Source organism: Algoriphagus taiwanensis (assembly GCF_036245645.1).
Classification (GTDB): Bacteria; Bacteroidota; Bacteroidia; order Cytophagales; family Cyclobacteriaceae; genus Algoriphagus; species Algoriphagus taiwanensis.
This window is the reverse complement of the sequence record NZ_BTPE01000006.1, coordinates 172,334-269,007: the sequence shown is the minus strand read 5'-3', so window position 1 is coordinate 269,007 and position 96,674 is coordinate 172,334. Positions and strand designations below refer to the sequence as shown.

The following is a 96,674-nucleotide window of genomic DNA, read 5'->3' as shown; positions in this document are numbered from 1 at the left end:
GTTTTCCCCACTTGATTGAGTCAAGAAACCCACAGGCCCAGCACCGCTTTTTTTGAAGTTTTCATGAAACAAAAAAACCTTATTGAAACTGGTTTCAATAAGGCCCTTGTAAATAATTTATTATCAGATGATTAGATGGTGTTTCACCAACTATTTTTGACCATTAGATCTTACAATCAGTTTCTTTTGATCCGGTAGATTTTTCCTTCGGCTTTTGACATGATATAGACCTGCCCGGTATGATCCTGCCCAAATTTCAAGTCCACCCGACTGGTGTTGAAAAGCTCTTTGAGATTGACCTCTTTTCCTTCATGGATTACTCCCCAGGTTTGGACCAATGGATTGGGGCTTTCATTCAAATCTGCAAAAAACAGCCTTCCTGAGGGAATATCTCCAAAGACAAACTTGCCCTGAAGCGGACCGTAGGGTAGGGTATATCCACCGATGATGGCGACTGTCTCATCGTGCTCCAATTGAATCAAAGGATAAGTAACCCCATATTTTTCATCATCTGTAGGCAAGGGATAGAGAGACCGGAAGCTTCCAAAAGGATTGATGGTAAAGGTCCCTTCTCGAATCGGCCATCCGTAAAACTTGGCCGGCTCGATTCGGTTGATTTCCTCTATGCTATGCTGCCCGATGTCGGTAGCGTGCAGATTACCTTTTTCATCCCAAAAGACCCTGTTTGGATTTCGGAATCCATAGGCTACAATCTCACCGGCTTTCCCTTCTTGCCCTGCAAAAGGATTGATCTTCGGAATGCCGTATTTACCGTTGATTCCATCTTTTCCCATCGGATCTATTCGGAGAATACTGCTGTAAACTCCACTTCCCTTATGGTTGGAAATATCCGGAAAGCGCTTTTCCGCAGTACCTCCATCCCCATATCCGATATAAAGCAAGCCATAGTCGGGGTCACCTTTTTTGGAGTTGGGGTTGAAAGTGAGCTCCTGCATTCCGTGGGCTTGGGAAGCATTGTCTATTCTGAGGATTTCCCGATCGGTTCCTTTGAAAACTTTTGCCTTGGGATCATCAGTCTTCCACTCGGTAAGCACCCATTGCATAAATACTTTTAGACTGTCAGTAAATCCAAAATCTGAAGGACCAGTACCTCCGGGCTCGGTATGGGAGGTGTAAAAGAGTCCATTGCTTTCGAAGTCCGGGTGAAAGGCAAAACTCCCAACTCCAGTAGCCCAGCCGGGTTTGCTGACCATGGCAGGTCGGTTTTCAAGCAGATTGAGGAAAAGGCGAGGGGATTGATTTTCTATTTCATAAAGCCCGATTCGCTGATCATTGATAAACAGTCTTTCTGTACCTGGAATAGCCTCCATTTTGGTCATTTTGGCCAATGGAGAAACCGAATCGGTAGGAGGAAGCTGCGCAAAAAACTCCACCTCGAGACGGATTCCTGAGTCCTGAATCCTTTCCGGAATCAGATTGGACGTGGTATCTCCGACTATTTCCAAAGGAAGTGTCTCAAACGTGTGAAGATAGCTCAGCAAGTCATCGAGATCCTGATCGGTAAAGTCAGGAAATCCCGGCATTGGGGATTTGTATTTGGCCAATACCCTCGAGGCGCGCTCATCCTGAGCTTCGATTAAGGCTGCTGAGTTTTTGATAAAAGACTTGATCCATGCAGATTCTACCTGTCGGGTAAGGCCACTGAGATTGGGGCCGATCGCATCTTCGTTGAAGTTGTGACAAGTGGAACAATGCTGCTCAAACAGTTTTTTCCCTTTCAAAATCTGAGCACCGTCGGTTGAGATATCCAAACCGGGATCTTGAGTGGGTTGGCTGCAGGAAAACATGAGCCAGCCTGAGAGTGCTGCAAGTGTTAAACCATATTTCATCCCTACTAAATTGGGCTTTTCGGAAGATTGAAAAAACAAATGGGGAGAAATAAGCCCAAAATTCCGGGTTTTTTTCCGCAATGGATTCCGAAAAAAAGCCCCCTGCTTTCGGAAAAACAGAGGGCTTGAATAGAAATTGAGTGATCTTAGAAAGGATACTTTCCTTGCTCGATCATGTAGTCTGCAATGGTTCTTCTCAGCTCTTTGGTATTGATGAAATCAGGCTTGGTAAAGCGCTTCAATCCCATGAGAAGCACCTTTTGTTCATCTCCTTTGGTAAAGGAAACAATGGCCTCCTTGGCTGCAGCTTCGATTTTATCCACGGCTTCGAAAAGGTAAACCTTGGACATGGCGATTTGGTGTTCGCAGGCAGATTCTCCTTTGATTCCGACCAACTTTTCGGTTCTGAGAATCGCTGATTCCGCTGCATAGATTTCAATCATCACATCTGCTAGATGCATCATGATTTCCTGCTCGTCTTCGATTCGGTCCTGAAGGGCCATTGCCGCTTTTCCACCCACCATGAGGAAGACTTTCTTCAGTTTTTTCAGCATGTCTTTTTCCACTGCGAAAAGTTCCGAAGCATCTACTGTTTCGAATGAAGGAACTGAGGTCAGTTCAGCAGCCACCGCCATAGCCGGCTCAAAAAGGTTGATTTCTCCTTTCATCGCACGCTTGAGCAACATACCCACCATCAGCATTCGGTTGATTTCGTTGGTTCCTTCGTAAATTCTGGAAATCCTCGCGTCACGATAGGCTCTCTCCATTGGCGCATCTGCCGAATAGCCCATTCCCCCATAAATCTGAACTCCCTGATCCACTACATAATCTAGGACTTCAGATCCGTGGATTTTGGAAATCGCACATTCAATGGCAAACTGCTCCAAGGCTTTTAGCTTTGCTTCTGCATCAGGAAGTCCCTCAGAAGCCAAGGCAGCCATTCTATCCTCAATATCCTGACCAGCTCGGTAAGAGAGAGATTCACTCACATAGGATCGGATGGCCATCTCTGCCAACTTGGACTTAATCGCTCCGAAGGTGTTGATGCTAACGCCAAACTGCTTTCTTTCGGTAGAATACTTGATGCACTGGGACGTCACAGCGCGTACGCCACCCAAAACTCCGGCACCCAGTTTAACACGGCCGATGTTGAGGATATTCACTGCGATTTTGAACCCGTTTTGTCTCTCAGAAAGCATGTTTTCCACAGGCACAGGACAATCATTGAAAAATACCTGCCGGGTGGAAGAACCCTTGATTCCCATTTTCTTCTCTTCTTCGTTCATCGTGATACCTCCAAAGGTCTTTTCCACGATAAAGGCTGTTAGGTTTTTGTCGTCTTCGATTTTGGCAAAAACGATAAACAGATCTGCAAAACCTGCATTGGAAATCCACATTTTCTGCCCGTTGATCAGGTAAGTTTTACCATCGGCAGAAAGTGTCGCTTTTGTTTTACCGCTGTTGGCATCAGAACCTGCATCAGGCTCGGTAAGGCAATAGCAAGCGGCCCATTCTCCGGTAGCTAGCTTTGGAAGGTATTTTTGCTTTTGCTCTTCTGAACCATAATACAAGATCGGAAGTGTACCAATCCCGGTGTGCGCGCCATAGGTCGTCGAGAATGAACCTGCAGCACCGATGATGTCGGCGATTAGCATGGATGTATTGAAGCTCATGCCCAATCCTCCGTACTCTTCCGGAACGGAAACACCCAAAAGACCCAGGTCACCTGCCTTCTTGAAGATGGAAGGAACCAAATCAGGGTTTTTCATACTGTCAATGGCTTCGATATTCGGATTGATCTCCGTATCGATAAAATCCTGACAGGCTTGAGCCATCATTTTTTGCTCTTCAGTAAACTGCTCAGGGATAAAGACGTCCTGTGCCGCTGTCTCCCGGATGAGGAATTCTCCCCCTTGGATGGATTTTGAAATTGTTGTCATTATTTCTTGTTTTTAGATTTCTTCTTTATTCGACATTTGATATTCTTCATTCGACATTTTAATTATGAACACCTAACGATGAATTACGAACACCGAAGTTTAATCACTTAAGCAGCTCGTAAATACCTGCAACACCCTGACCACCACCAACGCAAGCGGTAACCATACCGTACTTTTTATTCTGTCTTCTCAGTTCATTGAATAGCTGAACAGAGAGTTTTGCACCTGTACATCCAAGGGGATGGCCTAGGGCCACTGCTCCTCCGTTGACATTGACGATATCCGGATTCATATCCAAAGCTTTCATAACTGCCAAACCTTGAGCGGCAAAAGCCTCATTCAATTCGATCAGATCGATATCATTCAAAGTAAGGCCAGCTTGTTTCAATGCTTTGGGAACAGCCTCTCGAGGACCGATACCCATGATGCGAGGATCCACACCTGCTACGGAATAGGACATCATTCTGGCAATTGGCTCTATGCCAAGTGACTTCATCAGGCGCTCGGACATCACGACCACAAATGCTGCTCCGTCGGATGTCTGGGAGGAATTACCTGCAGTGACCTGACCCCCATTTTTGAAAGCGGGGCGAAGTCCCGCCAAGGCTTCCATAGTCGTGCCCGCTCTTGGACCCTCATCTGTATCGACTACAAACTTTCTGGTCTTCTTTTTTCCTTTTTCGTCCAGATAAGTCTCTTCTACCTCTACAGGTACGATTTCATCCTTGAATTTTCCGGCTGCAATAGCTGCCAAGGCTTTCTCATGAGATCTTACAGAGAATGCATCGGCTTCTTCTCGTGTGATGCTGTATTCCTTTGCCAATTCTTCGGCTGTCAAGCCCATGCTGAGATAGTAGGAAGGAGTCTCCGAAGCAATCTTCCAATTAAGCGCCGTCTTATAGCCCATCATCGGCACCAAAGACATGGATTCGGTCCCTCCGGCAATGATGCAATCAGCCATTCCCGCTTTGATTTTACCTACTGCCAAAGCAATGGCTTCCACACCTGAACCGCAGTATCGGTTCATTACAAAGCCAGGATTGTCTATTCCCAAAGCAAGAAGGGAAATCATTCTGCCCATCTGCATGCCTTGTTCTGCTTCAGGTACGGCATTTCCGACGATCAGATCATCGACCATTTTTGCTTCCAAACCTGGGGTATTTGCAACCAGGTATTTGATGACATCTGCAGCCAAATCATCGGGACGATAAAACCGAAATCCTCCTTTTTTGGCTTTGCCTACTGCCGATCTATATCCATTTATTATGTATGCTTCCATTTTTGATTAGTTATTGGTAATTGGGTTATTGATTTGTAGTATCGAGTAGCTAGAATCAAGTATCAAGATTTCGACTCAATCGAGTTTTTCAATCCCATAATCATCCGCTGGACTTCCATAAGATCTGCTTCCATTTCTTTCGCAATTTCTGGATCAAGTATTCCCACTCGCTCTGAAATGATCATTTGGGTCTCCAGTTCAAAACTTTCTCCAAGGCTGACTTCCAACGAATTCACAAAAGACTTTGAAGAAGTTTTTGCACAACCTTCAGCAATATTTGATGGCACAGAAACGCCCGCTCTTCTCATTTGAGAAACTAGGCCAAACTTTTCCTCTGAAGGAAAAGATTTGGTAATGGTATAAATCTTTACAGCAAGATCAACCGCCTTTTGCCATACTTTGAGTTCCTTGAAGTTGTGCATAACCTTTGGATTAATTGTCTTGATACTTATGTCTTGATACTTGATACTATTTTTTAGTTTCTCAGCGGTTTGCCCTTGAACAAAATACTGTGAATTCGCTCCAGCGTTTTTTGCTCCCCGGTCAAACTCAGGAAAGCTTCCCGCTCCAAGTCAAGCAGATATTGCTCAGACACTTCTGTAGGCGAGGACAAATCCCCTCCTGACATCACCCAAGCCAGTTTTCTGGCAATTTTTGCATCATGTTCTGAGATATATGCTCCGTAGCGCATACCGGTAATTCCTGCCTCAAAAAGAGCCAAGGCCGTTTTTCCCAAAACTTTGATATTTGTTTGCTGAACAGGCTGTGTATACCCTAATTCGTGAAGAGATAGGACTTTTGCTTTAGCATCAGATAGCTGCCGCTTTTTATTTAAAGAAATCCCGTCACTGGATCTCAAATATCCCAAACCTCTTGCTTCCTCGGCAGAAGTTGAAACTTTCGCAGTAGCGATATTCATGAAATATTCCTGAAGCTGATTGAGTTCCACATCGCCTGCGATGACCCCATTGGCAAATCTTCGGGTCATTTCCTTAGTACCACCTCCTGCAGGAATCAAACCAACTCCCACTTCCACAAGTCCCATGTAAAGCTCAGCATGAGCTTGGATATGGTCTGCATGAAGAGAAAGTTCGCATCCGCCTCCCAAGGCCATGTTGTGCGGAGCAACTACTACCGGTACGGAGGAATATCTTGCCCGCATCATGGTATTTTGGAACTGAGCGATCATCATGTTGATCTCGTCAAATTCCTGATCTCCTGCAAACATGAACAGCATGGCCAAATTGGCTCCTGCGGAGAAGTTTGCACCTTCATTTCCGATGACCAATCCTTTGTAGGACTTTTCGGCCATACCGATAGCGGTATTTATTCCTTCGATCACCTCGGCACCCATGGAGTTCATTTTGGTGTGGAACTCCAAGCCAATTACTTCATCACCCATATCGTAGATAGAGGCTCCTGGATTTCCCCAAACCTTCTTACCGGCAGATTTGAGTGTATCCAAAATGATGAAGTCCTCAATACCGGGGATTTCTACATAGGATTTGGAAGGAATGTCGTAGTACTTTCTCTTGCCACCTTCTACTTTATAGAAGGATTCGTGACCTGCTGCAAGCATCTCGTGAACCCAAGGAGCCGCTTTTTCGCCCGCAGCCTCCATTTTTTCCACGGCTTCCTTTACTCCCAACACATCCCATGTCTCAAATGGGCCTAATTCCCAACCGAATCCTGCGGAGACCGCTTGATCTATTCTATAGAGTTCATCGGAAATTTCCGGAATTCGGTGAGAGCAGTATTTAAACAGATCATAAAAAGAAGCTCGGTAAAATTCACCCGCCCGATCGTCAAAATTGACTAGAAACTTGATTCGTTTCTTGAGGTCTTCAATCTCTTTGGAAGCCTCCAAAGCTTTGAATTTAGGTTTTTCTACGTCCTTGTATTCAAATGTCTTCAGGTCAAGCTCCTTCAATTCTTTGGATCCATCCTTGTGGCGAATCATTTTGAAGTAGCCTTGGCCGGTTTTGTCACCAAACCACTTGTTGTTGTAGAGGACCTCGACGATCTTGGGAAGTTTGAATTTATCTCTTGATTCGTCGTGAGGAAGGGCCTTGTAAAGGTTATTGGCAACGTTGACTGTCGTATCCAATCCTACCACGTCCATGGTACGGAAAGTTGCAGATTTGGCTCTACCGATCACCGGTCCGGTCAGTTTATCCACTTCGGAGACTCCAAAACCCATTTTTTCGATAGCGTGCATGCCTGAGATAATGGCATATACCCCAATTCTATTGGCAATAAAGGCTGGAGTATCCTTACAAAATACCGTTTCCTTACCTAAGAATCTATCTCCATAATCCATCAGGAAGTCGATGATTTCGGGGTTGGTCTTTGGACCTGGAATTATCTCAAGTAAGCGAAGGTATCTTGGAGGGTTGAAAAAGTGAGTTCCCGCAAAATTGACCTGAAAATCCTCGGATCTACCCTCACACATCAAATGCATGGGAATTCCTGAGGTGTTAGAAGTGATCAGCGTACCCGGCTTTCGGTATTTTTCCACTTTCTCGAAAAGCTGCTGCTTGATATCCAATCGCTCCACGACTACTTCGATTACCCAGTCGTAATCCTTGATTTTTGGAAGATCATCATCAAAGTTTCCTGTGGTAATTCTGGACACAAAAGTAGTATCGTAAATAGAGGAGGGCTTTGCTTTCAATGTGTTTTGCAAAGCCGTATTTACAATCCGGTTTCTTACAGCAGGATGCTCTTTGGTCAGTCCCTTCTTTTGCTCTTCTTCCGAGAGCTCAAAAGGAACAATGTCCAGTAAAAGTACCTGCACACCGATATTGGCAAAGTGACAGGCTATTCTGGATCCCATCACTCCTGAACCTAAAACGGCGACTTTTTTAATGGTTCTGTTCATTTTTTTGGGTTTTTGGTAGTTAAATCCTGAATCAGGATGGGTTTATAATTCAAATATGGGCTTATAAATTTCTTCTTGATTTACCTCGTCTATTACGGTCTGGATCTTGGAGAATACCTGAAAGAAATTCTGCAGTTCATCCTCAGAGACCACTTCTCTTACGCGCTCGTTGAACTTCATGATAGTCTTTACGGAAATTTCTTTTTTTGCTTTGCCTTCGTCAGTGAGATAGATGCGTACAGAGCGTTTGTCTACCGGGTCTGCCTTTTTGAAAATCAATCCCTTTTCTTCCATGGTTTTGAGCATGCGGGTCAGACTTCGAGTCTCCAAGCCAATCATAGGTGCAATTTTGGTAGCAGGTGTTCCTTCCTTCGAATTGATATTGATCAAAACAAATCCAATCGCAGTGGTGAATCCTTCTTCAGCTGCCTGCTGATTGTACATCCTGGAGATAGCATGCCAGGCACTCTTTATATGATAATCGACCGTTTCCTCTCTTTTCATTACTAGTTGATTTGGTACTGAGTGCAAAAAATTCCAAAAGTCGAAGAAAAGGCTCCCTTATCCACCTGAATTAGGAACATGTCTTTTGGAGGGATTCCGGATAAATGCCCAAGCGGAATTTTTTGCATGCCTAATCTAGGGAAAAATTTTGTATGCATGCATACTATTTTGAAAAAAAGTTATGCATGCATCACAAATTATAATTTGGATTTGGATTAAAATCCGACTTTTATTCTTCAAAAGAAATGATTAATGAAAATAAACGGAATAATCAGTAAAAAATACGCGTTTATCCAAAAAGTAATTTTGCTGATTATTTTATCATTAAAAACAAAAAAACCGGAGATCAACCCCGGTAAATTTCTTCGATTTCATCTTCATACATTTTTGAAATCACTTTTCGCTTGAGTTTCATGGTAGGAGTAAGCTCTCCAGAATCAACTCCCCAAGGCTGTTTGAGAAGTTTGAAGCGCTTGATTTGCTCCCATTTTCCAAAGTATTTGTTGTAGTGATCCATTTCCTTCTGGAATTTTTCCAGAATTTCCGGCTTTTCCACCATTTCCTGATCAGAGGTATAAGGAATTCCTTTTCTGTTGCAGTATTCTCTGATTCCATCAAAACTAGGGACAATCAAAGCTCCGGGAAAATTGCGATTGTCACCGACTACCATGACCTGCTCGATCATCGGAGATTCTTTGAATTTATTTTCCATAACCTGAGGAGCAATGTATTTTCCTCCAGAGGTTTTGAACATTTCCTTCTTGCGATCTGTGATCTTGAGATACGGTCCGTCAAGTTCCCCGATATCCCCAGTATGAAACCAACCGTCTTTGATGACCTCTGCAGTCATATCAGGCTCTTTGTAGTAGCCTTGCATCACATTGGGACCTTTGACTAGAATCTCTCCATCATCGGCAATTTTCACCTGAACGTCTTTGACTATTTTGCCCACATAGCCAATTCTTATTTCTTCATGGTTCCCTATTGAGGCAGAAACCACCGGGGAGGTCTCGGTAAGTCCATAACCCTCGCAAACTTTTATGCCAGCAGCCCAAAAAACACGTGCCAATCTCGGCTGAAGTGCAGAAGCACCAGAATTGATCTGCATCACATTTCCACCCAAGGCTTCTCTCCATTTAGAGAAAATGATCTTGTTGGCCAACTTCAGTTGGAAATTATACCATCCCCCCATATCAGCAGCCGGATCGTATTTCAATCCCAAGTTTAAAGCCCAGAAGAAGAGGTTTTTCTTAATTCCTGTTAGTTCGTAACCTTTAGCTACAATTTTATCATACACTTTCTCCAAAAGTCGGGGAACTGTATTGAATACATGGGGCTGCACTTCTTTTAGATTTTCCCCGATCTTCTCCATGTTTTCAGCATAGTAAACAGAAAAACCAAGGTAGATAAAGCAAAAAGAAGCAGTCCGCTCATAAATGTGGCAGAGTGGAAGAAAGCTCAGCACTTTGGAAACTCCAGGGGGAGGAGTCATGATATCCGCTACGGAGAGCATATTAGAAAGTACGTTGGAATGGGATAGCATCACTCCTTTTGGGCGTCCTGTAGTCCCCGAGGTATAAATAATTGTGAACAAATCACTGGGTTGAACCTTGCTCTTTAGCTCTTCCAGGTTGGATAAATCACCATTTTCACCCCTTGCTTCCAAAGCGGTCCAATGCTCTACTCCAGCCAATCGGTCAAAGGAGTAAATTTTCCGCTCACCTGCTACTTCAGCAGCTTTTTGGTAGATCGTATTGTCTCCGACAAAAATGATTTTCACCTCTGCATGGTCGAAAATGTACTGATAATCTTCAGAAGTGATTGTTGGATACATGGGAACAGAAATGGCTCCGATTTGCTGCAAGGCCAAATCGATGAAATTCCATTCAGGGCGGTTTTCAGAGATGATAGCTACTTTTTCACCGGGTTTTAATCCAGAATCAAGGAATGCCATCCCTAAATTGTCAACGATCCGCTTTAGATCTCTTGCGGAATAAGTTTTCCAAGCCTCATTTTCTTTTTTGGCAAAAGCGACTTGGTTATCGTAAGTCGATATCTGATAAGGAATCAGATCAAAGAGTCGGGTCAGCTCCATGGATGGCAATTTTGGGTTTGAACAACCTAATATTACCAAATCCTAAATGGATAAACAAAAGCTATTCACAAATCCACAAGGCTATAATTTTATTAAATTATTTATATAAAAAAATCTATTAAGGTTATTAAGGCTGTGGATTTGTGGATAAAGGATTCACCGGTTTCAATTCACAATTTTTTGAAGTTTGATTCTCTGCATTCACAGGTTGTCCACCTTTTATTGACATATAAGGTATTGTAAATCAATAAAATATATTTTTTGTCTTCATTGTGTTGATATATCTTTCTTTTTCCTCTGTTATCAAGTGCTCTGTGGATAGTCATTAATTTAAGCGTGGATAAAGTGGCGGTTTTGAACAAGAAGAGTCAATATTGGAAATAAGTCTTTCTGTCTTGGGGAAAAATAGCTTTTTATCCACCGGTTATCCGTTAGTTGTCCACGGGCTTTTTTCCTGTGTTTATTCCTGTAGGAGGGCTTGCTACGATGACTTGGTCTTCCAAAGTCCATCCACTTCTGATGATGATTTGATCTTTGCCATCTTCACCTTTAAAGAAAAAGACCCTTTCTGCTAACCGTTTTTCCAAAATATTAGAAGGGTCCCACCGTCTGTTTCCATTTCTATCTTCGATCACTCGTAATTGGAAGGTGCCTGGCTCGATCAGTTTGATTTCAAAGTCTTGTGAATCGAGGTATTCTTCTCTTATGATCTGATTTTTAGTATCCAACACTTGTAAAATAAATGGTGGGCTTGCACCTTCAATTCGTCCTGATATTCCATCAGCCAAACTTTCCCTCTTAAGTTTACGGTAATTTGCTTCCAGGACACTTTCATTGAACTGATCTTCTATATCTTTAAATGTAGAGTCAGCTGCAATAAGAGTGAAAATCTCCTTTGAAATCGAATCTGGAATAGTCAAGCTGATTTTCAGCAAATCCCTCTTTGTGGAGTCTGTGAAATAGAAGTCTGTGGGATTGATTTTGAAAAGGGAAGCTGAATCATATTTTACGAAGAGTGAATCCGTGTTGATTGCTAATACCGGTTTGTTGAATTTTAGCTCTACGTCCAGCTTTCCGAAAAAATTCTTTCCTGAATTGGCAGTGATTGTTAATTTCTCCGGTTTTCGGTCTGTTTCGGGAAATTTCGCATAAATCAAGGTATCTACCTTAAATCCTGTGGAATCCTGGAGTTGAATGGGAAATGCAATGCTGTCTTCCTTTGCAGTATTGGGATAAATTCTGATTCTTTTGTCACTTTCTATAAAAAAGTATTCTTCCCCTAGTGATTCCTGATTTATTGTAGGTTGAACTGCATTTTTATTCAGGATCAGATCGAAGTTTCTTCCAAAATTGGAGGTTCTTAGGATTCTAATTGGAGTTAGGTCTGCCTTGGATAGGTTAAATTGAATTGCAGATATGTTGTTTTCGATATGGAGTGTGTCAACTAGAAAGTCATACTCCTCATTTTTGAATTCCGCTTTGAGGTTTCCGTTGTCATCTTTCCAAGCATAGGCTCGGTAGAGTCCATTTTTGATGTTGCTGATGCTGAAATTACCACTTGTGTCCACTTGACTTAGGTAGTAAGGATTGGCCGTAAAGACGTCGGTGGTGTCGTTGAGTGGATAAATTCCAACTAGGACATTTTTATAGTCCATTTTATTTGGAGGAAAAATATAATCCACTCTTCCAGAAATGCTTAGACTATCTATGTAATCGGTGGTCGAAAATACCAGCTTGAGATTTTCAGCTGGGTTCTTTTCAGATACATCTACCACTGATTTTTGAAAGTCAAAGACATAAGTCGTGTTTTCCTCTAATTCCTGATTGAGTGCTACTGTAATCTTGTTTTTGTTTGCGGAAAAAATGACTTCTTCTTTGTTTATTCTAGGAGTTATGATAATCCCTTTGCTTGGATTGTCCAGTTGGACGTATTCATCAAATGTCAAGACCAACTCTTCAGGTTTGATATTTAGGGATTGGTCTGTAGGATTGGCTTCAAGAAGTTTGGGTGGGTCTTCATCTACGGGTCCTCCTAATGGCGCACTGATTTTGGCACAGGAATAAATTGTTCCAATTAGAATGAAGTAAATGAGTGGTTTTAGATTTCTCACTTTTTTTGAAAAATATAAATGTTACTGGAATAGCTATTATTAGCTTTTGCCTTTTTGTTGGATTGATATCCTGATTGTATGGCGTTTAGGTATTTTTTAACGAGGGATGCTTTTTCTTCTTTATATCCCTCAGAAAGTAAAGAAACATAGTAGCTGTCAAAAAGCATGGGCCTTTTATCCACTAAGTTTAAATCGAAAATCTGTTGAAATTGCTGAATAGCTTCCTCATTGAAGTGATATAGATGGCGGGGAACATCCCATCCTGCCCATTTATCTCCATATTTTCTGGCATCCCAAGATTCCGGATTTGGCACGGCTATTATTAAATAACCTTCTGATTTTAAATGAGTTAGTATTTTTTTTACAGTCTTTCTTAAATCATGTATATGCTCCAAAACGTGGAATAGAGTGATTACGGAAAACTCTTTGTTTTTCTTTAGTTCTTCTATCTCCTCTTTTACTTTATTTTTTGTTTTTTGATTGGCTATTGCCCTAGCTCCTGGATTGGGTTCTATGCCTGAGACTTTCCATCCTTTGTTTTGTGCATAGTGAATCAAATCTCCCGCGCCACATCCATAGTCGAGTAGGGATTTATCCTGGCTCAGTGAATTGATCAAGGATAATTTATTACTCAGATTTTTCTTTTTAACCTGATTGTATATCCAATGTGTAATGGATTTGGCTTCGGTTTGGTGGGAATAGTAATCAGGAAAATCATAGTAAGGAGCTATGCTCTCTTTGGTAGGCCTCGGGTTAGTGAAAATCAGTTGACAATCTGCACACTTATTAAGTAAGAAATGCTCTTTACTTACTGAAAAGTCTTTGATTTCGTGATAGTTAAGAAAATGCCCACTTTTACAGAGTGGGCATTTGACTAGTCTTTCTGTCATCTTATTTTCCAAGGTACACCGTAAGAATAGACAAATCTGCCGGTGAAACCCCACTTATTCTTGAAGCTTGGCCGAGGGTTTCCGGTCGGATTTTATTCAGCTTTTGTCTTCCCTCTGCGGAAAGAGCTGTGATTGCCAGATAGTCGAATTTATGGGGAATTCTAAAATTCTCCATATTGGAAAGCTTTTGGACCATTTGCTGTTCTTTTTCCAAATAGCTTTCGTATTTGATTTGGATCTCTGCCTGTTCCAAAACTTCTTTTGAATATTTTGACAAGTATTGATCAAATTCAGAATGGATAGCCTTTAAATCCTGTATTCCGATTTGAGGTCTTTTCAGCAGCTTTTCAATGGTCGTTTTTTCTTGAATAGTGGCTGTACCCAATGCCTCTAGTGAGGGATTGATCTCCTCCGGTGTCCATTTTTTCTGCTTTAGATCATTGATTAGATGAGCTGTCTTGGATTTCTTGTCTTGCATAGCTTGCATTCTTTCTTCTTCTGCAAGTCCGATTTGATATCCTTTCTCAGTGAGTCTCAGATCCGCATTATCTTGCCTGAGCAAGAGTCTGAATTCTGCACGGGAAGTAAACATTCTATAGGGCTCTTCAGTGCCCTTATTGATCAAGTCGTCAATTAGAACTCCTATATACGCATCAGACCTTTGTAGAAGAAAAGGATCTTTTTCCTGAACTTTTAAGCTTGCATTAATTCCTGCAATCAATCCTTGTGAAGCTGCTTCTTCGTAGCCTGTAGTTCCATTGATTTGGCCAGCGAAATATAGATTTTCTACTAATTGTGTTTCAAGTGTGAGATGAAGTTGGGTAGGTGGAAAAAAGTCATATTCAATAGCATAACCTGGTCTGAACATTTTGGCATTTTCAAATCCTGGAATTTGTCTCAGTGCCTTGTATTGGACGTCCTCAGGAAGAGATGTGGAGAAGCCATTTACATATATTTCTACTGTATTCCATCCTTCAGGCTCTACGAAAATCTGATGTCTTTCACGCTCTGCAAATCGGTTGATTTTATCCTCTATGCTAGGGCAATAACGTGGGCCAAGGCCTTGAATCCGTCCATTGAACATAGGTGATCGATCAAATCCTGTTTCGAGGGTTTGGTGAACTTCCTTGTTTGTGTAAGTAATCCAGCAGCTTTTTTGATTTTGGAGAGGCTGAGTTATATCCAAATAGGAGAATTTTTCTGGATTCTCATCACCGAGTTGCTCTTCCATTTTTGAATAATCAAGGCTTCGTCCATCTACTCTAGGTGGAGTGCCTGTTTTCATTCTTCCGGCTTCAAAACCCAATTGTACCAGCTGCTCTGTTATTCCTTTTGCCGCTGCTTCTCCTGTTCTCCCTCCTCCAAATTGTTTTTCTCCTATGTGGATGATTCCATTTAGGAAAGTTCCATTGGTAAGAACCACCGCTTCTGATTCTATTTCTATACCAATTCCTGTCCGTACTCCTCTGACTTTACCATCTTTAACAAGAATTCCAGTTACCATTTCTTGCCAAAAGTCAACATTTGGAGTTTGTTCCAGGGCCATTCTCCATTCTTCTGCAAAGCGCATTCTGTCATTTTGCGTTCGTGGAGACCACATAGCTGGCCCTTTAGATCGATTGAGCATTCGGAATTGTATCATCGATCGATCAGAAATGATTCCTGACATTCCACCGAGCGCATCGATTTCTCTTACAATCTGACCTTTTGCCACTCCGCCCATTGCCGGATTGCAGGACATCTGTGCGATTGTGTTCATGTTCATAGTACAAAGCAGGACTTTCGATCCCATTTTTGCTGCTGCATGAGCTGCCTCACAGCCTGCATGTCCTGCCCCTACTACTATTACATCATACTTCTGAAACATGTGTATTTATTGTATGTTCCACGTGAAACGTCACTTGGATAAGTTGGTACTGTTTCACGTGAAACGTTTTATAATTTCTTATAAAGAAGAATAGCTTTTTCTTCCTGAGCTCTCATCTCTTGAGCTTGTTCCTTGGATTTGTCTTTGTACCCCATTAGGTGAAAGAGACCATGTGAAATCACACGGCTCAACTCATCAGCTTCAGAGACATTCTCTTTTTGGGCATTATCTCTTACTCTTTCAATAGAGATGAAAATATCTCCTTCGATCTTATCTTCCTCTTCTGAATTGTCAAATGTGATAATATCAGTGTAGGTTTTGTGATTGAGATATTCCAGATTGATTTCGTAGAGATGTTCATCTGAGCAGAATATATAATTCAATTCACCTATTGAGAATTTCTCGGCTGATGCCAATGATTTCAACCAGGCTTTTCTTTTCCTTTTATCTGGAAGATCGAATCGAATATCTTCTGTGAAGAATTGGATAGCCATTTTAGTCCATATAAAAGGAAAGGATAGTCTTCTTCCCTCCTTCTTCAAATTTTACCTCATCACTGAGGTGACGAATGAGAAAGATTCCCCTGCCTCCCGGTTTTTCCAAATTTTCCGGAGATGTAGGGTCAGGTAATTCAGATAGGTCAAAACCTTGTCCTTCGTCTTGAATAATAAATTTGAGTTGATCATCCTCCATTTTTAGCTCTAGGTTGACCAATTTATTTTTGTCTCCTCCATTTCCATGGATGATAGCATTACTGATGCATTCAGTTACAGAAATCATAATATTCCCATAGATATCATCATTGATTTCGAAGCTTTCCTTTGCATTGTCAATAAAGCTTTCGATGATTTTTATATTCTCAATCAGAGAAGGGATTGAAATTTTTATGGATTTCATAGGGGAATTATTCTTCTGTCAAGACTTTATTTACTTATTCTGTTTCTAATTCTAAGACAATCGGACAATGATCCGAATGCTTAACATCTGGCAAAATTACGGCACTTTTTAATTTGTTTCGCAATTCATTGGTTGCCATATGGTAATCTATTCTCCAACCTAGATTTTTTGCCCGAGAATTGGCGCGAAAACTCCACCAAGTATACTGATGAGGTTCAGGATTGAAGTGCCTGAATGTATCTATAAATCCGGATTCTGTGAACTTATCCATCCAAGCTCTTTCTTCAGGAAGGAAGCCCGATGAATTTTTGTTGGATACCGGATTGTGGATGTCGATAGCTTTATGGCAAATGTTATAATCTCCACTCAAGATTAATTTAGGATATGTACGCCTTAAATCTTGCATGTATCCGTAGATGTCATCCAGAAATTCATATTTGAAATCTTGTCTGATATCGCCCGTAGTTCCAGAGGGGAAATAAGAGGAAATAAAAGAAAACCCTTCAAAATCCGCTTGAATGACTCTTCCTTCATCATCGTATTTGTTTAAGCCCATGCCATATTTCACCGATTTAGGTTTGATTTTGGTGAAAATCGCTACCCCGCTGTAGCCTTTTTTCTGAGCTGGCATCCAATAGAGTTCATACCCCAAATCAGTAAAAATACTGGCATCTACGTCTTTTTCCTGGGCCTTAATTTCTTGTAAACCAATGATATCTGGATTTTCTTTGGACAACCACTCCGCAAAACCTTTATTTAAAGCGGATCGGATTCCATTGACGTTGTAAGAAATAAGCTTCATTCAGATTTCTATTTGATATTCTTTTTCGAAATACTCCAAAACTTGAAGTTTTAGCAGTTTTTCCTGTTCCAATAAATCGATATGCGGCAATTCTTTTACCAACTTCCAGTGGGGCCATCCTTCTTGATCCACAAAGTCCAATTCGTAAAATCCGGCATAGCTCAGCACTTTGCAAATAGCAATGTGCATCAAATCCTGCTTTTGTTCTTTTGAAAAGGTATGAGGCCCTTTACCCAATTCTTGTACTCCAATCAAAAACAATACGCCATTTAGATCTTTGGGTTTTTTACCCACTGCAGACTCCAAGCCTGTTAAAAGCTTAGACCATCTCTTTTCCAGATCCAAATCCCTTTTAAACATGCTTTATCCTTGATTTTCAAGCTCTTCCCAATATTCTACCGCTCTTCTCAAATGAGGAATCACAATAGAGCCTCCGATAATCATACCTATCGAAAATACTTCAAAGACTTCTTTTCTGCTTACTCCTGCTTCAAATGATTTTCCCAAGTGATATTTGATGCAATCGTCACATCTTAAAACCATAGAACAGGCCAAACCAATCACTTCTTTGGTTTTGACATCCAATGCACCCTCTGCGTAGGTATTGGTATCCAGGTTGAAAAAGCGCTTGATCACTTTATTGTCCTCTGCCATGATTTTTTCGTTCATTTGAGAACGATAGGCGTTGAATTCTTCTATCAGATTCATTAAATTTTAGGAGTATAGTTTAATGGTGTAAATATACCGCATATTTTACCCTAAGGTTGTTCAACAATACTTTTTACCGATGCGTTTGTTTTTGTGGAAAGATTTTTTGGATTTGGTTTTCCCCCGCAGCTGCCCGATGTGCGGAACCAATCTGTATGACTTTGAAAAATGCCTCTGTACTACTTGTCAGGGGACACTGCCAGTGGCAAATTTCCATTTGAGACCTTTTGATAATGAACTGACTTCTAAAATCCAGGGCTTGACTCAGGTGAATCGGGTCATGTCATACTTGAGGTTTTCCAAAAAAGGCAAAAGTCAAAAACTCCTGCATCAGTTGAAATATCGCAATCGACCTGAAATAGGGGAAGAACTGGGCCGATTGTATGCCACAGAGTTGATCAATACCGGATACCAAAATACTTGGGATGCTGTGGTACCTGTTCCCCTCCATCCCATGAAATTGAAAAGAAGGGGATACAATCAAAGTCAGGAATTTGCAAAAGGCCTTTCTCAAATCCTTGAAATTCAGAATTTTAATTGCTTGGAAAGAAAAAAATTCACCGAAACTCAGACCAAAAAGTCCCGCTTGGAGCGAATGGAAAACGTGGATGAAGTTTTTGCTGTGCCTGAAAGTATATCTGTATCAGGACTCCGCCTACTCTTGGTGGATGATGTGATCACGACCGGCGCTACATTATGTTCCTGTGCGAATGTTCTTTGGGCTAGTGGGGCAAAAGCTGTAGATTTAGCCACCATCGCAGCGGGTGGTCAATAATTTCAATTTATGACAATAGATATTGAGTTTTTAAAATATCCGGTCGGGAAATTTCAAGTTCCTGAAATCATCTCATCTCAAGACCTTGAGGAAGCCAAATCAGTGATACGTAGCTTTCCTTCCAATCTTTTTACTGCAGTAAGTCCCCTTTCAGTAGCTCAGTTGGATACTCCCTATAGACCGGGCGGTTGGACTGTGAGGCAAGTCGTTCACCATTGTGCGGATAGCCACATGAATGCATTTATCCGATTCAAATTAGCCCTTACCGAATCACAACCCACCGTAAAGCCATACGATGAGGGGGCCTGGGCCAATTTGGCAGATTATTCCTTGCCCGTGGAAGGATCTCTCCAATTGATCCGGATTATCCACTCCAAGTGGATCGTTTTGCTGGATTCCATGGAAGAATCGGATTTTCAGAAGACTTATTTTCATCCTGAGAGCAAAAAAATCCAAAAGCTGGAGGAAGTCACACTGATGTATGCTTGGCACTCTTCCCACCATTTGGCGCATATTCAGCATTTGTCGATCAGAGAAAACTGGACAAGTAAATAATCCATGAACATTTCCCTTAAAAACCAAAGAATACTGGTCACAGGTGCTTCTAGAGGCATAGGTAGGGCGATAGCCAGACAGCTCTCCGAGTCCGGGGCTGAAGTGATTATTCACTACAATTCAAACAAATCCGAGGCTGAAAGTCTCCTTGCTCAACTCAAAAATCCAGCTCACTTGGCTGCTTGCAATCTATCTCAACCGGCGGAAGTGGTTGGATTTATCCCCCGACTGGTGAAAGAGTATGGACCATTGACAGGTTTGGTGAATAATGCAGGTATTTCCCCCTCTGCTCCAGATACCTTACCAACGGGAGAGTGGCTGGAAATTTGGGATCAGGTCATGGCAGTCAACGCCACCGCGGTGGGCATTCTCTGCAAGGAATTTGTGGATCAGGCAAAACCGCAGGAAAATGGTCGAATTGTGATGATTTCCTCACGCGCAGCTTTTCGGGGAGATACTACGGATTATTTGGCTTATGCAGCTTCCAAAGGCGCCTTGGTCAGCCTCACCCGATCGATAGCGAGGCATTATGGAAAAATGGGGATCAAAGCCTTTTTGATTGCTCCCGGATTTACACGGACGGATATGGCCAATGAAATACTGTCGGAATATGGGGAGGACTTTGCCTTAAAAGATATCGCCTTGAAAGAACTGACTATGCCTGAAGATATTGCGCCTATGGTCACGCTATTGTGTTCTGGCCTTGCCGATCACGCTACCGGCACATCCATCGATATCAATGCCGGCTCGTACGTGAGGTAAACCATCCTCTGTTGGTTTGGGTTATTAATGCGATTGATTTTGGCATGCCTGCACGAGACCCTATTCTGAGCCCGGAAATCATCCGAATTCTTAAAATTTTCATCTTTTCCTCTTTGGGAATGGTGATCGCTTTCTCTTTTTTCGATGGATATAGGGCAGACAATTCAGGAAGAGATCGCTCTTTTTTGGTAGCTGATGCCAATTGGATCTACTTTCTCAATGTGCGCGGAATCCACTATGACAGGGAAGTTAGAAGGGATGCTGGAATGACCCTGTTTAGGCATTCCAAAAGAATACAAACCGATTCTCTTCCCAGTTTTTTCCCCGCTCTGATTCTCAATCCTACTAAAGACGAGGCCTATATTTATTTCGAGTTGGAAAATGCGGAATACCCTATTCAAATTCTAGCCCAATCAGGTCAGAAGTCAGAAATTGTAGATTTTTCCAATGGAAATAATGCTGATCATTTTCAGCTCTTGACTCAATTGAATTCCCTTTTGGAAAATGATTATTCCTTTCAGTTGAGGGTCGGTGATTCTATTTTTCCACTTTGGGCTGAGGAAAAAGAGCTTTCCGTTTTGAAAACGGTTATGGAAGACTATTTTCGGCTTTTGGATTAAATCACTAGTAATGGAAGCTACCACCCGATTGATGTATTTTCAGTCCCAAATAGGACAAACCTTGGACAAAACTCCTTCAGCAGCAGGCAATTGGCTGGGTGGAAAGCTTCTGGAAATCGATAGTCACCATATCAAAGTTCAATACCTCGTCCGTCCGGATATGTGCAATCCGGGAAAAGTTTTACACGGAGGAGTGGCTTCTCTGATGCTGGATGATGTGATCGGTATGGGGAATTTTGTTGCCGGCTCAGAGTTTTTGATGACAAGCATCAATCTGAATGTTGATTTTCTTTCCTCGGCCCAAGCTGGAGAGGTGCTGGAAGTGACTGCCAAATTGGTCCGGTCAGGATCAAATCTCAATCATTGGGAGGCGATCATCCGGAAAGATTCCGGGAAAACCGTGGCAAAAGCCAGCTCAAATCTGATCAAAACCCACGTCAAACTGGCTGATTTGGGCTTTTGAAATTCGGAGGCCCTAGCTTGGGTTTCAAATGGGCCCCTATCCTTTAAAACTGGTCCAACTTGACCATCATATCCCAAACAGCAATACCCAAAGAAACCGCAATATTCAGAGAATGCTTGGTGCCGAGCTGTGGGATTTCCAGAACATGATCGCAGGATTGGAGAACTTGTTCTTCCACCCCAAATACCTCATTACCAAAGATTAATGCATATTTTTTACCCTTTTCGGGAAGAAATTCATTTAGTTGGATCGATCGGTCCACCTGTTCCAAGGCACAGATCTGATAGCCTTCCTCTTTTAATTTTTTTACGGCATCCATGGTATTGAGACAATATTCCCAATCCACGGATTCGGTTGCTCCCAAAGCGGTCTTTTGGATATCCCGGTGAGGAGGAGTACCGGTAATTCCGCATAGATAAATCTTTTCTATACGAAATGCGTCCGCAGTCCGAAATGCGGAGCCCACATTGTTAAGGCTTCTCACTTGATCTAGAACTAAAACCAATGGTGATTTTTCGATTTTCTTAAATTCCTGGACAGACATCCGGTCCAGTTCTTCCATGCTTAATTTCTTCATCTTGTTTGAACTCCTTGACTAATTCGGCTATTTTCAACCCTCATTTTCAATCCAAAAGTAACCCATTTCTCCCAACTCATGAGTAAGTCCAAAGACGGAAAAGAAACACCGCTGATGAAGCAGTACAATGCGATCAAGGCCAAACATCCCGGAGCTTTGCTGCTTTTCCGTGTCGGGGATTTTTATGAGACTTTTGGGGAAGATGCCGTTGTCGCAAGTAAAGTCTTGGATATTGTTTTGACCAAAAGAGCAAACGGGGCCGCTTCCCATATTGAATTGGCTGGTTTTCCCCATCATTCCCTGGACAATTACCTCCCCAAGCTGGTCAGAGCAGGAAATCGGGTGGCTATCTGCGATCAGCTGGAAGATCCCAAAATGGTCAAAGGAATAGTCAAGCGTGGAGTGACTGAATTGGTGACCCCCGGGCTTTCCTACAATGATCAGGTGTTGGACACCCGAAAAAACAACTACCTGGCTTCTATCCATTTCGGCAAGGATAAGCATGGAATCGCTTTTTTGGATGTCTCGACAGGGGAATTCATGTGTGCAGAAGGAAGCTCTTCTTATGTGGAAAAACTCCTTCAAAGCTTTGCTCCTTCTGAAATCATTTTCTCCAAGGCTGCAAAAAAAATAGCTGCTGAGCTCATCAAGAACGATTTTATCACTTTTCACTGTGAGGACTGGGTCTTCCAGTTTGACTTTACTTACGAAAAACTCAAAAACCATTTTGGCACAGCTAACCTCAAGGGCTTTGGCATCGAAGATTTGGATTCAGGAGTCATTGCTGCGGGTGCCATTTTGCACTATCTCGAAGAGACTGAGCACAAGGAAGTGCAGCATATTTCTTCCATTTCCCGAATTGCCGAGGAAAAATACGTTTGGTTGGACAAGTTTACCATTCGAAATCTCGAACTGGTTTTTGCCCAGCATGAAGGAGGGGTGCCTCTCATTCAGATTTTGGATCAAACCGTGACCCCTATGGGCTCAAGGATGATGAAAAAATGGATGGTATTACCTCTGAAGGAGAAAAAACTGATCGAGGAGCGCCTGAATGCGGTGGAGTTTTTCTACCAAAACTCAACCTTGATTGAGGAGATTCTCAGTCAGCTTAGGCATATCGGGGATTTGGAACGCTTGATCTCCAAAGTGGTTGTAGGGAGAGCCAACCCGAGGGAAATGAATCAAATCAAGCGGGCGCTGAAGTCCACCCTGCCGATCAAGGACCTACTCAAGGTCCAGCAAAATCCAACCTTGCAACGCCTAGCTGATCAGATTCATCCCTGCGAGTATATTTTGGAAAAAATCGAAAGGGAGCTGCTGGAAGATGCTCCTATGCTGGTTCATCAGGGTGGAGTCATCAAGGACGGAGTAGACGCTGAGTTGGATGAATACAGGGGATTGGCCAATAAAGGCAAGGATTTTTTGGTACAGATTCAACAGCGGGAAGTTGCCAATACGGGAATTTCTTCCCTTAAAATCTCCTACAACAAAGTTTTTGGCTACTATCTGGAAGTGACCCATGCTCACAAGGATAAAGTGCCCCAAGAATGGATTCGCAAGCAGACTCTGGTCAATGCTGAGCGGTACATCACCCCTGAGCTAAAAGACTACGAAGAGAAAATCCTCAACGCAGAAGAGCGAATGATTGCTCTGGAGCAGAAGTATTTTCAGGAATTGGTCAACGATGCGGCCCAATTTGTAACCCAGATTCAGCAAAATGCGCGGATTTTGGGCACTTTGGATGCTTTGATATCATTTGCCAAAGTGGCTTTGTCAAATGGATATTGCAGACCCAAAATTTCAGACACGGAGACCTTGGAAATCAAAGACGGAAGACATCCTGTGATCGAGAAGCAGCTTCCTCCCGGTGAGCACTATGTGCCAAATGATATCTACCTAGATCACGACAGTCAGCAAATTCTGATCATCACCGGTCCAAACATGGCGGGTAAATCCGCTCTCCTTAGGCAGACAGCTTTGATCGTCCTGATGGCTCAAATGGGAAGTTTTGTCCCTGCTACATTTGCCCGTATCGGAATCATTGACAAGGTCTTTACAAGAGTAGGAGCGTCAGACAACCTATCGAAGGGAGAATCTACCTTTATGGTCGAAATGACCGAGACGGCAAGCATTTTAAACAACCTCTCGGACCGTAGCTTGGTCCTGATGGATGAAATCGGTCGGGGTACCTCTACCTATGACGGGATTTCCATTGCCTGGTCGATCGTGGAGTATTTGCATAATAATCCCACTTTTAAAGCCAAAACCCTGTTTGCTACTCACTATCATGAGCTGAATCAACTGACGGAGGACTTTCCCCGAATAAAAAACTTCAATGTATCGGTCAAGGAAGTGGGAAACAAAGTCATTTTTATGCGAAAGCTCAAAGAAGGAGGAAGTGAGCACAGCTTTGGGATTCATGTAGCTCAAATGGCTGGTATGCCAAACCCTGTAGTTTTGAGGGCTGCAGAGATTATGGCTCATTTGGAAAAAGATAAAGCCATGTCCGAAAAGAAGGAAAGTTTCAAAGCAGTTCCAAAAAACAATTACCAATTGTCTCTGTTTGAAATGGACCCCAAATTTTCTGAAGCTAAAAAGCTATTGGAAAGTATCGACATTAATTCGATTTCTCCGATTGAAGCTTTGCTAAAACTTCATGAGATTAAGAAAAAATTGGAGTAATTAAAATCTAAAAGCTTACTATATTCAAGTTTTAAAACTTAACACAGAAGGTTTTTTATGGACAAGGTATTGCTTAAAGACCTAAAAAAACAGGACAAGTATACCAAGTTTTTCCAAGAGTGGAAGGAACAGGAATTCAAGGGAAAGCTGGATGAAAAAAAGCTTTTGAATGAATTGGAGACCCTTGCCAAAAATATTGGAATTCAGGAAGGGTTGGTAGTGGCTTGTTTTGATTACCGAAATTTAAATCTGGCTTTTTTTACTGGAAATGTAGAGGAGATCTCCGGATATCCGGAATCAATGTTTCGAAAGAAAGGGATGGAAACCTCCTTTACCATGATCCATGAGGATGATCGTCCAGAATTATTTCGATTTCAGAAGATTGTTTTTGATGTATTTCACAGTTTGTCTATCAGTGAGCGGCATACCTTCCAGTTTTCTTATACTACGCGCTGGGTTCACAGAACAACCCGAGAAGTGATATGGATGACCTCAAAGGTCCGGCCTTATGTCATTGACAAAGAAGGGAATTTCATTATGGATCTTCATATCATTGTCCGATTGGTATCCCCTCCCAAGCTAAAAAATTACGATTGGGATTATTCTTATACTCGAGACGATGGAAGTAAGATCTTTGTAAGTAAAGGTTCACCCGACGACAAAACCGTAAATCTTACTCAAAAGGAAAAGGAAATAGTTTCTTTGATATTGGACGGCAAAGAATCCAAAGAGATCGCAGATATGCTGAATATCTCTTTCAATACGGTAGCTACACACCGAAAAAATATTTTGCGGAAGCTAGGAGCGAAAAATGTGGGAGAAATGGTGAAGATTCTTGCATCCTATGAGTTTTGATTGTCTTGGAACTCAGCTTAATCGAGGTTTTTAGAAAAAATTATTCGCTGGGTTCTTGCAAAAATATTTTCTCGCCTTACCTTTGTATCCACAATTCGCCTAGACAACGGTCAGGCCAAACAAGCGAGAGTAGCTCAGTTGGTAGAGCACGACCTTGCCAAGGTCGGGGTCGCGAGTTCGAATCTCGTCTCTCGCTCCAAAGCCCTTGAAAAAGGGCTTTGTCATTTCAGGACATTTGGATACCCAATACCTGAAGCTCTAGAAGAATCTAGAGTAAGCCGGGATGGTGGAATAGGTAGACACGCAAGACTTAAAATCTTGTGGCCATTAGGCCGTGCGGGTTCGATTCCCGCTCCTGGTACAGAAGCCTCGCAGAAATGCGGGGCTTTTTGTATTTTTAATCATGTACGTCTATGCTATCAAAAGTAAAATCAAAAACTACATCTATGTAGGGATTACCCAAGATTTGGAGGAAAGACTTCACAGGCATAATTCAGGTTATGAAAAAACCACTAAGCCCTATGCTCCATTTGAGCTTATTTATTTAGTTGAAAAACCGACTCGGCAAGAAGCAAGAGTAGAGGAAAAAAGACTAAAAACTACCTCAGGCAAGAGGTTTTTAAGGTCGATTCTGACTTAAAATCTTGTGGCCATTAGGCCGTTCGGGCCTGCCTGCTGCAGGCAGGTTCGATTTTACCTACCTCAGGTAGGTCCCGCTCCTGGTACAGAAGCCTCGCTCCGATTATAGTCGAGCGAGGCTTTTTTGTTTTCAAGGAAATCACATCCAGTCCTTTCAGAAGAATACCGCTCATTTGCGATGACTTTTTTATATCTTATTCGATGAGTCCTTAACCTGACCCATTCACTATTTCAGATGAAAAGATTCCTCCTTTTTCCTTTTTTCATGTTTTCTTTTTCGCTTTTGTCGCAAGACTTCCCCTCCAAGTCTATTTGGGAAAAAATGCTGGAAAGCGGCCAAGAGAAAGAGGCTCTGACTCAAATCGAGGACTTTACCCAAGGCCTGATTGAGCAAGGCCTATACGACAGCCTTCCCCACTATTTAGACCTTTATGGCCGAATTCTACAAAAGAACTTGACAGGGGATGAGTCTGAAATAAAACTTCTGACTATCCATCAGAATTGGAAAATACTCTCACAAAACCCCATTTACCAACGCTCGTTGGCAAAAGGCTTAGCCAATTGGTTTGAGTTTATTGGAAACAATACCGCGGCCTATGAGGAGACGCTATTGGCTTTGGAATGGGCCAAAAAAGAACCTGAGCCAAATCAAGAAGTATTAGCCAGCCTTTACCTCAATCTGGGCGGACTTGCTGTTAAAAATATGGACTTGCCTGCCGCCAAGAGGCATTTGGCCCAAGTATTGAGTTTGGAGCTTTCCGATTCCGACCCAGAAAATGTTTATTTCGCCAATAGTTACCTGGGAAATATTGCCTATTTCACCGCCAACCTGGATTCAGCGGCTTTTTACTATGGCAAAACCTTAGCAGCCATTGATCAGCTGGACCCAACTCCGAGAAATAGCTTTTACCGAAAAAGTATCATCCTTAACAATCTCGCGGGTGTGCAGATGGCCCAATCTGACTTTGAAGCTGCAGAACAATCCATGAGCAAGGCAATAGCCTATGGAGAACAATACATGGCTTCTGGGCTTGAGGCTCTGGAGTACCAGAAAATCCTACAGGACTATCTCCGGTCGTTGGACAATCTGGCCGGTCTGTATAAGCAAATGGGCTTCTATAGCCGGGCCAAGCAGCTGTTGGAGTTTTCCTTTCAGAGAAAATCAGAGGAACTGGGCGAAAATGATCTGAATACCACCAAATCCCGAATTCTTCTGGGACAGATTTATTTTGATACGCAGGAATTGGATTTGGCTAGAAAGTACCTCGAGGACGGTCTTGCAAGATTGGAGGAAAGCGATCAGGAAAACACCTACTGGAAAGGAGACGGAATCCATACTTTGGCTAGGATGGAGGACTTTTTGCAAAATGAAGAGCGGGCAGATTCGCTCTACAGAAAAGCCAAGTCTTTGTTTGAAGAGGAGCTGCAAGGGGATTACGATGTGATTTATTTGGACTTTCTGAAAAACTTCAGCCTTTTTTTGGCCGAAAACCAAAAAATCAAGGAAGCGATTTCACTTTCTCAAACTGCCAGAGACTACCTAGCCGATCTGGCTTCAGACAATTTGTACCTTGATTTTAATCAAGCTGTCAATCAGGCTGCGATCTATGAATTGGGAACACAATACGAGAAATCCCTGGAATCCATTGGTCAAGCCTTTGGACTCTTGAATCGACTGGTCAATCAGCGCAGCAGTTTAAACGATTCCCTTCAGGCAGTTTTCCAAAAGCCACAGCTCATTTTGATCCGAAACCGGAGCCGATATCAATTGGGAAAAAAGGATCCTGAACTCCTAAAATCCATTGAAAACGAGCTTTTGGAGGGTCTTCAGATCATTGATTCTCAATCAGACTTTCTTTTTGAACCTTCGGATATCAGTATTCAGCTGGACCTAAATCAGGAATATTTTGAGTTTTTGGAGAAGATAGAGCTCGAACTTTATCAAATCAGCGGAAATGAAAGCTACCTGGACCGGCTTCTAACCTACCACGAACATGCTCGCTATCGGCAGATCCGGTCAAGGCTTCAAAAAAATCAATTGGTTAGGTTTGGTGGGGTTCCACCGGGAATTCTCGAAAGGGAAAAGTTTCTTGAAGAGAAATTGAAGGAGTCCCTTCAAAATGAAAAGAGGGATCTTTCAGCCTACATCAAAGCCCGAGAGGAATGGGACGGCTTTTTGGATACCTTGAGGACCCGCCATCCTTCCTATTTTCAATTGCATTTTGAAAATAGCCAAAACGCACTCACTCGGGTTTATTCCCAACTCAATCCGAATATAACTTACCTTAGATACCTCCACATTGGAAAAGAATGGTGGGTTTTGGTCCTCCGGGGAAATGAGAAGAAGCTGATCCACTTGGATACACCCGCCCTCTCACCTACCCTTGAATTACTGGCTGAGCAAGCCTCTCTAAACAGTTATCAGCCTGCTCTTTTGCACGAGCTCTATCAATTGCTGTGGAAACCTGCCCTTCCTTACCTGAAAACCCAACGAGTGGCTATAATACCCGAAGGCCTGCTATTCAATCTCAGTTTTGAAGCACTTTGTAAGAAGCCGGTAGAGTTTTGGTCTGATTTGGTAGAAAACTCACTTCTGCAGGACCACAGTTTTTCCTATCAATACGGGATGCTGTTTCTGGACAGTCAGGTGGGAATTGCCTATGAGGATCAATTGGTAGCCTTTGCTCCCGGATTTTTTGATCAAATGAAAGAAAGCTATCGTGCCTCTTTTTTGGATCGGCAGTTTTTGGACAAGGCATATATGGAATTGATTCCGCAGCCTTTTACCCGAAAGCTTGTTGAGGAGATTTCTTCCCGCTTTGGAGCCAAATCATTTCTGGAAAGCGGGTCCACCGTGGCTAATTTTAAATCAGAAGCAGGAAAATCCCGAATTATCCATTTGGGTACACATGCCTTTTCCAGCAATGTCAATCCTGATGATTCCCGCTTGGTTTTTGCCAAATCTGCCGAAAACCCTTTGGAACCACACGAACTTTTTGCAAGTGAGATCTATGAGCTCGACCTTACTTCCGAATTGGCAGTGCTGCTAGCCTGTGAGTCCGGCAAGCCGGCCTATGCACCCGGAGAGGGCATGATTTCATTGGCGCATGCCTTCAATTATTCCGGGACGAAGTCACTTTTGATTGGTTTGGGAAAAATCGACGAAAAAGCCAGTGTAAGCATCACGGAGGATTTTTACCACTTTTTGGAAGAGGGGCTGAGCAAGGATGAGGCTTTGAGAAAAGCCAAACTCAACTATTTGTCCCAAGCTAAAGGCAGGGAATTGGATCCCTCTTTTTGGGCAAGTCTCATCATTTTGGGAGATGCAGAACCTGTCGCCCTGAAACCCCAATCCCGTTCCATTTGGATCATTTTAATGTGTTTGGGGGCTGTTATTGCTTTTTCTTGGGTTCTGCGAAAAAAACTTTTTGCAAGTTGATGACTTCAGAGCGGAGTAATCGATGCTATAGAAAGTAGACAACTTCTCTTGCTCATGAAAAATAACTTCAAACATTTCCGACACTTCTCCTGGATTTTCATTTTGGCAGTTCTTATTGCCTGCTCCGAAAGTTCAGACCCAACGCCCACGCCTACACCTACTGCCAAGCAGGAGGACATAGCTGCAATAGACAGTCAAATTGAGGGCTTTATCTCCCAATACAACATACCCGGTGCAAGCTTGGCTATATCTAAAAATGGAAAACTTGTCTATCAAAAGGCTTATGGTGTGGCAGACCAAGCCCAAAACAAGGCCATGGAGTTGAATACCCAAATGAGAGTCGCCAGCGTTTCCAAGACGTTTACGGGTTTGGCGATTATGCTCTTGGTCCAGGATGGGAAAATCAAACTGGAAGACAAGGTATTTGGGGAAGGCGCAATTTTGGGAACTACTTATGGTACCAAAGCCTACTCCAACCGGGTCAAGCAAGTGACTGTACGGCATCTTCTTCAAATGACCACCGGAGGTTGGGTAGTCAGTGGGAATCGGGATGCGATTGATTACGAGCAGGGCAGAACAAATGCAGGCTTTTTTGACTGGATGATGGACAATGCGACCCTGAACTTTGACCCGGGAAGTCAGTACTGGTACATCAACACCAATTATTTCGTGGCGGCGCGAATTGTGGAAAAAGTTTCCGGAAAAAGCTTTGCCCAATTTGTCAAAGAGCGAATCACCGATCCATTGAAAATGACCGCTACAGCCTACGGGAAAAACGGAACCCAGGGCAGACTTCCCAACGAAGCGACCTATTACGGACAGGGCGGGACCAAAGGGTTTGAGTACAATTTTAACCTGGAAAGACGGGATGGAGATGCAGGAATTGTCACCTCGGCACCAGACCTGCTTCGTTTTGTGACCGCTATTGACGGGAACCCATCAAGGCCGGATTTGCTTGACCCAGCCATTTACAATCAATTCATCCAAGGCTCTACTGCCAACACCGGTTTTGCCAATGGAATAGCCCAAAACAATCAGATCAAATATTTCTACGGAGCATTACCCGGTACTCGGTCTGGATACATGTTTCATTCCAATGGAATGGCTGCAGCATTGATCTTCAATGGCAACGGGGATTACACCCAATCCAATTACAACAGCACATTTGCACGGGCCCATGATGAGCTGATGGTCAGTCTCATTACTAGAAATTTAAACGTGTATCAGGAAATTGATCAATTCTGAAAGGAGGTAGTGCCTTGGATTCTTGGCATCAAATGGATTTACTAGTATCTTTTTGGCAACTAGTCAAGTATGCCGAAAGATTCGATCAGTCTGTTGTCACAAGAGGAACTTATCCGGGGGATCAAGGAGAATGATAGAAAGGTGATGAGCTCACTTTATATCGATGTCTTTCCCAAAGTGAAAAGGTACATTCTTCAAAATAACGGCGATGAAGATCAGGCAAAAGACATCTTTCAGGAAGCTTTTCTTGTGGCTTGGCAAAAAGTAAAAGCCGAGGAATTTTTGCCTCAAAACAGCTCTGCCATGCAAGGTTTTCTATTTCAGGTGTCCAAAAATAAATGGTTGGATTTTCTTCGCTCTGGCCGATTTAAAAAAGAACAGACCTTGAGTGGGTTTTCTATTGAAATAGCAGAAGAAAAAGAACTTGGAGAATCAGAGGAAAGGACATTGGCTTTGGATGTGGCTTTTCAAAAGTTGGGCGAGAGCTGTAGAGAATTACTGAAGCAGTTTTATTTCGAAAATCTTTCCCTAGAAAAAGTAGCCCAGAGCTTTGGCTGGACCACACAGACCGCCAAAAACAATAAGTACCGCTGCATGGAGACACTCCGCAAAATCATGAAACCCTGATGTCAAAGGACTTAAATATCACCCCCCTTGAATATGAGTTGATCGAAGCTTGGCTGGACGAGACCCTTTCTCCTGAGCAGGCTAAGGCCTTTCAGGATTTGGAAAAGGAAGACTCCGAATGGTCGCTGAAAGTGCAGGAAGTCAAAGCACTCCGCGAAGAATTAGAATCCCTCCTGGTCAAGGAAGAACTCGAAAAAATCCATGAAAAAGCCTTTGCCGGAAGCGCTTCAAAGACTGTCCCATTCCCGAGATGGATTTGGGCTGTGGCGGCGAGTCTAGCTTTGATTTTTGTGGCGTGGTGGGGATTCCGGGTAGGACTACAAGACCCGAATCAAAAACTATATGAGACTTACTATGAGACAGACCCTGGACTGATTACGGCCATGTCCGGAACCGATTCCTATGAATTTGACCGGGGAATGGTAGATTACAAAGAAGGGAAATACCAAGAGGCGCTGACACTTTGGGAGCCTTTATTGGAGCAGAACCCTAGCGGGGATACTTTGCTCTATTTTGTAGCCATGGCCAATCTTGAGTTAGAGAATTTTCAGGAAAGCCAAAAGATCCTTCAGCGGATTTTGTCAGAGTCTTCCTCCGAATTTGAAGAAGATGCCAAGTGGTATCTGGCACTGATTTATTTGAAGCAAGGCAAACTTGAGCAAGTAAAAACTCTCCTCTCCAACGTGGAAAGACCAGAAGCGAAACAGCTTTTGGAGGAAATTCAGAAAGATTAAGAAAGTTTGATGACCTTTTTGGCTTGCATACGATGAGTAATAAAAATGACTCTACGTATGAAAAAGCTACTCTTCTTCTTTTTGGTGGCCCTTACCCTTTCTTGCCAGGAAGACACCGAACCCGCAAATCCAACCAACCCTACTAATCCACCTGTGGGAGAAAATCCGGCTGGAAATTTTGAAACCCAAGAAGTCCAAATTGTATTGCCTGAGGGTAGCTCCTTGGACTTGACTGGTGCTGAATTGCTGTCCTTTGGGAATAAATTCCCAGTAGAAAATGGAGGGAAAACCAAAGCAATTGCCACACCAGGTGAAGGCAGTGTTACTTATCTACTAGACAAAAATGGGGAAATAATCCTGATGGGATACCTTTCCAGTAATCAAACGCGGCTGTCTCCCCAGACTACAGCGGATGTATTGTTGTACTTAGGCTCCCGATTATGGTTAATTCCCGGACAAAATGCTCCAAGCTTCTTTAGCAAAATCAATGAAGTCCCTGCCGGACTGGCATGGAGAGAAGAATTTGAGGGATTATGGAAGCAGGACCCGCTTATTCTTTCCAAGGGGTCTTTTACTGAGCCGCTTAGTGGGGTATTAAAATCTATTATGCCAGAACCCAATGAGTTGGATATCCGAGCTAAAGTATCCGATATTCAGGTCGATGCAGCAGATATCAGAAGCGGTATTCAGGTTTTTGAAAGCGACCTGGGAAAAATTTCAGTCACCAATTCTTATCGAAGAAGAGCGCATGCTTTCTTGTACAAAATATCTTCAAAGGATGAATCCGGTGTCAAAACAACACTTATAGATAATCTGGGAGGCAACACCCCTGCCAAAGAGGACTTTATCATAGACCCAGCCTCTGCTGCAAATTCTTTAACGGGGATTTTGGGTAGTCTTGTCGAAAATATACAATCGGAAATAGCTGCGAAAACAAGCGGTCCGGCGTCCTTGCCACTAGAAGACAAGGAAAGTGAGGCGGAATACCGGCTACATATTGTAGGCCCTGGAATAAGCTCCACCAATCCAAAAACCGAAGCAGAATTTCTGAAATTAACCCGCTTGGAAGTCGAGACCTTTGCGATAGACTTTATGTTTCCCTTGATTATGGAAATTTTTGGGTATAAAGGAGAACTGAAAGAAGGAGGGATAGATATCAAAAATGGGCGGGTTGAGGCTTTTATAGAAAAGACAGAAGTCTATTTAAAGGCTAGCCCTGATGTTTATGACGAGATCAAAAAAGGGCAGTATTCGGGAGCTCTAAGGAAGGCTGTAGAAAAAGTGTATGCTGGGACTGTAGAATCGAAATTCTCCGACTTGGCATGGCTGGGTTTTGACTTGATGCGAGAATTTGGAAAAGACTATGTGAAGGGTTTTCCTAAAGTCGATCCTAGCAAATCTGAAGAGGTTTTTGAAAGTGCAGGAAGAGTTCTTAAAGTTTTGAATTCCGCCCTTTTGGCAGGAGATTTCCTGCGAATCGGTTTGGATTTTAGAAACTCCCGTCAGTTTGAGGAATGGACCGTTACAGCCCGCTCGGCTAAAGTCAGCCTACTCCCTGCTGAGGCCACCGTCTCCAGTCGGGGCAATAAAGAAATCAAAGCCGAAATCAAAAACCTCGAAGAGGAAGGCGGAGATAATTTTCCTTATTTCAAATGGAGCACTTCCGGAAAGTATGGCTACATCCAAGACAAAAAAGGAAACAAAGGAAAGGAATTTGACAGCTCTGACAAGGAGATCATCTACTACTCCGAAACCAGCGCTTCTGATCTCCCTGAGGAAAATAATTTTGAGTATGTCTACCTGGAGGCCTACTACAAAAACCAATTGATCGGTCGGGATACCACAGTTTTGAATTTGAAAAAGAGCTCCTATATGCTCAAACCCGGAGGACTGGTGCTTTCAGGAAAAGAAGACCTTATAAATTCTGCCAAACTGTTTATCGAGCCTGTCAATCAGCGGGATGCGGATTTTACAGGCAAAAAAGTGGTGTGGACTACCGAAGGCAAACATGGACGATTCGTGTCATTGGATGGTATTTCTAATGTAATCACCTCATACGACACCAACTCCATCACCTATGTTTGCAGCGACAAAGAAACCAAAAAAGGAACTGAAACTGTCAAAGCAAGGATTTATGAAAAATCAGCCGTGGATGGGGAATATTTCCTCTATGAAGAACTCACCCTTCAGATTGAGATTGACAATTCGGACAATATCAAAATCATCACCGTAGATCTTCAGGTGAAAAGCTTTCAAAATCAAACAGGCAATTACCTGAATTGTGGTTCGGGTGTACATTTCCTGATTGATCCTCAGCCCAATGCGATCTCTTACACAGCGAAGATTATTGACTTTTATCCAGCACCCAATATCATGGTTGGTAGATCTTCGACTTGGAGTGCTGATAAAGTACCTGATGAAGATGGTAAATATGAATTCAGCTATGTTTTTGTCAAATCCGGAAGCAGGCCTGAGAATAAAGGCTGGCCGGATTGTGGAGGCTTTGCCGCTGAGGCGGGAAAGTACAAAGGCAAAGCTCAGGTGGTCATTCGGCTGAAAGACCCCGGATGATGGGAATGGTCAGAATCTAAATCACAAGTCAAGCCCTCGGATGGATAGCAATAGCTTCTCTTTGCCGAGGGCTTTGATTTTTTAAGATTGATTTTTCAAATCTTTGATGACCTTTTTGGCCTGCATACGATGAGCTATAAAAACCACTTATCGTATGAAAAAGCTATTATTTTTAATTGTTGCGTTGAGCTTTAGCTTGCCTTTATTTTCCCAAACATCCTACTACTATCCCCCGGGATATTTTGGGCTCTTTAACAACCAATCTACCAGCGCCCGTGCCCAAGGGATGGGCTTTACCACTCTTACCAGAGCAGGAATCGAAAATTCCTTCTACAACCCTGCTTCAATTGGCAGTTCCAAAGCTCCTATTCAGGCTTATGCCAACTATGCCAATGGGCATTCCTACCGGCCGGATTCCCGGTATTATTTTGTGGGAGGGGCTTTCAAATTGAATCAAAAGATTGCCGTAGGCCTATCCTACTTCAGCTATCAAAATCCCGATCCGGTCTGGACTACGATCATTGGAGGGCAGACATTCGATACTGATTTTTTCTCTCAGCATGCCATTTCGATTTTGGGTGCCTATGAGATTATGGAAGGACTTCAGGCAGGGCTTAGCCTGAATCTGATGCAGGAAAATGCAGTAGATGGGGAAAAGACCAATTCTGATTTTATCCCAAGCCTTGGAATCCAATACGAAAGACAAGTGGAGCTTTTCAAGGGAGAAACTTTCAAAAACCAACGTGTTTTTGGGGCCCTTTCTCTTTACAACTTTTTGTTCCAGGGCGAAACCAATCAGACCTACCAAGACGCAGAAAGTGTAGCCTATATGCCGATCATTCTTCGGTTAGGAGGAGGCTATGCTTTTCAGCTCCCCCTACAATCAGGCTTGACAGCGGGCAAAGGTTACTTCAGGGGTGCAGCCCAGGCAGTGGATTTGCGATTGGATCTGCAGTTCCAGGACTATCTCCCCGGAGGTCCGGAGAATTCCACCGATCATGAATTAAATACAGCTTTTGGTGTGGGTGCGGAGGCTTGGTTTTTTGAGCGATTGGCCTTAAGAATTGGCTATTTCACCGAAAAAGGTCCTTCAGGCACACAGCCCGATGGAGATATCTGGGTCACCGGAAACAGGGCCGGTTTTTCTTGGGGATACGGGACACTGATTCCAACCTCAAGTCTTACAGATGGCAAATTGCCCTTTGATATAGAAGTCAACCTAGTCACGGGAAAGCAAATTACCTCCCTGAATGAAGAGATATACACCCACCCCTCCATTTTCGCAGATGATACTTTTCAGTTTGCCCTTGGGCTTAATCTTTTGTGGAGATGAGGAGCCTATGAATTATTCAACTTTCGGAATTAGTCTCCAAAATCCCTTTCAAATCCGCTGGAGAATAATTCACTGACTTCAGCGTCTTGTGATCGCCTTCTCTGAAGACCAGGTATAAATCTCCCTCTTTTTCATAAAAGCAGGGAGTGCCCTTTGCTTCATAGTGTGCGACGGTAGCTTTGGCTTCCTCTTCGGTTTTGCAGGCTTTGCTCATATTGGAGCGCTGTACTTCATCGAAAAGGGACTTGAACTTTTCTCCCAATCCAAATTCCAAAATGGCCCCGGAAAGCACATACTGTAAATCACAAAGTGCATCGGCGATTTCAACCAAGTCTTTGTTTTCAATCGCCTCCTCTAGCTCTTTCAGCTCTTCGGACAAAAGGGAAACCCGGAGATTGCATCGAGTCTCAGAGGGAATCGTAGGCTCAGGGAGCACCGGGTGCTTGAATGTCTGATGAAAAAGGGCAACTGATGTGAGTGACTTAGGGTCTTGCATGATTGGATTTTGATTTGAAGAGTTGAAATAAATGAAAAAGACCGGAAAACCGGCCTTTTTCTGGAAGCTTTTTCCGGATTAGAGTGCAGCCATATATCGGTCAGAAACTGCATTCCAATTGATTACGTTCCAAAAGGCTGTCACGTAATCCGGTCTTCTGTTTTGGTAGTTGAGATAGTAGGCATGCTCCCACACGTCAATACCCATAAGCGGGGTTCCTTTGAAGTCCGAGATATCCATCAGCGGATTGTCCTGATTGGCAGTGGAGCCTACGGCCAGCTTTTTGTCCTCTCCGACTACCAGCCAAGCCCATCCTGAGCCGAACCGGGTTTTTGCAGCAGTCTCAAACTGCTCGACGAAGGCTTCATAGCTTCCAAAAGCGCTGTTGATTGCCTCAGAAAGCTGTCCCTCCGGTTTTCCACCGGCATTGGGAGCCATGACTTTCCAGAATAGCTCATGGTTGTAGTGCCCTCCACCGTTGTTTCTCATTTTGGTCGAATACTGGGAAATATTGGCCAAAAGGTCCTCTAAAGGCTTGTTGGTATCGACATTCTCCTCCCCGATGGCATCTCCCAGGTTTTTTGCATAACCGGCAGCGTGCTTAGTGTAGTGAATCTCCATAGTCATCGCATCAATATGCGGAGCCAAAGCGGAGAAATCGTAAGCTAAGGGAGTCTGAGAAAAACTGGTTGCCAAAATGGCTTTGCTGTCTCCTTTTACCTCTCCCGAACAAGCACTGAGAATCCCAGTACCCACTAAGCTTACTGCGAGTCCTGCCTTGGAAGTATTGGATAAAAATTCTCTTCTGCTCAATCCGTTTTCTAGATTTTTCATGGTATAAATAATAAGGTTAATACAGATTCAATCCCTGAAATTAGGCAAACTGATTAGGATTAAAAATTGATAATCAGACATTCCGTCCGATTTCCTGACATCTTGGTTATGTTTGTAGGCAAATTAGTCCTTGGACAAGTTTTTGTCTGGACAAATAAAAATTTTCTTGATGGAAATCAACTTCTATAAATATCAGGGCACAGGCAATGATTTTGTCATGGTTGATGACAGAGATCAGCGATTTGATGAAAAGAACCTGACCTTGGTGCAAAAGCTTTGTGACCGAAAGTTTGGAATCGGTGCGGATGGGCTGATTCTGATCAGAAATCATCCGGATTTTGATTTTGAAATGATCTATTTCAATGCCGACGGCAGCCAAAGCATGTGTGGAAACGGGGCGAGATGTGCTGTGGCTTTTTCCTCTTTTCTTGGAATAATTTCCGGCAAAACCCGTTTCTTGGCGATTGATGGGCCTCATGAAGCCTTGATTTCCGGAGGTCAGGTGGAGCTATTGATGGGTAATGTAGAAAAGGTGGAAAGCAGAGCCGAAGATTTCTTTCTCAATACCGGCTCTCCTCACCACATCCGTCTGGTTGAGGATATTCATTCCTATCCCGTATTTGAAACAGGAAAAGATATCCGGTATGATTCGGCCTACTCTCCCGGAGGTACCAACGTCAATTTCGTCCAAGCCATGGCAGAGGATGAAATATTTGTCCGAACCTATGAGCGCGGAGTGGAAAATGAGACGCTTTCCTGCGGAACAGGCGTGACTGCCGCAGCTTTAGCCTATGGTAAAGACAAGAGCCAAAACTTAATCAAAATCAATACCCTGGGAGGAAAGCTTTCCGTTAAATTTCAAGCGGACGAAAAAGGGGGATTTGAAAATATCTGGCTTATCGGTCCGGCCGAACAGGTCTTTTCCGGCAAAATAAGCCTTTAACCAACCCTGTAGAACCGCGTGGTTCTGCGGAGGACAATTATCAATTCTAATAAAAAGGGATTAATTTTAAAGCCCTATTTGGGGATTCAATACAGAAACATGCTAGAATTTATTGCAAAAGGATTGGCCAAAGTATTCGGGACCAAATCCGACAGAGATATCAAGGAACTGCTTCCAAGAGTAAAAGAAATCAATGAGATTTTTTCAGGATTAAGCCGCTTATCGGATGATGAGCTAAGAGCAAAAACTGCCGAAATCCGCTCCGTGATCAACGAAAGGCTAAAATCAATCGACGATCAAATCACCGAAATCCGGGCTCAGATCGAAGGTCTGCCAGTAGATGCTATCCAGCAAAAGGATCAGCTTTTCAACCAAATCGATAAGCTGGAAAAAGACCGGGATACCGAGCTGGAAAAAGTCCTCGATGATGTCATGACCCAGGCTTTTGCAGTAGTGAAAGAGACGGCTCGACGATTCAAAGAGAATGGAAAGCTGGAAGTGTCAGCTACAATGAGAGACCGCGAACTTGCTGCTACGAAGCCCAATGTGATCATCGAAGGCGAAAAAGCCATTTGGCAAAATAAGTGGATGGCCGCCGGTAATGAGGTGGTTTGGGATATGGTGCACTACGATGTGCAGCTGATCGGAGGGATGGTTTTGCATAAGGGTAAAATCGCAGAAATGGCGACCGGGGAAGGAAAAACCCTCGTATCTACTCTTCCTGCATTCCTCAATGCGCTTTCTGGTCGAGGCGTTCACTTGGTTACTGTCAACGATTACTTGGCCAAGCGGGATTCCGAATGGAATGCTCCACTTTTTGAATTCCACGGACTGTCTGTGGATTGCATTGACAAGTACCAGCCTAATTCACCCGGGAGGAAGAAAGCCTACGCTTCCGACATTGTCTATGGCACCAATAATGAATTTGGCTTTGACTATCTCCGTGACAACATGGCTCGTGAGGCCGGAGATTTGGTTCAGGGCAAGCATCACTTTGCCATGGTGGATGAAGTGGACTCTGTTTTGATCGATGATGCTAGGACTCCATTGATTATTTCAGGTCCTGTTCCACGTGGGGATGTGCATGAATTTGACGCGATGAAGCCAAGAGTTTCAGCTTTGGTGGATGAGCAGAGAAAACTTGTTCAGGGCTTCTTGGCCCAAGCCAAAAAACAAATCGCAGACGGAAATGAAAAAGAGGGAGGTTTGGCCTTGTTTAGAGCTTACCGCGGTATTCCTAAATACAAGCCTCTGATCAAATACCTTTCCGAGCCCGGTATCCGAGTGATTTTACAGAAAACGGAGAATTACTATCTGCAGGACAACAAAAGGAACATGCCGGAAGCGGATGAGCCTCTGTTTTTTACCATTGATGAAAAAAGCAATGTGGTAGACTTGACCGATCGGGGTATCGAAGCCATGACTTCCAAAAACGAAGATCCTACCTTCTTTATCCTTCCTGATATCGGAGTTGTCATTGCCGAATTGGAAAAAGACGAAAGTCTGGATGACAAAGAAAAACTCATCCGAAAAGAAGAGGTCATCAAGGATTATGGCGTCAAGGCACAAAGAATTCATACCGTCAATCAGTTGCTCAAGGCTTATTGCATGTTTGAGCGGGATACAGAATATATCTTGGTTGATGGCAAAGTAAAAATCGTTGATGAGCAAACAGGCCGTGTGATGGAAGGCCGTCGCTATTCCGATGGATTGCATCAGGCTATAGAGGCAAAGGAAAACGTGAAAGTGGAGGATGCTACGCAGACTTATGCTACGATTACTTTGCAGAACTACTTCCGAATGTATCACAAGCTGGCAGGTATGACCGGAACAGCGGAGACAGAGGCAGGAGAATTCTGGGAAATCTACAAGCTGGATGTGGTAGTCATCCCGACCAACAAGCCAATCATCAGACAGGACCGAGAGGACAAAGTCTACAAGACCGTAAGGGAAAAATTCAATGCAGTCACTGACGAAATCAATGAATTGGTTGCAGCGGGAAGACCGGTGCTTGTAGGTACCACTTCAGTGGAGATTTCGGAGGTTTTGAGCCGAATGTTGACCCTGAAGAAAATCCCTCATCAGGTACTCAATGCCAAGCAACACGCCAGAGAGGCAGACATTGTCGCTGAAGCAGGTAAGCCAGGAACCGTGACGATTGCAACAAACATGGCGGGACGGGGAACGGATATCAAATTGACCCCTGAATCCAGAAAGGCCGGCGGTTTGGCGATCATCGGTACTGAAAGACACGAATCCCGACGCGTAGACAGACAGTTGAGAGGTCGTTCGGGACGACAGGGTGACGTGGGTTCTTCCCAGTTCTTTGTGTCTCTGGAAGATTCTTTGATGCGATTGTTTGGATCGGATCGAATCGCCAAGCTGATGGACCGAATGGGACTCGAAGAAGGCGAAGTGATTCAGCACAGCATGATTACCAAGTCCATTGAGCGTGCTCAGCGTAAGGTGGAGGAAAATAACTTCGGTACCCGAAAGCGTCTTTTGGAGTACGATGACGTGATGAATTCCCAACGGGAAGTGGTTTATAAGCGCCGAAGAAATGCGCTCAAAGGCGAACGACTGGAGTTGGATATTCTCAACATTCTCTTTGATGTCTGCGAAAGTCTTATCGGAATGGGCAAATCCACCGAGGATGCAGAGAATCTGAGAATGAATATTTTCACGACCATCGGGGTAGATTATCACATTTCTGAGAATGACCTGAAGAGCAAAAGCACCGAGGCTTTGACCCAGGAGCTTTACAAGGTGGCTTTTGAAAACTACTCCAAGAAAAATGAATTGATCAGGCAGACTGCTCTTCCGATTTTCCAGAGGGTATTTGAGGAAAGAGGGGCTACCGTGAAAGACATTATGGTTCCGATCACCGATGGCCTTAAGCAGATCGGTGTGGTTTGCAACTTGGAATCTACACTCAAGACCGAAGGCCGAGAATTGATCAGGTCAATCGAGAAGAACGTGACTCTGGCCATCATCGATCAAAACTGGAAAGAACATCTCCGGGATATGGATGACCTGAAGCAGTCGGTTCAGAATGCGGTTTACGAACAAAAAGACCCACTTTTGATTTACAAATTTGAGGCTTTTGAAATGTTCAAGCGCTTTATCGGCAAGCTGAACGAGGACATGATTTCCTTCTTGACTCGGGCTGATTTGCCTAAGCAGGACCCGCAACAGGTACAGCAGGCCCAAGCTCAGCGTGCGGCCGAACCCAAAGTTCAAGCTTCCAAAGCAGAGGTAGGCAGCAGCCTAAATCCGGGTGCGGGAAGGGCTGCAGTAGCCGCTGCCAATGCGGGTAGGCCAGCGCCTCAGGTGGTGGCACCTCGAAAGTCTGAAAAATCTTATGGCAGAAATGACAAAGTCTCTGTTCAGTACACCAATGGCACTACCAAAACCGATGTCAAATACAAAGCTGTAGAGCAGGACATCGCCGATGGTAAATGTGTGGTTATAGAAAACTAAGCTCATGAAAATCAACTGGGGAATCTTCTTGGTCATTTTAATCTTGGTAGGCTGTAAGTCCTCCCAGACGGGTAATAACTCCGGGGCAGATGTTTATGCCAACTATCAAGAAGATCTTTCTTTGACTTTGCCAGAGTATGATGATTTTGAAGAAAAGCTGAACAGCCAAAAAGAAGAGGAAATGGAGATTTCCGTGCAGTCGGTGGACAATCAGTTGCTTGATTTGCAGAGGAAAGGATACGAAAAGAATAAATCCGAACTCTACTTCAGTGGCTATACCGTTTTGGTTTATTCCGGAGTAAACCGGGATCAGGCGTTCAAGACTCAGGAGGACCTAAATACTTATTTTCCGGATATCAAAGCCGAAATGCAGTATCAGCAGCCTAGGTATTTGCTGAAAATCGGCCGGTATGCGTACAAGTTTGAGGCGCAAAAAGTATTTTCTCAGATCAAAGGGACCTTCCCGACTGCGAGAATTATTCAGGATCGATTCCAGAGAAAAGAATACGTCTCGCCTACCACAGATTCCAATGCTGAAAGACAGAATTAAATCATTGGCAAAAGCCTACAAGGAGGAAGTTATTTCCACGAGACGGCATTTGCATGCTCATCCTGAGCTTTCATTTCAGGAGTTTGAGACAGCTGCTTTTGTCAAAAAACGCCTTGAAGAAATCGGCATCACTGAAGTGGAGTCCAAAGCCAATACAGGCTGGGCAGCACTGATCAAAGGCAAAAATCCCGACAAAAAAGTAGTGGCTCTCCGGGCAGATATGGATGCACTTCCTATTGTGGAGGCTAACGACGTCCCCTACAAATCCCAAAATCCTGGAGTAATGCACGCCTGCGGTCATGATGCGCATACTGCATCTCTTTTGGGAGCAGCTAAAATTCTCAACGAAGTCAAAGACCAATTTGAAGGGACCATCAAATTGATCTTTCAGCCGGGAGAGGAATTGGTACCCGGTGGTGCTTCTCTGATGATTAAGGATAAGGTTTTGGAAAATCCACGACCTAATTCCATTATCGGGCAGCATGTTATGCCTTTCATTCCTGCAGGAAAAGTAGGATTCCGCCCGGGCCTATACATGGCAAGTACGGATGAAATATACATTACTGTCACGGGTAAAGGCGGTCATGGAGCGATGCCGGAGACGTTTATTGACCCGGTACTGATCGCTTCACATATGATCGTGGCCTTGCAGCAGATCGTCAGTCGGGTAGCTAATCCCAAGATTCCGTCGGTGCTTTCCTTTGGACGCATTGAGGGTTTGGGTGCTACCAATGTGATTCCCAATGAGGTGAAAATTCAAGGCACTTTCCGTACTCTGGATGAGGCATGGAGAGCTAAAGCGCATGAAAAAATGCTTCAAATCGCTCATGGTATCGTGGAGGGCATGGGAGGAAAGTTGGATTTTGAGATCAGAAAGGGCTATCCTTTTCTCAATAATGATCCTGAGCTTACCCTTAGATCCATGAATGCAGCGAGGGAATTCCTCGGGGAGGAAAATGTCCTCGATCTGGATATTTGGATGGCAGCGGAGGATTTTGCCTTTTTCTCTCAGGAGATAGACGGCTGCTTCTATAGACTAGGTACCCGAAATGAGGAAAAGGGCATTGTTTCCGGAGTTCATACGCCCACCTTTGATATTGAAGAAGAAGCTTTGGAAATCGGCGCAGGCTTGATGGCCTGGCTGGCTGTTTCCGAGTTAGCAAATTGATAAACTAGAACTAATCCCAAATTGAAGGCGAGGAGATATCTTCGCTTTTTTAATTCCCTATGAAAACAAGAATAACAGCAATCCTCACCATGGTCATGGTTTTGACCGTATCTCAGGCTTTTGCCTGGGGGCAATTGGGTCACTATCTGATCGGTCTCATGGCCGAAAAGCAGATGAAGAAATCCACCCTGAAAAAGGTGGAAAAAGTTCTTTATCCTATGTCTTTGGGCAGAAGCGGGACTTGGATGGATGAAATCCGCTCTGATCGATCCTACGACTATGCGACGACTTGGCATTACCTCACCAGCAAAAACGGGGAATATGATCCGGAAATCCAGGAAAAAGGCGGAGATGCATTTGAAGCAATCCAGCGACTCAAGGAAGAATTGAAAAAAGGAGGCCTGGATCCCAAAACGGAGACAGAAAAACTCAAAATGTTAATCCATATGGTGGAGGACATTCATCAGCCGCTGCATGTGGGGACAGGAGAAGACCGGGGAGGGAATGATGTTAAAATCGAATTTTTTGGTCAACCTACCAATCTCCATTCACTTTGGGATAGTGGCATGATCGATCGTCAGGGAATGAGCTATTCCGAAATCGGAGAAGAGCTGTACCGCAGACTGACTCCAGAAATGAAAGCGAAGTACCGTTCGGCAAGTATGGAAGATTGGCTGAAAGAAGCCGTTAGCTTCAGACCTATGGTCTATAATCTTCCTGAAAACAAGCGGATCAGCTATCAATACATGTATGAGAACTATTCTATCGCAGAGGAAAGACTCATTGCAGCCAGTGTGAGGTTGGCACAGATTCTCGAAGAGATTTACTAATAAAGGCGAATTCTAATTCTTTACGGCTTTTTTCTTTGGTGAGGAAAGCCGTTTTTTTATCTTCATTTCTTTCAGGAATGAGTGATATGCTGCGACGTGTTTTCCTTGCTTTGCTTTTGCTTCCTTCTTTTTTCCCGTCTTATTCTCAGGATATTTCCAAGAGATTGGAGGCTGCCTTGAGTCAAAAGGATTCTGCGAGGCGAATTTTCGAAGAAAAACTCATCCAACTACCCACAAAGAGAGATTCAGGTTTGTATTTCTATTTTTTGGGCCGCTATCAGAATGTAATTGGAGAAAGAAGAGAGGCTGTCAAGTCTAACCTCAAGGCTTTGGAGCTGCTTGGTCTGAAAGAGGATTCCTATTATTTTATTCGGGCATACAATAATTTGACTTATCTGGAGTCAATCCTCGGAGATTGGGATAAGGCCATGCTCTATGGACAAAAAGCGTTGGAAAGTGCCAGGGCTGTTGGAGACTCCAATCGGATGGCCTATTCCTATGCGGATATTTCCATCGTATACCATGACATGGAGCAGTATGACAAAGGGGTGGAGTTTTCCAAAAAGGGATTGGAAATTTTAGAAAAATACTCTGATCCAAGTCCTCAAGTCAAAGCCTTTACCCTTAACGCTGTTGGGATAAATTTTGACGATTGGAATCAGCCGGACTCTGCTCTCTTTTACCACTATCAGGTGCTGGATCTTTATCCTCAGATGGACAGTTCGGCCTTTACCAACACTTTCAATAATATTGGAAATACGCTGCTCAAACAGGGGAAATTTGCTGAATCCAAGAAGTGGATTGATATTTCACTTTACTACAACACCAAGTCAGGAGATAAGTACAAGATTGCTTCCAATTACAATAACCTAGCGACTATTGCCTATTTATTAGGTGATTTTTCCCAAGCCGAAATTCTTATGGATTCCACGTACAAGTATGTGGTCCTTTCGGAATCCCGAGAGAAATTACGGGATTATTTATATGATCAATTCCGTTTCCAGCAGAAAAAGGGGGATTTAAAGCAGGCGATTTCTTATTTGGAAAGATATTCTGAGCTTAAAGATTCTATTTTCAAAGAAGACCGGGTTCGGATGATCGGGGAAATTCAGACTCTCTATGAGGTCGAGGCTAAAGAAAGGGAGCTTGCCGAATCCCGAGCTGCCTTGGCAGAGGAGGAAGTGAAGTCCAAGTCAAGAAATGTCCTTCTTTTAATTCTTTTATTAGGATTTCTGATAGTTCTTGGCACCTCTTTTTTCATCTATTACCGGCAGAAAAACAAAAACAGACATCTGGAACAGGAAGCCAAGCTTCAGGCTGTTTTTGCGGAGCAGGAAACTCAAAAACGGCTCAATGATCAGCGAAACCGCATAGCTGCTGAGCTGCATGACAATATTGGTGCACAGTTGACTTTTATCGTTTCTTCGCTCAATCACTTGAAGTTTGCTGAGTTTAGCAGGGAAGTTTTAGGGAAAAAGATTGATCAGATCTCAGGTTTTACGGTGGAAACAGTCAATGAACTTCGGGATACCATTTGGGCGATGAACAAGGATGCCATCTCTTTGGAAGATCTTCAGTTGAGGTTGGCAGGATTGATCCAAAAGGCGAAGGATTTTTGTCCTCAGGTGGAATTTGAGCTTAAGATGGAAGAGGGCATGGATACCCAAATTCAGTTGAATTCCCTGGAAGGGATCAATTTCTATCGAATCGCACAGGAGGCGCTTAACAATGCAATCAAACACGCGGAAGCAGAGCGAATAGAGATTTTCATTGTTCAAAACGAGAAAAATCAAATCAGTATTTCTGTAAAAGACAATGGAAAGGGCTTTGATGAGCAAAGACTGGAAGGCAATGGAATGAGTACTATGCGAGGTCGCGCAGAACGAATAGGCAAAGAATTTAAAGTGGAAACTCAGCCTGGTTCAGGAACGCTCGTAAGTGTGGGCTAAACTTTTGAAAAGATGAAAACAAAAATTGCAATTGCAGAGGATAATATCTTTTTGCTGAAAGCAGTTCGGGACAAGCTTTCACTCTTTGAAGACGTGGAAGTCAAGTTTTGGGCAATGAATGGAGAGGAATTACTTACCAAGCTGGAGCAGGACTCTAATGTTCAGTTGATTTTGATGGATATCGAGATGCCCAAAATGAACGGGATTGAGGCTGTGGAAAAAGTGACTCAAAAGTACCCTCAGATCAAGATCATCATGCTTACTGTTTTTGATAACGATGAGAATATTTTCAAAGCGATTCAGGCGGGTGCTCATGGGTATTTTCTGAAGGAAGTAGACCCTCCAACACTGCATCGGGGGATTTTGGATACCTTGGAAGGAGGAGCAGCCATGACACCCTCCATCGCCATGAAGGCTTTGAAGCTCCTTCGTAATCCGCCCAATTTTGAAGAGGCCAAGGAAGAAATCAATTTGACAGCGCGAGAAATCGAGATTCTGGAGCAAACGGCCAAAGGGCTCAATTACAACCAAATCGGTGAAAATCTTTTCATTTCACCCAAAACCGTCCGCAAGCATATCGAGAATATTTACGCCAAACTTCAGGTTCACAACAAAATGGAGGCTGTCCAAAAAGCTGTTAAAAACCGAATTATTGAAGGTTGATTTTTAGGGATTGTAGAAAAAATCAGGTAATCGGGAATCTTTTTTGGAAAAATGTCGTAATTTAAAGGACAAATTTCTGAGACATGAGTGATTCTGATTTTCAACACAACAATAGGGTGGCAGAGGAGATGGCGACCTATGTTACCACCCTTCCAAGATATTCACGATATCCTACTTTGAAAGGAGTTCCTTTGACCCGATTTTTTTCGGATAGGATGATGGTGGTAGATGTGATTCGTCAAGGGATTCCCACTTCACTTTTTATGTCTATAAAGGAAATGACTCCTTTTTCCGATCAGGAGTGGTCAGATTTCTTGGATATTTCTCTAAAGTCCTTGCAGCGCTACAAGAAAGAATCGGACTATGTCTTCCGCTCCATTCACTCTGAGAAGATCATTGAGCTGATGGAAGTGACTGCGGTGGGTTTTGAGGTTTTTGATTCAGGAGAGGATTTTGCTTCCTGGCTTAATTCCAATAGCCATGCCCTCGGTAATCGACGTCCGATTGAGCTGTTGCGGGATTCCTACGGTAAAGAATTGGTGCTCAATGAGCTTCACAGGATCGATCAAGGTGTATTTGTCTGATGCGGGTTTTTCGGCTGATTCGAAAAAAGTACGGGATAGAATTATCCGGAAAAGGGGCTGCCTTATCGGGTAATCGCTGGAATTCTAAAGGAACCGAGCTGATTTACTGTGCTGACAGTCGGGCTTTGGCGATGGCTGAAGTGGCAGTGCACCTTTACTTATCGATTTTGCCAAAGGACTATGTAATGGTCGAAATTGATATCCCGACTTATGTTTCGATAACCAGCCTTTCCAAAGAAGATTTACCCGCCACTTGGAGCAGTTTTCCCCATCTTTTGGACACCCAGCAGATCGGAGATGCATTCGTAGCGGAGCGGAAAAACTGCGTTCTGAAGGTTCCCTCTGCGGTAGTGCCAGGGGATTTTAACTTTTTGATCAATCCGTATCATCCGGATTTCTCAGCCATTCGGATTGTCGGTCAGGAAGATTTTCCTTTTGATCCGAGACTTTTTCAATGATCAATTTTCAAACTCAATAACCAATGTTCAAGAAAGGTCAATCCTTGAACATTGAACATTGATCATTGAAAATTCTTTTCGCTCCATCCAAAAATTCCACAAACGCCGTGATATCTGTATTGTATCCCCTCGGCTTAGCTAAAAGCTGTTCATTATGATCTAGAATCACATAATACGGCTGGGCATTGTTGTTGAATCGGGTGATCTGGAAATCGGCGTTTTGCTTGCCGAGTGTTTTTTTCACTTTGCCATCATAGCTCGAGGTGTACCATTCGCTTTCCGGAAGCTCCAGTCGCTCGTCAATGTAAAGTGCCACCATCACAAAATCATTTTTCAGCCGAGCCAAAACCTGCGGGTCAGACCAGACATTTTCTTCCATCTTTCGGCAATTCACACAGCCATGTCCAGTGAAGTCGATCAAGAGTGGCTTTCCTTCTTTTTTGGCAGCAGCCAAAGCCTCCTCGTACTCGAAATATCCCTCGATTCCAAAGGGAATGTGAAGGATGTCTCCATACTTCACCGATTTGGGAGAAGTGGTGGAAGTGGTTCCGACTTCTCCAATTTTAAACTGCTGGGTGGTCAAAGGAGGTAAATAACCACTGAGGTATTTGAGCGGAGCCCCGAAAAGACCCGGAATCATATAGACCACAAACATGAAAGTCAGCAAGGCCAAAAGCAGTCTGGGTACACCGATGTATTCCAACTTGGAATCGTGCGGAAGTCGGATTTTTCCCAATAGATACAATCCCAAAGCCCCAAATATTACAATCCAGATGACGAGGAAAATATCCCGATCCAAAATGCCCCAATGGTACACCAGGTCGGCAATGGAGAGGAATTTGAATGCCAAGGCAAGTTCCAAAAAGCCCAAAACCACTTTCACGGAGTTTAGCCAACCGCCGGATTTTGGGAGTCTTTGCATCCATTCAGGGAAAATCGCAAACAAGGTAAATGGAATCGCAAAGGCCAACCCGAAGGAGAACATTCCCAATACCGGCTTGACCAATTCTCCACCAGCCGATGAAATCAAAATGGAACCAACAATCGGTCCAGTACAGGAGAAGGAAACCAACACCAAGGTAAAGGCCATAAAGAATATGCCTGCCAAGCCGCCCTGTTCGGATTTTGCATCGACTTTATTGACCAAGCTGGAAGGCAAGTTTAATTCAAACATGCCCAAAAAGGCCAAGGCGAAGAAGATAAAAATACCGAAGAAAAAAAGATTGGGAAGCCAGTGAGTTGCTAGCCAATTGGCAAATTCGGGTCCCTGGATTGCTGCAACAGCGGTCCCGGCTATCGTGTAGATAGCTATGATGGAAACTCCATAAATAACCGCCTGACGAATTCCTTCTGATCGCTTTTTTGCTCTTCCGGTGAAAAAGCTGACGGTCATCGGAATCATCGGAAAAACACAGGGAGTCAAAAGAGCCGCCAATCCCGCCAAAAAAGCCAAGACCATAAAGCCCCAAAGTGATTCGGTTTCTCCTTCGGCAGTGAAGTCTTGGATTTCAGGTATAAGCTGTTCTGCTTCTCCTTTTTGTTGTCCTGCCCCGATAGCTATCGGGGCAGGACAACAAAAAGGAGATTCTTCCTGTACTTTTTCTGTATCAGAACTATCTAAATTTCGTTTTTCAACCTCTTGGGCTAGATCTAATTTCACTGCTTCTTCTGGGGAAGTAGCAGGACGATTGGCTTCCTTCGCTGTAAACGCGATCTCTATGTCCTGTTCGTAATTGATGCATTGGCCGGTAAGGTCAGAACACATTTGGTATTCCAAAGAACCTTTGATCGTCCCAGAGGCACTTTGTATAGTGATAGGCTGCTCAAAACGCCCTTTTCCAATGAAATAGGTTACATCTCCTTCCCAAACCTCGTCAAACTTTTTCTTGGGATTAATGGCTTCCAGCTTGGAGGCTATTGCAAAATCTCCTGATTCGGCAGGAACGAATTCGGTCAATAGCGGCCCTAAATCCTTGTCAAAATCATTGGAATACACATACCAACCCATCGGAATCTCTGCCTCCATAACTACCGTGGCTTTTTCTCCTATCTGAAGTTCCTTTGGCTCCAAGGTGAAGGTCCACTTGGGAGGTTTGACCAATTGAGCTTGGGCAAGGAAAGAGATTAAAAGAAAAACCGGAAGTAGTAGCTTACCGATCTTTTGAGGATTTGGGGTCATGCAAAGATTGGATTTACTCTGGCAAACAAGGATTTAGGTCTTGAGGTTCGAAATTAGGCTATTTGGAAGAGCCAATTGGCGACTTCGATCACTTTCCGCTCAGTTTTCTGAAATGTCTGAAGAAAGCTGCGATGGTCTCGATGCCGATAAAATAATTTTTCACCCCATAATGCTCATTGGGTGAGTGTAGGGCATCGGTATCCAAGCCGAAGCCAAACAGGATAGGATCGCTGCCCAATTCTTTTTGGAACAAAGCCACAATGGGAATCGAACCTCCTTCACGTGTTGGAATCGGTCTTTTTCCAAAGGTCTCTTCCATCGCGGCTTCTGCAGCCTTGTAGCCAATGGATGAGTCAGAAACCACAGCTGGTGCACCACCGTGATGGGCTTTGACTTTTACCTTGACAGATTTTGGAGCGATGGCTTTAAAGTGATCTTCAAAAAGCTTGGCAATCTCATGCCAGTTTTGATCAGGAACCAAGCGCATGGAGATTTTGGCGTAAGCCTTGGATGGCAATACGGTCTTTGCACCTTCTCCGGTGTAGCCGCCCCAAATACCGTTTACATCCAAAGTTGGTCGGATACCCACTCGCTCGATAGTGGTAAATCCTTTTTCCCCATGGACAGCATCGATATCCAGTTTGTCTTGGTATTCCTTCAGGTCAAAAGGGGCTTCATTTAGTCGCTGACGCTGCTGAGCTGTCAGTTCCTGAACTTTATCATAGAAGCCCGGAATGGTGATGTGCTCATTTTCATCTTTGAGGGATGCGATCATCTTACACAGCACATTGATCGGGTTGGCCACAGCGCCTCCGTAAGTTCCGGAGTGAAGGTCTCTGTTTGCTCCGGTCACTTCCACCTCCATGTAGGTCAGTCCTCTCAATCCAACAGTGATGGAAGGGTCTTTCATGGAAATCATGTGGGTATCAGAAATCAAAATCACATCAGACTTCAACTTTTCCTTGTTGGCTAGGACAAAGCCTTCCAAGTTATCCGAACCAACTTCTTCTTCCCCTTCGATCATGAATTTGACATTGCAAGGAAGATCACCGGATGCCATCATGGCTTCGAAAGCTTTGACATGCATGTAAAACTGTCCCTTGTCATCAGCAGATCCTCGGGCGAAAATTGCTCCTTCGGGGTGAATCGCCGTTTTTTTGATAACGGGTTCAAAAGGAGGAGAATCCCAAAGTTCGTAGGGATCGGCAGGCTGCACGTCGTAGTGTCCGTAAACAAGGACGGTTGGCAAGGAAGGATCAATGATTTTTTCTCCGTAAACGATCGGATAGCCAGCCGTTTCACAGATTTCTGCCACGTCAGCACCGGCTTTTTCCAGGGATTCTTTGACAAATTGAGCTGCCGCAAAGACATCCTTTTTGAATTTGGGATCGGCACTCACGGAAGGAATGCGAAGAAGATCCAAGAGCTCATTGAGGAAACGGTCTTTGTTTTTTTCAATAAATGATGTGGCAGACATATTTGGGTAAGTTTAAGTTCTAAAGGCCTCAAAATTATTCCTTTCGGGAGGATTTGCCTAGGAATTTTCTTTTTTTGCCACAAAGGCAGGAAGACGCAAACAAGAATTATACTGACACGAAGGAAAAAAGGCACAAGGAATATTAAGTATTGACAAAACGACGAATTCCTTTTTTGATCAATGGAACATTGAAATTGATTAGATAGCCAAGACTTAATTTTGAAAGTTTAAGGTGGCTGATGATTTGGGCTTCCCAGACAGGGTTCACAATTTCTACTGCTTTTAGTTCTATAATCACTCGATCTTCCACAAGCAAATCCAGCCTAAGTCCTTCATCAAACCAAATCCCGTCATAGGAAATCGGAATATTTACTTGCCTTTTCACTTCAAATCCTGCTTTTTTAAGTTCATGCTCCATGCATACTTCGTAAATCCGTTCCAAAAGTCCAGGCCCAAGTTGGGAATGAATAGTAAAAGCAGCATGGACCACGGCTGATCCGATTTCTTCTTCAAAATCTGTAGGCTTGCTGTGAATCATTAAAATACAAAACTTTAGAACATTAATTTAATTAATTCTTATCGTCTTAGCGCCTTGGTGGCTGAAATCAAAATATGAAAGCAATTGTCTGCAACGAATTCGGATTACCTGAATTGCTCAAGTTTTCTGAGCTTCCAGATCCCATTCCCTCACCCAACCAAATCCTGATCGCCGTGGAGGCTTGTGGGGTCAACTTTCCGGACGTGCTGATTATCCAAAATAAATATCAGTTTAAGCCAGAACTGCCATTTTCACCAGGAGGAGAAGTGGCTGGGAAAATAATCGGTTTGGGGGATCAGGTTCAAGGCTTTCAGCTTGGGCAAGAGGTTTTGGCCTTATGCGGATGGGGAGGATTTGCAGAAAAGGTTGTTGTGGATGCCGATCGGGTTTTTCCACTTCCTCCGGGACTTTCGGCCGAAGTGGCTGCTACCACCCTTTACACCTATGGAACTTCCTATCATGCGCTGAAGGACAGAGCCAATCTTCAACCAGGAGAAACTTTGCTCGTGCTTGGAGCTGCGGGAGGAGTGGGTTTGGCAGCGGTGGAATTGGGAAAACTGATGGGTGCCAAAGTAATCGCTGCGGCTTCTTCCGAGGAGAAACTTGCTCTTTGCAAAGAAAAAGGAGCCGAGCTTACCATTAACTATGAAACCGAAGATCTAAAAACCCGCATCAAAGAACTTACCCATGGCAAAGGGGTAGATGTGGTCTATGATCCGGTTGGGGGAAAATTCACCGAAGCCGCACTTCGAGGCATGGCCTGGAAAGGACGTTACCTGATCGTAGGATTCGCCAATGGGGATATTCCCCAAATCCCCATGAACCTTCCACTACTGAAAGGTTGCTCGATTATGGGCGTATTTTGGGGACAGTTTTCCAAAGTGGAAGCCAAAGCCAGTTTTCAGAATATCCGCCAACTCGTCACCTGGATTCAAGAAGGAAAAATCAAGCAGCATATCGGTAGGACTTACAGCCTTGAGGAAGCTCCTGAAGCCTTGCAGGCAATTTTGGATCGCAGGATGCTTGGAAAGGGAGTTGTTGTTATTTGATCGTTAAACTTTCCCGCAGATAGGCGCAGATTTGTTTCGCTGATCTCCGCAGATTTTATCAGTGAAAATCTGTGTCTTTTTCTCTGTAAATCTGCGGGAAACACAACTATTCAAAAATATTTACCATGAAAATCGAAAATCAGACTTTCGATTTTCATGGTAAAATCATTTGATTTCACTTTAAATCTCTCTACTTTTACCATGAAATCCGTAAATCAAACTTTCGATTTTCATGGTAAAAGATCGTAGTATTTTCCCTCTTTTGCAGGAATATCTTTCCATTTTCCCAGCTGTAGGCCTATTGGGGCCTAGGCAGGTGGGTAAGACTACCTTGGTCAAAAACCTGAAACTTGAAAAGGAAAGCCTGTACCTCGATTTGGAAAAAGCCTCCGATCGAGCCAAATTGGTCGATGCCGAACTTTTTCTGAAAGCCCATTCGGACAAAACAGTCATTCTCGATGAGATCCAACTCATGCCTGAGCTTTTTGCGGAGCTTCGGAGTCTGATCGATGAGCAGCGGGAGCCCGGACGGTTTATTCTGTTGGGTTCGGCTTCACCGGATCTGATTCGAAAAAGTGCAGATTCTCTGGCCGGCCGGATTGGTTATTTGGAGCTGACTCCATTTTACCTTGGAGAAATTGGGGATGACGAACTCGAAAAGCTATGGATTCGGGGCGGTTTTCCGCTTTCGTTTTTGGCTAAAAGTGAGCGGGAGTCCCAACTGTGGAGGCAAAACTTCATCAAGACCTATCTAGAGCGTGACTTGGCGCAAATCGGATTAAGCACCGATCCTAGGCTGGTGGAGCGCTTTGGGATGATGCTGGCCAATGCACAGGGAGGAATCTGGAATGCAGAAAGTTTTGCCAAAGCGCTCGGCATCACCCGCCCGACGGTCAATCGATACCTGGAGTTTCTGGAGGGATCTTTTATGGTGCGGGTTTTGGCACCATTTCACCAAAATATCAAAAAGCGGCTGGTCAAGTCTCCCAAGGTTTTTATCCGGGATACAGGCATGCTGCACGCGTTAACTGGCGTAACCAGCATGGATTCCCTGATCAATCAGCTCTTGATTGGACCAAGTTGGGAGGGGTTCGTGATCGAGCAGATTATCGCCACGTTGAGGGAGGAGTATGAGTACTACTTCTACCGAACTCATCAGGGCGCGGAATGTGACTTGCTATTGGTGAAAAACGGAGTGGTCAAGACGGCCATTGAAATCAAAAATACACTTTCACCGAAGCTGAGCAAGGGCATGCAGATTAGTATGGAGGATACCGGTGCTGAAAGTGGCGTGATAATTTGCAGGATTTCGGATAGCTATCCGCTTTCGGAAAAAGTGCAGGCGGTGGGATTGAGGGAATTTTTGAAACAATTGTAGCCACGAAGACACTAAGGGTTTTGAATAAAAAAGAGGCTATCTCAAAAGTGAAGTTTGTCACATTGAGCGAAGTCGAAATGTCGTCCGGAAAGCTGGAAATGGCCTTCGATTTCGAGACTCTCGTCTCTCAAGTGCTCAGGCTGACAACAAAACGATTTATGAGAAAACCTCTTTAAAACGATTAGAGCGGGTAATGAGTCTCGAACTCACGATCTTCAGCTTGGGAAGCTGACGCTCTACCAACTGAGCTACACCCGCTTGACGAATCAAAATTATCCTTTTACTAAAAAGGCACAAAACCTTTTCGACTTTGTGCCTTCGTGGCTATTCCAGTGGAATCTAAGGGATTCGAACCCATGACCTCTGCTCTGTCAAAGCAGCGCTCTAAACCAGCTGAGCTAAGATTCCAGATTTCAATTCATCATTTCAGTTGGCGAGTCAATATGAATTTGACACCTTGACCTTCCCGTTATCCAACGGGACTCACTAAACCAGCTGAGCTAAGATTTCAATTGTGCTTGCGAATATAGATAACCGGCCAAGGGCTCGCAACCCTTGAAGGGTTTTTGACAAAATAAAAAGGATCAGAATCCTATTTACTTTCTATCAATAGGCCATCTTTCTTCCGATTGAAGATTTTGACACCTACCCGGTCAATATGGAGCACCAATTCAGGCTCCTGAATACTGTGATAATTCACCACATCAAACTTGTAAGGCATGATGGTTTCCTCGTTTAAGAAATAACTGATTTGCCTAATTGTTTCAAAGTCTAAGCTTTTGCCCTTTAAGGCCAAATCCACATCACTTCCAGATCTGAAATTTCCTTTGGCCCGACTTCCAAACAGAAATGCCCGTTCAACACTTTTGTTTTTCCTGAGCTCTTCCCGAATTGAAATCATATCTGATTCCAATAGACCAAATTCATTCTTCATTTAGTTTTCTTCAGAAAGTAATGGGAAGCTAGTGTAGAATTAATCTGGTAATTGGTCTTTCAATCTAAGAAAAACCAGTATATGGCGATCTCCAATCAGTTCTTTTTCATTTTCATTAACGAATTTATGCAATTTATTTTCTGGATAATTTTCCTTGATTTTTGACTCTGATTTTCTATATAAGTTATAAAAATCTACTGAGGGAAAATAAAGAATTAGGAAGTCCATATAATATGAAATTGGTAAAAAATAATAATTTAAACCATCTAAATCATTTGTTAGATTTTTTCCAATATATTTTGTTTTAAATTCTTTATCTAAAAGTATTTGAAACCCATTTTTTCCAAAATAAGTTGTCATAAAATAAAAATTTTCATACGGAATAAATGCATTTATAATTTTAATCTGACCTCGGATTTCTTCTACTTCAGGTACATTAAGGAATTTAAACTCCTTAACCGTTTTTAATTCACCATTCTCTTCGAATAAAGCAACCTTATGAGAAAAAGGTAGAGTTATTGATATTTCTGGGGAATTTGAGTTATCTACAAAGCCATGTAATAATCTAACCTTCCCTAATGAATTTGGAATGGATGCCGAAAAGTATCTTGGAGATACTTTGCTATCAAAAATTTTTACAAATTTTATTTCTTGATTATTTGTAAAATCATTTAGGGAAAACAAACTGAAATTATTGCCTCTATGAAAGTTTATGGAGTTAAAATTATTATGAGTTTCTTTTAAAAATTCTAGATTTTTATCAAAATAGATTAATTTTCTCAAATTGCCATCATATATTATAATTGTGTCTCCTACTACTTGAAAATCTTCAATTTGACTAAATTCTTTTGGACCTTGCCCATTTGATTTTAGGATGGAAATAAAATTTCCATTAAAATCATATTTATGTAAGTTGTTTAAATGAATGTCACTTACATAAATGAAGTTATCGTCTACAATAGTTTTGAAATGATGGACTAGTGGTATCTCGTTATTTTCCTCTAAAAGCACATACCTAATACTATCAAATAAATCTGAAAAGTAACCCGAATTAATATTTTCTAAATCTATTGTTTCTGGTGACTCTTTGAAATAGTGATATTTTTCAGATGAGTTATTTTCGGAATTTGAACATGAGCCAATTGATACTAAAGTAAAACTAAGTAAAAATATTTTTATTGGAAATAATACATTATTGTACTGCATAATATTCGGGATCAGGACAGGGATTTTGGGCTGAAACTTGGCAAAATCCACCAGGAGAAGGCACGCATTTAATTTGGTAAATAGCGAGCCAAGATGAACATGGTTGAAATTCTGTTTGATATCCCCAAACGAAAGCTGGTTGCCCTTGGGCAATAGATTTTGGGGTGTTTGTAATGCCAGAGCTCAATGCCAAGATCATCACTAATTGTATAAGAGTTTTTTTCATATTTTTTATTTTAATTTTGGAAAAAAAACAGAAAAGTCAAAATTTTTAAGACATTGAAAATCAACAATAAAAAATTTCATTACTCACTCAAATATTTCCCTGTAAAGTTTGCTTCCTCTTTCGCCAAATCTTCCGGAGTCCCGGCAAAAGTTAGGTGCCCTCCTTTGTTTCCACCCTCAGGTCCTAAGTCAATCACCCAATCGGCAGATTTGATCACCTCGGTATTGTGCTCGATGATGATCACGGAGTGACCCTGATCGATCAGGGCATTGATGCTGTGGAGGAGCTTGCTGATATCGTGGAAATGTAGTCCAGTGGTCGGTTCGTCGAAGATAAACAGGATATGATCTCCGGATTTTGTTCCGCCTTTTCCGAGGAAAGAAGCCAATTTCACCCGCTGGGCTTCCCCACCGGATAGGGTATTCGAACTTTGACCCATTCCGATATAGCCCAAGCCTACTTCCTGAAGTGGCTGAAGTCGGTTTACAATCTGGGTTTTTCCTTTGAAGAATTCCAAAGCCTCATCGATCGTCATGTCCAAGACTTCGGAAATGTCCTTGTCCTTGTATTTGACTTCGAGGATTTCATTTTTGAATCGCTTGCCCTTGCAGGATTCGCAAGTCAGGTGGATGTCCGCCATGAATTGCATCTCCACGGTCGTTATTCCCTCGCCTTGACAACCTTCGCATCGTCCGCCGTCCACATTGAAGGAGAAAAAGGCGGGTTTGTATCCGCGCTGCTTGGAAAGTGGCTGCTCGGAAAAGAGATTTCGGATGGCATCGTAGGCTTTCACATAAGTCACGGGATTGGATCGAGAAGATTTTCCGATGGGATCCTGATCCACAAATTCCACTTGAGTTACGCGCTTGTAGTCGCCCTCGATCTTGTCGTATTTTCCACCTTCGTCGATGACTGTGCCCAGCATTTTTCCCAAAGCTGGATAAAGAACCTTTTTAATCAAGGTGGATTTACCCGAACCGGAAACTCCTGTCACCACCGTGAGTGTGTTAAGGGGAAACTGGACGCTTAGGTTTTTCAGGTTGTTCTCACGTGCACCTTTGACGGTGATGGAGTCTTTCCACTTTCGGTTGCCCGTTTTGGTGAAAATCTTTTCCTCGCCACGCAAATATTTGGCGGTGTATGTATTTCCTGAGGTAATTAAGTCTTCGATTTTTCCCTGAAAAAGCAATTCTCCCCCGTTCACACCTGCATCCGGTCCGATATCGATGATCTGATCGGAGGCTTTCATCACTTTTTCCTCGTGCTCCACTACGATGACCGTGTTGCCGAGATTTTTCAGCTCTTTTAGTACTCCAACCAATCGATCGGTATCTCTCGGGTGAAGTCCGATGCTGGGTTCGTCGAGAATATACATCGATCCTACCAGCGCAGAACCTAAAGAAGTAGCCAATTTGATCCTCTGATATTCGCCTCCAGACAGCGTGGAGGTGAGTCGGTTGAGTGTGAGGTAGCCCAAGCCCACCTGATCCATAAATTCCAATCTGCTGGTGATTTCCTTCAGCAGTCGGTTAGCGACTTTAGCCTCATGATCGGACAGGTTTAGGTTTTTGAAAAATGCCAAGGCATCCTCGATCGGCATCAGTACGAGATCGGTGATGGATTTTCCATCTATTTTGACATAGCTGGCATCCTTTCGGAGGCGAGTTCCCCTGCAATCCGGACAGGTAGTTCGTCCACGGAACCGAGAGAGCATCACCCGGTATTGGATTTTGTAGGTTTTGCTTTCCAGATCTTCGAAAAAAGCATTTAACCCATCAAAATACTTATTTCCTGTCCAGAGCAATTCCTGTTCTTTCTCCGTAAGTTCATTGTAGGATCGATGAATCGGAAAGTCAAATTCAATCCCTTTTTTCAAAAGCGGCTCCAGCCATTGCTTGCTGGATTCTCCACGCCAAGGTGCGATCGCCCCTTCATAGACGGATAGCTCCTTGTCCGGAATGACCAAATCTCTGTCAATTCCCAAGACGTTTCCAAAACCCTCACAACGCTTGCAGGCTCCGTAAGGATTGTTGAAGGAGAAAAAGTTGACCGAAGGTAGCTCGAAACTCATCCCGTCCAGCTCGAATCGGTCCGAGAAGGAACGTGTTTCCACATCGGGAATGGTGATTTTGCAGTCTCCATGTCCTTCGAAAAGGGCTGTTTGAACGGAGTCAGCGATTCGAAATTGATTGTCTTCGTCGTCTTTTTTTACACTGGCCCGGTCGATCAGGATTTCGTACTCTCCTTTGGGGACTTTCTTTTCTCCCAAAAGGTCCTCCACAAAAAATGCTTCTCCATTAATCAGGATTCTGGTGTAGCCTTTTTGAAGTAAAAGCTCCAATTCCTGTTCGATTTTTCTACCCTTCATTACTTGAAGAGGGCAGGAAATCATCACTTTGCTGCCTTCTTCGAAAGAAAGTATGTAATCCACAATATCTGTTACTGTGTGGTGTTTGACTTCCTTTCCGGAAATAGGTGAAAAGGTTTTTCCTACCCGAGCGAAAAGCAATTTGAGGTAATCGTAGATTTCTGTAGTGGTTCCGACCGTGGATCGGGGATTTTTGGTACTGACTTTTTGCTGAATAGCGATGGCCGGGGCTACACCTTTGATGTATTCCACATCGGGTTTTTCCATCCTTCCGAGGAATTGACGGGCATAGGAGCTCAAGCTTTCCACATACATCCGCTGGCCTTCGGCAAAAAGCGTATCAAAAGCCAAAGAAGACTTCCCGGAGCCGGAGAGGCCGGTAATCACGACAAATTCATTTCTGGGAATGGCTACACTCAGGCTTTTGAGGTTATTGACCCGGGCGTTTTTGATGATGATGTATTCTTTGGGATCGAGGGTGTCGATGTCCTGTATAGCTGGTAAAGTGCTCAAAGTCATAGCTGGCAAAGTTAGCAATCAAACCCGGCAAGTGGGAGAAAAGTTGCGGAAGTTGTCTTGTAAGTTTCACCGCAAAGCCACAGAGGATGCAGAGAATAATTTTACCACAAAGGTCACTAAGAATAAAAATTATAAGATTTGAAGGCTGGTTGGGACTTCCATTTTACCTGACTTTTTTCTCTTTTCAAAGAGCGCAAAGAGTAAAAGCTTTAATTGGAGGAAAATGTGCCATATAGTGGCAACGGCCTAAGGTTTAAATTATTTCCCTGTGGTTAAAAAATGACTTGTCTCAAAATTGAGTTAATTTCTTTGTGTCTCTTCGTGTTCTTTGTGGTTCAAAAAACTATTCTTTACTTCGAAAATGGATTTTCAATTTCTCCTGGATGGATTTGCTGAAGGCTTACGAAATATGACCTGGTTGGAAGCGGTAGCAGTATTTTTTGGAATAGCCTCGGTTTTTCATTCCATGCGGGAGCATATCTGGGTGTATCCCACAGGGATTGTGTCCACTCTTATTTATGTCTGGATTTGCTTCGAATACAAGCTTTATGCAGATATGGGCATCAATGCCTACTATTTCAGCATGTCGATTTATGGCTGGTATGTCTGGACTCATCCCAAGGAAAATCAAGTTGTCTTGCCGGTCACTTGGTCGAATGGTAAAGGTTGGTTGATTTCCGCCGGGCTATTTGCGATTTCCTATCCTGTTTTGGCTTTTGTCCTGAGTAATTTTACAGACAGTGATGTGCCTTATTGGGATTCATTTACCACCGCATCTGCCTTTGTGGGGATGTGGCTGATGGCCAAAAAGAAAGTGGAAAACTGGATTTTTTGGATCATCACCGACCTGGTTTCCGTGCCCTTGTATTTCTACAAAGGGCTTATCCTGACCTCCTTCCAGTTTTTGTTTTTCACCGTCTTGGCTTTTATGGGATTAGTTGCCTGGATCAAATCTGCAAAAAATTATGCCCAAACCTAAGCGGATATTGATCTTGGGCCCGGAGTCCACGGGGAAAAGTACCTTGGCAGAAGACTTGGCCAAGCACTTTGGAGAGCCTTGGGTGCCCGAATTTGCCCGGGAATATCTGGAAAAATTAGGGAGACCTTATGAATTTGAAGACTTGGCAGAAATCGGTAAAGGGCAGGTTTTTCAGGAAGATCAGCTGGCGCAAAAAGCAACCCAATTTCTTTTTTGCGACACGGATTTAAGAGTTATCCACATTTGGTCTGAACATAAATATGGAAAAACAGACCCTTGGGTTTTGGAAGAAATTCAGCGACGAACCTACGATTTGATTCTGCTGACCGACACGGATTTGCCCTGGGAACCAGACCCCTTGAGGGAGCATCCGGATCCGGAAATGCGGCAGTATTTTTTCAAAAAATACCTTGAATTGGCAGAAAAAAGCGGATTCCCTTTTTTGATTGTAACAGGAAATCGGGAAAACCGCCTCAAAACCGCATTGGAAGAAATTGAAAATCTAATGATCTAATCTTTCAATTTTCCAATCTTATAATCTTCCAGTCGAATCACCACTTCCTCAAAGCCAAAGTAGCTGCTTCTACCAGTTTGATCTGATCCGGATGCGCATTGTTGTTAAGCACGATAATGGTTTTGTTTTCTTCGATAAAGCGGACAATGATCGTTTGATAACCGGGATTATCACCGGTGTGCATGACCATTTTTCCATAGGGGCTTTTGGGTTCGATATCCCAGCCAAAACCGTAATAACTTCTTGTCCCATCGTTCAAAATCATAGGGCTGAATGCCTCATTCAGCGTTTTTTCACTCACCAATCTGCCGGAATAGAGCGCTTGGTCCCAAATCAGCAAGTCCTGCGCAGTGCTGCTCACTCTACCGGGCCCTTTTCGGTTTCCTAACCAAAGGGTGTAATCGGAAGCGCGAAATTGATTGGCATTGACATATTTTCCGCTTTCATCTTTTAAATGTCCTGCGGCAAAGTTCTCTACTTGGGCCTTTTCCTCCAGAGTTCGAATAGCTGTGTTTTTCATTCCCAAGGGCTGAAAAATCCATTCCCGACTTAGCTCGATGAAATCCTTTTGGGTCACTTTTTCCACAATACTTGCCAGAAGTACGTAGCCGGTATTACTGTACTCGTATTTTTCTCCAGGTTCAAAGCTCTTTGACGGAGCGTAACGGTTGAGGTATTCCAAAATATCGGGATTGCCGGCGGCTTTACTCTTATCCCAGTGGGCATCCATGATTGCTTGATAGTCCGGCAGTCCGCTAGTATGCGTGAGCAAATGCCGAATGCTAATGCCTTTGTAGGGGACGTCCAGGTAATTTTCTGCCAAGTCATCAAACTGAAGAAGTCCTTTTTCCTGACAAAGCATGACCATCATGGCTGTGAATTGCTTGGAAACGGAGGCCATTTCAAAGACATCAGTCACCTGAAGAGGGATGCCTTTTTCAAAAGATCTGAAACCAATGGCTTTTTCAGAAAGCACTTTGCCTCCATCTGCGACCAAAATCACACCGGAAAATCCGTTTTGCTCGGCCTGAAGGTAGGCGGCCTCCAGTATTTTTTGCTGGGAAAAGGCAGTTTGAAAGCCCAGAAAAAGCAAGAGAAGATAGGTGGATAACTTTTTCATTTTGCAGAGGAATGTTTGTGAATGAACTCAAAAGTGGCAGTCAAAGCTTCCACCCAATTTCGGTGAAGTAGGAACGAATGTACTTCGTCCGGAAAGACGATTTGCTCCACTTCAACCCCCTGTTTTCGAAGTACTTCAGCCAACTCCACGCTTTCTGAAAAAAGGACATTTCGGTCATCGTCTCCATGGATAAGGAGCACGGGATCTTCCCACTTATCCACATAGGCCATGGGGGATGATTTGAAGGCTAATTCGGCCATTTCAGGGAATTTCTCCGGCTCGTACCATGGCGCAAAAACCGGGATATCATTGTTCCAATTGTGTACTCCATGAATGTCTACCCCAACGTGGAATTTTTCAGGTGCCTGACTCAAGGCATGGGCGGTCATATATCCTCCGTAGCTGCCTCCTCAGGGAGCAATTTTGGACTTATCCACATCCGATCTTGATGCCAAATAGTCCGCAGCAGCCAAGAGGTCCTGCACTTCACTTGCCCCTCCCCCTCCATAATTTTCCGCCTCCCGAAAATCCATCCCATATCCTATCCCACTTCGATAATTTAAGGTCAGAGCAATATACCCTTGGGAAGCAAAATATTGCTGGGCTGCATAGGTATTGGAATAGTATGCTCCGTAATTATACCCAAGCAGCATCTGCCTACGGCTGCCCCCATGGATAAAGATTACCGCAGGGTATTTCTTGGATGGATCATAGTCTTTTGGCAGAAAAAGTTGCCCGAAGCTTTGGAAACCATCTTTTGCAGTCAATTGAATGGGTTGGGGCTCTGAATGAAACTTGGGGAAGCTTTTTGGAAAAAGCTCAGGAGCCAACACCAGTGTTTTTCCATTGATTTGGATCATGGGCCAGCCGGGCTTGTTCCAATCGGAAGAGAAAAAGGCTATGCCATTTTCGATCTTTACAGCTCCCCAATTGATCGTTTCTGGTTCGCTGATCAATTTCAGAGAAAATGTGGATAAGTCAAGTTCGGAAATTTGCCTTCGGTCGATATCGACGATGTTGTGCATGACCAAAAGGGAATTTCTGTCTACCGACTGATGCACCCATTCTACTTGGCCTTCTCCGGGAGTGAGGTGCTTGATTTCTTGCGTTTCCGGATTGACTGAATACAGCTGCATCCAGTTGTTTTTTTCCCAGGGGAAAATCAGAGACCCATCTTTGGCCCACCAAAGCCTGCTGTCTTGGGCCGGCAGATCATCCACCATGACAGAGCCTCTTCCTAGATCCGCTTTCCAGATTTCTCTGCCTTCCCACTTTTCCACATCAAAAATTCGGATGCTCCAGGGATTGGCTTCTTTGATTGAGGTAAAAGGCAGCAGATTGTTGACGTTGGGGATTCTGAGATATGCCAGTTTTTTCCCATCCGAGCTCCAAGCTGGGTAAGAATCAAAATCCAGACTGGTTTCCACGTATTTCAACTCCTTTTTCTCCAGATTCCATAGCCCTACATAGGAATGATCTCCTCTTTGGGAGACAAAACTCAGGTATTTCCCATCCGGTGAAAAGCCCAGCATAGAAGCACTTCCTCTTGCGGTAAACAGCTGCTTGACCGATTCGCTGGTATCCTTGGAGGCTTTCAGATAAACTGATCCACCCATCAAAAAGGCCACCTGCTCCCCGTCCGGACTAAAGATCGGAGACGCTCCGGGTGCAAACCATCGACTCTCTTTGGAATTAAGATCCACAGAATAAATCTTTTTATCCGTGTTCATTTGCAATTGCGCGGGGTTTGCAGCCTGACCTGAAGAATTTCGGCTATTTCCCCTCACAAAAAGCAGGGTTTTTCCATCCGGAGAAAAGGTAATTGGCCCCAAATCCAATCCTTCGTCTCCTTTGAAATCTGTGATCATCTTCGCAGAAAAATCAGGGGCTTGAGCCAAGAAAATATTTCGCTGTCCTTGGTCATTAAAAACCCAAGCGATGGTTTTCCCATCCGGGCTTGCTGTCAAAGAGGTGGGAAAAGGAGCGGAAAGGTAATCGGCTAAAGACTGGGCTTTAATGGGTATTCCGAAGGAAATAAAGAGGAGAATAAAAAATGTTTTTTTCATAGTGTTGGGGTTTGGTAAAAGATACAAATTCCACTTTATTTCTAACAGGTAATTCATCTAGATATGAGATGTAGCATTGGTTTTTTGTTCCTTTTGATTTCTGTTTTTTTTGTCGATACGATTCTTGCGCAGGAAAAAAAGGCGGTATTTATCATTTTGGATGGAATTCCTGCTGGGGAATTGGAGAAGGCGCAAACCCCTAATTTGGATGCAATTGCAAAAATTGGGGGCTATGCAAGGGCTTACACGGGAGGAGAAAAAGATGGCCCCACTCAAACTCCCACCATCTCTGCGGTTGGGTATAATTCCCTTTTGACCGGGACTTGGGCCAATAAGCATAACGTTTGGGATAATGATATTGCTGATCCGGATTATTCCTACTGGACTGTTTTTAGACTATTGCGAGAAGCTAAGCCTGAGGCAAAACTTGCTATTTTCTCCACTTGGGAAGATAATCGAACCAAGCTGTTGGGAGAAGGGCTTAAAGAAACCGGAAACCTGAAATTGGACTTTGTTTTTGACGGATTTGAAAAGGATACCTTGACTTATCCACATGATGAAGGGAAGGATTACATCCGAAAAATCGATAATCTGGTTTCCTTTGAAGCGGCCCATGTATTGAAAAACCAAGCACCGGATTTATCCTGGGTTTATCTGGAATTCACGGATGACATGGGTCATCGCTATGGAAAAAGTCCGCAATTGACAGCCGCAATTGAATTGGCAGATGAACAGGTTGGGAGGATTTGGGAAGCTCTTCGGTTTAGAGAGAAAAATTTTGACGAAGAATGGCTGATCTGGATTACTACAGATCACGGCCGAAAAGCTCCCGATTTCAAAGATCATGGAGGTCAAAGTGATTCTGACCGTGAAATCTGGATGGTGAGCAATGCAAAAAACTTGAATGACCGCTTTCGCTCCCGAAAAGCTGCGATGGTGGATATCTTACCGAGCTTGGTTGATTTTTTGCAAATTCAAGTTCCCGATAGCCAAAGAAAAAATTGGGATGGGAATTCGCTTTTAGAGAAAAAGTAAAGGGGATTTTCAACCACCCTTAAGGATTCAAAAATGCCCCCCAGAGCAGAATCGAAGGCTACTCGACTACGCTTTGGGGGGCAAATTTAATTTTCCAGATAGCCTCTCTTATCTGGAGATTCTTTGGAAGAGAATTCCCCCCTGTCGAGTAGGAGATCTTGGTGTAGGCCAATCGGTTGGTTCTCCGGTACGGAAATCGATTGGAATTCTTCGTTCTCTGGAAACCATGTTTTCTTCTTCACAAGCCATGTAAACCATGATTGCTGTGAGGATGGCGTTATTTTTTATGTCATCGAAAACTAATTTGTCGTAAGTATCCAGGTTGGTATGCCAAGTGATCGTACCATAATCCCAGCTCAAGGAGCTTAGGTTAAAGGCAGGTACTCCCGCAGCTACAAAGGAAACGTGGTCAGTTCCACCCGAACCCGGATTTCCGGGGAAGGAAGTCTCGATGTCTCTGGTGATGTTTCTCGGTACTTTATTGAGCCATCTGCCGATGTATTCGTAGCTGTCTACGAAGCCTTGACCAGAGATATTGGCAATTCGGCCTGTACCATTGTCTTGGTTGAAAAGCACCTGGATTTTTTCCAGCATCTCAGGGTGATCTTCTACAAAAGCGCGGGAACCATTAAGCCCTTGCTCCTCCGAACCCCAATGGCCAACCAAGATAGTTCGCTTGGGATTGGGGTAGACTTTTTTCAGGATGCGCATCACTTCCATCATGAGAATGGTACCGGTACCATTGTCCGTTGCCCCGGTGCCGCCCTGCCAAGAGTCCAAATGGGCAGAAAGCATGACATATTCCTCAGGCTTTTCGCTGCCTTTGATTTGCGCAATGGTGTTTAGTGTAGGTTGTAATCCGGTTTCTTTAGACTGGGCATTGACATGGATTTTCGGCTTTTTGCCGCTTTCTACCAAACGAAACAGCATTCCGTAGTCCTCTATCGAAAGGTCAATGGTGGGCACTTGTCTTGTGGAAGCGGAAAAGATTTTATTTGCACCCAGAGCCCGCGACCAATAGGAAGTGACGACCCCTACTGCGCCGGCATTTTCGAGTGCAATGGGAAGTGAAGAACGGTTTTTCCCAGTCTTTTGAGTTCGCTCAAGCCAAGCTTTCTCCAAGGCTGCTCTTTTCTCTTTTATGGCTTCGAAAGATTCTTCAGTAGCCCATTCCTCCCAATTGCCATCCGGACGACCGGTGAGCTGTGGGGCAGAAATCATGACATATTTGCCTTTCACAGATGGGAGCCAGTTTTGAAATGCAACTGAGTCTTGCAAATCAGGCAAAACAATCACTTCGGCGGTCAAGCCACCTTCAGGCGATGCAGGACTCCAGGAAAGCTGGGTTCCAGCTAAGGTTCGAACCCAAGGCTCGACCATATCGATGTGAGTAATCCCACGATCCCAACCTCTCCATTCGCCCCATTTTTCATTGCGGGCTTCGATTCCCCAAGTTTGGTATTGCTTTTCGGCCCATTCATGAGCCTGCTGCATCTGAGGAGTACCCACGAGTCTTGGGCCAATCCCGTCCAGGAGTTCATGGGCGAGCGTTTCTAATTGTGAATTTTCACTGGCCTCTTTGATAATGGCATCGATGACTTCCTGGTTTTGAGCCTGGACTTTTCCAGTCAGCAAAAGCATCAAACCTAGACCATACAGGTAGATTTTTTTCATGTGTTTGTAGATTTTTCAATGGTCACATGGAATCTCACATTTCGGATGATTAGCCGAATTTGACGCTTTGGTCATGCTCGATTTCATAGCGATTTAGTTTAGGAGATAAAAATAGAGGCAGTTTGGAAACTTTGCGAACCGCTTGTGGATATCAGAAGGATTCTAAAAACATTTTTGCTTTTGCAACTATATTCAGTTACTTTAGGTTGTGTCAAAAAAAGAAAAACTCCTGGCTCGATTTCTAGAAATGCCTAAAGACTTTCATTTCGATGAAATGGTTAGTCTCCTTGGATATTTTGATTTCTATGAGGTAAAAAAAGGAAAGACTTCTGGCTCCAGAGTAAGGTTCGAAAATGAAGAAGGTGTACCAATAATGATACATAAACCTCACCCAAGCGGTATAATGAAACATTATCAACTAAAGCAGATCAAGGAAATATTGAACTTATGAAATATTTAGAATACAAGGGTTATACTGGAAGTATTGAATACAGCCCTGAGGACAATTTGATGTTTGGAAAAGTTCTCGGAATCAGAGGTCTAATTTCTTATGAAGGAGAAACAGGAAAACAATTAGAAGATGATTTCAAATCTGCCGTGGATGAGTATTTGACCATTTGTAAGCAAGAAGGAAATACTCCAGAAAAACCATTTAAAGGCAGTTTTAATGTTCGGATTTCTGCAAGTCTTCACCAAAAAGCAGCTTTGAAAGCGATGGAAGAAAAGATGTCATTGAATAATCTTGTAGCGGAAGCAATCCGGTCTCACCTAAGTCGAGAAGAGGAATTAGCATAAAATTTTTAAAATTCCCTAACCACTCGACAGGGATTTCCAAAAGCCAAGACATCATCAGGAAGGTCTTTGGTGACCACCGAACCGGCACCGATAGTGACATTATTTCCTATGGTGATACCAGGAAAAATCACCGAATTCCCACCAATCCAGACATTGTCACCGATGGTTACGGGTTTGGTGGAGGTATGGTAGCGGGTGCCTTCCCCATCCTGATAGATCCGGTCGGACGCCTTTAGCGGGTGAGTGGCTGTGTAAATCTGCACATAGGGAGCAATCAGCCCGTTCTTGCCGATCTTGATTTTATTGTCGTCCAAAAACATGCAATTCGTATTGATAAAGGTATTTTCTCCGATCTCGATATTTACCCCGTAGTCACAAAAGAAGGGTGCTTCGATCCAAACGCCTTTTTCCACTTTTCCTAAAAGCTGAGTTAAAAGCTCACTTCTCCGATTCAAATCCCGACTGTCACAAGTATTGTAGGACAAAATCAAGGCCCGGGCCCGATGGTAAAGTTCTAGTAGTTCGGGGTCACGGGAGTCGTAGGTCTCTCCGTCCAGCATTTTCTTTAGGTTGGATTTCATAGAAATACAAGTTCGGGTTTCTGTTTTCTAAGTTATAAGGTTAAATCCATTTATTGCTTCAGCACAGCCCAGTACTGATTTTTGTCAGGAAAGGCCGTTTTTTCAACCGATCAACGCATTTTGCTTTGGATTTTATCCCAGATTTGGGCGTTCTTTATTTAACAAATTGTAATAAGCGCATTTCATGCAAACCCAAAATAAACCAAGCGATTTTCTTCTTGACCTGCTCCAAAAAAGAGCAGAAAAAAGCTCCTTGGATTGGCTTTCCAAGCAAGTTGAGAAGGTCCAGCAAGAAGCTTCTCCTACCAAGTTTTTCCTTGCCTTTTCCCAAGCTTCCCGATTTTTCAAAAAAGATCCATTGAATTTGTCAGAAGCTGAAAAAAACGAAGCAAGCAGCCTAGTTGCTGGTTTTGACGCATCACATTGGGATGTATTGCAAACGGCTAGAACTTACCTCCTATTGAATTATTCGGCAGAAAAGGAAGCCTGGCTCAAGTCTGTTAATCAGCTTTTTGAAACAGGAGACTTGCATGAGCAGCAAGCTTTGTATGCAGCACTCCCTTTGATACCTTATCAGGAAGAAATGCTTTCCCGGGCGATTGAAGGCTGCCGAACCAATATGACCGTGGTTTTTGATGCCATTGCGCTGAATAATCCCTATCCCAAGGAAAGATTCCCGGAGGCCAACTGGAATCAGATGGTCTTGAAGTCCATCTTTATGCAGCGTCCGATTTATCGGATTCAGGGTTTGGAGGAAAGAAGAAATCAGGCATTGGCGGAAATCGCTTCTGACTTTGCACACGAACGCTGGGCAGCCGGAAGACCCGTGATGCCGGAGCTCTGGAGATTGGTAGTTCCGTTCCTGAATGAGCATTTGCTGGAAGATTTGAAGAAAGTGATCTTTTCTGAAGATCAATTGGAGGTGGAAGCCGGGGTTTTAGCGGCTTACCAATCGGACTTTGCTCCAGCAAAAGATTTGTTGAAGTCTTTTCAGGAAATAATCTCAGCGATAGAATACGGAGAAATATCCTGGCAGAAAATCGGAAAAGATTTTCAGGAAAAAAGAGCTTAATCAGCCGAATTTCGAATAATTTAAACACTTATCCACATAGCATATACCATGGAAATGTACATAGATCCCCATATTCACCTGGTCTCTCGTACCACAGATGACTACGAAGCCATGCGAAAAGCAGGCATCGTCGCCACCATCGAACCCGCCTTTTGGTTGGGGCAACCGCGTACCGAGGTAGGTTCTTTCAAAGATTACTTTTCTACCCTCGTGGGTTGGGAGCGATTTCGTGCCAGTCAGTTTGGAATCGTTCACTATTGCACGATGGGGCTGAACTCCAAAGAGGCTAACAATATTCCCTTGGCTGAGCAAGTGATGGAATTGCTTCCGTTGTACGCAGGAAAAGAGGGAGTAGTGGCCATTGGGGAAATCGGCTATGACGATCAGACTGAAGCTGAGGATAGATTTTATCGCCTCCAATTGGAACTGGCGAAGGATGTGAACTTGCCCGTACTTATCCACACTCCTCACCGGGACAAAAAGAAAGGTACCACTCGCTCCATGGATGTGGCCGAAGAGCATGGCATGGATCCAGGTTGGGTCGTAGTCGATCACAACAATGAGGAAACGGTAAAAGAGGTCTTGGATAGAGGATTTTGGGCTGCTTTTACCATTTATCCACACACCAAAATGGGTTCGGAAAGAATGGTCGAGATCGTCAAGCAATACGGTCCCGAGCGAATTATCGTCAATTCTGCTGCAGATTGGGGGATTTCTGATCCCTTGGCGGTGCCAAAGACCGCCAACCTGATGCGCAAAATGGGAATTCCTGAAGAACATGTACGAATGACAACTTATTCTAATGCACTTACAGTTTTTGGACTAAGCGGTCAAATGCATGAGGACGATTGGTTGAAGGCCCCGCCGATCGATCAGACCAAAAAACTGGGAGGAAATTCTGTACTTCGCGGAGGTCAGGTACCTCGTGTTGAAGGACCTGCCGATCGGGTAGAAAACTGATCTATGAAAAACACAAAGATTTTCGCTTACCTCCAACTGACCCGCCCAGCCAATGTGATCACCGCGATCGCAGATATCTGGGCGGGTTTTGCTATTGCCGGAGCCTGGGATTATATGGCTACCAACTGGATTTATGGAGATCAGCAATTTTGGTGGAAACTGCTTTGGCTTTCATTGAGTACAATTGGTTTGTATGCAGGTGGAGTAGCCTTCAATGATGTCGCAGATGCCGAGTTGGATGCCATCGAAAGGCCTGAGCGGCCTATTCCAAGCGGAAGAGCTTCTAAGAGTTCCGCTTTTTTGATGTCATCCCTTCTCTTGGTTTTTGGGATTATCTGTGCATTTCAGGTCAATCCTATAGCTGGATTTTTAGCCATTGCTGTTGCGGCCTGTGCGGTGTTGTATGATTACTGGGGAAAACATCAGCGAATATTTGGTCCGATCAATATGGGTCTTTGCAGATCCGGAAATCTACTTCTTGGAGTGAGTGTGGCTCCTGAGGTTTTGGAGAAAATCTGGCCAATCGGCCTTTTGCCTTTGATCTATGTGGCAGCCATTACCATGATCAGCAGAGGTGAAGTGCATGGGAAAAACAGAAAAGCGCTTTTTGCCGGAGGCGGGATGTACGCTTTTATTTTTCTCGCGATTTTTGGCCTAGCTTATCTGGAGAGTCCGGGATACCTGCAAGTGATTCCTTTTTTAGCTTTGCTGGGCTATATGATCTTTCCACCTTTGGCGAAAGCCATCCGAACTCAAGAACCCAAATTCATCGGCAAATCCGTGAAAGCTGCCGTTATTTCCTTGATTATTGTGAATGCATCTTTGGCTTCTGCCTTTTCGGGTTGGCCCATTGGAATCATCGTTTTGCTGCTTCTTCCTATTTCCCTTTGGTTAGCCAAAAAATTTGCTGTAACCTAGGTCCGATTTAAACCAATTTCTTTCACAATTTGTCTTAAACCTGAAGTATGCATTAGAATTCGTAGCGAGAGCTTAAAATACAAGAAAATCAGTCACTTTGGAGATCGAGGCGTAGCACCGCTACGGTGAGATCGAAAAGTGAAGTGAAACGACTGATTTTGAAGTATTTTGAGGTCGTAGTAGATTTTCTAATGCATAATCCAGGTTGACAGAAAACCCGAATAACCTATTGCCTTAAGCCATGAATACGATTCTCGAACAGTCCTTTTCGGTTCCTTTCCGCTACCCGGTAGCTTTTACCGAGAATCTATTTGATATCCAAAATCAAATCCTCGCCAATGTCCTTCGTGGCGAGCGCATTCCCAAAGTACTTTTTGTGATCGACAGTGGAGTGAAAAACACCCATCCAAATCTGATCAATCAGGTGAAAAGCTATGCTGAGGCCCATTCAGATGTTTTCACTTTGGCCACCGAACCCATGATCGCTGTCGGTGGCGAAGCCTGCAAAAATGAGGAATCCGAATACCAAAAGATCGTTGAGGCCACGCATCTCTATGGTATTGACCGGCATTCCTACATCGCTGTGATTGGTGGTGGTGCTGTTTTGGACATGGTCGGTTTTGCTGCGGCCATTTCCCATCGGGGCATCCGTCTGATTCGGATTCCTACCACCGTTTTGTCCCAAAATGATTCTGCGGTTGGCGTGAAAAACAGTGTTAACGCCTTCGGCAAAAAGAATTACCTCGGCACCTTTGTGCCTCCCGTGGCTGTTTTGAATGATTTCAACTTCCTCAAAACCCTGGATGATCGGGACTGGAGAGCGGGAATCTCCGAAGCAATCAAAGTGGCCTTGATCAAGGATTTGTCCTTTTTTGAGTGGTTGGAGCAAAATGCAGAAGCCTTGGCCAACCGGGAAATGGAACCCATGAAAGTGCATATCATCCGCTCTGCCAAAATGCATATGGATCATATTGCCGGCAAAGACCCCTTTGAGTTTGGCTCCTCAAGACCCTTGGATTTTGGTCATTGGGCAGCGCATAAACTGGAAAAACTAAGCGACTTCCGAATCCGACATGGAGAAGCAGTTGCTATTGGAATTGCCCTTGATTCGGCCTATTCTTATTTGCAGGGAAGAATTGCTGAAGCTGATTTTAATCGAATCATTCACCTGATGCATACCCTCGGGTTCGAGCTTTTTGCACCTGAACTTCAGGGGGAAAAGCTAATTCAAGGCTTAAAAGAATTCCAGGAACACTTAGGAGGTCAATTGACCATAATGCTCTTGGAAAATCTGGGTAAAGGAGTTGAAGTCCATGAAATGGATCATGACTTGATCTTTAAATCAGTGGAAATTCTTCGTAGGTTAGAGAAAAAGTCTGCCGTTCACGCTTCCTGATTTTTTCCCAGCCTATGCAAATTCATGACTTTCACCTCAGCTATTGCAGCAATATCCATCCCGGAGAGACTTGGGACGCGACCTTCGAAAACCTCAAAATTTACATCCCTGAGGTAAAAAATCGACTCAAACACAAAGGCCCTTTTGGAATCGGGCTTCGGCTTTCTCATGAAGCTTCCCTGATTTTGCAGAGACCTGAACGAATGCAGGAGTTTAAGGAATGGCTAAAAAAGGCCAATGCCTATGTTTTTACCCTGAATTGCTTTCCCTATGGTGGCTTCCACCGTACCAAAGTGAAAGAAAATGTCCACAGTCCAGATTGGACAACTGTTGAAAGAAAAGAGTACACCGTTCGGAGTTTTCAGATTTTAGCTCAACTTCTGCCAGAAGGTATGGAAGGAGGAATCTCCACTTCCCCGCTTTCCTACCGGCATTGGTTTTCCAGCGAAAAAGCAAAAAATGAAGCCATTGAGAAATCCACCTTTCACCTGATCGAAGTGGTAGAGGAATTGGCAAAAATCCATCAGGAAACCGGAAAGTTGCTCCATTTGGACATCGAACCCGAGCCAGATGGGATTCTGGAAAATTCGGACGAACTGATCAGCTTTTTTCAGAATTGGCTTTTGCCAAAAGGAAAAGCAGCTCTGACTGAAAAGTTGGGAATTACTGCAGAAGAGGCTGAAAGGCTCATCAAGACCCACATCCAGGCCTGCTATGACGTCTGTCATTTCGCAATCGTCTATGAAAACCCAGCAGAAACTTTCGAAAAACTTAAATCTGCAGGAATTCAAGTCGGTAAGATTCAGATTTCGGCAGCGCTCAAAGTAATAATTCCGGAGTCCGCAATCGAGCGGTTTACCTTGAGTAAACGCTTGCAAGAATTTGCCGAATCGACCTACCTGCATCAAGTGGTGGCAAGGAGAAAAGACGGGAAGTTTGGTTCCTATCCGGACCTGCCTCAGGCTATCGAGCATTTGGAAAAAACCAAAGATCTGGAATGGAGAATCCACTTCCACGTGCCGGTCTTTTTGGACAATTATGGCGCTTTCCAGTCTACACAGAGCGACATTTCCCTTGTACTCAATCAAATTTTATCCAATTCAGGAATCACCAAACACTTGGAAGTGGAAACCTATACTTGGGAAGTGCTCCCTGAAGATACGCACCTGACCTTGGGAGAATCAATAGCAAGGGAGTTGAGCTGGGTGATAGGAGAATTGGAAATGGAATAAAGGTTCCTATAATTACGATTTTTGATTTACGATTTACGAGGGGCGGAGTAGTTTCAACCTTTTAATCAAAAGCTTAACCTTTTTAGAAGAAAGGTTGAAGTTCATTTTCAGGTCGTAAATCGTAAATCTGAATTCGTAAATCTGGGCCTTATAAAATTAGCAAAACCGGGTGCAGCCCGTTGATTTTAGAGTTTAACCATGAAAAAAACAGTAGTCCTAGATATCGTTGCCTTGTCTCCCCGAGTGATCGGTGAGCATACGCCTTTTTTGAAAAAATGGATTGCTTCCAAGAAGCAAGCCGTGGTCGAACCCGTACTTCCTGCGGTGACTTGCTCGGCACAATCGGTGTACCTGACCGGAAAATGGCCGACTGAAAACGGTATCGTAGGCAATGGCTGGTACTTTCAGGACGAGTGCGAAATCAAATTTTGGCGCCAGTCTAACAAACTGGTGCAGGCCGAGAAAGTCTGGGAAGTGCTTCGAAAAGAAAATCCAGGGTTCACGGTAGCCAACATGTTCTGGTGGTATAATATGTACTCCTCTGCCGACTATGCCGTGACTCCGCGCCCGCTGTATCCAGCTGACGGACGCAAGCTACCCGACTGCCATACTCAGCCGATGGAACTGCGGGATCGACTGCAGGCCGAGTTGGGACAGTTTCCGCTCTTTACTTTTTGGGGACCCAATACCACTATTGAATCCAGCAAATGGATCGCTGAGGCTGCCAAGAAAGTGGAGGAATGGTACAATCCCACGCTCAATCTGATCTACATTCCCCACTTGGATTACAATCTGCAGAAGTATGGCATTGACTTTTCGAAGATTTCCAAAGATCTCCGCGAAGTGGATGACTTAGCCAAGGACTTGATTACCTTCTTTGAAAATCGTGGTGCTGAGGTCTTGTTGCTTTCAGAGTATGGGATTACGAGTGTAAATAAACCTGTGCATCTCAACCGAATTTTCCGTGAGAAAGGATGGATTCAGGTGAAAAATGAGTTGGGTCGGGAGACACTGGATGCCGGAACCTCGGCCGTTTTTGCGGTAGCAGATCACCAAGTCGCGCACATCCATGTCAACGATCACTCCAAATTGGCTGAGGTGAAAGCCCTCCTGGAAAAGACTCCGGGTATTGAAAAGGTACTCGATACCCAAGGCAAAAAAGACTACCACATCGACCACGCCCGCTCGGGTGATTTGGTGGTGATCGCGGATGCAGATTCTTGGTTTACGTACTATTTCTGGCTGGATGATGCCAAAGCGCCTGACTATGCCCGCTGTGTGGATATCCACCGCAAGCCCGGTTACGATCCGGTAGAATTGGTGCTGGACCCGGCGATCAAGGTTCCTATTCTGAAAATCGGCTCCAAAGTCCTGAAGAAAAAGCTCGGATTCCGCTACCTGATGGATGTGATTCCTCTAGATGCTACCCTGGTGAAGGGTGCCCATGGGCGCATTCCTGAGTCCGATTTGGACAAGCCGCTTTTGGTGGCCGATTCCGGTATTCTAGACGCTGAGCGAATCCAACCCACGTCAGTCTTTGACCTGATCATCAAGGCGGTAAATCGTTAAGATTCCCAAAAATCAGAAACTATTCTTTGATCTTAGTTTATTCTCGCTTTCTTAGTAGAAAAATTATTTTCTATGAGAAAGCTATTCTTTTTTTCACTGTTTTCTATTCTTTTTTCCTGTGGGGAAAAATCATCTCAAGAACTAGGTTCAGGCAATATCCTTGAAAATCTCACTTTCACATCAGATACCGTTTTGGTAGACTCAGGAGAAGAGATTATCAATTTGTCGATGGGGCTGAGATTGGCAGATATTTCCCCGGACAGGAAAACGCTTTTTCTCTTGGATATGACAGACCACCAACTCTCGGTTATTGATCTGAATCAACTCAGATTGGAAAAAAAGATTCCTTTCGAACCGGAAGGGCCTAATGGAATCGGGAATTACATGAACAAAATCCAACTGCTTCCTAACGGACGGATTCTCTTTGCAAGCTTTGAGGCAAATGCTGTATTTAATACAGACGGCAGAAAGGAGATGGATATCGAGTTTTTGCCAGAGAAGATTGACAGCCTTTCTGAAGTAGAGCAATCCAATGCGTGGTATGGTTTGATGATAAGTAGCGATGGAAGAAATATTTTTTCCCTTCCCGGCAACTTTTTTGAAGGGGGAAGGGATTTGCTGGTTGCAGATTTTCCCAGTTTGAAAGGAAAAATAATTGACATCCCCGCTATGGATATCGCCTCAGAACTCCGGGTGGTCCTTAGTTCCAAAGACATGATGAGTGTATCTATTCAAGAGGTGAACTTGCAGGAATTGGGAAAGAAGGTCGTAGTTGGTAATTCTGCCTCAAGTGATATTTATATCTACGACCCCAAGAATGATTCTTTGGAATTGAAGATGTATCAACATTCGCTGGTACCCAATCGCAAAGAGGTAAGTGTAAGGTCGGAGGTAGAATCTCAGGAGGAGTTTCAGGCAGAGAATGAAAAAATCAATCAGCAGATTGGTTTTCAGCGCTTTTTCGAGGATCCCGAATCCAAACTATTCTTCCGCTTTGGTAGTATTTCGCTGCCTAAGTCTAATCCGGATGCCGAACGAAGGTCCGAGGTGTATCTTTTTGCTTACGACGAGGAATTAAATCTCGTCGGAGAGGCCCGATTGGAAAAATTGACCAAAGTCCCTAGCAACCCCTTCTTCAAAGACGGCAAGCTTTGGTCCTATGTCAATGTGGACGACGAATTGGGCTTTGCGGTGATGGATTTGAATCTAAACCTGAAAAATGGTGGAGGTCGAAATCCCTCTGAAAGAGAATTAATCATAAACAACTAGCAATCAACTACCTCATTTTAGTATCTGATGAAAAAACTAGTATCATTTCTTTTCCTGCCTTTGATTTTTTCCTGTGGAGGTAATTCTTCAGATAAAGCGGAAACTAAGAATATTTTGGAGAATTTGACTTACACCGTGGATACGGTTTTGATAGATTCAGGGGAGGATATATTTGTTCTCAACAGTGGTCTCGGAGCCAAAGTAATCAGCAAGGATGGGGGTTCTCTTTATTTTTTTGAAAGAGATCCCTTAAATCTCGTAGAGGTTGACCTCAATAGGTTAAAGCTAGTGCGGAAAACGCCCTTTCAAAAAGAAGGCCCGGATGGTGTGGGGCCTTATTTGGTGGGTTTTCAGTTGGGGTCAGCAGGAGAACTGTTTATTCAGGGTTTTTCTACTCAGGCTATCTTTTCGAAAGAAGGAAAAATCACTGAATCTCTAAATGTGACCCCAAATGGAATAGACTCTGATCTGGCCAATGACTTCAGCAATCTATATCAAAGGGCGCTCTATGATTTTTCTCGAAACCGAATTTATACTCAGCCCTCTTTTGAAGTTTTGCAAAAACATGAACTCTACCTTATTGATCCCAAGACTAAAGAAGCGGTAATCAAGCCCATTCCCGAAATGAAATCCGTAAGGGAGTTTTCGGGAACGCTCATTACCACATCGGGTGAAACCAAAATGTTTCGATACTATGGGCCGGGAAGTTTTATGGCCATAGAAAATGGTCAGCTTCTGATTAGTTCCGGAGCTATGAGTGGGATTTATTGGCTGAATTCTGAGACGGACAGTTTGAATTTTGTGCCCATTCAGCACCGGAACTTTCCCAACCGGATGGACGTCACCGTAGCTAATCTTCCCACGGATGAAAATCAGTTTTTCGAAGATCGGAAAAAGGTCTTTGCCCAACTGAACTACCTGGAACCTCGATGGGATGAGTCCCGAAAGATGTATTTGAGGCTGGGAAAGAAAACATTTCTCGGTGAAAACAGAGGAGATCCTCCCACTTTTGAAGTCTTTCTTTTTGCCTATGATCAAGATTTTAATGTTTTAGGCGAAACCAAAATCGAAGGTTTTAAGCAAGTTCCCGAGAACTATTTCTGGAAAGACGGCAAGCTCTGGTCTTATGTCAATGTGGAAGACGAATTGGGCTTTGCGGTGATGGATTTTAAGTTTTAATCATGATTTTCCGCAATGATGCCATTAGATAAAAATGTCCTCGTCTTCCCACGGCCTCCGGGTTAGGAATGTTTATAGATGTGGCCCCGATATATTTTACTCCCCTCACCCTAAAACATCTTACGGTCATCTAGCAAAGTCTAGGTGATCATTTATAAAATTTCGTTACTGGCAAGAAAGCGGGTTTACATTAATTTAGTTATATGAAACGGATTCAAATCTTCATTTACCTGTCATTATTGCTTGCTTGCGACAGCAAAAAGCCGGACATAATTATAGAAAGTAAGAATGATGGCGAAGTTCAAAAAGATGAGAAAAATATTGAGGGGGCTCCAGATAAGGCTAGTGAGATGGATCTTCCCTTAGTTATTCAGGAAAAAAAGTCTAATTCTCAATTACCCAAGATTTCCTTTGAAAGGTTAGAATTCACAATAGACACGTTGGTGATTGATTCCGGGGAAGAACTAGTCAATCTTCCATTTGGATTATCTCGATCAAGCCTTTCTAAGGATAAAAGCAGACTATATGCGCTCCATCCAAGTCTTGGTACGCTATACATTTTTGACCTTAAGGGTAAACGATTGCAAGAGCTTGTCAAATTTGAAAAAGATGGACCAAACAGCATTCCCCCTTTGGTTTGGTATTTTCAACTTCTTGAGGGAGGAAAGTTTCTAATGTCAGATTATGGGAGAATCGGAATTTATGATTCTAAAGGAGCGAAACTGGAGACCATATCATTGAGCCCAAAAGAATTTTCCCAACTCACACTTGGGCAAGAAATAACACTTTTCCATCAACTCCAGTATCATTCGTTCTATCAAAAAATATTTACACTCCCTACGGATTCTGAAGGAGAAAAGATAAGCATAGCTATCTATGAGAAAATTTCAGGAAAAACTCAGGTAGTACCTCTTCCCAATTTTGAATCTCTCACTCGATTTGACCTCGTTTATAAAGAAGGAATTAATTCGGCGGTTGCAAATATGGCTGAGATGACCCTTGTTTTGGAAAAAAATAGGATTCTAGTTTATTCTGAAGGATGTGGTAATATCTATACATACGACATTGCATCTGGTGAATTAGCTTTCACTTCACCTGACCATAAGTTAGTACCGAAACAAAAGGATCTTCCTCCAACAAGGTCTTTTACTACTTTGAAGCAATTTGAGTTTGCTTATCATAACCTCCTCCCTCAAATCGCTTTTGGAGATTTAATCTATGATGACTCAAGACAGATTTATTTTCGATTCGGGTCAATCCTTAAGCCTGGACATAATTATGATCCAACTTTTTCTAAAAAAGTATTCCTCTTTGGGTATGACAAAGATTTCAACCTTTTGGGAGAGACTGAAATTAAAAAATTAAATCAAGTTCCCCAATTCCCCTTCTTCAAAGACGGCAAGCTTTGGTCTTATGTCAATGTAAATGATGAATTGGGCTTTGCGGTGATGGAGTTTAAATTCTAATTCTAAATGAGAAAACTGGCAGTACTTCTTTTGCTTCCCTTGATTTTTGGCTGCGGAAGCCAATCTTCTGAAAAAGCCGAATCCAGCAATATTTTGGAGAATTTGACTTTTACCGTGGATACTGTTATGGTAGACTCAGGGAAAGATATTCTTAATCTTGCATGGGGATTACGTTTAGCAGACGTTAGTTCAGATCGGAGATCACTCTTTCTCTTTAATGAAAAGGACTATTCTATTGCTAAGATCGATTTAGACAAACTTAAATTGGAAGTTATTTCTAAGTTTGATAAGGAAGGTCCTAATGGAATAGGTCAGTTTATCACTGGTATTCAGGCATTGAATAATGGGGGGTTCTTTTTTAAAGGTTTTCGTGCAAATTCAATTGTCAATGCAAAAGGAGAATTAGAGAATAAAATCAACCTAACATCAGAAAACATTCAAGGTCTTTCAAAAGAATTAGAAGTTCACGCTAGTTCAGATCTTTTGGTAGGCTCGGATGCAAAGCATTTTTTCTCCTTGCCAGGAGACTTTATGGACGGGGAAAGAGACTTTTTGGTAGCTACATATCTTGATCAAAAAGGCAAAATTCTGGATATTCCTGCAATGGACATAATTGGAAGGTTTAAAATTATTTGGAAGGATCCCGAAATTCAGTCTGCTTTTCTTGAGCAATTATCACTTCAACAGTTTGGGGGTATTGTAGTAATCCGAAGTTCAGCGACAAGTGAAATTTATCTTTATGATGTAGTCTCAGACTCTCTAAATCTGGTTTCCTATAAGCATAAATTGGTCCCTAATAGAAAAGATGCACAGGTAAGGAACGAAGTATCTACTCAAAATGAATTTCAAAATGAGATTGGTAAGCTAACCACCCAGGTAGGTTTTGAGAAATTTCTTTGGGATGAACAATCGCAGCAATTCTTCCGATTTGGAAGGAGCTTTTTGCCCATTGAAGGTTTAAATAAAAAACAAAAATCTGATGTTTATCTTTTTGCCTACGACAAAGACTTTAAGCTGATCGGTGAAACTCAACTGAAAGACCTGACCAGTGTGCCAGCATACCCATTCTTCAAAGACGGCAAGCTTTGGTCCTATGTCAATGTGGAAGACGAATTGGGATTTGCGGTGATGGATTTTAAATTCTAATTCTAAATGAGAAAACTGGCAGTACTTCTTTTGCTTCCCTTGATTTTTTCCTGCGGAAGCCAATCTTCTGAAGAGTCAAAGTCCGGCAATATTCTCGAGAACCTTACGGTCACGATAGATACCGTGATGATCGATTCCAAAGAAGAGTTTCTTTTCCTTCAATGGGGATTGAATGGCTCTACAATTTCTAGAGACCAAGGATTGCTTTTCAACTTTAATCTTCAAGACTTCGAACTGGAGCAGATTGACCTCGAAAGTCGGGGCTTGTTGAAAAAAATCAAGATGGAACGGGAAGGTCCATTGGGTACAGGCGATGCGCAATTGATCCAGACGGATAACCAAGGGAATATCTATTTTATCGGTTTGTGGGAATTGCGGATTTTCAATCCGGGTCTGGATTCCATGAGGATGATAAAGTTGACTCCGGAGACTTTGAGCGGATTGGATCCGGAAGATGCAGTGGGGTCGGAGGCGTTGATTACCGCAGACGGAAAATCCTTTATTTCCACCTATTTTTCCAAAGGACAGGCCCAAGCGGGGATGCTGGTGATTTCCATGGATGACCTTACTGTCAGGAAATACCCCTTTGATCTTGGCAAAAAATTAGAGCCATTTACCTTTAGGTTAATTGAAGGCGGAGCGCTCAGAATGAGCACCATGGAGCGGATATTTTTGACAGAAGTGGGTGAGCAAGTACTCATATCCTCTGCCCACTTCAATGAGGTTTATATTTTGGATTTGGCCAAGGACACTTTGATGCTTAAAATCCACCACTCCCAGCTTACTTCCGACCAAAAGAAAATACCGGAAAAATCAACGGCAGAATCCTTCCGAGAATTAGAGGACCTCATGGCCGAATCGGGCGATCAAGTACGATTTGGAAGTTATGTTTTTGATCCTGAAGAAAGGCGGATTTGGAGATTTTCTCAGGAACCGGAAAGCAGTAAGGAAGGAAAAAAGAACTACAAAAATGTAGTCACGCTTTTTGATATGGACCTGAATCAGCTTGGAGAAACTACCCTTTTTATTTCTCCTGAAATGCCTCTCTTCCTCAAAGACGGCAAGCTCTGGTCTTATGTGAATGTGAATGATGAATTGGGCTTTGCGGTGATGGAGCTCAAATTGGACTAAACCAACCCCAACCTTTTCTTTACCTTCAGCAGGTTTTCCTGCTTTTTAGGCTCCCGATGAATCCTGCAATAATCGGTGTGATAGTGGTGCTTTTCCATAAATACCAGCTGCAATTCATCCCAGGCCTGTTGGGTAAAATTCGGGTTGAAATGCTTGAGCTCGACAAAAAGTGATTCCCCAATCTCTTCAAAAAGGTCAGTTCCCAAGTACTCTAAATCTGCATCGGCTAAAATGTTTTCCAGGTGGTTTTGTGGGCTTTGGGGGATTTTGGTCGCCATGATCATCCCTTTGATTTTGTCGAGGTCCTCTTTGGAATAGGCTTGGGAGAGGTAGCCTTCGGCAATTACGCATCCTTTTTCTTCATGGTCTTTGGGATTATCGATAAAGCCCGTATCGTGAAAGAGAGCCGCAAGTTTTAAAAGTTCAAGATCCTTAGCACTTACATTTTCCTCTTTAGCGAGAGAAACAGCCTGATTGAGCACATAATCGGTATGGGCCAGATTGTGGTAGGTCAAGTGTGCCGGAAGCTTTTCCAGAATATCCCGATAGATCGTATGTTGTATTGTTTCAAATTCCATCAGTCATGTTTTTTTCCGACTTTTTTGATGACTCCTCCTTTGACTTCCTTGATAGTCTGTACATAGAAGAAGGCCTTTGGGTCTATAGCCTGAATGGCCAGTTTGATCCGGTGTACTTCCAGTCGGGTTACTACTGTCATTATGATATCACAAGGGTGATGAATATGAAAGGTCTCGGGCAGATATCCCCGCTCCCCTTTATATACCGAGATCGCCTTGCCAAACTCTTTGACGATCAGCTCCTTCACTTTATCATCCTCCTTGGAGATGATGGTCAGTGCAGTGTATTCTTCAAATCCTTCCACCACATAATCGGTGGTCTTGATGGCGGTAAAATAGGTAAGGATAGAATACATGGCAGGTTCTATGCCAAAAACGAATGCCGCCGATAGCATAATCAGGGAATTGAGGAAAACGGTGATTTCGCTTGCAGAAAGAGCGGAGTTTTTCTGAAAATACTCCGTAATCACTTCAAAGCCGTCAATCAAGCCTCCTCCACGGATAATCAAACCTATTCCTGTCCCCATCAGAAATCCTCCGAATACCGCAATCAGTACCTTGTCCTGAGTCACCGTGGGAAACTCCAGGAAATGAAGGATTAGGGTCAGGAGAAAAACCGAAATAGCAGACTGCACAGCAAAGGTTTTTCCCACTTTCTTCCATCCCAGAGCCAGAAAAGGAATATTCAGCAAGACCAAGAGCAGATTTAGATCCACCCCAAATCCCAGGTTCACCAAAATCGCAATACCCGTCACTCCTCCATCCAAAAACTTGTTGGGAAGCATAAATGCCTCCAAAGCTACAGCAGCAAAGGCGACTCCAACTACGATGTAAACCAGGGAGGTCGGATCAAAAATCGACTTCCAGTCTATACTGTCTTTAGGGTTCATTAAGAGGGCTGAAAAGTTTCTTTTTCAAAATATCGAATAAAGTAAGGAAAAATTAGATAAAAACGCCTGTTGCCCAAATTTTTAAGGCTAATTCTTTATTTTCTCCTGCAAAAAGTGCCAGTTTATATTCAATCCAGGCGGGGAAGGCTCAGTTTGTACCTCATGGCGATCAAGCGGATAGAAATGATGATGCTCATAGAGACCAAAAGGTTGTAGTTTCGCTCCAAGCCGAAATAGTCAAATAGTAGATAAGCTACCGCACCCACTAAGCAGGCAGATGCGTAGATTTCCTTTCGGAAAAGAATGGGAATTTCATTGGTAAGGGTGTCCCGAATGACTCCGCCCATTACTGCAGTAAACATTCCCATGATTGCTGCGATTTCTGGCCTAACTCCCAGATTAAGTGCCTTTTCTACCCCCAGTACGGTAAAAAAACCAATCCCCAAGGTGTCAAATAGGAAAAAGGTCTTGCGAAGCCGGCTCAAAAGGTTGGGAAATAGAAAAGCGGCCAATATTCCCAATAGGATGGCATAGAGAAAATGGATATCTCCAATCCATACCAGAGGGTAGCTGTCCAGAAGGATATCCCGAAGTGTACCTCCGCCTATGGCAGTGATAAATCCGGTAAATCCTGCCCCAAAAAGATCGTGCTCCTTTTCCCTGACGGCTAAAGCTCCGGAAATGGCAAATACAAAAGTTCCGATCAATTCTAAGGCGTATTGTAGCTCCATGGATTGGTTTAATGGTTGTTCTGTCTAGATTTTTTCAAGCAAAAATACCCCCATTTCCCGAAGGCCAAGTACATGTACGGTCTTGGGCTGTTCTATAAACCGGAAACCCATTTTCAGTAAGTTATCCACATGGCTGGAATTCAGCAAAAAGCGCTCTGAACCGTCGGGAAGGGCATGTTTTCCATTCTCCAGTAAAATACTTCTTTCCGAAACTCCACAAAAATCCGTAGTCATCCGAAACCAGAAAACACCTCCCGGCTTTAGGACCCGATAGATTTCCCGAATCATTTGCCAGAAGTTATCCACATTTTCGGCAAAGTGAAGGACTGCTGAGCAAATCACTGCATCGAAAGCTCCTTGATGAAAAGGGATCTCCTCCAATCTGCCAAATTGAAAGCGATGAATGTCAAAGTCTGGATTTAGGCTCTTTGCCATAAAGCGGCAATACTGAACAGCCGTTTCATTTGGGTCTATGCCATAAACGGAGTAGCCCTTTTGGATAAAATAGACTGCGTTTCTCCCCTCACCACAGCCAGCGTCAAGGATTTTCATTTCCTTCGTAAATCTTCCTTTTAGGATTTGATCCAAAAGGTAGATATCCACATTACCCAAGAGGCGGTTGAGCTCAGGTATTTCCATCTTCCAGGATTTTAAAGGCTTCTTGGGCTTTGATTCTCCCGATTTCGATCATTTCGGCTGAGCGGTGAAATTCCAGCGTGCCGCATTGCTTTCTCGATACTTTGATCAGGACATCCACCTCGTATTTTTCCAGAATCATTTCACAATATCGGTCCTGAAGTAAGTCAAATGACCGGGTGACCAAATCCAAAGCGGAATAAGAGACCTCTTTGGCTTCCTTTTCCTCGTCAGGGAAAAACTGCTTCATTTTCTGTTGATACTCTTTCAGCCATTTGGGCATTGAGAGGAAGCTTTTCCCTGAGGAGTCTTTTTTTGGAGGAGAAATGTAGTCCTCCTCAAGTCCATTCGCATCCACTACCACCAAAATGGAATCCTCAGATTGAGTCAAAAGTGACATGGGAATGGGGTTCAATACGCCCCCATCGATAAAGAACTGATTTTGTACTTTCGCCGGGAGAAAAACGGAGGGAATACTTCCTGAAGCCCGGATCGCAGTATAAAGACTGCCTTCTTTGAAGATATGTTCTTTTCCCGTCTTTACATTCACTGCATTGCAGGAAAAGGGAACGGGTAAATCCTCAATTTTATGGTCTTTTACGACCTTTTTTAAGGCATTAAATACCTTTTCACCTTTGATAAATCCCTTACTTGAAAAGGTAAAATCCATCAGGGAAAAGACATCGATCCGGTCCAGATTGCAAATCCAGTCCCGGAAATCATTCATTTTTCCGGCGGCATACATTCCACCGACCAAGGCACCCGCTGAGCATCCTGCGATTTGAGAGATCTCATAGCCTCGTTTTTCCAGTTCCTCGATGACTCCTACATGCGCCAATCCCCTCGCTCCTCCGCTGCTCAAAACCAATGATACTTTCTTCTTTTTTGACATATCTTTAGGGGGAGAAAAGTCTTTTGTACTTAAAAATTAATTTCAAAAGTAAGCAATATGAGCGAATTTAAACCCTTTCACTTAGCCTTCCCCATCAGAGACATCGAGGAAACCCGCAAATTCTACGGAGATCTTTTAGGCTGCGATATCGGAAGAAGCACCGATAAGTGGATTGATTTCAATTTCTTTGGTCATCAACTCTCAGCCCATATCAAGCCCGAGGAATTGGCCAATGCCAAAACCAATGAGGTAGATGGTAAAAATGTACCTGTGAGGCATTTTGGAGCTATTTTGGGTTGGGACGAGTGGCATCAATTGGCGGATAAACTGAAGGCCCACGGAACGGAATTCGTGATTGAGCCTTACATCCGGTTCAAAGGAGAGGTCGGAGAGCAGGCGACCATGTTTTTCCTTGACCCCTGTGGCAATGCCCTCGAATTCAAATCCTTTCAGGACCCATCTCAGATTTTCGCTAAATAAGCTTCTCTTTTGAAAATCTTTCAACTAAAGCACCGAATCGGACCTGCGTTTCAAGTGGGGAAAAAAGACTATCTTTTTTTCAGTGGTACTTCCTATTTGGGAATGGACCAAGACCCTCACTACGAAGCCGTGCTCTTTGATTGCATTCGGCAATACGGGTTCAATCACGGTCTGAGCCGTGTGAATAATCTCCGGTTGAAGGTTTTTGATGAGTTTGAAGTTTTTTTTGCAAAAAAGGCCAAGGCAGAAGCAGCAGCTGTGATGAGCTCGGGATACTTGGCTGGGATTACGGCTTGGCAGTGGCTTTATCCCCAATCCGACCTGTGTTGGATCGCGCCCGATACCCATCCAGCAATTCTTCCCCTTGACTTGAAGCCTGATTATCAATTGAATTTTACAAAATGGAAAAATCATTGTTTGAATCAAGCAGATGCACTTTCCTCCCGTAAAATTCTGATTTTGGGAAATGCAGTAGACCCACTCAAAGCAGAGATTCACTCCTATGAATGGGTCAAGGAAATCGCCAAAAAACATGAAGTCACCCTTCTGATTGATGATAGTCATGCTTTTGGTGTCTTGGGAAAAGGGGTTTTTGGGACCTATTCCCAATGGATTGATCCTCAGATCAACTTGGTCGTGTCAGGTTCTTTGGGAAAGGGGCTTGCTATGCCGGCGGGAATCATTTTGGGAAAAAAAGAAGTGATTGAAGGAATGAAATCCCAAACGGTCTTTACCGGTGCTTCCCCGGGTTCTCCGGCCAATCTTCAGGCTTTCATGGAAACTCAGGATATGTATCAGGCCCAAAGCAAAAAAATCAGGGATTTCTCCAGCATTTTCAGTCAGGAGACCCAATCCTTTTCATCCGTCACCGGATCGGGACAATTTCCCGTGTTTATTTTGAATGATGATTCCCTGCCAGATCGATTGGAACAAAGTGGAATTATCGTTTCCTCCTTCCCCTATCCCAAGCCGGAAAGTCCAAAAATCAGCCGAATCGTCCTCTCAGGTTTCCATACCTTGGGCGATTTGATGGTATTAATTGAATCTTTGTATCAACTGTCAGAAAAATGATCAGACGTATTGCTTCTCTACTTTTGCTTTTGTGGGTTTTTGGGTGTCAGCCAAAAGACCCTGTTCCTTTTCAGGATGGATTAAATGATTATCCCACCCTCTCCAAAGTATTGGGAGACCCGGAAAAATATCAGGTCCAGGTACTTTTTACCCGAATTGACCGAAACGAGCACGGCAAACCCATTTTCACTTACTTTCCGCTTCACGTGGATGATACTCATTATTTCTATCCGGCTTCTACTGTTAAGTTACCGATTGCGGTTTTGGCATTGGAGTGGCTGGAAGAGCAGAATACGGAGGGTTTGACTTTGGAAACCATCATGCTGACCGATTCGGTAAGGCCTTCTCAAGTACCTGCCTTGGTGGATTCTTCCTCCCAATCGGGTCTTCCCAGTGTTGGGCACTATATCAAAAAGATTCTTTTAGTATCTGACAATGACGCTTCCAATCGCCTCTACGAATTGATGGGAATGGATTACATCAACCGGAAGCTGCGGGAGAAAGGTTTGGACCATACGATCATCATGCAGCGGCTAAGCTTCCCGGCCGGTCCCGAGGAAAACCGGAATTTCAACCCGATCCGATTTGTGGATAAGTCTGGAAAAACCATTCTGGAGCTTCCTGAAAGGCAATCTGACAGCGTCTACGTAGTACCGGGAAATCCCAAAATCGGGAAAGCCCATTATCAAAAAGGAGCCTTGGTGGAGGAACCCATGGATTTCTCCTTTAAGAATAAATTTGCTTTATCGGATTTGCACGGGGTGGTTAAGCGCTTGATTTTTCCCGAGTCCTTTTTGGAATCCGAGCGATTTGCGATCAATGAGAAGCACAGGGAGTTCATTTTGAAATACATGAGCATGTTCCCTGCGGAAAGTGATTATCCCAACTATGATCCGGTCGAGTATTACGATGGATTTTCCAAGTTCTTCAAGTTTGGGACTTCAAAGAATCCGATTCCTGACCGATTTCGCATTTTCAACAAGACGGGATGGTCCTATGGCTACCTCATTGATGGAAGCTATTTTGTTGATTTTGAAAATGGTGTAGAATTCTTTGTCTCGGCTGTAGGCTACTTCAATGACAACCAAACGCTCAATGACGATACTTACGAGACCGACTCTATCGGTTTGCCTTTTTTCACTGAGTTGGGTGAATATCTCTATCAGATGGAACTGAAGCGGAAAAAGCAGATTCCTGCGGATTTGCAGAGATTTCAAATGGATTGGAAAAAATGAAGGACTTTTTGGAATTCCTCAAATCCAAAACCACCTTGTTTTTGATGGGATTTTATATCCTTTTCTACTTTGTCTTTGTGCAGGCCTATGTCTATCCTACTTTGACGTTTGACTTTACTGTTGCCAAAGAAGGAAAGACTTGGGCAGAGTTGATTTTTATGACCTCATTTCTTCTTATCACCCAATACTTTTGGCTATGGAAGCCCAACAGGAAGTTTTTAGAAAAAAAGAAAGCTGAGGATTGGGATTAAGCCCGTTCCAAGCTGGAGATTCTTACCAGAGGTTGTGGATAAGTATGGCCTAATTGAATTTTTAATTCGCGCAACTGCTTGGAATACAGCTCCCAAGGCTGATGAATAGAGAAACCCGGTACAGCTGCTAGTTCCGGAATCCAAATCCGCACGTAATCCCCATTGGGGTCGTAATTCTTCGCTTGGCGGAGGATATTGAAGTATCGGTTTTCCCTCGGGTCATTGCCTACACCACCCACATACATCCAATTGCCCCAATTGGAACAGACATCATAGTCGATGAGTTGACTTTCAAAATAGCTTGCTCCCCAAGTCCAGTCTATACCCAAGTCGTTGACGAGGAAGCTTGCGACAAGTTGTCTACCCCGGTTGGACATGAATCCCGTGGCTTTTAGCTCCCGCATATTTGCATCAATAAAGGGGACTCCTGTCTTCCCTTCCACCCAGGCCTCAAATTGAGACCTATCTCTTCGCCAGGAGTCCACTTGATTTTTTATTCCCTCTACATGGAAGATTTTGTCTCCATGCTTTTGGGCAATGAAGCGGAAATAATCCCGCCAGATTAATTCAAATATCAGCCAATAGGTACTGTTGTTCTTTTTTCGTTGGCGCTCATACTTTTTTACCTCCTCGAAGATGGTCCTTGGAGATATGCAGCCCAAAGCCAACCAAGGGGAAAATTTGGAACTGTAATCCATTCCGATCAATCCATTCCGGGTTTCCTTATAGGATTTCAGCAGGTCTTTTTCCCAAAAATAGGACTGAAGTCGCCCAAACGCTGATCGCTCTCCACCTTTCACCTTCATCCACGACTTCGATTCAGGCTTGGGTTCCTCCAGTCCAAGTTCTTTAAGGGTAGGAATATCTCCCGATGAGATATCCACATCTTTTGCATAATTGATTCGCGAAGGAGAGGGATAAATCCGTCTTACCTTGCTTAGCTTTTCCACTTCCTTTCTGAAGTGGGTAAATACCTCAGGAGTTTGTCCTACAGGAAAAGGCAAATCGTCCTTATGGTATAAGGTGCTTTGCCAGAAGCTTTCTGTAGGAATGCCCATGGCAAAAGCGGCTTTTTCCAAGGCCGCTTCCACTTTTCTCTCCTCGGATGTCACTTCTTTGGAGAAAAAGATGGCATCTGCCGTGGCTTTACTTGCTAAGTCTGCCAAAGCTTCCTCCGGCTTACCTTGAAGTATCAACAATTCTCCGCCTAGCTCCTGAAAGGACTCCCTTAAATCCTTTATTGATTCCAAAAGAAACTGAGCGCGAAATTTCCCTGTTTTTGGGAGGCCAATTTCCATTGTATCAAATTGTCTTGGATCCAAGACGTATACCGGAATGATTTCCTTCCCCAATTGAATAGCCTTGGATAGAGTTTCATTGTCTGAAACCCTGAGATCATTTCGGAACCAAACCAAAACCCTGTTGTACTTCATGTTTTGCGAACAGGGTGTTTAAGAAAAGTGTTTGAAAAGTTCCACAAAAAATATTTACTTCTTTTCATCAGGATCGAGAAATCGATTTCCTCTCATGATCGGTGGATAATTTTGGAATCAAGCCCAATTATTTCTTAGGTATGCCCTATTTTGGGCTAAAATCAAGAATCCATGCGATCAAAAATCTTCCCTTTTCTAGCAGCAGTTTTGCTTTTTTCCTGTCAAGAATCTCTTTTGCCAGAGCAAACGATTTTTCAGGATTTATCTACGCAGGAAGGACTTACGGGTAAGGCAGACTATTTGGGATCTCCGTTCTCAGCAGCAGGTGATCGGGTTTATCTGATTGGCCATCAAAATGGACAGTTTCCGGATTTGGGTTGGCACGTGGAGGGAGAGATGGGCGGCATTTGGCTACATCCTATCAAGCTGATGGATGGATTTACAGCTTCTCTCAGTTTGGGAGAGCAAACCTATTGCCTTGACCAAGCCAAAACATTTACCAATTTTCCATTTAGCAACCTTCACAACTTTCCATTGGAAGGGACAGGGATTGAAGTAGAGCGCCTACAGTTTGTTCCCGACGGGAAAGAAGGGATGACCATTTTTTTCCGGGTTAAAAATGTGGATAAGTCTGAAAAAACAGTCCAATTTCAATTCAATGCTTATGTGGACTTGATGCCGGTTTGGTTGGGTGAGCGAACAGGGATGATTGATCAGGCAGACGTGATTTCCTTTGATGAGATGACGAATACCTTTTCGGCCAAAGACGAAGGAAATCCTTGGTTTGTCGTCTGGGGAAGTGGTGAAGGCATTTCTCTTTCTCCTCAGGAGGAATTGACCTGTACCTATTCTCCCAAAGGACAAGGTGCTGCTTCTGGCTTTACTGTGAATATCAATCTCCCGGCAAATTCAGAGCAAATCGTGCCTATTTTCATTGCAGGTTCCACAGAAAGTGAGCTGAAAGCCATGTCTACGCTCGCTGATTTGAGAAAGAATCTGGAATCGGATTGGTTTGCAAAAAAGAGGCGATACGAAGCACTGGCTGAACTTTCAGAAATACAGATTCCGGACGCAGAATTGCAAAAGGCTTTTCAATGGATCAGGTACAATACCGATTGGTTGGTGCGGGATGTACCGGGAATAGGAAGAGGCTTTGGTGCGGGTCTGCAGGATTACCCCTGGTGGTTTGGGGTCGACAGCGAATACACCATTCAGGGCTTGATAGCCACGGGAAGAAAGGACTTGGTCTACTCCACCCTTGAACTTATCCACAATCTATCTGAAAAAGAAAATGGTAATGGTCGTATAGTGCATGAAGTCAGCACCAACGGAGCAGTTTTCAATCCCGGGAATATCAACGAAACGCCTCAATGGGCTTCTACTATTTGGGAAGTGTACCGATGGACTGGAGATCGGGATCTGTTGGAAAAATATTTCCCTTCGATCGAAAAAGGTCTGGACTGGTTACTTAGAGGAAATGACAAAGACGGGAATCTTCTGGCCGATGGCTATGGCATGATGGAAATCCACGGACTCAAATCCGAGATGATCGATGTGGCAGCCTACTCCCAAAAAGCCTTTGCCGATGCAGCAAAAATGGCCGAAATTTTAGGAAAAACGGATCTTTCCAAAAGTTATCAACAAACAGCGGATGCCTTGGCCGAGAAAATCAATTCAGACTTTTGGGTAGAAGAGTTTGGGAGCTATGCTGATTTTATTGGTACAGCTGAGGAGGCTCTTCATCTGATTGATGAAGCCATTATCCGTGCGGATACGCTTAACAAGCCCTGGGCAGTAGAAGAGTTGAAGGCGACAAAGGCTAAGTTATCCACATTGCCTAAAGACCAAAAACAGGGCTTTGTTCTTTATCACAATTGGGTTGTCAATACACCTATGGAAACGGGAATTGCAGATCCTGAAAAGGCCAAAATTGCTTTGGCTACTGCTAAAAAATATACCAATCCTTTTGGCACCTTCGTCACAGGTATTGATCGGGATGAGCAAGCGGAAAATGAGGACGGGTCCTTTGCAGGAAGTAAGAGCTTTTCCTACACGGGAGCGGTCATGACCTTGCCGACCGGGGTGTCGGCCATTGGGGAAAATAACTATGGAAATCCCGATCAGGCCTTGGATTATCTCAAGCGAATGACGCGAAGCTTTGGATTTGCTTTGCCGGGCTCGATGTATGAGGTTTCTCCGGATTATGGGATGTTTACTCAAGCTTGGAATATGTACAGCTTTGGAGTGCCGATTGTAAGGCAGTTTTTTGGGATTCAACCGGATGCCGGTAATAAAGTTATTTACATACGTCCTCAAATGCCTTCCACTTGGGAAGAAGCCTCTATCCAAAAAGTGATTATTGGAGATAATGAAATCAGTCTAAGCTATGTGGATAAGTCAGGAGTTCTGGCCATTGAGGTGGAACAAACTCAATCCAAATGGGGCATATCGATTGAGATTCCTGAGGAATTTTCAAAGGTAAAGATCCTGGGAAAGGAAGTGAGTGCGGATACTCAGAACGGGTATAGAAGAATTCTAATGACGGGAAAAAAAGTGCGAGTGGAAGCAGAAAAGTAAGGTTTGACCCAACCTAAATTTCTAAATGGGAGTATATAGTTTGAAAAATAGCTTATGAAACCATTTCTTTTTTTGCTGCTTGTTCTTTTTTCCTTCGACTCCTTTAGCCAATCAACTGTAATTAGTGAACTGGAGGCTGACTTTACCGGTAATCGGTTCTTGAGAATAGTCCACGGTGATCGTTTCTTTGATGTTTGGGGAGAGAATTATGCTTTTTCACATACTGATGATTCTAAGGGGCCCAAAAAACTTAGCCTTCTGTTTATAAAAAATTCCGGGAAGATCCAGGAAAGGAAAGATTTCTGGATAGAAGATGGTGAATACCGATTGACTGGAAAAGTAAATGACGAATCCACTTGGGAAGTTTTTCCAAATCATCCATACAATCAAATCGATCAAGAAATTGAATCGGCAGACCTGGAAACTCGGAAAAAGCTGATTTTTCAACAACTTGAAAATGAACTGGGTCAGGAAAAATTGATCAAGTTTAAATTAGATTTTACTGATGAGGAATTAAGGAGTGCCTTGAATTTAATCCCTTCAGACTCGTGGTACCATGGAGAAATTGGGACTTATCTAACCTTAAATGAATCTACCCGTGCCAAAATTGGAGAACCAGCACCAGATTTTTCTCTTGAAAGTAAGTCGGGCGAAATGTTCCAATTAAGTGAACAAAAAGGCAAATATACCTTACTCGAATTCTCCTACACCGGATGTCCCTATTGCTTTTTAGCCATTCCCGAGTTAAGAAAATTTCATGATGAGATGGGAGATCAAATTCAGGTTGTCAGTCTTTGGAAAGATCAAACCAAAAAGATTTGGTTAGAAAGTCAATCTGATCATAAAAGCCAGATCACTTGGACCAATGTTTGGGATCCAAATGGTCTGTCCTCATCACTTTTTGATATAAAAATTTGGCCTTCTTACGTGTTAATCGATCCTGAAGGTAAGGTCAAGTCAATTTGGTCAGGATATAAAAAGGGGAGTTCCCTTTCCAAAAAAATCCAACGGGAGATAAGTCTTTGACTTACAAATTCAACCAATAATTCAGCTTCAGCACCAAGGATCGCTGCTTGGGCATAAAGTCCCCCGGGAAGTAATTGTCGGTATATACCAAGAAGAAATCCGAAACCGGCGCGTATCTCCACTGTAGTCGGGTGTTGATATTCAGGTTGTCGATCTGATTGTTGTACTGGATGAAGGTCGTCCAAAACAGATTTTTAGTAAATGTCAAATCAATTCTTGGCCCCACCAAAATCAAATCCGCATCATTTTGTGGCTCGGGCAGGCGGATTCGGGCATAATTGAAATTCATGGAAATATTGGCAATGTAGCCCATTCGGACCCCCATTTGACTGGTAATTCGCTGAATATTTCCTGTAAAATATTGTCCAAACTCACCGGTAGCTACCAAATTGAATGTTTTTCTAGGGTTGCTTCTATACTCTACAAGAAGGTTTCTGAATTGATAATCCGAACCTGCAGGAAGAGCTTCTCCCCCTGTTCGGGTAGGGTCGAAATCATTGAATAGGTAGATATATCGATTCCTCAAGCTCAATTCCAGTCTCGAAAGAGAGTTAAACCTAACTTCATAACCCAAATTGATGTCTCTGTCAGTAGTTCCTAAGGTTTCATTCCAGAATCCCTCAAACTCTAAAGTAGGACCATGTCGGTTGATCAGTCTGGAGTTGGGGTAAAACAGATAGCTTACATCCGGATTGAGACGCTTATAGTCTTTTCTTGGGACAAAACCCACCTCAGGATTGAATTCCTTGCCCACGTCCTGATAGCTGAAACTCCAATTCCAGTGCAAATCGGAATACAGAACATAAGCATTGAAGGAGTAGGGACTCTCAGTTTCTCCTGCTTCAAAAGTTCGGTGATAGAATACTTTTCCAGTCCATCTATTATCTGCTGAAGCCAGGTTGAAGTCCATGCCCAAGAGTCTGTTGTAGGCATTGGGATCAAAAAGCTGTTGAAATTCATCCACAGAAAGGGACTCACGGTCAACAAATATCAACCCGATATTACTTCGTGTCCAGACTTTTCGTTGTACGGCCAAGACGCTGAAATTTTTCCCGGCAATCCCTGCATCCTCATCAGTAGCAGTCTGCATATTCATCAGCCCCACACGCCAATCATCGGTTACTTTTCCACTTAGTCGCGCTCCATAGAGGATTTTGCTTTGCACATTTTGCCCGGTGGCCGAATCAATGTCTACTCCAATCCTTCTAGAAAAAAACGGGCGAGAACGGGGCTGCCCAAAGCTGTCAAAGAGGTCTGCATTTTCCAGGAAAAACTGCCTTCTTTCCGGGAAAAAAATCTCAAATCGGTCCAGATTGGTCACTTGCTCATCTACTTCTACCTGAGAAAAGTCGGGATTGAAAGTCAAGTCGAGATTCAGTGCAGGCCCGATGCCTATTTTGGCATCTCCTCCTGCTGTAGGGGTTAGTTCTTCCTGAGTTCCTTCCAGAAAGTTTTTGGAAGTTCTCCCCGCTACATAGGGAATAATGGAAATATTTGCCGAAGATTTCTCCAGAGCTTTTTCAAAAATCAGCTTTCTGCTGAAGGCAGTGGAAATGATGGGGAAATTTCTGGGAATAGGAGACCAAGAACTTCTTTCCCCTTTATGACTATCGATCCGGTAGAAGTTGACATTCCAGTTTTGGGCGCCGTCATTGAATCTCAGCGTGGAAAAAGGGATAATCACTTCCACCTGCCAATGATTTTCCATGATTTTGGCTTCGGCATACCATTTATTGTCCCAAGCTAGATTAAGATCTTCTGACCGCGCTCCTCCATTTGCCAAAAGTGCCTCTCTTTGGACTCCATAGGGATTGACTCCAAATTGGAATGCATTGGTTTTGTCATTGAAGGTGTCAAAAACAAAGCTAATCCCGTCATTTTGCTCACCCCTGTAATCTCTGCGGAGGGAGGTAGACACATATTTTCGGGGACCGGTATTCTCCATGATGGCTGCGATGTAGATGTTATTGGCATCAAAAGCCACCTTGATTTTGGTCTGAGCATCTGCGAGAGAGGTATCCGAGGGGAAATATTGCATAAAGCCCGTATTCCAACCTTCCTCGTCAGTCCAAATCTCCTCATCCAGCATCCCATCAAGTTGAATAGGTTCCTTTAGAAAAAAAGCAAAGGCATTCGGGTCCAAATTGGCAGTGGATTGGCCAAAAGATGGAATAGTGATAAAGAAAACTAGGATTAATAGGTGAAAAGGAAACTTCATAAACGGATGATGGTCTCCAAAATTACTTTCTGCTGGGAGTTTTGATTCAATATTTTGATCAATGGCAGTATAGGTAGGCGGAAGATTATTTTTCCATTCCGAAAGCCGTCAAAACTAAATTCCTTGAACCTCCATTTCTTCTGAATTCGCAGAGATATATCCCCTGCCAAATCCCTAAGGCAAGTTTTCCACCGGAAATGGGGATTTGTACGCTTGTTCCGAAAAATGCGCTTTTTATGTGCGCAGGCATATCATCTGCACCCTCGTAATTGTGGATAAACCGTGGATAAGTTTCCGGAATGAGCTCGTTTACAAAGGTTTGAAAGTCTTTGCGGACCGTTGGGTCTGCGTTTTCATTGATGCATAGCCCGGCAGAGGTATGCTGAAGAAATACTTGGAGAAATCCCATCTTGATTCGTCGCATTTCCGGCAGCGCCTGCTCCACCTGTTCGGTGATCAAATGATAGCCTTGTGGATAGGCCGGTAGTTTGAGTTGAGTTTGCAAGAAAACAGACATGGCAAAATCAAAATAGAATTCTTAGTTATCAATTCCTTTCAACATTTCTTCCAAGGTTTTGGAAGCGTGCTCGATTTGGAAATAAACCGGCGCTGCTTTCTGCTGCCCAGTTTCATCGATAAAAACCATTTCCAGGATGTCCACAAAGTTGCCATATTTATCACTGCCTGAACCCATAGTTCCTATTGATTGCCCCAGGAAAAGCTGAATGAAATTTTGTCCGTCAGCTGGACCCAAAGCAAAAAATGCAGTTTCCGGACTTGTGCCGTCTCCTGACCAAGCCATAGCTTCCATGATTTTGTTGAACTTCCAGATTTCCAATCCAGACTCATCCTTCATCTCTAGGTAATACAAGGCGGCCGCTTTGCTCAAAATGGTTTGTTGACTGACCGGAACCTTTGCCAAAAGAGAATCAGCAGCATTTAAGGCTTTCTCATATTGGTTATCTTCCACCAAAGAATAGATATCCCTCTCTTTTCGAAAATATTCGTAAGGTTTGAATTCCTC

85 protein-coding genes, 4 tRNA genes and 1 pseudogene (1 of these 90 cut by a window edge) are annotated in these 96,674 nt (G+C 43.5%); 49 read left to right on the top strand and 41 right to left on the bottom strand.

All coding sequences use genetic code 11. The annotated features are described in order from the left end of the window. Positions 1-176: 176 nt before the first annotated feature. The 15 genes from AAA938_RS10910 to AAA938_RS10840 form a co-directional block, all read right to left on the bottom strand. A complete protein-coding gene (locus tag AAA938_RS10910) occupies positions 177-1,850 on the bottom strand; it encodes a PQQ-dependent sugar dehydrogenase (RefSeq protein WP_338228759.1) in 1,674 nt (557 codons plus the stop codon). A gap of 146 nt (positions 1,851-1,996) precedes the next feature. Then, on the bottom strand, positions 1,997-3,790 hold the full coding sequence (locus AAA938_RS10905) for an acyl-CoA dehydrogenase family protein (RefSeq protein WP_338228758.1): 1,794 nt from the start codon (positions 3,788-3,790) through the stop codon (positions 1,997-1,999). Positions 3,791-3,893: 103 nt separating this feature from the next. Continuing rightward, positions 3,894-5,069: a thiolase family protein gene (locus AAA938_RS10900; RefSeq protein ID WP_338228757.1), complete on the bottom strand. Its 1,176-nt coding sequence runs from the start codon at positions 5,067-5,069 to the stop codon at positions 3,894-3,896. 62 nt (positions 5,070-5,131) lie between these two features. Beyond that, positions 5,132-5,491, bottom strand: coding sequence for a four helix bundle protein (locus AAA938_RS10895; RefSeq protein WP_338228756.1), 360 nt, complete (start codon positions 5,489-5,491; stop codon positions 5,132-5,134). Positions 5,492-5,544: 53 nt separating this feature from the next. Beyond that, positions 5,545-7,950, bottom strand: coding sequence for a 3-hydroxyacyl-CoA dehydrogenase/enoyl-CoA hydratase family protein (locus AAA938_RS10890; RefSeq protein ID WP_338228755.1), 2,406 nt, complete (start codon positions 7,948-7,950; stop codon positions 5,545-5,547). 42 nt (positions 7,951-7,992) lie between these two features. Beyond that, positions 7,993-8,454, bottom strand: a complete 462-nt coding sequence (locus AAA938_RS10885; RefSeq protein WP_338228754.1) for a MarR family winged helix-turn-helix transcriptional regulator — start codon at positions 8,452-8,454, stop codon at positions 7,993-7,995. 346 nt (positions 8,455-8,800) lie between these two features. Beyond that, on the bottom strand, positions 8,801-10,549 hold the full coding sequence (locus AAA938_RS10880) for an AMP-dependent synthetase/ligase (RefSeq protein WP_338228753.1): 1,749 nt from the start codon (positions 10,547-10,549) through the stop codon (positions 8,801-8,803). Between the two features lie 431 nt (positions 10,550-10,980). Beyond that, on the bottom strand, positions 10,981-12,660 hold the full coding sequence (locus tag AAA938_RS10875) for an Ig-like domain-containing domain (RefSeq protein WP_338228752.1): 1,680 nt from the start codon (positions 12,658-12,660) through the stop codon (positions 10,981-10,983). After that, positions 12,657-13,550 carry a class I SAM-dependent methyltransferase gene (locus AAA938_RS10870; protein WP_338228751.1) on the bottom strand — a complete coding sequence of 298 codons (894 nt, stop codon included), beginning with the start codon at positions 13,548-13,550 and terminating at the stop codon, positions 12,657-12,659. Before AAA938_RS10870 ends, AAA938_RS10875 begins: the two co-directional genes overlap by 4 nt. 1 nt (position 13,551) lies before the next feature. Beyond that, the gene (gene mnmG, locus AAA938_RS10865) at positions 13,552-15,417 is read right to left on the bottom strand and encodes a tRNA uridine-5-carboxymethylaminomethyl(34) synthesis enzyme MnmG (RefSeq protein WP_338228750.1); all 1,866 of its coding nucleotides are present in this window, start codon (positions 15,415-15,417) and stop codon (positions 13,552-13,554) included. Positions 15,418-15,485: 68 nt separating this feature from the next. Next, positions 15,486-15,911, bottom strand: coding sequence for an rRNA maturation RNase YbeY (gene ybeY / locus AAA938_RS10860; protein ID WP_338228749.1), 426 nt, complete (start codon positions 15,909-15,911; stop codon positions 15,486-15,488). 1 nt (position 15,912) lies between these two features. Then, positions 15,913-16,314, bottom strand: a complete 402-nt coding sequence (locus tag AAA938_RS10855; protein ID WP_338228748.1) for an ATP-binding protein — start codon at positions 16,312-16,314, stop codon at positions 15,913-15,915. Between the two features lie 34 nt (positions 16,315-16,348). Then, positions 16,349-17,116 carry an exodeoxyribonuclease III gene (locus AAA938_RS10850; protein ID WP_338228747.1) on the bottom strand — a complete coding sequence of 256 codons (768 nt, stop codon included), beginning with the start codon at positions 17,114-17,116 and terminating at the stop codon, positions 16,349-16,351. After that, positions 17,117-17,476: a hypothetical protein gene (locus tag AAA938_RS10845; protein ID WP_338228746.1), complete on the bottom strand. Its 360-nt coding sequence runs from the start codon at positions 17,474-17,476 to the stop codon at positions 17,117-17,119. 3 nt (positions 17,477-17,479) lie between these two features. Continuing rightward, positions 17,480-17,824 (bottom strand): carboxymuconolactone decarboxylase family protein, encoded by a 345-nt coding sequence (locus AAA938_RS10840; RefSeq protein WP_338228745.1) that lies wholly within the window; start codon positions 17,822-17,824, stop codon positions 17,480-17,482. A gap of 79 nt (positions 17,825-17,903) precedes the next feature. On the opposite strand from AAA938_RS10840, the gene AAA938_RS10835 reads away from it, so the two are divergent. The 5 genes from AAA938_RS10835 to AAA938_RS10815 are packed head-to-tail and all read left to right on the top strand — an operon-like array spanning position 17,904 to position 20,999. Beyond that, entirely contained in the window at positions 17,904-18,599 is a 696-nt protein-coding gene (locus AAA938_RS10835) for a ComF family protein (RefSeq protein WP_338228744.1), read from the top strand. A 9-nt stretch (positions 18,600-18,608) separates the two neighbouring features. Next, on the top strand, positions 18,609-19,154 hold the full coding sequence (locus tag AAA938_RS10830) for a YfiT family bacillithiol transferase (protein WP_338228743.1): 546 nt from the start codon (positions 18,609-18,611) through the stop codon (positions 19,152-19,154). 3 nt (positions 19,155-19,157) lie between these two features. Continuing rightward, a complete protein-coding gene (locus tag AAA938_RS10825) occupies positions 19,158-19,916 on the top strand; it encodes an SDR family NAD(P)-dependent oxidoreductase (RefSeq protein ID WP_338228742.1) in 759 nt (252 codons plus the stop codon). 11 nt (positions 19,917-19,927) lie between these two features. Continuing rightward, a complete protein-coding gene (locus AAA938_RS10820; protein ID WP_338228741.1) occupies positions 19,928-20,536 on the top strand; it encodes a hypothetical protein in 609 nt (202 codons plus the stop codon). A gap of 10 nt (positions 20,537-20,546) precedes the next feature. Continuing rightward, complete coding sequence (locus AAA938_RS10815; RefSeq protein WP_338228740.1) at positions 20,547-20,999, top strand: PaaI family thioesterase; 453 nt, start codon at positions 20,547-20,549, stop codon at positions 20,997-20,999. 43 nt (positions 21,000-21,042) lie between these two features. Here the strand turns inward: AAA938_RS10815 and AAA938_RS10810 are convergent, their stop codons facing one another. After that, the gene (locus AAA938_RS10810; RefSeq protein WP_338228739.1) at positions 21,043-21,576 is read right to left on the bottom strand and encodes an RNA methyltransferase; all 534 of its coding nucleotides are present in this window, start codon (positions 21,574-21,576) and stop codon (positions 21,043-21,045) included. Positions 21,577-21,654: 78 nt separating this feature from the next. On the opposite strand from AAA938_RS10810, the gene mutS reads away from it, so the two are divergent. From mutS to AAA938_RS10785, 5 genes are all read left to right on the top strand, one after another. Beyond that, entirely contained in the window at positions 21,655-24,258 is a 2,604-nt protein-coding gene (gene mutS / locus AAA938_RS10805) for a DNA mismatch repair protein MutS (protein WP_338228738.1), read from the top strand. A gap of 57 nt (positions 24,259-24,315) precedes the next feature. Next, on the top strand, positions 24,316-25,113 hold the full coding sequence (locus tag AAA938_RS10800) for a LuxR C-terminal-related transcriptional regulator (RefSeq protein ID WP_338228737.1): 798 nt from the start codon (positions 24,316-24,318) through the stop codon (positions 25,111-25,113). A 123-nt stretch (positions 25,114-25,236) separates the two neighbouring features. Further along, positions 25,237-25,312 (top strand) — tRNA-Gly (locus AAA938_RS10795). Positions 25,313-25,390: 78 nt separating this feature from the next. Beyond that, positions 25,391-25,474, top strand: a tRNA-Leu gene (locus AAA938_RS10790). Between the two features lie 42 nt (positions 25,475-25,516). Beyond that, positions 25,517-25,753, top strand: a complete 237-nt coding sequence (locus AAA938_RS10785; RefSeq protein ID WP_338228736.1) for a GIY-YIG nuclease family protein — start codon at positions 25,517-25,519, stop codon at positions 25,751-25,753. A gap of 13 nt (positions 25,754-25,766) precedes the next feature. On the opposite strand, the gene AAA938_RS10780 is transcribed toward AAA938_RS10785, so the two are convergent. Then, positions 25,767-25,925, bottom strand: coding sequence for a hypothetical protein (locus tag AAA938_RS10780; protein WP_338228735.1), 159 nt, complete (start codon positions 25,923-25,925; stop codon positions 25,767-25,769). 62 nt (positions 25,926-25,987) lie between these two features. Between AAA938_RS10780 and AAA938_RS10775 the strand changes: the two genes are divergently transcribed. From AAA938_RS10775 to AAA938_RS10750, 6 genes are all read left to right on the top strand, one after another. Continuing rightward, positions 25,988-29,191 (top strand): CHAT domain-containing protein, encoded by a 3,204-nt coding sequence (locus AAA938_RS10775; RefSeq protein WP_338228734.1) that lies wholly within the window; start codon positions 25,988-25,990, stop codon positions 29,189-29,191. A gap of 54 nt (positions 29,192-29,245) precedes the next feature. Continuing rightward, a complete protein-coding gene (locus AAA938_RS10770) occupies positions 29,246-30,436 on the top strand; it encodes a serine hydrolase domain-containing protein (RefSeq protein WP_338228733.1) in 1,191 nt (396 codons plus the stop codon). Between the two features lie 69 nt (positions 30,437-30,505). After that, positions 30,506-31,063, top strand: coding sequence for an RNA polymerase sigma factor (locus AAA938_RS10765; RefSeq protein ID WP_338228732.1), 558 nt, complete (start codon positions 30,506-30,508; stop codon positions 31,061-31,063). Next, positions 31,063-31,797 (top strand): tetratricopeptide repeat protein, encoded by a 735-nt coding sequence (locus AAA938_RS10760; protein WP_338228730.1) that lies wholly within the window; start codon positions 31,063-31,065, stop codon positions 31,795-31,797. The genes AAA938_RS10765 and AAA938_RS10760 overlap by 1 nt, the downstream gene beginning before the upstream one ends. Before the next feature lie 57 nt (positions 31,798-31,854). Next, entirely contained in the window at positions 31,855-34,368 is a 2,514-nt protein-coding gene (locus AAA938_RS10755; RefSeq protein WP_338228729.1) for a hypothetical protein, read from the top strand. A gap of 154 nt (positions 34,369-34,522) precedes the next feature. Further along, a complete protein-coding gene (locus AAA938_RS10750; protein ID WP_338228728.1) occupies positions 34,523-35,701 on the top strand; it encodes a PorV/PorQ family protein in 1,179 nt (392 codons plus the stop codon). 16 nt (positions 35,702-35,717) lie between these two features. Here the strand turns inward: AAA938_RS10750 and AAA938_RS10745 are convergent, their stop codons facing one another. Then, positions 35,718-36,197 carry a pyrophosphohydrolase domain-containing protein gene (locus AAA938_RS10745; protein ID WP_026946141.1) on the bottom strand — a complete coding sequence of 160 codons (480 nt, stop codon included), beginning with the start codon at positions 36,195-36,197 and terminating at the stop codon, positions 35,718-35,720. 78 nt (positions 36,198-36,275) lie between these two features. Then, positions 36,276-37,031 (bottom strand): superoxide dismutase, encoded by a 756-nt coding sequence (locus tag AAA938_RS10740; RefSeq protein WP_338228727.1) that lies wholly within the window; start codon positions 37,029-37,031, stop codon positions 36,276-36,278. Positions 37,032-37,200: 169 nt separating this feature from the next. Here AAA938_RS10740 and dapF point away from each other — a divergent pair, with 169 nt between their 5' ends. The 9 genes from dapF (at position 37,201) to AAA938_RS10695 (ending at position 47,656) form a co-directional block, all read left to right on the top strand. Further along, positions 37,201-37,974: a diaminopimelate epimerase gene (gene dapF, locus AAA938_RS10735; RefSeq protein WP_338228726.1), complete on the top strand. Its 774-nt coding sequence runs from the start codon at positions 37,201-37,203 to the stop codon at positions 37,972-37,974. Positions 37,975-38,073: 99 nt separating this feature from the next. Beyond that, positions 38,074-41,454 carry a preprotein translocase subunit SecA gene (gene secA, locus AAA938_RS10730; RefSeq protein WP_338228725.1) on the top strand — a complete coding sequence of 1,127 codons (3,381 nt, stop codon included), beginning with the start codon at positions 38,074-38,076 and terminating at the stop codon, positions 41,452-41,454. A gap of 4 nt (positions 41,455-41,458) precedes the next feature. Then, positions 41,459-42,004, top strand: coding sequence for a hypothetical protein (locus AAA938_RS10725; protein WP_338228724.1), 546 nt, complete (start codon positions 41,459-41,461; stop codon positions 42,002-42,004). Beyond that, positions 41,985-43,172: a M20 metallopeptidase family protein gene (locus tag AAA938_RS10720; RefSeq protein WP_338228723.1), complete on the top strand. Its 1,188-nt coding sequence runs from the start codon at positions 41,985-41,987 to the stop codon at positions 43,170-43,172. Before AAA938_RS10725 ends, AAA938_RS10720 begins: the two co-directional genes overlap by 20 nt. Before the next feature lie 59 nt (positions 43,173-43,231). Next, on the top strand, positions 43,232-44,002 hold the full coding sequence (locus AAA938_RS10715; RefSeq protein WP_338228722.1) for a S1/P1 nuclease: 771 nt from the start codon (positions 43,232-43,234) through the stop codon (positions 44,000-44,002). Positions 44,003-44,079: 77 nt separating this feature from the next. Further along, entirely contained in the window at positions 44,080-45,951 is a 1,872-nt protein-coding gene (locus AAA938_RS10710; RefSeq protein WP_338228721.1) for a tetratricopeptide repeat-containing sensor histidine kinase, read from the top strand. 12 nt (positions 45,952-45,963) lie between these two features. After that, entirely contained in the window at positions 45,964-46,614 is a 651-nt protein-coding gene (locus AAA938_RS10705; protein WP_338228720.1) for a response regulator, read from the top strand. An 83-nt stretch (positions 46,615-46,697) separates the two neighbouring features. After that, positions 46,698-47,198 (top strand): type II RES/Xre toxin-antitoxin system antitoxin, encoded by a 501-nt coding sequence (parS, locus tag AAA938_RS10700; protein WP_338228719.1) that lies wholly within the window; start codon positions 46,698-46,700, stop codon positions 47,196-47,198. Beyond that, complete coding sequence (locus AAA938_RS10695) at positions 47,198-47,656, top strand: RES family NAD+ phosphorylase (RefSeq protein ID WP_338228718.1); 459 nt, start codon at positions 47,198-47,200, stop codon at positions 47,654-47,656. Before parS ends, AAA938_RS10695 begins: the two co-directional genes overlap by 1 nt. A 37-nt stretch (positions 47,657-47,693) precedes the next feature. Here the strand turns inward: AAA938_RS10695 and AAA938_RS10690 are convergent, their stop codons facing one another. The 3 genes from AAA938_RS10690 to AAA938_RS10680 all read right to left on the bottom strand — a co-directional run bounded on the left by AAA938_RS10690 (position 47,694) and on the right by AAA938_RS10680 (position 51,850). After that, positions 47,694-49,835, bottom strand: a complete 2,142-nt coding sequence (locus AAA938_RS10690) for a protein-disulfide reductase DsbD family protein (protein WP_338228717.1) — start codon at positions 49,833-49,835, stop codon at positions 47,694-47,696. Between the two features lie 88 nt (positions 49,836-49,923). Then, entirely contained in the window at positions 49,924-51,312 is a 1,389-nt protein-coding gene (locus AAA938_RS10685; protein ID WP_338228716.1) for a dipeptidase, read from the bottom strand. Between the two features lie 142 nt (positions 51,313-51,454). Continuing rightward, on the bottom strand, positions 51,455-51,850 hold the full coding sequence (locus AAA938_RS10680; RefSeq protein WP_338228715.1) for a GxxExxY protein: 396 nt from the start codon (positions 51,848-51,850) through the stop codon (positions 51,455-51,457). Positions 51,851-51,924: 74 nt separating this feature from the next. On the opposite strand from AAA938_RS10680, the gene AAA938_RS10675 reads away from it, so the two are divergent. Then, positions 51,925-52,899 carry an NADPH:quinone oxidoreductase family protein gene (locus tag AAA938_RS10675; RefSeq protein WP_338228714.1) on the top strand — a complete coding sequence of 325 codons (975 nt, stop codon included), beginning with the start codon at positions 51,925-51,927 and terminating at the stop codon, positions 52,897-52,899. Positions 52,900-53,131: 232 nt separating this feature from the next. Further along, positions 53,132-54,277: an ATP-binding protein gene (locus AAA938_RS10670; protein WP_338228713.1), complete on the top strand. Its 1,146-nt coding sequence runs from the start codon at positions 53,132-53,134 to the stop codon at positions 54,275-54,277. A 185-nt stretch (positions 54,278-54,462) separates the two neighbouring features. Here the strand turns inward: AAA938_RS10670 and AAA938_RS10665 are convergent. The 6 genes from AAA938_RS10665 to uvrA form a co-directional block, all read right to left on the bottom strand. After that, positions 54,463-54,535: transfer RNA gene (locus AAA938_RS10665), tRNA-Gly, on the bottom strand. 75 nt (positions 54,536-54,610) lie between these two features. After that, a tRNA-Val gene (locus tag AAA938_RS10660) sits at positions 54,611-54,685 on the bottom strand. 184 nt (positions 54,686-54,869) lie between these two features. Next, the gene (locus AAA938_RS10655) at positions 54,870-55,211 is read right to left on the bottom strand and encodes a nucleotidyltransferase domain-containing protein (protein WP_338228712.1); all 342 of its coding nucleotides are present in this window, start codon (positions 55,209-55,211) and stop codon (positions 54,870-54,872) included. Between the two features lie 39 nt (positions 55,212-55,250). Then, positions 55,251-56,417: a 6-bladed beta-propeller gene (locus AAA938_RS10650; protein WP_338228711.1), complete on the bottom strand. Its 1,167-nt coding sequence runs from the start codon at positions 56,415-56,417 to the stop codon at positions 55,251-55,253. Next, a complete protein-coding gene (locus AAA938_RS10645; RefSeq protein WP_338228710.1) occupies positions 56,404-56,643 on the bottom strand; it encodes a hypothetical protein in 240 nt (79 codons plus the stop codon). Before AAA938_RS10645 ends, AAA938_RS10650 begins: the two co-directional genes overlap by 14 nt. 79 nt (positions 56,644-56,722) lie before the next feature. Continuing rightward, positions 56,723-59,530, bottom strand: coding sequence for an excinuclease ABC subunit UvrA (uvrA, locus tag AAA938_RS10640; RefSeq protein ID WP_338228709.1), 2,808 nt, complete (start codon positions 59,528-59,530; stop codon positions 56,723-56,725). Between the two features lie 361 nt (positions 59,531-59,891). Here uvrA and pnuC point away from each other — a divergent pair, with 361 nt between their 5' ends. Together pnuC and AAA938_RS10630 are read left to right on the top strand one after the other, a co-directional pair. Beyond that, positions 59,892-60,509 (top strand): nicotinamide riboside transporter PnuC, encoded by a 618-nt coding sequence (pnuC, locus tag AAA938_RS10635; RefSeq protein WP_338228708.1) that lies wholly within the window; start codon positions 59,892-59,894, stop codon positions 60,507-60,509. Further along, positions 60,496-61,023 carry an AAA family ATPase gene (locus AAA938_RS10630; protein ID WP_338228707.1) on the top strand — a complete coding sequence of 176 codons (528 nt, stop codon included), beginning with the start codon at positions 60,496-60,498 and terminating at the stop codon, positions 61,021-61,023. The genes pnuC and AAA938_RS10630 overlap by 14 nt, the downstream gene beginning before the upstream one ends. 37 nt (positions 61,024-61,060) lie before the next feature. Here the strand turns inward: AAA938_RS10630 and AAA938_RS10625 are convergent, their stop codons facing one another. Next, positions 61,061-62,143 (bottom strand): serine hydrolase domain-containing protein, encoded by a 1,083-nt coding sequence (locus AAA938_RS10625; RefSeq protein WP_338228706.1) that lies wholly within the window; start codon positions 62,141-62,143, stop codon positions 61,061-61,063. Next, positions 62,140-63,675, bottom strand: a pseudogene (locus AAA938_RS10620) (S9 family peptidase). The gene AAA938_RS10625 and the pseudogene AAA938_RS10620 overlap by 4 nt, the downstream one beginning before the upstream one ends. A gap of 597 nt (positions 63,676-64,272) precedes the next feature. Between AAA938_RS10620 and AAA938_RS10615 the strand changes: the two are divergent. Further along, entirely contained in the window at positions 64,273-65,244 is a 972-nt protein-coding gene (locus AAA938_RS10615) for an alkaline phosphatase family protein (RefSeq protein ID WP_338228705.1), read from the top strand. A gap of 108 nt (positions 65,245-65,352) precedes the next feature. Here the strand turns inward: AAA938_RS10615 and AAA938_RS10610 are convergent, their stop codons facing one another. Further along, on the bottom strand, positions 65,353-66,918 hold the full coding sequence (locus AAA938_RS10610) for a M20/M25/M40 family metallo-hydrolase (protein ID WP_338228704.1): 1,566 nt from the start codon (positions 66,916-66,918) through the stop codon (positions 65,353-65,355). A gap of 247 nt (positions 66,919-67,165) precedes the next feature. Between AAA938_RS10610 and AAA938_RS10605 the strand changes: the two genes are divergently transcribed. Continuing rightward, a complete protein-coding gene (locus AAA938_RS10605) occupies positions 67,166-67,369 on the top strand; it encodes a type II toxin-antitoxin system HicA family toxin (protein WP_338228763.1) in 204 nt (67 codons plus the stop codon). Further along, positions 67,366-67,713: a type II toxin-antitoxin system HicB family antitoxin gene (locus tag AAA938_RS10600; protein WP_338228703.1), complete on the top strand. Its 348-nt coding sequence runs from the start codon at positions 67,366-67,368 to the stop codon at positions 67,711-67,713. Before AAA938_RS10605 ends, AAA938_RS10600 begins: the two co-directional genes overlap by 4 nt. Before the next feature lie 5 nt (positions 67,714-67,718). On the opposite strand, the gene AAA938_RS10595 is transcribed toward AAA938_RS10600, so the two are convergent. Beyond that, positions 67,719-68,294, bottom strand: coding sequence for a sugar O-acetyltransferase (locus tag AAA938_RS10595; RefSeq protein ID WP_338228702.1), 576 nt, complete (start codon positions 68,292-68,294; stop codon positions 67,719-67,721). Positions 68,295-68,478: 184 nt separating this feature from the next. Between AAA938_RS10595 and AAA938_RS10590 the strand changes: the two genes are divergently transcribed. The 11 genes from AAA938_RS10590 (at position 68,479) to AAA938_RS10540 (ending at position 81,632) form a co-directional block, all read left to right on the top strand. Further along, complete coding sequence (locus AAA938_RS10590) at positions 68,479-69,366, top strand: EboA domain-containing protein (protein WP_338228701.1); 888 nt, start codon at positions 68,479-68,481, stop codon at positions 69,364-69,366. A 48-nt stretch (positions 69,367-69,414) separates the two neighbouring features. Further along, positions 69,415-70,326, top strand: coding sequence for a TatD family hydrolase (locus AAA938_RS10585; protein ID WP_338228700.1), 912 nt, complete (start codon positions 69,415-69,417; stop codon positions 70,324-70,326). A 3-nt stretch (positions 70,327-70,329) separates the two neighbouring features. Beyond that, positions 70,330-71,244 (top strand): UbiA-like protein EboC, encoded by a 915-nt coding sequence (gene eboC / locus AAA938_RS10580; protein ID WP_338228699.1) that lies wholly within the window; start codon positions 70,330-70,332, stop codon positions 71,242-71,244. Positions 71,245-71,485: 241 nt separating this feature from the next. After that, complete coding sequence (locus AAA938_RS10575) at positions 71,486-72,640, top strand: 3-dehydroquinate synthase (RefSeq protein ID WP_338228698.1); 1,155 nt, start codon at positions 71,486-71,488, stop codon at positions 72,638-72,640. Positions 72,641-72,654: 14 nt separating this feature from the next. Then, positions 72,655-73,872: a metabolite traffic protein EboE gene (eboE, locus tag AAA938_RS10570; protein WP_338228697.1), complete on the top strand. Its 1,218-nt coding sequence runs from the start codon at positions 72,655-72,657 to the stop codon at positions 73,870-73,872. Positions 73,873-74,070: 198 nt separating this feature from the next. After that, complete coding sequence (locus AAA938_RS10565) at positions 74,071-75,441, top strand: alkaline phosphatase family protein (protein ID WP_338228696.1); 1,371 nt, start codon at positions 74,071-74,073, stop codon at positions 75,439-75,441. A 72-nt stretch (positions 75,442-75,513) separates the two neighbouring features. Continuing rightward, positions 75,514-76,710 (top strand): DUF4221 family protein, encoded by a 1,197-nt coding sequence (locus AAA938_RS10560; RefSeq protein WP_338228695.1) that lies wholly within the window; start codon positions 75,514-75,516, stop codon positions 76,708-76,710. A gap of 27 nt (positions 76,711-76,737) precedes the next feature. Next, positions 76,738-77,889: a DUF4221 family protein gene (locus tag AAA938_RS10555; RefSeq protein ID WP_338228694.1), complete on the top strand. Its 1,152-nt coding sequence runs from the start codon at positions 76,738-76,740 to the stop codon at positions 77,887-77,889. Positions 77,890-78,092: 203 nt separating this feature from the next. Further along, a complete protein-coding gene (locus AAA938_RS10550) occupies positions 78,093-79,355 on the top strand; it encodes a DUF4221 family protein (RefSeq protein ID WP_338228693.1) in 1,263 nt (420 codons plus the stop codon). Positions 79,356-79,361: 6 nt separating this feature from the next. Next, positions 79,362-80,501: a DUF4221 family protein gene (locus AAA938_RS10545; RefSeq protein WP_338228692.1), complete on the top strand. Its 1,140-nt coding sequence runs from the start codon at positions 79,362-79,364 to the stop codon at positions 80,499-80,501. A 6-nt stretch (positions 80,502-80,507) separates the two neighbouring features. After that, positions 80,508-81,632 (top strand): DUF4221 family protein, encoded by a 1,125-nt coding sequence (locus AAA938_RS10540; protein ID WP_338228691.1) that lies wholly within the window; start codon positions 80,508-80,510, stop codon positions 81,630-81,632. Here AAA938_RS10540 and AAA938_RS10535 read toward each other — a convergent pair. From AAA938_RS10535 to AAA938_RS10515, 5 genes are all read right to left on the bottom strand, one after another. Next, the gene (locus AAA938_RS10535) at positions 81,629-82,210 is read right to left on the bottom strand and encodes an HD domain-containing protein (protein WP_338228690.1); all 582 of its coding nucleotides are present in this window, start codon (positions 82,208-82,210) and stop codon (positions 81,629-81,631) included. The two genes, AAA938_RS10540 and AAA938_RS10535, sit on opposite strands and share 4 nt — an antisense overlap. Next, the gene (locus AAA938_RS10530; RefSeq protein WP_338228689.1) at positions 82,210-83,100 is read right to left on the bottom strand and encodes a YitT family protein; all 891 of its coding nucleotides are present in this window, start codon (positions 83,098-83,100) and stop codon (positions 82,210-82,212) included. Before AAA938_RS10530 ends, AAA938_RS10535 begins: the two co-directional genes overlap by 1 nt. Before the next feature lie 128 nt (positions 83,101-83,228). Next, the gene (locus AAA938_RS10525) at positions 83,229-83,831 is read right to left on the bottom strand and encodes a trimeric intracellular cation channel family protein (RefSeq protein ID WP_338228688.1); all 603 of its coding nucleotides are present in this window, start codon (positions 83,829-83,831) and stop codon (positions 83,229-83,231) included. Positions 83,832-83,855: 24 nt separating this feature from the next. Continuing rightward, positions 83,856-84,470, bottom strand: coding sequence for a class I SAM-dependent methyltransferase (locus AAA938_RS10520; RefSeq protein WP_338228687.1), 615 nt, complete (start codon positions 84,468-84,470; stop codon positions 83,856-83,858). Continuing rightward, positions 84,457-85,359, bottom strand: coding sequence for a patatin-like phospholipase family protein (locus tag AAA938_RS10515; RefSeq protein ID WP_338228686.1), 903 nt, complete (start codon positions 85,357-85,359; stop codon positions 84,457-84,459). Before AAA938_RS10515 ends, AAA938_RS10520 begins: the two co-directional genes overlap by 14 nt. A gap of 57 nt (positions 85,360-85,416) precedes the next feature. On the opposite strand from AAA938_RS10515, the gene AAA938_RS10510 reads away from it, so the two are divergent. The 4 genes from AAA938_RS10510 to AAA938_RS10495 are packed head-to-tail and all read left to right on the top strand — an operon-like array spanning position 85,417 to position 88,396. Continuing rightward, positions 85,417-85,839, top strand: coding sequence for a VOC family protein (locus tag AAA938_RS10510; protein WP_338228685.1), 423 nt, complete (start codon positions 85,417-85,419; stop codon positions 85,837-85,839). A 9-nt stretch (positions 85,840-85,848) separates the two neighbouring features. Beyond that, the gene (locus AAA938_RS10505) at positions 85,849-86,910 is read left to right on the top strand and encodes an aminotransferase class I/II-fold pyridoxal phosphate-dependent enzyme (protein ID WP_338228684.1); all 1,062 of its coding nucleotides are present in this window, start codon (positions 85,849-85,851) and stop codon (positions 86,908-86,910) included. Beyond that, entirely contained in the window at positions 86,907-88,145 is a 1,239-nt protein-coding gene (locus tag AAA938_RS10500) for a serine hydrolase (RefSeq protein WP_338228683.1), read from the top strand. Before AAA938_RS10505 ends, AAA938_RS10500 begins: the two co-directional genes overlap by 4 nt. Next, the gene (locus tag AAA938_RS10495; protein ID WP_338228682.1) at positions 88,142-88,396 is read left to right on the top strand and encodes a hypothetical protein; all 255 of its coding nucleotides are present in this window, start codon (positions 88,142-88,144) and stop codon (positions 88,394-88,396) included. Before AAA938_RS10500 ends, AAA938_RS10495 begins: the two co-directional genes overlap by 4 nt. Here AAA938_RS10495 and AAA938_RS10490 read toward each other — a convergent pair. Beyond that, a complete protein-coding gene (locus tag AAA938_RS10490; protein ID WP_338228681.1) occupies positions 88,393-89,829 on the bottom strand; it encodes a DASH family cryptochrome in 1,437 nt (478 codons plus the stop codon). The genes AAA938_RS10495 and AAA938_RS10490 overlap by 4 nt on opposite strands. A 171-nt stretch (positions 89,830-90,000) precedes the next feature. On the opposite strand from AAA938_RS10490, the gene AAA938_RS10485 reads away from it, so the two are divergent. Next, the gene (locus AAA938_RS10485) at positions 90,001-92,406 is read left to right on the top strand and encodes an alpha-L-rhamnosidase-related protein (protein ID WP_338228680.1); all 2,406 of its coding nucleotides are present in this window, start codon (positions 90,001-90,003) and stop codon (positions 92,404-92,406) included. 477 nt (positions 92,407-92,883) lie between these two features. Beyond that, entirely contained in the window at positions 92,884-93,432 is a 549-nt protein-coding gene (locus AAA938_RS10480; protein WP_338228679.1) for a TlpA family protein disulfide reductase, read from the top strand. 1 nt (position 93,433) lies between these two features. On the opposite strand, the gene AAA938_RS10475 is transcribed toward AAA938_RS10480, so the two are convergent. From AAA938_RS10475 to AAA938_RS10465, 3 genes are all read right to left on the bottom strand, one after another. Beyond that, complete coding sequence (locus AAA938_RS10475; RefSeq protein ID WP_338228678.1) at positions 93,434-95,650, bottom strand: DUF5916 domain-containing protein; 2,217 nt, start codon at positions 95,648-95,650, stop codon at positions 93,434-93,436. An 85-nt stretch (positions 95,651-95,735) separates the two neighbouring features. Further along, a complete protein-coding gene (locus AAA938_RS10470; RefSeq protein ID WP_338228677.1) occupies positions 95,736-96,167 on the bottom strand; it encodes a secondary thiamine-phosphate synthase enzyme YjbQ in 432 nt (143 codons plus the stop codon). A gap of 21 nt (positions 96,168-96,188) precedes the next feature. Next, positions 96,189-96,674 carry the 3' portion of a DUF4919 domain-containing protein gene (locus tag AAA938_RS10465; RefSeq protein ID WP_338228676.1) on the bottom strand. It continues 231 nt past the right edge of the window, so 486 of the gene's 717 nt are visible here — the last part of the coding sequence; its start codon lies off the right edge, out of view; it ends in the stop codon at positions 96,189-96,191.

Bases quoted from the DNA above. Each gene is read 5' to 3' on its own strand.
- AAA938_RS10770 (WP_338228733.1), top strand. From the start codon at position 29,246: ATGAAAAATAACTTCAAACATTTCCGACACTTCTCCTGGATTTTCATT.
- AAA938_RS10830 (WP_338228743.1), top strand. From the start codon at position 18,609: ATGACAATAGATATTGAGTTTTTAAAATATCCGGTCGGGAAATTTCAA.
- AAA938_RS10810 (WP_338228739.1), bottom strand. From the start codon at position 21,576: ATGAAGAAATTAAGCATGGAAGAACTGGACCGGATGTCTGTCCAGGAA.
- AAA938_RS10685 (WP_338228716.1), bottom strand. From the start codon at position 51,312: ATGTCTGCCACATCATTTATTGAAAAAAACAAAGACCGTTTCCTCAAT.
- AAA938_RS10880 (WP_338228753.1), bottom strand. From the start codon at position 10,549: ATGGAGCTGACCCGACTCTTTGATCTGATTCCTTATCAGATATCGACT.
- AAA938_RS10870 (WP_338228751.1), bottom strand. From the start codon at position 13,550: ATGACAGAAAGACTAGTCAAATGCCCACTCTGTAAAAGTGGGCATTTT.
- AAA938_RS10760 (WP_338228730.1), top strand. From the start codon at position 31,063: ATGTCAAAGGACTTAAATATCACCCCCCTTGAATATGAGTTGATCGAA.
- AAA938_RS10595 (WP_338228702.1), bottom strand. From the start codon at position 68,294: ATGAAATCCAACCTAAAGAAAATGCTGGACGGAGAGACCTACGACTCC.
- AAA938_RS10565 (WP_338228696.1), top strand. From the start codon at position 74,071: ATGAAAAAAACAGTAGTCCTAGATATCGTTGCCTTGTCTCCCCGAGTG.
- AAA938_RS10585 (WP_338228700.1), top strand. From the start codon at position 69,415: ATGGAAATGTACATAGATCCCCATATTCACCTGGTCTCTCGTACCACA.
- AAA938_RS10835 (WP_338228744.1), top strand. From the start codon at position 17,904: ATGCGTTTGTTTTTGTGGAAAGATTTTTTGGATTTGGTTTTCCCCCGC.
- AAA938_RS10520 (WP_338228687.1), bottom strand. From the start codon at position 84,470: ATGGAAATACCTGAGCTCAACCGCCTCTTGGGTAATGTGGATATCTAC.
- parS (WP_338228719.1), top strand. From the start codon at position 46,698: ATGAGTGATTCTGATTTTCAACACAACAATAGGGTGGCAGAGGAGATG.
- AAA938_RS10850 (WP_338228747.1), bottom strand. From the start codon at position 17,116: ATGAAGCTTATTTCTTACAACGTCAATGGAATCCGATCCGCTTTAAAT.
- AAA938_RS10475 (WP_338228678.1), bottom strand. From the start codon at position 95,650: ATGAAGTTTCCTTTTCACCTATTAATCCTAGTTTTCTTTATCACTATT.
- AAA938_RS10890 (WP_338228755.1), bottom strand. From the start codon at position 7,950: ATGAACAGAACCATTAAAAAAGTCGCCGTTTTAGGTTCAGGAGTGATG.
- AAA938_RS10495 (WP_338228682.1), top strand. From the start codon at position 88,142: ATGAAGGACTTTTTGGAATTCCTCAAATCCAAAACCACCTTGTTTTTG.
- AAA938_RS10560 (WP_338228695.1), top strand. From the start codon at position 75,514: ATGAGAAAGCTATTCTTTTTTTCACTGTTTTCTATTCTTTTTTCCTGT.
- AAA938_RS10540 (WP_338228691.1), top strand. From the start codon at position 80,508: ATGAGAAAACTGGCAGTACTTCTTTTGCTTCCCTTGATTTTTTCCTGC.
- mnmG (WP_338228750.1), bottom strand. From the start codon at position 15,417: ATGTTTCAGAAGTATGATGTAATAGTAGTAGGGGCAGGACATGCAGGC.
- AAA938_RS10630 (WP_338228707.1), top strand. From the start codon at position 60,496: ATGCCCAAACCTAAGCGGATATTGATCTTGGGCCCGGAGTCCACGGGG.
- AAA938_RS10715 (WP_338228722.1), top strand. From the start codon at position 43,232: ATGAAAACAAGAATAACAGCAATCCTCACCATGGTCATGGTTTTGACC.
- AAA938_RS10655 (WP_338228712.1), bottom strand. From the start codon at position 55,211: ATGAAGAATGAATTTGGTCTATTGGAATCAGATATGATTTCAATTCGG.
- AAA938_RS10900 (WP_338228757.1), bottom strand. From the start codon at position 5,069: ATGGAAGCATACATAATAAATGGATATAGATCGGCAGTAGGCAAAGCC.
- AAA938_RS10705 (WP_338228720.1), top strand. From the start codon at position 45,964: ATGAAAACAAAAATTGCAATTGCAGAGGATAATATCTTTTTGCTGAAA.
- AAA938_RS10490 (WP_338228681.1), bottom strand. From the start codon at position 89,829: ATGAAGTACAACAGGGTTTTGGTTTGGTTCCGAAATGATCTCAGGGTT.
- AAA938_RS10515 (WP_338228686.1), bottom strand. From the start codon at position 85,359: ATGTCAAAAAAGAAGAAAGTATCATTGGTTTTGAGCAGCGGAGGAGCG.
- AAA938_RS10895 (WP_338228756.1), bottom strand. From the start codon at position 5,491: ATGCACAACTTCAAGGAACTCAAAGTATGGCAAAAGGCGGTTGATCTT.
- AAA938_RS10755 (WP_338228729.1), top strand. From the start codon at position 31,855: ATGAAAAAGCTACTCTTCTTCTTTTTGGTGGCCCTTACCCTTTCTTGC.
- AAA938_RS10725 (WP_338228724.1), top strand. From the start codon at position 41,459: ATGAAAATCAACTGGGGAATCTTCTTGGTCATTTTAATCTTGGTAGGC.
- secA (WP_338228725.1), top strand. From the start codon at position 38,074: ATGCTAGAATTTATTGCAAAAGGATTGGCCAAAGTATTCGGGACCAAA.
- AAA938_RS10485 (WP_338228680.1), top strand. From the start codon at position 90,001: ATGCGATCAAAAATCTTCCCTTTTCTAGCAGCAGTTTTGCTTTTTTCC.
- mutS (WP_338228738.1), top strand. From the start codon at position 21,655: ATGAGTAAGTCCAAAGACGGAAAAGAAACACCGCTGATGAAGCAGTAC.
- AAA938_RS10500 (WP_338228683.1), top strand. From the start codon at position 86,907: ATGATCAGACGTATTGCTTCTCTACTTTTGCTTTTGTGGGTTTTTGGG.
- AAA938_RS10525 (WP_338228688.1), bottom strand. From the start codon at position 83,831: ATGGAGCTACAATACGCCTTAGAATTGATCGGAACTTTTGTATTTGCC.
- AAA938_RS10535 (WP_338228690.1), bottom strand. From the start codon at position 82,210: ATGGAATTTGAAACAATACAACATACGATCTATCGGGATATTCTGGAA.
- AAA938_RS10785 (WP_338228736.1), top strand. From the start codon at position 25,517: ATGTACGTCTATGCTATCAAAAGTAAAATCAAAAACTACATCTATGTA.
- AAA938_RS10625 (WP_338228706.1), bottom strand. From the start codon at position 62,143: ATGAAAAAGTTATCCACCTATCTTCTCTTGCTTTTTCTGGGCTTTCAA.
- AAA938_RS10590 (WP_338228701.1), top strand. From the start codon at position 68,479: ATGCAAACCCAAAATAAACCAAGCGATTTTCTTCTTGACCTGCTCCAA.
- AAA938_RS10710 (WP_338228721.1), top strand. From the start codon at position 44,080: ATGAGTGATATGCTGCGACGTGTTTTCCTTGCTTTGCTTTTGCTTCCT.
- dapF (WP_338228726.1), top strand. From the start codon at position 37,201: ATGGAAATCAACTTCTATAAATATCAGGGCACAGGCAATGATTTTGTC.
- AAA938_RS10690 (WP_338228717.1), bottom strand. From the start codon at position 49,835: ATGACCCCAAATCCTCAAAAGATCGGTAAGCTACTACTTCCGGTTTTT.
- AAA938_RS10855 (WP_338228748.1), bottom strand. From the start codon at position 16,314: ATGAAATCCATAAAAATTTCAATCCCTTCTCTGATTGAGAATATAAAA.
- AAA938_RS10680 (WP_338228715.1), bottom strand. From the start codon at position 51,850: ATGATTCACAGCAAGCCTACAGATTTTGAAGAAGAAATCGGATCAGCC.
- AAA938_RS10645 (WP_338228710.1), bottom strand. From the start codon at position 56,643: ATGAAAAAAACTCTTATACAATTAGTGATGATCTTGGCATTGAGCTCT.
- AAA938_RS10575 (WP_338228698.1), top strand. From the start codon at position 71,486: ATGAATACGATTCTCGAACAGTCCTTTTCGGTTCCTTTCCGCTACCCG.
- AAA938_RS10720 (WP_338228723.1), top strand. From the start codon at position 41,985: ATGCTGAAAGACAGAATTAAATCATTGGCAAAAGCCTACAAGGAGGAA.
- AAA938_RS10675 (WP_338228714.1), top strand. From the start codon at position 51,925: ATGAAAGCAATTGTCTGCAACGAATTCGGATTACCTGAATTGCTCAAG.
- AAA938_RS10765 (WP_338228732.1), top strand. From the start codon at position 30,506: ATGCCGAAAGATTCGATCAGTCTGTTGTCACAAGAGGAACTTATCCGG.
- AAA938_RS10650 (WP_338228711.1), bottom strand. From the start codon at position 56,417: ATGCAGTACAATAATGTATTATTTCCAATAAAAATATTTTTACTTAGT.
- AAA938_RS10555 (WP_338228694.1), top strand. From the start codon at position 76,738: ATGAAAAAACTAGTATCATTTCTTTTCCTGCCTTTGATTTTTTCCTGT.
- uvrA (WP_338228709.1), bottom strand. From the start codon at position 59,530: ATGACTTTGAGCACTTTACCAGCTATACAGGACATCGACACCCTCGAT.
- AAA938_RS10545 (WP_338228692.1), top strand. From the start codon at position 79,362: ATGAGAAAACTGGCAGTACTTCTTTTGCTTCCCTTGATTTTTGGCTGC.
- AAA938_RS10825 (WP_338228742.1), top strand. From the start codon at position 19,158: ATGAACATTTCCCTTAAAAACCAAAGAATACTGGTCACAGGTGCTTCT.
- AAA938_RS10530 (WP_338228689.1), bottom strand. From the start codon at position 83,100: ATGAACCCTAAAGACAGTATAGACTGGAAGTCGATTTTTGATCCGACC.
- AAA938_RS10605 (WP_338228763.1), top strand. From the start codon at position 67,166: ATGCCTAAAGACTTTCATTTCGATGAAATGGTTAGTCTCCTTGGATAT.
- AAA938_RS10885 (WP_338228754.1), bottom strand. From the start codon at position 8,454: ATGAAAAGAGAGGAAACGGTCGATTATCATATAAAGAGTGCCTGGCAT.
- AAA938_RS10695 (WP_338228718.1), top strand. From the start codon at position 47,198: ATGCGGGTTTTTCGGCTGATTCGAAAAAAGTACGGGATAGAATTATCC.
- pnuC (WP_338228708.1), top strand. From the start codon at position 59,892: ATGGATTTTCAATTTCTCCTGGATGGATTTGCTGAAGGCTTACGAAAT.
- AAA938_RS10615 (WP_338228705.1), top strand. From the start codon at position 64,273: ATGAGATGTAGCATTGGTTTTTTGTTCCTTTTGATTTCTGTTTTTTTT.
- AAA938_RS10740 (WP_338228727.1), bottom strand. From the start codon at position 37,031: ATGAAAAATCTAGAAAACGGATTGAGCAGAAGAGAATTTTTATCCAAT.
- AAA938_RS10550 (WP_338228693.1), top strand. From the start codon at position 78,093: ATGAAACGGATTCAAATCTTCATTTACCTGTCATTATTGCTTGCTTGC.
- AAA938_RS10905 (WP_338228758.1), bottom strand. From the start codon at position 3,790: ATGACAACAATTTCAAAATCCATCCAAGGGGGAGAATTCCTCATCCGG.
- AAA938_RS10750 (WP_338228728.1), top strand. From the start codon at position 34,523: ATGAAAAAGCTATTATTTTTAATTGTTGCGTTGAGCTTTAGCTTGCCT.
- AAA938_RS10910 (WP_338228759.1), bottom strand. From the start codon at position 1,850: ATGAAATATGGTTTAACACTTGCAGCACTCTCAGGCTGGCTCATGTTT.
- AAA938_RS10780 (WP_338228735.1), bottom strand. From the start codon at position 25,925: ATGAGCGGTATTCTTCTGAAAGGACTGGATGTGATTTCCTTGAAAACA.
- AAA938_RS10600 (WP_338228703.1), top strand. From the start codon at position 67,366: ATGAAATATTTAGAATACAAGGGTTATACTGGAAGTATTGAATACAGC.
- AAA938_RS10840 (WP_338228745.1), bottom strand. From the start codon at position 17,824: ATGAATCTGATAGAAGAATTCAACGCCTATCGTTCTCAAATGAACGAA.
- ybeY (WP_338228749.1), bottom strand. From the start codon at position 15,911: ATGGCTATCCAATTCTTCACAGAAGATATTCGATTCGATCTTCCAGAT.
- AAA938_RS10470 (WP_338228677.1), bottom strand. From the start codon at position 96,167: ATGTCTGTTTTCTTGCAAACTCAACTCAAACTACCGGCCTATCCACAA.
- AAA938_RS10670 (WP_338228713.1), top strand. From the start codon at position 53,132: ATGGTAAAAGATCGTAGTATTTTCCCTCTTTTGCAGGAATATCTTTCC.
- AAA938_RS10745 (WP_026946141.1), bottom strand. From the start codon at position 36,197: ATGCAAGACCCTAAGTCACTCACATCAGTTGCCCTTTTTCATCAGACA.
- eboC (WP_338228699.1), top strand. From the start codon at position 70,330: ATGAAAAACACAAAGATTTTCGCTTACCTCCAACTGACCCGCCCAGCC.
- AAA938_RS10800 (WP_338228737.1), top strand. From the start codon at position 24,316: ATGGACAAGGTATTGCTTAAAGACCTAAAAAAACAGGACAAGTATACC.
- eboE (WP_338228697.1), top strand. From the start codon at position 72,655: ATGCAAATTCATGACTTTCACCTCAGCTATTGCAGCAATATCCATCCC.
- AAA938_RS10845 (WP_338228746.1), bottom strand. From the start codon at position 17,476: ATGTTTAAAAGGGATTTGGATCTGGAAAAGAGATGGTCTAAGCTTTTA.
- AAA938_RS10815 (WP_338228740.1), top strand. From the start codon at position 20,547: ATGGAAGCTACCACCCGATTGATGTATTTTCAGTCCCAAATAGGACAA.
- AAA938_RS10610 (WP_338228704.1), bottom strand. From the start codon at position 66,918: ATGAAAAAAATCTACCTGTATGGTCTAGGTTTGATGCTTTTGCTGACT.
- AAA938_RS10510 (WP_338228685.1), top strand. From the start codon at position 85,417: ATGAGCGAATTTAAACCCTTTCACTTAGCCTTCCCCATCAGAGACATC.
- AAA938_RS10775 (WP_338228734.1), top strand. From the start codon at position 25,988: ATGAAAAGATTCCTCCTTTTTCCTTTTTTCATGTTTTCTTTTTCGCTT.